Below are 115343 nucleotides of genomic sequence, written 5' to 3'. Positions count from 1 at the left end.
TAAAAGTCATGCTGTAACCATCACCATTAATGATCAAAACCAGCAGCCGCTTGCGAATGCGGTGGTGTGGCTAACTGCAACAGATAATACTCTACCAACCTTGCCAGTGAGCTCGCCATTTACTATGACGCAAAAAGCGCGGCAATTTACTCCTCATGTTTTAGTGGTGCCGCAAAATGCACAGGTTGAGTTTCCAAATGCGGATTCAATCATGCATCACGTTTATTCGTTTTCAACAGCTAAACCATTTGAATTAAAGCTGTATCGTGAACAACCGCAAGCCCCGATCCGTTTTGAACAAACTGGGGTCGTTGAGCTAGGTTGTAATATCCATGATTGGATGTTGGGTTATATTGTGGTGGTTGATAGCCCATTTTATGGCATTACAAATAACCAAGGGCAAATTGAACTGACGCCAGAACAAGGCGATTTTAAGCTTAATGTATGGCATGAAGGGTTTAGTGATATTAGTCAAACTGAAAGCAAAGCAATCGGGCTCACCAGTGCAGCGATTGTTTATCAAATAGAGCAATCTATTGTGCCTCGTATTACCATTGCGGTTGATGAATTTGATGACTATGAATAAAGCCATTTTTGCTGTTAATTTACTGGGATTAATATGCAGTATTAATGCGTTTGCACAAGTAAAGGGCTTAGTGCAACTAAGTGCTGTTAAAGGTGATCCACAATTGAGTTGGCAACAAGGTGGGGTAGGGCTGTACCGGTATGACAGTGATAATGATGGCATTGTACTGTCACAAGGTTTGCTTGATTTTAGAGTCGATTTAACGACCGCTTGGTCAGCGCATGGGGTTATTAATGCTTACCAAGATCCGCAGTCGAGCCTAGGTTTTAGTCAGGCCTATTTGCAGTATCAGCCACTTACACAAAGTAACTATAAATGGCATTTGCGGGTAGGTGGTTTTTACCCACTATTGTCATTAGAAAACCCCGATATGGGTTGGCTCTCGCCTTATAATTATACTAACTCAGCAATAAACTCATGGCTAGGTGAAGAGGTACGTACCGTTGGAGTTGAGGCCACTATCAAGCGGCCTGGCCGCAGCTTTAACACTGCCCATAGCTTTAGCTTCGTTGCTGCTACTTTTAAAGGTAATGATCCTGCAGGAACATTACTTGCGTGGCGTGGCTTTGCATTACATGACCGTCAAACCACCTTTAATGAAAGTATTGCCTTTGCACCAATTGCTTCATTTAATACCCCTCAACTTCAGTATCAGGCAAATCAGGTGCTGCCCTTTGAAGAGGTTGATGGACGCTTTGGTTATTACCTGGGAATGCACTGGGATTATTTAAAAAAATCACAATTTCGTTTTTATTATTACGATAATAATGGCGATCCTGCTGCGCTAAATTATGCTACGGGTCAGTATGCATGGGATACTCGCTTTGCCAGTGCTGCTTGGCTTTATAAATTGACAGCTCAAACACGTTTGATAGTACAAGCTATGTCTGGCAAAACGGCAATGGGCAAAAACCGTGGCGTTAATAATGACTTTTACAGCCATTTTGCGTTACTTAGCCACAAAATCGCAAAACATCGTTTTTCCGTACGTTATGATTTTTTTGAGGTAACCGATCATGATGATTGGGCGTTTGATCCAAACGCCAGCCATGGCGAAGCTATTACCGCAACATGGCGCTATCAGTTAACCCCGCAATGGCAGCTTGGTATTGAAGGCTCAGCATTACATAGTCAGGCAGATAACCGCGAGGCGATGGCAATGGCCAGAAAATTATCGCAACAGCAGCTGAGTTTAAATGTGCAGTGGCGCTATTAATGGTAATTTTGTGCGTTTGAACTATCTTTAAGTATCGATTGATACTGCACTTTTACGTATAAGGTGAAACATGAAATTACAGAGTATTCGTGTTAAAAGCTCCGTTCCAATTGTGTTACTTGGGATTGCAATAATTGTGCTGATCACAGGTTACACATACTTAATTAACTTACAAAAAGTTGCTTTAGACGCACAATCTGAGCGGTTTCTAAATGCTATTTCAGTCGTGGTTAACAGTGACCGCGATCTCTATCAAGCCAAAGTGGCCGAACTACACTTAGTAACTAATAAGATGGGCAGTGCAGAAGAGCTGCAAGATCACCGAGAAAACGCACAGCAAGTGAGCGAACGTTTTAATCAATATTTACATTTTCTATCAGCCTACCCGCAAGTGACTACACAGTTTGGTGGCTTTGATAGTGCCTTTAATAAATGGCTATCAGCATCAAACGCGTTTATCAACGACCCGCAAAACAAGCAAAAGAATCAACAGGCCGATACTGAGTTTGCAGCGCTGCGCGATATTTTAGATAAAGCAGGTGAACAAGCTGAGTTGACGTCGAAACAAGAAAAACAAAAACTGCTAGAGAAGATCACCACAACGAAATGGTTTTTACTGACTATAGTGGTGGTACTGTTAGCGATTTCAGCTTGGTTTAGTTATATGATCCCACGTCAGCTAACGAAGCAAATGCATTATGTGACAGCGCGAATTAATGATATTGCTTCTGGGGATGGTGATTTAACAGGACGTATAGCGATAGCAAGCCAAGATGAATTTGCCGAGCTGGCCACTGCATTTAATCGCTTTTTAGATAATTTGCAGCAACTGATCCGTGATATTTTAGGTCAAGCTAATGAACTCAACCATTTAGGGACTGATTTAAGTCAGTTCGCAAATCAAAATAATCAGATCACTCAAAAACTCAGCCAAGCATCTGAATCAATCGTCAGTGCAGTTCATCAAATGAGTGTTGCTAGTCGCGAAGTGGCCAATGTGGCGCAGCAATCTTCAAAAGAGGCTGATAATTCACAACAACTGGCTAAGCAAGGTTTGACGGCTGTGGCTAATTCGAGTGATAAAATAGTCGCGCTATCTGAAAATATGGAACATGCCAGTAACAAATCAACTGAACTGCAACAAAGCTCCGATAATATAGCAAAAGTGCTGGAGGTGATCCGCGCGATTGCAGAGCAAACTAATTTACTCGCGCTTAATGCTGCTATCGAAGCGGCGCGTGCTGGCGAACAAGGGCGAGGGTTTGCGGTGGTCGCCGATGAAGTACGCACCTTGGCAACGCGCACTCAAGAAAGCACTAACGATATACAACAAATGGTTGAGCAATTTGCCAATAGTGTCGAACAATCTTTAACGGCAATTAATGGTGGCAAACGCTTTGCGGATGAAGCCGTAGCCTCGTTTACGCAAACCAATGATGTGCTTAATGCGATGCAAGAGTCATCAGTAAAAGTGAACGATATGGCCATGCAAACAGCGCAAGCTACCGATGAGCAAACCGCAGTAGCAGAAGAAATTAGCCATAATTTATCGTCATTGAACGATCAAACCATGCAAGGTGGCGAGCTGGCACGTTCAACCGAAGAAGTCGCGGTAAGAATGAATCAATTAACCGATGAATTAAACCGCCTAGTACAGCGCTTTAAAGTTTAATTTTTTGCTGTAGGTAATAAAAAGGGTTCGATAGAACCCTTTTTGCATTGTGAGTAGCTAACGTTTACTTTTTCTCGAAAGCGCGTTTCATATAATTTGGTGTTGCCAGTGCGCCGTGGTGAATACCGCTGTTGTAGTATTCTGTAGTTTGCGCAAGCTCAGCGGCTGACTCTTCTCTAAAGCCTGCGAAAGCTTCATCTTTACGGGCAAGCGTTACTGACCATAAACCACTTGGGTAAATTGGCTGAGGAAATGGCAGAGTTTGTAAGTCTTTAAAACCAACGGCTGTCATTGCATCGCGCATTTCAACCAATAATGGCATATGCATCAATGGCGATTCACTTTGTTGCACCATAATGCCGCCAGTGCGAAGGGCGTTTAAGCAACTAGTGTAAAATGCATGGTTGAATAAACCTTCACCAGGGCCAACCGGATCGGTACCATCAACAATCACCACATCGATAGACTCAGGCGCGGCTTCACGCATGTATTTTATACCGTCGTCAAACATCACTGTGGCACGTGGATCTTGGTTTGCTTCACATAATTCAGGGAAGTATTTTAATGACATTTGGGTCACTACTTCGTCGATATCGATTTGTGTAACAGACTCAACGCCCGGGTGCTTGAGTACTTCGCGCAAAGTACCGCAGTCACCACCACCAATAATCACTACATTTTTTGGGTTTGGGTGAGCAAGCAATGCTGGGTGGCTGATCATTTCATGGTAAAAAAAGTTTTCGCGACTACTTACCATAGTGCAACCATCAATAATCATTAGGTTGCCAAAGTCGGTTGTTTCATACATTTCAACCTTTTGGAAAGGAGATTGTTGCTCATCTAACTTTTTGTTGATGCGCAGAGAAAACGCGCTGCCGTCACGTTCACTGATTTCGGTAAACCATTTACTTTGATCTAAATTTGCCATGTCGCTAGTTACACTTTTGAGTTGAGTATGAAAAAGGGGCAATTCTGCCAGTGCTTGGCGTTTTGCTCAATGAAATTTTCACTGTTCCTACGAATAATTTAACCTGTGCTTTGGGAAAAGGTCAATTTTTGTTAGCTTGGTGGCCGCTGACGTATTAAAATGTGCGTTTATACTTGCTTAACTATAGAAGAATTTGCCATGACTTGGGGTTTAGATACAGCACGCTCTACATATAACGTCGCACATTGGAGCGATGGTTACTTTGATATTAATAGCCAAGGTGAGCTGGTTGCCTATCCGGATGGCGATCAAACTAAAGCCGCTATTTCATTAACCGAGTTGACTGAGCAATTCAAAAAACAAGGGTTAACGTTACCTGTATTAGTGCGCTTTACCGATATTTTGCAAAATCGGGTTGATACTATGACCCGCGCATTTAGTAGCGCGCGCAATGCCCGTGCTTATCAAGGGCAATATACTTGCGTTTACCCGATTAAAGTAAACCAACAACGTTCAGTGGTCAGCAAGCTATTAGCACACCCGAGTGGCTTGGTGGGTTTAGAGGCCGGCTCAAAACCTGAGTTAATGGCAATCCTAGGCGTTGCGAAGCAACCAATCACGATTGTGTGTAATGGCTATAAAGACAGTGAGTTTTTACGTTTAGCTTGCATTGGCCAAGCAATGGGTCACAAAGTAAAAATCGTGGTTGAAAAACTCTCCGAATTAACGACCTTATTAGCTGAAATTGAAGATTTAGGCATTGAACCTGCCATTGGTATTCGTATCCGTTTAAATTCAGTGGGCAAAGGCAAGTGGCAAAATACCGGTGGCGAAAAAGGTAAGTTTGGCTTAACGGCTGGGCAAGTGTTAACTGCCGTTGAAGTACTTAAACAACATAACAAGCTGCATTTAATGCAAATGGTGCATTTTCATATTGGTTCACAAATTGCCAATATTCGTGATATTCACCGTGCTTTACGTGAATGTTCTCGTCACTTCGCCGAATTAAGCCAACTAGGTGTACCACTTAATACCGTAGATGTTGGTGGTGGTTTAGGTGTCGATTACGAAGGTTCCGGTTCACGTAGTGCATGCTCAATGAATTACACGGTCGAAGAATACGCCCGTAATGTGGTTAATGCGTTTGCAGAAGTATGCGAGCAGCATGAGCTTCCGCATCCGGCGATTATTACAGAATCAGGTCGTGCACTCACTGCGCATCATGCGGTGTTGATCACTGATGTTATCGACGTCGAACAAGCACCTAATCACAGTAATCCAAGTGCACCAGAGCCAAATAGTGCATTAGTTCTTGATGAGATGTGGCAATGTTTACAGCGTTTAAACCCACGTATGGCACTGGAAATTTACCACGATGCGATGCATTTATTTAGCGAAGCGCACGACCAATACGTACATGGTTTAGTCAGCATGCTGGAGTGGGCGAAAATAGAGCAGCTTTATTTTACCATTTTGCATCGCGTTCGTGCGTCATTGAGCAATGCGCGTGCGCACCGTGAAGTGCTTGATGACCTAAATGAAAAATTGGCAGATAAACTGTTTGTGAACTTTTCATTATTTCAGTCATTGCCAGATGTCTGGGGTATTCAACAGTTATTCCCAGTAATGCCGATTGAAAACCTTGATAAGCCGCTAACACAACGCGCGATTATTCAAGATATTACCTGTGATTCTGATGGTCAAATTCGTGAATATGTTGAGGGCGCAGGGATTGAAACCAGCTTACCTATCCCACAATATATACCAGGGCAGCAATACCACATTGCCATGTTTATGGTTGGGGCGTACCAAGAGATATTAGGAGATCTGCATAACTTATTTGGTGATACTGATTCTGTGCACGTTGAACTCACCGAGCAAGGCTACCAGCTTACTAATGCGATTAAGGGGGATAGCGTTAAGGATGTATTAAAGTTTGTTGATTATGATAGCGATATTTTTTCGGATAACTTTGCTACCACAGTACAGCAGTTAGCTATTAGCGAACCTGTTAAGCAGCAATATTTAGCGGAGCTAAATGCGGGCCTTGAAGGGTATACCTATTTTGAAGATTAATTGCGATATTGCGTATTGCGTTATAAATTGCCGTACAGTTTTAATGAAAGGAATTAAGTAGTAATGTCTTTGCTCCGTTGTATTTTTAGCATCTTTTTTTACACCATAAATACGATAATTTGGTTTGTGCCAATTTTGATCTGCGGCTTAATAAAGTTAATCCCGTTCAAGCCACTGCAAAAAGCAATGAGCTGGATAGCTAAAAAGTGTGCCAGTATTTGGGTGTCTTGCAATTCAATTAATCAAAATATTTTTACCCCTCATCAGCTAAACGTAACTGGGCTTGAAGAAATAAAGCTAAAGGATTGGTATTTGGTTATTGCCAATCACCAAAGTTGGGTTGATATTTTGGTGATGCAACGTGTACTTAATCGTCGCATTCCATTTTTAAACTTCTTTTTAAAAAAAGAGCTAATCTATGTGCCGTTTTTAGGCTTAGCGTGGTGGGCACTGGACTTCCCATTTATGACTCGCACCAGTAAAAGCCAGCTTAAAAAGAACCCAAAACTGCGTGGTAAAGATTTAGAAACGACACGTAAAGCCTGCGAAAAATTTAAAGAAATGCCAGTCAGTATTGTTAACTTTGTCGAAGGTACACGCTTTACAACACAAAAACACGCCCGTCAAAACAGCCCGTTTCCGCATTTATTGAAACCAAAAGCGGGTGGTGTGGCATTTGTCATGCAAGCTATGGGTGAGCAAATTTCTAAAGTGGTAAATGTCACTATTCAGTATCCAGATGGCATACCAACTTTTGTTGATTTTGCCAGTGGTCGAGTAAAGCAGATCAACGTGCATGTTGAGGTAATACCGGTAAGTGAAGAATTAATTGGCGATTACAGCGGGGACTCTGAGTTTAGAATACGTTTTCAATCAGAGTTAAACCGTTTATGGCAAGAGAAAGAGCAGCAGCTCACTAAGCTTGAACAAAACGTTAAGTCACAGCAACAAACGTGATCAGCGCAGAAACTAATAGCTAAGCAAATCAGCACAACATTATAAATGTGTGGCTGTTACAGTGTGAAGCAACGAGCAAGGTAGTTAAAATGACAGTTATTCAGCATCACGCAGCAAGGAATTAAATTACCATGACGACTCCAACTCATTTACAGCAGCTTGTGCAACCTTGGTTTGAAGGGGTGCCTGATACGGCGTTGTTTAGCTCTTTGACCGCTACCGCGATCGGGGTGTTCTCACTGCTAGTTGTATATTTATTTACCCGTCGCTTAATGTTGCCTGGCATTCAAAAAGTGGCCACTAAACTATCTCCTGAGCGAATTGGGGTATTGGCGCCAATGCTGACTAAGCTCAATCGCCGCTTTGCAGGAATGCTCTGTTGCGTATTATTCTTGGCAACTTTTGACAGTGTTTACCCCGTTGGTGAATTTGCCGCTGAGGTATTTAAAACGATTGGTCAAACGCTGCTGATTATTCATGTTGGTTTTATCATTAGTAGTATCGTCAGTATTGCGGGTGGTATTTATAACCAGCTGGAATTTGCCCGTGAAGTGCCAATTCAAGGTTTAATTCAAGTTGTTAAATTAATTACTTTTATGATCTGCGCAATCTTGATTGTGAGTATCGTACTGGAAAAATCGCCGACTTATATTCTCTCTGGTTTTGGTGCTATTGCAGCGGTTACCTTATTGGTATTTAAAGACACTATTTTAGGCTTTGTCGCCAGTATTCAAATAGCCGCCAACCGGTTAGTAACCTACGGTGACTGGATCCAAGTAGATAATTACGGCGCAGACGGTGAGGTTATTGATTTAGGTTTAAACACCGTAAAAGTACGTAACTGGGATAACACCATTACGACCATTCCGACTTATATGCTGGTGGCAGGCTCATTCAAAAACTGGCGAGGTATGCAAGAGTCGGGGGGACGTCGTATTAAGCGTTCACTCAATATTGATATGAACAGTATTCGTTTAGCTGACGATGAGCTTACCAATAGCATTGCTCAAACTATCGCGTTACAAGAGTATATTAAAATGAATATGCTACCGGATCCGGTATCAAACCTAGGGTTGTTTCGCCGTTATGCTGAAGGGTATTTAAAGCAGCACAGTAAAATAAACACGTCACTGACATTAATGGTACGAGAGTTACAACCGCTAAATCATGGCTTACCGATAGAGTTTTATTGTTTTAGTGAAGATAAGCGCTGGATATCGTACGAGCACTTACAAGCAGAGATCATGGATCATTTACTTGCAGTGCTGCCTATTTTTGACTTGCGTGCTTATCAAAGTGTCAGTGGGCAATTTAGTCCTGCGGCGATTACTCCAACCGGTATTAAGCCTACGATTAAAGTGGCAAATAATACTGAAGCAGACCCACACTAATAAAGGCAATTAACAGCCACCAAATTGGTGGCTTTGCCAGTCTTAGCCATGCAAAAGCAGCCGCAACAATCACAATATGCCAAATGGAGTGAACGGCTGATGTCCAAATCGGTGAATACAGTGCTGCTGCTAAAAATCCCACTACAGCCGCATTAAGCGCGGCAATACTGCTCGCAAAGCGCGGTCTTTGTGCTAATTGTAACCAGCTTTTTTGAAATGCTAACATCAATAAAAATCCTGGGGTGAAAATTAGCAAGGTGGCAATCACTGCCCCCATTAATGGCTGATTATTATTGAGTTCAGCACCGAGGTAAGTTGCAATGGTAAACATCGGTCCCGGCACGGCTTGCGCACTCGCGTAGGCACTTAAAAATTGCTCGGTTGGTAAACTTGGTAAGCCAGCTTGTAAAACCGGCAATACCACATGACCGCCGCCAAATACCATAGCTCCCGCTTGATAAAAAGGTGCAAAAGCCGAAAATTGAGAACCTAATGGTACGAAACTAATCAGCAATAACAGCGCAAATAATATTAAGGCGGGCCAATTTATAGCGAGGCTTTGGCTCTCACTAGAGGCTTCATCTGGGGCTAGTTTGAGCAAAGGATAAAAAGCGCCAATTACCGCTGCAATAACGAGTACTAAAATTTGGCTGCTTAAGTTAGGAACTAATATCAGCACTGAAGTACTCAATACGGCAAGCGCTTTGAGAGCCCAGCTGGTACAAAAACTTTTTGCCATGCTGAGCGTTGCATCAGCGACGATCACCACAGCAAACAATTTTAAACCGGCAATAATTGCGAAATAAATAGCGTCAAATTGATGGGCGCTGATGGCGAGCAACGCCATGATCAAAAATGAAGGTAAGGTAAAGCCAATAAATGCAGCAATGCCACCGAATACCCCAGCACGTTCTACACCAATTGCGAAGCCAACCTGACTTGAGCCAGGCCCAGGCAAAGCTTGACTAAGGCTGATCAGTTGCGCATAACGCTGAGCATTGAGCCATTGTAAGTTATCAACAAAGTGGCGCTTAAAATAACCTAGGTGTGCCGCAGGCCCACCAAAGCTCATGCAACCGAGTAAAAAAAACTGCTTAAAAATAGCTAGTAACATGAATTCTCTCGTTTGTTATTTCTATAACAGCTAAGTATGACAAAATTTCGTGACAATTTTATGGTTTTTAATCTTTGTACCTGTCTACAATGTAAAAAAGGCTTTGTTAAAGTTAAGTAGTTATGCGATTTATTGTTTATATTTTTATAATTTTTGCCTTTGTAAACTACGCCTATGCTGCAATTCAACCTAATGCGGCTGTGCAAAAAATATCGTTAGCCGTTGATCACGCACCACCATATAGCCAAATTAATCAAAATGGTGAAGTCTCAGGCGCGATTGTTGATATCTTTCAGGAGATGAAAAAGCAACTGCCTTTTAAGTTAGAGCTGGTTGGTTGCCCATTTTCACGTTGTGTAAGAATGTTAGAGCAAGGCGAAGTTAATGCGATGGGCGGTTTGATCCTAACCGCTAAGCGCCAACAAAGGATGCAATTTGTAACACCACCTTATATGGTTTTAAGATCTTCATTTGTATTTTACGCGCGCCAAGATAGTCAATTACAAATCAAAAACTATGATGATTTATATGGTAAGAAAATCGCAGTGATGCGTGGCGCAGCACATTTCAAACGTTTTGATGACGATAAGAAGTTGATTAAAGTGCCTGTTTTGGCTGAGAGTACAGCCATTGAACTGTTATTAAAAGATCGGGCAGATTTAGTTATTGCAGTCGAAGACACCGCAGATCATGCCATGAGCGTGTTAAATCAACCAGCCAATAAACTGCTTAAAATGCAGTATCGTTTTAATGATACAATCTATGGCTACCTTGCCCTAAGTAAGCAGTTTTCAACAACTCTACTTGCGCAACAGATTGAAGTATTAATGAAAACCATGGCGACTAATGGTCAGCTCAATCAAATAATTGCCCCCTATAAGTTGCCGCCACTTAATGAACAAGCGCTGCGCTTTTAACATCTTCTTCATATTTCGTTCATTGCAATTTTTGCATAATAGATGTTAATGAAAGAAATAATAACCAAGGAAATACCATGACTTTAACCAAACCATTACTAACTGCGACTATTGTTGGGCTATTACTAACGGGTTGTGAAACCACCAACACCGGCATGGGCGCTGGCATTGGTGCAGCTACAGGGGCAGTACTAGGTAAGGCGACGGGAGATCATGATGATAAACGTATCTTTATTGGTGCCGCCATTGGTGCGCTAGCCGGTGCTGCGGTTGGTGATTACATGGATAAGCAAGAAGCGGCCTTTCGTGATGAGCTCGCCGGCTCAGGTGTTGAGGTTGTGCGTGAAGGCGATAACTTACGTTTAGTGATGCCATCTAATATCACTTTTGCCACCGATCAATCGTATATTTCATCGGGGTTTCATAACACCCTAGATGCCATTGCAAAAGTAATGAATAAATATGAAAAGACCTATCTAAGCATTGAAGGTCATACTGATAGCACAGGTAAAGACAGCTACAACATGAACCTATCTGAGCAGCGTGCGCAGAGTGTGAAAGGTTATTTAGTGAATCAGCAAATTCTAGCTGGGCGTATTAGTACCCGTGGATACGGCGAAACTCGCCCAATTGCCAGTAACTACAGTGCCAACGGCCGCGCGCAAAACCGCCGTGTAGAAATTCAAATCGTACCTAATACTGAGGGTTAATGTTTTATCTCAATCATTTGCTACCTAAGCAAATGATTGAGATTATTTACCGCTTACCGCTTACCGCTTACCGCTTACCGCTTACCGCTTACCGCTTACCGCTTACCGCTTACCGCTTACCGCTTACCGCTTACCGCTTACCGCTTACCGCTTACCGCTTACCGCTTACCGCTTACCGCTTTCAATCCCTATTAAACTGCAACTCACATAATTTCTGATATAGCGGATTTATCGCTAATAACTCTTGGTGAGTCCCTGTTGCTATAATTTCACCTTGTTCCATTACCACAATCATATCTGCATGTTTTACTGTGGCGAGGCGATGAGCAATGATCAAGGTGGTTCTGTTTTGCATTAAGTGCTCCAGCGCGGCTTGCACATGATGCTCACTTTGTGCATCCAAAGCGCTGGTTGCTTCATCAAGCAGTAGTATTTCAGGATCCTTTAAGATTGCTCGCGCAAGCACAATGCGTTGCTTTTGCCCGCCAGATAAACGCACTCCTTGCTCACCTAAAAAGCTTTTATAACCATTAGGTAGTTGCGCAATAAACTCATCGGCATGAGCGTGTTTGGCTGCGGCATATACTTGCTCATCGGTTGCATCTGGGTTGCCATAACGAATGTTATGCATCACATCAGAGCTAAACAATATCGGGTTTTGTGCCACCATGCCCATGCTGTTTCGTAGCGTATTCAGTGATAGATCTTTTATATCAATGCCATGGAATTTTATAGCGCCAGTGGCAGGGTCGTAAAAACGTTGTAGTAATTCAAATAACGTGGTTTTACCAGCACCAGAAGGGCCTACAATCGCCACGGTTTGCCCTTGTTGAATACTGAGTGATACATTTTTAAGTGCACTAACATCAGGGCGAGACGGGTAGTTAAAGGTAATATTACTAAGCTCTATGGCGGCTAAATCAGTATTGTTGTGTAACTGGTCATCAAGATGTTGTACTGGGTTAACTATTTCGCTTTTTACCGCGAGTAATTCAAGTAGTCTTGCTGCGGCACCCGCCGCGCGTTGCAGCTCACCATAGACCTCGGCCACCGTTGCTACCGACATTGCCACCATAATGGCATAAAACACAAATGCACCTAGCTCACCACCACTCATAGTCCCTGCCAGTACATCGCTGCCACCGACCCACAGCATCACACTAATGGCGCTAAAGGTTAAAAATATCACCGCTGCAATTAAAAATGAACGTTGTTTAATACGGCTTTTCGCAACCTTAAAGGCTTTTTCGGTCTCTAGTGCAAATGCGGCTTGCTCACGTTGTTCATGACTATAACTTTGCACTACTTTAATATTTTGAATGATCTCACCTGCATAGGTGCTGATATCGGCAATCGCATCTTGGCTGGAGCTGGCAAGTTTGCGCACTTTACGGCCAAACACCATCATTGGCACTAACACCAGCGGCACACAGGCAACTACCACTAAAGTGAGCTTTAAATTAGTAAATAACAACATGGCTAAACCACCTACCAACATCAGTGCGCTGCGCAGTGCCATGGAAAATGACGAGCCAATGATTGACTGCAATAAAGTGGTGTCGGTTGTTAAGCGCGACATTAATTCGCCGCTGCGGTTCTCTTCAAAATAGCTTGGATGCAAAGTAACTATGCGATCAAATACCGCTTTACGAATATCGTTACTAACGCGCTCACCAATCCACGACATTAAATAAAAGCGGCTGAATGTTCCCACTGCGAGTAAGCTAATTAAGCCAATCAGCACTATGATGGCTTGTTTTAACTGTTCTTGGGAGCCGGCAATAAAGCCGTGATCGATTACAAATTTAACCCCTTGGCCCAGTGATAAATTAACCCCAGCGGTTACAAGTAGCGCCACAAGCGCCGAAAATACCACCCATTTATAGGGTTTAATAAACTGAAAAATCGGAATCAAACTACTAAAAGCAGCTTTGTCTTTTGGCTCGGCTTTATTGGTGCTCATGCTGGATTCTTTTTGTGCAATAGGGTATAGATATGGTTACTTAAATCATAATTTCAATAACCAAGCTCATAACAACTAAGGGACTAACATGGCAACTCATAAAGTAACCGGTGAATTTAACGTTAAACTCAACCCCATTGAAGGCTATGCAAAAGGCATTGATGGCGTAAATTTAGGTCGTATGTCGATTGATAAAACCTTTACTGGGGAGCTTGAGGCGACCAGCACTGGCGAAATGCTCAGCGCCATGACCGCCACCCAAGGTAGTGCCGGTTATGTGGCAATTGAACAAGTAGTTGGTACTCTTGCAGGTAAACAAGGCAGCTTTGTCCTGCAACATTTTGGTACTATGGATAAAGGCCAAGATTCATTGATTTTAAATGTAGTGCCAGATTCGGGTAGCCATGAACTTACCGGCCTTAGCGGGAAAATGGCAATTCGCATCGAAGCTGGAATACATTTTTATGATTTTGAGTATCAACTTTAAAAGGTTATAGCAGTGCAAAAAATAATAGAATTTAAAAAGACGCGTTTTTTTGGTGGCGCAGATATTAAAGCACTTAATGAAAAGATTTATCAGTTAAACCAAGATGGCTGGAAAGTCATAAATGTAAGCTCAATCACAGGGTTTTTCGGCGAAGCGAATGGCTATGCGTTGCTCATTGAAAATAACGAGTTGTAGATGACACTATCACTTTGGCTCAGTTTAGTCGCTGTCTGTATGATGGGTGCAATGTCACCTGGGCCAAGTTTGGCTGTAGTGTTAAAGCATAGCATTCATGGCAGTATGAAAAATGGCATGCTGGCAGCGCTAAGTCATGGTGTTGGTGTCGGTTTTTATGCCGCAGCATCGTTACTTGGCCTCGGTGCGCTGATGGTGCAATTTCCCACTGTATATCAAGTGTTAGTGTATCTAGGCGCAGCATACTTGGCATATTTAGGAATTAAAATCTTATTAGCAAAACCAAGTGCTGATGAGTTACAGATTACTCAGCAAAGTGGTAATAGCAAACAAGCGCTGCAAGATGGTTTTGCTATCGCATTTTTGAACCCTAAACTCGCTGTATTCTTTTTAGCCTTGTTCTCACAGTTTATTGACCCTGAAAACTTAAATTTTCAGGTTGGTATGATCATGTGTTTAACCGTGTTTATGATTGATACTGGCTGGTATCTGCTTGTTGCAGCGTTGACTGAGCTTTCAAAAAAGCGCTTTGCTTTTACCAAATCTTCCCCTTGGCTTGATAAAATATTAGCGGTGGTTTTTATAGGGCTAGCAATAAGAGTGGTGCTAATGGTGTAGTTTATTCAATTTTTGCAATCCTTACTGCTTACCTTAAAAGCTGTTCTTAGTAATTTTTAATGCTCCTGTGAAATAACGACGTATGGCTGACTTTCTCTGTTAGCTGGTCGATATATTTTACGTTATCTACATGATCGCAGCACCTCGTGACTAAGTTCCTTTCCTTGCTAGCTATTGCCCTTGCTGGTGCATACGTATTCATCACACTTAATTTACTTTTTAGTTACACTTTATTGGTTTTATTTTATCCACAAATTAAAAATAAAAAGCACACAATTATAAAATCAATAGGGTAGGAAACTCATGGGGAAATTCAAACTGAGTGCGTTAATGCTCGCGATGTTTGCAACCTGCAGTGCATTGGCTGTGGCTGAAAGTGACGCACCAAGCACCGTAAAAAAACCACAACTAGAAGAAGACCTTGAAGTCATTGAAGTGCGTGGCTTTAGTCGTAGTTTAATCCAATCACTTAATCAAAAACGCTTTACCGATACTGTATCAGAGCAGTTGTCGGCAGATGACTTAGGTGCTTTGCCTGATGTATCTATGGCGGATGCGCTGACACGACTGCCGGGGATCTCTGCGGTACGAACCGGCGGCCAAGCGGCTGAAATCAACATTCGCGGTATGTCCGGTGGCTTTGTATTTTCAACTTTGAATGGTCGCGAGCAAGTCTCAACTAGCGGCAGTCGTAGTATTGAGTTTGATCAATATCCGTCTGAGTTGATCAGCTCAGCTGCGGTGTATAAATCACCAAAGGCGTCATTAATTGAAGGCGGCGTGGCAGGTACGGTAGAGCTGCAAACAGCCAGCCCGCTTAATAATGATCAGCAACACAAGTTTGTGGTGAACGCCAGAGGTATGTACAACGACCGAGCGTCAGAGGTGAATGATGCCACTGAGTTTGGCGATCGCATTAGCTTTTCCTATCAAGGTAAGTATCTTGACGATACTTTAGGTGTCGCCCTTGGCTATGCGCGGTTATTTCAACCAAGCGTAGCAACACAATTTATTGGCCTTGCTTATAACGATCATAAAGACGTAGATGGCCTTGCTAATGATAGCAATGGCCCAGAACTAAAGCCTGAAAACGAATATATCAGCGAAGGTTTTGAGCTCCAGCATTTAGGTGGTGAAGAAACCCGTAACGGTTATATGGCGGCGATTGAGTGGGCACCGGTAGATAACTTTAAATTAAAGGGTGATGTATTTTTATCACGCTTTGATAGTGAATCGTTTGCCCGTGGTTTACGAGTAAAATTAGGCGGCCCAACGGCCACTTACACAAACGCTCAGCTAGAGGGCAATTCGGTGGTGGGCGCCTCGGTTAATCGTACTTCAAAAAGCTATACTCGCGTTGAAATTGTCAATGATGATAACCAAGATTTTGATGAGGTAGATAGCTACGGTGTTAACGCCGATTGGCAAGTGACAGAACGCTTAAACGTTAATGTTGATGTGTCGCTGTCCCGTGCTAAAAGTAATTTCCGCAATGGTTTATTGTGGGCGCTGGTTGCCGAAGATGCCTCAGCCGAAGAACCGGTGTTAGATAAAAACGTATCAATAAACTACCAACTTAATGGTTTAAATTTACCAGATGTAGGCTTTAATCAAGCGGCTGCGTTTAGCGATATCGACCGAGTAATGGTTAGTAAATATGGTATTTACCCTTATCAGAATGAAGATGAAGTAAAAGCCTACCGCCTTGATTTTAAATATGAGTTGGATAACAGCTGGTTTAGCTCTGTTGAATTTGGCGCGCGTTACTCTGATCGTGAATACAGCAATAACCGCTCAGTGTTTGAATACGGCAATGACGGTGATTTCTCAGCAACTGAGCCACCACTGCGTTTAACCAATGACATGGTAAATGTTGTTGATTGGGAAGGTGATTTTAGTTATTTCCCATCATATTTGGCGATTGATTTAGACAAAGCGCTTAATGCTTGGTTTCCTGAAGGCGCACCGGAGCCAGTTAAAACCTGGGGTAACGCCGATGGCGTTGTCGATCTTGATGGCGATGAAATACCTGATACACAAGGCTATACCACTAACTACTCATGGACCATGCTACAAAGTGGCTCAGTATACGAAGAAGTGCTTTCAGCGTACGCCATGCTTAATATCAATACTGAAATCGGCACTATGCCGGTACTGGGTAATATAGGTATTCGCCGTGTTGATACCGACCAATCGGCTACTATTTTAGAAAACGTCAATGGTGATTTATCACTGGGTGCACAAAACATTACCGACAGTATCGGCATCATAAATCAAAATTATTTACCTAATGTACTTGGCACAACGTATACCGATTATCTGCCATCGCTTAATTTAAACTTTCAGCTAACCGATAACACGCAATTACGCTTTGCTGCGGCTAAAGTTATGTCTCGCCCGCCAATCAATCGCCTAGCGGGGGATGCCAGCGCAGAGGCTGATAAAACCACCGGTAAAATTAACGGCTCAAGTACCAATAACCCATTCTTAAAACCGTTTTATGCCGACCAATACGATATCTCTTATGAGCATTATTTTGATGAGTCAGATGGTGCGCTAGTGGTTGCAGGTTTTTATAAAAACATTGATTCGTTTATCGATACCATCGCCATTGAAGGGTTTGATTTTAAAGGCAATGGTTTTAACGTCCCTGACTATATAGAAAACCCCGTCAGTGGCGAGCAAGTTGCCACAACTAACGGTACTTACACAACAGCGGTAAATAACGCCAATGGCGGTTATATTCGCGGTATTGAACTTGCCTACACACAAGTATTTTCGTTTTTACCCGCGCCGTTTGATGGCCTCGGTTTTAACGGTAGCTATTCATACACCGAGAGCGAAGTTGAATCTATCACCAGCTTAGGTGGTGAAACGGTTACACAAGGTTTACCTGGGTTGTCTAAAAACGTATTAAACGGCACTTTATTTTACAGCTTAAATAACTTTGAAACCCGCCTTAATGTGCGTTACCGCTCAGACTTTGTCTCAGAGCAAGTGGCGATCAATGAGCAGGTGGTCAATTTTGATGCCGAGACCGTGGTCGATTTTCAAACCTCTTATCAATTTACTGACTCATTTGGCATGTTGCTGCAGGTTAATAACCTTACCGATGAACCAACCCAAAGTTACTTTGGCAATGAAAACATCACCGGTACTACCCAGTACTTTGGTCGTCAGGTTTATTTAGGTTTTACCTATAGCCACTAATAGCAAATTGGAGCATAAATAATGAATAAAATAACTAAATTGACTCATTTGCTATTAGCAGTGAGCTTAACACTACTATTTGGCTGTGGAGGCTCAGGCAGTAGCGATGTAAAAGCAGGCCAAGCCTTATTAACTTGTGATGTACCGCAAGTCCCTAATGCAGCAGGCACTCAATGTGTTGACCCTGAACCTATCTCTTGTGACGCACCATTATTTCCTGATGCAAATAATGAAAGCTGTACCAGTGGCTATAACCCCGACTTACCAGACCCTATGGTATTCGCAGGCGAAGGTGAGGCTATTTTATTTTATAAGCGCGATGAAAATGAAGGGTACGAAGGCTATCGTTTACACTCTTGGAATACCGAGGGCTGTGATGCTTACGCGCCACCGTTTGATGCCACCGATTGGGCTAATGGCCATGAATATAATGGTGTCGATCCAAACTATGGAGCTTATTGGATTGTGGCACTAAAAGACGGTTACACCGAGTGTGCTAATTTTATTATTCATATTGGCACAGAAGGTTCAGGTAAAGCCCATGGTGATGTGGATTTAACCATGCCACTGATGCAGGACGACGAGCGTTTTGTACGTATGAACTTTACCTTTGACGGTGAGCCAACAGTATTTGAATACCCAGTAGAAGCGCTTGGCGAACGTCCCGTTGCAATTGACGGTGCATCAGCACACTGGATTGATTTAAATACTGTGCTGTATAAGCCAAGTAATGAGCTTACGCAGATTATTAAGCTGCATTCATCAGCTGCTGCCGATTTGGTTGTTGATGTTGATACTGGCTTAAATGGTGAAACAGTTGAATTAATGGCAACGAGTTTAACCGATGCACAAGCAGCGAAAGTACCGCACTTAACAGATTGGACTGCCTATCAAGGTAATTGGGATGCCGCTACTGCAAAACAACTTATAAAACAACAGCTCGTTGTAGCGGGCTACGATGCAGAAGGCAAGCTACTTGAAGCAAGTTTTGTGCAAACCGCCAAAGCCCTTGATGCACTTTACACCCAAGGTGAAAACGACGCAAATGAAGCCATGCTAGGCGTGCATTATAATAACAATGCAATTGATGTTTCAGTATGGGCACCAACCGCTAGCAATATGATGCTTAATGTATTTGACGCCGATAAAGCACAAGTGCATAGCACCGCCATGACGTTAGACAACAATACCGGTATTTGGTCTGTGAGCCTAGATAGTAACTATGACCGCCATTACTACCACTTTGCGTTTGATGTTTACCACCCTACTACTCAAGCGATTGAAAGTTTATGGAGTACCGATCCTTACTCACTGAATGTATCAAGCAATGGTTTGTATTCACAGTTGATCAACTTAAATGATGACGATACCAAACCACAAGGCTGGGATGAGCGCAGTGTACCAACAATTACCAACCCAGAAGATGCCATTATCTATGAAGGTCATGTCCGTGATTTTAGTATTCGCGATACGTCAGTAAGCGCAGCAAACCAAGGTAAGTATTTAGCATTTACTGAGCTTGAAAGCATCCCTATGCAGCACCTTAAGCAACTAGCTGACAAAGGTTTAACGCATTTTCACTTACTACCAGTCACTGACATTGGCACCATTGAAGAAGATGCTGATAAGCGCGTTGAAATCACTGACACCCTAGGTAAGTTATGTGAGCGAATAGACGATGCCGCCGATGCTTGTAAAATCGAAGATGAAAACAGCATCATTGCTCATTTAATGCAAAGCTACTTTTCGGGTTCTGATGATGCACAAGCACTTGCCAGCGCGATGCGTGATTTAGACGGCTTTAACTGGGGTTACGACCCGCATCATTTTATTGCTCCTGAAGGTTCGTATGCATCAAGTGCTGAAGGCGTTGCCCGTGTTTTAGAAACTCGTGCTATGGTGCAGTCACTGCAAGAAGTCGGCCTTCGTGTAGTACTGGACGTAGTTTACAACCACACAACCTCATCAGGCATTTGGGAAAAATCAGTCTTCGATAAACTCGTGCCTGGTTATTACCACAGATACAGCGAAGTAACGGGGGATATTGAGCGTTCAACCTGTTGTGAAAACACCGCGACGGAACATGTGATGATGGACAAGTTTGTTAGCGATTCACTGGTTATTCTTGCTCGTGATTTTGGTTACGACAGCTTTCGCTTTGATGTTATGGGGCACATGCCAAAATCATCAATTTTAGCAGCGCGTGAAGCGGTGCAAGCCGTTGATCCTGATAACTACTTTTATGGCGAAGGCTGGGACTTTGGTGAAGTGGCTAATAACCGCTTGTTCACTCAAGCTAAGCAAGCTGATATGGCAGGCTCAGAAGTAGGCACCTTCAATGACCGCATCCGTGAGGCTGTGCGCGGTGGAGCTATGTTTAGTAATAACCCAACCGATGGCAATTTAGCAGACCAAGATACTCTGCGTTTATCGCTGGCGGGTAATCTACAAAACTATATCCTGAAAGACTTTAAAGGTAATTCGGCAAAAGGTAATAGCTTTAGCTGGAATACGCAGCCGACGGCTTATGCTTTAGACCCAGCAGACACCATTAACTATGTATCAAAGCACGATAACGAAACGCTATGGGATCAACTGCAATATAAACATGCAACAAGTATGAGTATTGAGCAACGAGTGCGTGCGCATAATATGGCATTAGCAATTCCGTTAGTAAGCCAAGGTATCCCGTTTATGCAACTTGGGGCTGATTTACTACGCTCAAAATCAATGGATCGTGATAGCTACAATGCAGGGGATTGGTTTAATGCGGTAGATTTAACGAAAGAACATAATAATTGGAATATTGGTTTACCTAATGCTGAGAAAAATCAACAGAAATGGCCTGAGATCATTAAGGTCTCAGGTAATCCACAAGCTGCTGCACAGCCGCAAGATATAGCTTACGCAGGGGATGTGTTCCAAGAGTTTTTAGCTATTCGTAGTGCCAGCCCATTATTTAGACTCACCACAGAGCAAGATGTTATTGACCGTGTAGGTTTTCACAATGTCGGTAAAAACCAGCAACATGGTTTGATAGTAATGAGCATTGATGACGGTCAAGGTTTTGCTGATTTAGATAACCAAGTTGACGCGCTCGTGGTAGTAATTAATGCAACTGAGCAAGCGCTTTCACATACAGTACCAACCGCTGCTGAGTTTGAATTACATCCAATACTTAAAAACAGCACCGATAGCAGTATGTCTGGAGTGAGTTTTACTGCCAGTGAAACCGACGGTACATTTACAGTCCCAGCCTATACAATCGCGGTATTTGTAAAACCACAAGGCGAGAGCCAAGGCGTAGGCTTAAGTGCGAATGCAACAGTGGGCGCGCCAGACGTAGTGCCTTTTGGTAGTACTGCAGTGTATGTGCGCGGTAGTTTAAATGATTGGGGCACAGCTGACAGCTTTGAGTATATGGGCAATGGTGAATACCGTGTCGCTATTACTTTAGCTGCGGGAGATTATGAATTTAAAATTGCCTCTGAAGATTGGTCGAGTGTGGATTTTGGCGCGCTGTCTGATGCTGATAAAGCAGTGTTGGAAAATCAAACCGAGCCTTTAATGCGCAGTGGCGCGAATATGACCTTTAATGCCGCAATTGATGCAACTTATGTATTCTCGTTTGATGCCAGCGATAAAGACAATCCAACGCTGAGAGTTTATAACGAAGAACCATTCGTTGGCACGCCTGTATTTGTTCGTGGCAGCTTAAATGAATGGGGCATCAGTGATGAGTTAATCTATCAAGGTAAAGGCGTTTATACCGTTACTAAAATACTCAATGCAGGCAGTTATGAATTTAAAATTGCTGCTGAAGATTGGGATACCGTTGATTATGGATCAGGTGAAGCGGATGCAATCGTAACCGTTGCCGAAGATAAGTTATTAGCTGCTAAAGGCGCTAATATGATGATGGATATTGCAACCGAGGGCGAATATCAGTTTATTTTTGATGCCAGTGATTTGAATGCACCCACGCTGAGTGTATTTAATGCGCAAATGTTTGCAGACATTCAAGTTTACTTACGTGGCAGCTTAAATGGCTGGGGTACCGACAACCCCCTAATCTATCAAGGGAATGCTATTTATAGTACATCACTTGATTTAGATGCCGGTGATTATGAGTTCAAAATAGCCTCTGAAGATTGGAACACTGTGGACTTCGGTGGGGTAGGCGATGCACCAATAGTAAATATTAACGAGATAATGTTGCTTGAAGTGATAGGGGGCAATATAGCGCTGAGTATTACCGAATCAGGTAATTACACGTTTAAAGTGATTGGCCCAGATAAGGACAATATGAACCTACTTATTACTAAACAGTAGTGATTATATTTTCCTAGGCTTAAGCCGAGCATAACCCTGTATGCTCGGCTTTTTTAGTGCTAAAAGTGCATTAAAAGGCTTAACCTGAACTCTGGTAAAGATATTTTATAATGCATTGATTTTAAATATTTTCATTTAACTTAAATTGTTTACGGCTATACATAAATAGCATGATGCCAGGAATGTATAAAATAACAGATAGCAGCAGCGTGTTTAGCCCCGCAGCATATACTAGCCATAGTCCATAAATACTGGCACCAAAGCCCATCAGTTTAATAGCAACAGAAAGCTTGTTTGCAAAGGCTACTTTTACCATGTAAGCGGCCACTAAAAAGTAAGGCACTAATATCATGGACGTAGAAACAAGAACTAAGGTGTTATAGCTTTTACCGGTAAACAAAATAAGTACTAAGCAAAGTTGCACAGTTAGGCTGGTTAAGGTCAGTGATGCAATAGATGTCCCATTGCTATTTTGTTGCTTAAATATGTTAGGAAATGCCCCATATTTGGCTGCGCTGTTAGGTACTTCTGCAGCATAAATAATCCAACTTAAATAAGAGGCTAATACAGATACAATAAGTCCCGCGCTAATAATAACTTTACCACTGGTCCCTGTTATCATTGCCATAATGCCTGCCATTGAAGGGTTACTAAGTTCTGTAATATTGGCCTGACTCATTAACCCAAATGCCAACATGGTGATGGCTATATATAAAATTAGCGCAGCAATCACGCCTATAAATGTGGCAAGGCCGATGTCTTTACGGTTTTTAGCTCGAGCCGAAAGGACTGCCGCACCTTCAATGCCAGTAAACACCCATAAAGTAATTAGCATAGTGTTTTTTACTTGTTCAATAAAATCAGTTTTCACGCTGACATTACTTTGATTTGCTTTAAATATTGCAGGGTCAAAGTACGCGTAAGCAAAGCCTATAAATAATAATAAGGGTATCACTTTAGCTATGGTGCCAAGCAGGTTTACAAAAGAGGCTTGTTTAATGCCTCTCACAATAATGAAATGCACAGCCCATAAAATAATAGATTCACCGATAAAGGCTGCAAAAGTATTACCATCGCCAAATAGGGTGCGTTCTGGGGTATCAATAAATGCACCTAAAGCAGCAAACGCCACAACTAAATAACCAACAACACCAATGGTGGCACACAGCCAATAGCCCCATGCAGATAAAAATCCAGCAAGCTCGCCAAAACCTTCTCGGGCATAAATATAAATACCGCCATCAAGTTCAGGTTTAGCGCGAGAGAGTTGTAAAAAACATCCAGCAAGTAGCAAAATACCAACACCAGTAATAAGCCAGCCAACTAACACTGCATTTACGCCCGCAACTTCAGCCATATTTTGTGGCAAACTAAAAATACCCGCACCGACCATGGCACTAAAAACCAGCGCGGTTAGCGCTACTAATCCAATTTTATTTTCTTTCATTTGACTGCTTATACTGTGTTAATTACTAACCTTTTAAAGGCGCAAAGTGATGGCTTAATTGGGCTATATGCTCAGGTCCAATACCACAGCAACCTCCAATTAGGGTGGCGCCTTGTTGATGCCACTTTTTAGCCCACTCTAGATATGAAAGAGGGGTTAGATCTTCTCGTACTTCATCTAAACCTTCGTTAGCCGTAGCTTCTTTAGTTTGTGGTGCAAATGCATTCGCATACGCACCTATTTGTACGTGCTCTGCCTGCAGGTCTTTTAAAACATCTAAGGTTACGGTTAAAGCATGCTCAATAACCTCTGGTTGGCAGCAGTTAAATAAAATGCCCGTTACCTTTGCATTTAGCATGGCAGTTACTGCATCTTTTACAGATTCGCCTGAGCGCAGAGTTGCTTGATTACTTGGTTGTTCATCTTCAAGGGTAAAAGCAACCCATACCGGTTTTTGGTTGTTGCAGATCTGGTTAATTAACGTGTTTATATCTAGCGCTTCTTGAATAAGGCTTTGCGTTTCTATTAGCCATAAATCAGCATAAGGCGCTAAACCTTCGATTAAAGGCGTTGCGATACGACTAAGTTGATCAGCTTGGTATAAATCTGGACGATAAGAGCCAAACATAGGTGGTAAACTGGCTGCTATTTTAGTTCCCATATTGTTTTCTATCACAGCGTCTTTTGCGGCTTGGCCAGCTGTTGCAGCAAGTGATTTGGCTGATTGTGCAAAGCGCTCTTCGCCAATGTGAAAAGGTACTAACGCATAGCTATTTGTGGTAATAATATTGGCACCACTTTGAATAAAGTTACTGTGTGCTTGGGTTACTTTTTCAGGCGCCTCTATTATGGCAAGCGCAGACCACTCAGGCTGTTGAAAGGGAGCGCCAATGCGAGTGAGCTCTCGGCTCATGCCGCCATCAAGTAAAGTTAAGGTGTGAGTTGTCATTGCGCTTCCTCTGTATGAGATAATCTTGTTGTGGATGTTTAGACGTCTATAAATCCGATTGCGAGAATATAGAACACACGACCTGTTTAAACAACCCTTTGTGTTAATCTTTTAGGCTTATTGGCAATACTTCGTAATAGGTTAACAATTTAGCTAAATTGCATTCAACTCAGTGATCACGTAATTTAAATGTTTAATCAACTTAAGAGTAAGCCATGAGTACCTCTATTTTAAAAAGTGCTAAATTCGATCCTAAAGTGAAATCATATTGGATGGTGTTGGGGATTATCACTTGTGTATTGTGTTTGGTGGGAATTCCATTTATCCCATTCGTCGCTTTCATTATCTGGCTGGTGGCAGGGCGAATATTGGCAGCTATGTCAGCTAACTTATTAGAGCGAAAGCTAGTTGTTAAGCGTGGGGTATTTTTTAAAGAGGAAAAGTCCATCCCACTTGAAAAAATAACCGACGTCGGGTTAAGCCAAGGGCCACTGATGCGTTTATTTGGTTTATATCGACTAAGCTTTGAAACCGCAGGTCAGTCTGGTCATGGCGCATTAGTATCGTTACTTGGGGTAGTTGATGCCAGTGAGTTTCGCGAGGCAATCTTAACTCAAAAAGACAATCTAACCGCACAGCAACCAACAAAAGTGAACAGTGATGAGCCACAAAGCCAAGTTGAGCTAATACGCGCACTCACCTACAGTGTGAAAAACATCGAGCAAATGTTAGTGACGTTATTGGATGAGCGGAAATAGTTAGATATGAGTAATCCTATTTTGTTTTAAGGAACGTGTGGAAAATACACCCTATATTAAGATGTTTCGCAGGGAGACTCTGATACCAATATTCACTGTTTTATTCACGGTGCTTATGGTTATTTTCCTAGCAAGCTTGTTATTTCTTACGGTTAATAGCCCTGAATCAAAAGCTAAAAACTTTCTCAAAAAACACGTGAATGATTTGGAACACGCCATTTTACTTGCAGAGCAAAGGGATCTTCAGGCGGTACAGTGGGTTGATGATAAAAGTGGTGAGCGTTTTGCGCATAAGTTAATAAGAAAAAAAGGCAGTAAAGAATTCGTGAAAGTGACTGATTCAAGTTTGGATGAGATCACTGAGTTTTTACTGGGCAAAAATATAGATGTTCTTTGGATTCAATATTTTCAGGGTGTTTGGTTGATTAGAAAAGCATTTACCTTTTCATACCAGAATAGGCAACAAGAGGGTTATTTTGTTTTTGGTAATCCAGAGAAAATAGGCTTATGTGTGCTCGGTTACGGTGCTAAAGATTATGGTAAGTACGAACATGTAACTGGCAATTGGTATATGGCAATGTGCGAGTATCCGCGAAATTAATACAGTGCGTCCTACCTGATCAACTCAAATTATTTTTATACGCCCTTGTTTTGTACCTTTTTCGGGTGTAATTTAAAGCGATTTTATCTGAAAAGGATGCAGTTTTATTAGGGCTCAAAGTAGTTGATTTCTAATAGGGCTCTAATTTCGTAGCATATATTTGTGCTACACAAACACAGGGAGAGAAGTTAAATGGCTAGTAAAGAGTCAGCCGCAGTAATTTGGATGTTGTCAGATTCACTCATTTTAAGTGTGATGTTACTAATCGGTGGTTTTTTAGGTAAAGCTATCAGCCCATTCCAAGTTGTCTTTTTGGTTAATGTAATTGCTGCTTTTGCGGCGATTATATTATTCTCGAAAGGTAAATGGGAAAATATCAAACCCCAAAAAATGAAGTTACATATTTTCAGAGGATTGCTTGGTGTTAGTTCAACAATATGTTTGTTTTATGCTCTGCAATATTTAAGTTTAGCGGAAGTAACCGCGATTAACTTTTTTGTGCCACTTATAACGTCCATTTTGTCGGTGTTTATCTTTAGAGAAAAACCAAAAGCCTATGTCTATATCGCTATTATTTTGAATTTAGCTGGAGTGATGATGCTGCTTTCTCCAAAACTAATGGCGAGCCAAGTAATGCAGAAAAACCTCTATCTAGGATTGATCTTTGCACTGTCGGCGGTAGCTATTTTAGTCATTTATAATATTAATTTAAAGAAAATAGGCAATGCAGAGAAGGTTGTGCCTCAAATGGTTTTTGCTCCCCTCTATTCGGCGATTATCTTATTACCCGTCGCTATTTTTGTGTGGAAACCTTTAGATACAAATAGTGCTCTACTAATTATGCTATATGGTGGGCTCCTTATTACTAAACTTGCAGCACGTTTTTTCGCTTTTAATAAAAGTGACTTATCTAAGCTAATGCCGCTTGAATATGCGCAAATTCTATTTTCTAGTATTTTGGGCTACATTTTTCTTCAACAAACTCAAACTTTATTGGGTATCGCAGGCATTGTATTGATCGTGCTATCAAGTATCGCTCATGTTTTATTCATGCACTTTGAGAGGAGTAGCGACACTAAGAATATGAAAGGAATTACCAATGATTAAAGTCTTAACGCAAAAATTCCGGCGATCAAGTGATCGCCGGGCTGTTTTAATCTTTTACCTAGAACCTCTTTCCTAACACCTAGATACTTTACCCTTGAATTACTGGCTGACCTGCTAGCATACGTAGTTCTTTACTGCGCTCGGTTAGCATTTCATAAGAGGCGGTTTTAATGCTGCTTACGTAATGCCACTTAGCGGTTGCTTGCTCTGGGGTAAAGGTCACGGTTAAATAACCGCGATCGACGAGGTTGTTATAAACTAAATCATTAACCAATAACGCGAGCACTTGTTCCATTTGTGCTGTTGCTTCTGCTCCTTGCGTGTTCAGTGCTAGGTATTCTTCAAGACCAGGCGAAGACACCGAAGAGGTAGCAAATTCTACACCGGCATTTTGTGACGCTGCAATTGGGTTTGCAGCATCAGTAACTAATTGCCCAGCCCAACCGTTATGAGTATCACCCGCTAAAACCACTAAGTTCTTTTGTGTGGCAATGGCAGTACCAAGCAATACTTCACGTTCATAGGCGTAACCATCCCATGCATCTAAATTGTATGGTGCAGTAGTATCAACACGAGCGCGCTCGGCATCAGTAACAGTTGGATCGCCCGCAAGCACGCGGCCTTTGATTTGTGCAAGTTCAGCAAATAATGCCGATGCTTGTGCTAGTAATGCATTCGTGTCGCCGCCATTTGCTTGGCTGATTTGTAAGCTCACTAGTAGTTGCAGTACTTCAAACGGCAAATGCATTTTGGTCATCAGTACTTGTTGGCCAAGTACCTGCCATTTTGAGTTTGATGTTGTCATGCCATCAGTGAGCCAAGTAAGCTGCTCGTTGCCAAGTAATGCGCGCGTTGGTGAGCTTACTGCGTTTGCAAAATCACTTTGTCCTTGTGCACTGGTCAGGTCAAAATCAGCATAGTTTAGTTGCTCATCACGGGCGAGTACACGCGTGTCTAGCATGTATAAAGAGACTAAATTACCAAATTCAAAGCGACGGTAAATTCGTTCTTTATCTGCCACATTACGAATTGGCATCCATTCAAAATAGGCCTGTAGGGCATGTAGCTTACGTTCGCTAAATTCACCTTCGCCTTCATTATGGTTTTCTGCGCCATTTTGCCATGTGTCATTGGTAATTTCGTGGTCATCCCACACAGTAATAAATGCACAGTTACTATGCGCAGCTTGTAAGTTTGCATCAGTACGATAGTGAGCATAGCGGTTACGGTAATCAGCTAAGCTAATTATTTCGTCACTGTTATCTTCTGGCAGTAAACGGCCTAAAATAGCAGCATCTTGTGTTGCATAGCCATCATTGCCGTATTCATAGATGTAATCACCTAAATGCAATACAGCGTCTAAGTCTGTTTGCTTGGCTATTTCACCATACACATGGAAAAAGCCTGCGGGGTAGTTGGCACACGATATAACAGCAAATTTGACTTTATCAATATTGCCTGTTGGTAGTGTTTTACCTGTACCAATAGGCGAGGTTTTGCCATTCGATTTAAAGCGATAGTAGTAAGTAGTGTTAGCGTTTAAGCCTTGTAGGTCGACTTTTAGGGTGAAGTCAGTGGCTGCACTTATATGTGTTTCACCATTGTGGCTGATATTAGTAAAGTCAGGGTCGGTTGCTGCTTGCCATTGTACTTTAATGCTGGTGGTGGTTGGATCTAGAGGGGTTACACGAGTCCACAGAATTAGGCTGTCGGCTAATGGATCACCACTGGCAACACCATGAGCAAAGTTCACGTCAAGAATGTCGTCATCTTCATCGTCAAACCGACAACTCGTTAATCCTAATGATAAAACGGCGACACCAAACCCTGCCGCCGAGGCTTTTAAAAAATTTCTTCGTGTAAACGTCATTGCTCTGTACCGCTAAATTTAAAAGTAAGAGCTTATCCGACCAGTATGACTTTTATGTGAAGCTGTTATGCCAATTGCATTAAAATACTTGGCAAATCTGTTCTGCATTACAGGTAATAACGGTGACATTTTCATAGCCAACGCGGGTAAGTGCTTCAGCGCTTAATGTTGCACGAGCGCCACTGGCACAGTGTAAGTAAATTGGCCGAGCTGGGTCTTTTTCGATTTCCATTAACTTCATTTCAAGTAAACCACGGGGAATATTAATTGCGCCGATCGCTGCTTTTACCGCATGTTCGGCGGGTTCACGTACGTCAATTAATAGTCCTTTGTTGTCAGCAATTTCTTGCTTGGCCTGTGCAGCCTCAATACGGCGTTGATTTGGCGTAATTATTTTCATTAGATCTGGGATTGAAGTAAGCATGTTATTCCTCGAAACCTAGTTTTTTTAAAAGAGTGATCATCGGGCACCATTTACTAAATGCTGATTGAATTAAGTTTAGAGCAATAAACACTGTAAACCAAATCCACAATGGATCATGAAATTGCTGTAGTAACAATGATATGCAAATCATTACACCTGCTATCAAGCGAAGAGCATCGTTTAGTTTCATGGTTAACCTTAGTAGTTGTGACAGTTGTCATTTAATATATTAGATAAATCTACATTAGTAAATTTTAATATTAGACTTTTCTAATATAGATAACTATAATCTTGCGGTACTTTGAATATAAGAGTGGAACTATGACTATCGACTTTGCAGCTATGGCTAATAATGTAGAGCATGCTGAGCAGCTATTAAAAATTTTAGCAAATAAAAACCGTTTAATGATTTTATGCTGTTTGCAGGAGCGTGAAATGAGTGTTTCTGAATTAAATGCGGCTGTACCACTGGCACAGTCTGCTTTATCGCAGCATTTGGCCGCACTACGAAAAGCAAATATTGTTAGTACTCGTCGCGAAAGCCAGACCATCTATTATCGGGTGGTTAACGACAACGCACAGGCTATGTTAGCCACGCTCTATGGTTTGTTTTGTAAGGAATAAGCAAATGGATAAGCTCGACAGTGCAGTAAAAAATAGTCTTAACGGGCGTATTCCTATCATTATTTTTGTCATGGCTGTGCTGCTTGGCATTATGGCTTTACAGCAAACTCCCCGTGAAGAAGAACCGCAAATAGTGGTGCCGATGCTGGATATTTATGTCTCAGCTCCTAACATTGAAGCGCCTGAAGTGGCAAGGCTGGTCACGCAACCACTTGAGAAGTTATTGGCGCAATTACGCGGTGTTGAGCATATTTATTCAACCACACAAAGTAATGGCACTGTGGTGACATTGCGCTTTACTGTGGGTCATGATCGTGAACAAGCAATCCTCGATACTTACGCCAAACTATATAGTTATCAACATACCATGGCGTCAGTTATTAGCTCATGGCAGGTGCGTCCGGTCGAAGTAAATGACGTGCCAATTGTGATGCTAGGCTTATTTAGTAAAGATCCTAAATTATATAACGACTACGAGTTAACTCGTTTTGCTAACGAAATTGCCAATAGTTTACAGCGCATAGAAAACACCAGTGAAGTTAAAGTGATTGCTGGGCGAAAACGCACTTTAACGGTCAATTTAGATGCGACGGCCCTAGCAGCTCATCAAACTACGCTCAGTGATGTATATTATGCACTGAGTGTATCTAATCAATTATCTCAGGTTGGCAGTGTTGTTAATGCAGAGCAACAAATCATGCTTCAAGCTGGTGATGTGTTACGAACAAAAGCCGCGATTGAGCAACTTGTTGTAAATGTTATTAACGGCAAAAGTGTTTATTTAAAAGATATTGCAAAAGTACTCGATGGACCAAGTGAGCCTGAAAATTATCAGTGGCTAGCGCAATCTGATACCACACAAGAGCATCCTTTAGTTACCTTAAGTGTTGCTAAAAAAGCGGGCACAAATGCCGTTGCGGTCGCAAATGATGTACACGCAATGATGGCTGATTTAAAAACTAATTTTTTACCTTCGCAAATAGATTACACAATACTTAGAGATTACGGGCAAACCGCTAACGAAAAAGTGAACAACTTAACCTCAAGCTTAGTGTTTGCGGTATTTACCGTAGTGATTTTTGTTGGCGTATTTTTAGGCTGGCGACCCGCTATTGTTGTTGGTTTAGCTGTGCCAATTTGTTATGGCATAACCTTAAGCCTCGATTTTGCGTTTGGTTACACCATCAACCGAGTAACGTTATTCGCATTGATATTATCACTGGGCTTGCTGGTGGATGATCCGATCACGGGCATTGATAATATTAGCCGTTTTTTACAAAACAAAGGCAATAAAAAACAACAGATTGTCGCTGCAATGAGTGAAATACGTGGCGCGCTATTAATGTCGACACTGACCATTATGGTGGCTTTTATTCCTTTGGCTTATATCACCGGCATGATGGGCCCATATATGGCACCAATGGCATTTAATGTGCCTGTAAGCGTGATGGTCTCAACCATTGTGGCATTCTTTGTCACTCCTTGGCTTGCCATGAAGTTATTAAAAGAACCGGTTGTTGAGCACAATGATTTAAGTTCCTCTAAAGTCGCTATTTATGAACGCTTATTAACGCCTTTACTGGCCAGTAAAGGGCGCGCAAAACTGATTTTATGGGCAACCTTAGGATTATTTATTATCAGTGCATTGCTGCCCGTGATGCGCATGGTGCCGCTGAAGTTATTGCCGTTTGATAATAAAAATGAACTACAAGTATTGATAGATATGCCCGAGGGGACGAGTCTGGAGCAAACAACACTGACCGCTCGTAAAGTACAAGCTATAACATGGCAGCTTAGCGAAGTAAGCGAAATTGCTGCGTATGTTGGGCAACCATCAAGTATGGACTTTAATGGCATGGTGCGCGGTTATTATCGCCGTGAGGCCACTAATTTAGCTGAGCTTAGAGTGTTGTTATTAGATAAAACCCAGCGCGAGCAACAGTCTCATGGTGTGGTGATGCGTTTACGTAAACAGCTTGAGCCATTGGCCGTTAATGGCATAGTGATAAAAGTGGTTGAAGTTCCACCCGGGCCGCCAGTATTTAGCACCTTAGTGGCTGAAGTGTATCGTGATCCGTTTGTTGATACGCAAACCCACCATCAAGCGGCGCAACAAGTTGCACAACGACTGAAGCAAGAGCCCCATGTGGTTGAAGTTGATACCAGTATTGCAGCTACTGCACCGATGCAGCGCTTTATTACCGATAAAGCCAAGGCGGCTTTGTCGGCGGTATCAACACAAGATATTGCCAATACATTAACGATTGCATCTGCGGGTAAAAACGTGGGCGTAATGTATGTCAGTGGTGAAACGCAGCCCGTTGATATCAAAATGCAATTACCATATCAGCAGCGCAACCAATTAGCCCAGCTGCTTGCTATGCAAGTCAGAGGTGATAGAGAGCTGGCAAAATCAACCAATCAGTTTGGTTTAACCAGCGCGCCACGGCCGTTGGTGGCTTTATCTGAGCTGGGTGAATTTCATAACCTAAATGTCGCAAAACCGATTATGCGTAAAGACCAACGCGAGGTTGTATACGTGATGGCAGAGCTTAATAGCCGTACTCCTGCAGAAATCATTGCGGACGTAAACGCTGATTTAAATGTAAGTAGCGATGATTTTGAGCAAACAAATTGGTTAGCCCGCAGCTTTTTTAATAACGGTGGCACTCAGGCTTGGCAATTACCACAAGGCACGCATGTAACGTTTAGTGGTGAAGGTGAATGGCGGATCACAATTGATGTGTTTAGAGATATGGGAATTGCGTTTGCTTTTGCGTTAACCGCCATTTTTATTATTTTACGAATACAAACGCAATCTGCCAGTTTATCGCTGATTATTATGTCGGCTATTCCACTTACTGTGATTGGTATTATGCCGGGTTTTTGGTTATTAAATCAGTTTGGTGAGCGCTCCATAGCCGGTGCTCCAGAGCCTGTGCTATTCACCGCAACAGCGATGATCGGCATGATAGCACTTGCTGGTATTGTGGTGCGTAACTCGCTTATTTTAGTTGAGTTTATTAATCAAGCTCGCGGGCAAGGGATGGCAATAAAAGCGGCATTGATTGCCGCAGGCACAACGCGGATGCGGCCAGTATTACTGACTGCTGGCACAACTTTATTAGGCAACTTAGTGATTACCTTAGACCCCGTATTTAGTGGTCTTGCTATCGCTATTATTTTTGGCATTGTGGCATCAACATTGTTTTCGTTGTTTGTGGTGCCGCTAGTTTATTATTTAGTGTTTGCGAACACACAAACAACCGAGGATGAAGCTCATGCAAGGTAAATCAAAACTGTTCGGCTCAATCATTGCGTTGTTAGTGATTATTGTTGCTGTGCTTTATATGGCAGGCAGCTTTTCAAATAAACAAGCCGCAGGAAATAAACCCGTATTAGCAACGACATATGAGGGAAAAGTCGCTACCGTTGAGCTGACGGCGATCAAGCGCAGTGAAGATGTTCCCGGTACTGTGATTGCAAAACAAAACACGCAAATTTCGTCACGAGTGATGGCACAAGTGGAACGTTTAAATGTACGTGCTGGTGATAGTGTTGTGCAAGGCGATGTACTCATTACTTTGCAGCAAGACGATTTTAAAGCGCAATTGGCACAAAGTGATGCGCAAATAAAAGCCATTCAAGCGTCACTTACACAAGCTGATAAACAGCTTAAGCGCGTAACTGAGTTATATTCACAAGGGTTGGTATCGGTTAGTGATAATGATGAAGCAAAAGCGAAATTTGATAACTTAACCGCAAGCTTAGCTGTTGCCAAGCAACAGCAAACCCAAGCACAAGTTGCACTTGAATTTACCCGTATAAAAGCGCCCATTTCTGGCGTTGTTGTAGAGCGGTTAGTTGAACCAGGTGATACCGCAGTGCCTGGTTCACCTTTATTGGCACTTTATAATCCACAACAATTACAGTTTGAATTTAATGTGCGAGAACGTCAGGCAATTAGCCTCACACTGGGTCAAAGCTTAACGGTCAGTTTGCCTTCACTTAATATAACCGCTGTTGCGGTGGTGAGTGAAATTGTTCCGATTGCCGATAGTGCTGCACGTAGTATGTTAATTCGTTTAGAGTTGCCAACACAATCAAACTTGATGCCTGGTTTATATGCACAGCTTCACTTGCCACTGGATACCGAGCAAGGAATTTTAATTGAGCCAAGTTGGGTGCATGAGTACGGTCAATTAGCCATGGTATATGTTATTAACGAGCAAAAGATTGAGCGCCGCTTTGTTCGTTTAGGGGAGGTGATTAATGCTAAACAGCATATTATCGCCGGGCTTAACGCCGGCGACACATTAGCGGTGGATTTTAAACCTAAATGAAGGTCGCAACTTCATCGAGTGATTTTTTCACCAAGGCATGATTAGGCACAGTAGCATCATCACTTGGGTAACCGGCAATGAGCAGCATATAGGGGCGTTCGTTGTCTTTGTCGCGGCCACAAATGTCGGTTAAAAAGCTCATTGGTTTAGGTGTGTGAGTTAGTGTTGCAAGCCCTGCGCGATGTAATGCTTGAATTAAAAAGCCGGTGGCAATACCGACTGACTCATGCACATAATAGTTGGTGTTTTTATCATCAGTATTTAAGCCGCCTTTCTTTTGGCTAAACACCGCAATCAGCCAAGGCGCATGCTCTAAATAAGGTTTGCTGGCATCAGTGCCTAATGGCTTTAGGGCGTCTAACCACTCTTCACCTGCGCGGCCTTGATAAAATGAGCGTTCTAATTTCTCGGCTGCTTCACGAATTTGCTTTTTCACATCACTACTATTAATTGCTACAAAATGCCACGGTTGGTGGTTTGCACCACTTGGTGCTGTAGCTGCGGCTTTAATGCAGGTTTCAATAATCTCGATTGGCACCGATCGGTCGCTAAAACTGCGAATTGTATGACGACGCCGACTTGTCGTTAAAAACTCATTAGCGCGTTCTAGCATCTGTTCATGTGGGTATTCAATAAAATCTGTAAGTGGTTGATGGTCATGTTGCTGCATGGCTTTTCGCTTCTTTTAATCATGTTCCTTTTTTATACATCGTCAGTCATATGAGTGCAAGCGATGTGCCTTTTATATACCGCTTTTAGTTTTATTTGTTTATGAGGTACTATTGAATAAATTATTACTAATATATGCAGCAATGTAATTAGTGCACTTTTATGTGAGCTGAGCTAAGTTGGGTTGTTAAACTATATTAGGAATTAGAATCAGTTAGAGGTTATTATGAGAGTGTCAGAGCGTAAAATAGACGACCTAGTACTTGGGTTTTGGCGATTATTAGATTGGCAAATTACACCGCAGCAATGTTTAACGTTTCTTGAGCAGGCGATTGAGGCTGGCGTTAAACATACTGATCATGCTGATATTTATGGTGAATATGGCTGCGAGGCCGAATTTGGCAAAGCCTTGGCACTAAAGCCAAGTATTCGTGATGAGATAAAAATTATTACTAAATGCGGTATTAAGCCAGCCTTTGCAAGCTTAGGGTTAGCAGGCCAAGCTAATCATTATGATTCGAGTGCAGCGCATATTATTAGCTCAGCGCAGCAATCGTTAAAGCATTTTAATACCGATAGATTAGATGTATTACTGATCCATCGCCCAGATTATTTGATGAATGCAGACGAAGTAGCTGAGGCATTTACTACCCTTAAACAAAACGGTGATGTACTGGAGTTTGGGGTATCTAACTTTACGCCATCACAATTGAGCTTATTACAGTCACGCTTGGACTTTGAATTAGTCACTAATCAAATAGAATTTTCACCGTATGAAATGCATGCTCTTGATGATGGCAGTTTAGACCAATGTCAGTTACTTGATATTAAACCTATGTGTTGGTCGCCTTTGGCTGGCGGTCGCATTTTTGCAGAAAACGATGAAAAAGCGATTCGCCTTCGCCACGTACTTGAGCAAGTTGGCAGTGAAATTGGCGCCAGTTCTATTGATCAAGTGGTTTACGCGTGGTTACTAATGCATCCAAGCCAGCCATCAGTCGTGTTAGGCACGGGTAATATTAAACGTATTCAATCAGCTGTTGCAGCTAAGCAATTAAAACTCAGTCGCGAGCAATGGTATCGTATTTGGCAAGGCTCAACAGGGCATAGTGTGCCTTAACTTAAGCTCAGTATGCTTTAGGTGAGGGTTGCTTATGCTATTTATAAAGTGAGTTAGGGCCGTGCAAAAAAACTAAGTACTGGCACTTGCAGAGTTTTTAAACTACATAATTCACTGCAGGCGCCGTTTAATGGGCTTACAGCGGCCAAAATATCAGTAGCATAGGCAGTGATATAGCAACCACAATAATCTCTAGCGCTATTCCTAGCTGCCAATAATCGCCAAAGCGAAAGCCGCCGGGGCCTAAAATTAGGGTATTATTTTGATGGCCTATGGGGGTTAAAAAGGCACACGACGCACCAATGGCTACGGCCATTAAAAATGAATCTGGACTAACACCTAAGGTGGTTGCAACTCCAATGGCAATGGGGCACATCACTGCGGCGGTCGCAGCATTGTTCATTAAATCAGATAAGAACATAGTAACAATTAAAATTAATGCTAACCCTATTACGGCATTGCCTTGCGCCACACTTTCCAGCAAAAAACGTGCTATTAGGTCGGCGGTGCCGGTGGCTTCCATGGCACCCGCAACGGGGATCAAAGCTGCGAGTAACACAATCACAGGCCAATCAATGGCTTCGTATACTTGGCGTAATGGTACTGTTTTTACAACCATAGAGGCTAATACACCAATGGCAAATGAGACGGCAGCGGGCAGTATGCCAAACGCAGCACCTGCAATGGCAAATAACATAATCAAACTTGCTTGCCATATTTTTACTTTATCTGGAATACGTAGTTCTCGTTCAGCTAAGGGGACACAGCCATTATCAGCAGCAAATTCTGCAATCGACTCTGGATCGCCTTGCATTAGTAATAAGTCACCCGATTGAATGCCAATTGAACGCAGGCGTTTCATTGAACGTGCACCTTCTCGCGACAAAGCGAGTAAGTTTATGCCATACCGAGTACGCAGTGATATATCACTGGCTGAGCGCCCAGCTAACATTGAACTAGGCAACACAGCCAGCTCTATTAGCGATACTTCGCCTGTTCTGTTTGGTTTGTCTTGCTCTGCTTGTTGTTCAGCAGACTGCTCACTTTCGGGTATTGTGTCTGAAGAGGTGTGTGTTTCTTGTGCTTGTTCAGAAGCGGCTTGCTCAATAGATTCTTCAAGTTTTAAGCCTAAAATAGACAGTGCATCCGTTAGCGATTCGGCTTCTGCTTCGAGCATTAAAATATCGTTTTCATAAATTCGACGGCTTGAGTGAGCGGCAATTATTTTTACCTCTTTTTGTACAATGCCAATGATTTGAGCATCGACTTCAATGAGTTCTTTTTCAATTTCACTTAAGCGCATACCATCCGCTTTACTGCCTTTTTCGACTCTCACTTCGGTAATATAAGCGCCTGATTCAAACCCTTCTAAACCTGACTGCTTTCGCGCAGGAACCAGTCGCCAGCCAATGAGTGCAATAAATAATATGCCAATTACAGCAACGGCGAGACCAATAGGAGTGAAATCAAACATGCTAAAACTGCCTAATCCCGCTTCAGCGCGAAAACCAGAGACGATAATATTCGGTGGTGTTCCCACTAATGTAGTCATGCCACCTAAAATAGTACCAAAAGCCAGCGGCATTAGTATTTGCCCAGCGGTTAATTCAAGCCGTTTTGCAACATGAATAGCCACTGGCATCAGTAACGCCATCGCGCCTACATTGTTCATAAAACCAGATAGTAGAGCCCCTAACCCCATGAGCGCCAGCATACTGAGCATGCGCCCGGCATTGCTAGGCAAGGCAATGCGAGTTAAAGCGTCTACAGCGCCAGCATTTTGTAAGCCGCGGCTTAAAATGAGTACACAAGCCACCGTAATGACCGCGGGATGGCCAAAACCACTAAAGGCATTTTCAGGGTTAACCAAGCCAACCACAACACAAGCCAATAAAGCCATTAATGCCACTACATCATGACGAAAGCGGCCCCACAAAAACAACGCAACTGTAATAAATAAAATGGCGAGAATGAGCAACTGCTCGAAGGTCATAGTGGCGTTCCTTTTGTTATATTGACAGTTAGATCAATGAGTCTTTATATACAATACAGCTAACTGAAAATTTTCCAAAATAATCTAAATTTTGATAAAGATCTTAAGTTTAAGCTAGATACAAGCAGCGTTTTTTGCAAGGGTGAGCGATAGAAAGTGACAGGAAGTTGGGTTTAACAAGCTCCACCTTCTATAAAACTATAGCTAGATTGGTCATTAAGGAAGAGTATTTTTATTATGAGAAAGGGCCTTGCGGCCCTTAGTGTTGCAGCAAGTAACACATTCTTTTTATAGACTAAAGTCCATTGCAAAAGCAACGTAAGCCTTAATATCACTGTCATCCATATCGGTATCTGAGAGGCCAAAGGTAAAGCCATCTTTAGAGATAGATACGCCGTAATCGATGATATCGTCATCACCGATAAAATCACCAGAATAGTGGCCTAAGTGTAAGGCCATTTCAGTGCCATTACTGCCAACTGCGAAACCGTAATCTGCAGTTAGGTATAACGAATCACCAAAGTCTGTGCCATCGCCACTGGCGGCTGAAGTTGCAAGTACTGATGCGCCAAAACTAAAGCCACCCATACTGATACTACCGTAGATTTCAGAAAAATCGGCATCTGCAGCAGAAGCTGCATCAGGGTAAGCGTAATAGATGTAGCCAACGTCGTAGCTGATGTTTTCATTAATATCGCCACCAAAACCAGCGTAGAGATCAAGCTCGTAGGTCATACCCTCTGCCCAACTTGCATTTGATGCCCAAGTACCTGCATAAAATCCAGATTCATTAGCGTAATCAATACCACCAGACACAGCGGCATCACCACCGGTTTGTTCTTGGCCACGCCATAAGTAGTTTGATGTTGCTGCCGCATTGGCAGTTACTTCTGCATAAGCTGCTGTAGATGTAGCGGCCATAAATGCAAGGGTGCTGATAGCAATCGCTGATTTTAGTTTTAACATGTTTGGTATCCTGTTGTTATGCTGATTTTTTGGTTCGCAATTATTTATTAGATTGCAGTCTAGTAATTGCTGATCCCATTTCTAGTTGTCTAACAGGATATTTGCACTGCTTGTGCCAAGTTAAATGAAAAGCTTTAAATTAAATTTAAAATCTATTGAAAACATCTGGTTAAATTCAGTGCTTAGAGGAGGGATATAATCATGGTTGTTTGTTACGCACTTAGTTGGTGCATAAAAAAACCCGCATGCACAAATCAGTTGCAGCGGGTTTTTGTATTCTTTACTGTGGTTTAACCAAATATAGTACGCATCAGGCTGATGGTCTCAGCAACGCCACGGCCTTTTTGTACTTCGCTGATAATAGAATCACGTTTTGCGCGGATATGCTCAGGCATATCATCGGCAGCAAGGGCGCGGTCAACCAGTATTTCAGCTGACTCTTTGCCACGGCGCACTTTTTTAGTGGTGCTGCTAGTAGTACGCTTTGGTTTACTCAATAACTTGATGTAATTTGAGTTTTCAGCACTGTTGGTGTCTGCATAATAGAAAAAGCACGGAACTAGCGCTTTAATTGCCACAAGTTGTTGATCCAGTTCGCTGTCACCATTGGCCATTTTAAACCAAGACATAGCATGAATCGCTTGCACAATATCTTGCCAATAGCGTGCAAAATCACGATTGTTTAATTTGGTTATCGCTAACGCTGCACATAAGGCATCTAAGCGTGAGTTGTTTAGCGGTGTAAATACATCAGGGCGACGCATTGCCAATAAACGAGTTGCCGGTGCTAAAGTTGGCTTTTCATTGTTGTCAGTAAAAGCGTGTACGTATTTGAGTACAAACTCTTGGTAATCAGCTTCTGTTACTTCGCCTTCAAGAGGGATGTGTGCTAATGCTTCATCAAATAAAGCGGGAAGGTCAGCAAGCATTTGATGGAAAGCCTTGGCACTCTTTGTTGAACTAAACCATTCAACGTCAAAGTTATAACTGCTTGGATCGAGCGCTGAAGTATGTTTACCAGTAAATGCTAATAAGTCTTCAGGGATCATTTCTTTTAATGACTGCTCACGAATACCAGCAATATACTGGGTCAGACGCAATTGCTCATCAAGCGCTAATACGTCTTTATGCTGCTCAATAAATACACTGACCACAGGCCAAGGTGCAACACGTAATGTTTTCAATTGTAAGAAGCTAATAGCTGAAACGAGTAACTCATTAAGCTTTTTTAAAATAGGTAACTGATTGGTTTCTAGTAAATCATGATTAATACGGTCACGGCTAGCATTGAGCAATTCATAGCACCAACCTAAGAAGTCTTCAGGATGATTTTCTATTTTCACCGCCATCAGGTTTAAGCTGATTTCAGAAGCCTGCTTTAGAATATTTTGATAAATATGGCCTTCTTGTTCGCCTAATGCCATTTGTGAAGGTGAAATGAGCAGTTTTTTCATGCCTGATGGTACTCCGGTTAGATACATTTTTCAGTTGTTTAATTTTAGCGCAAAACGCCTTAAAACAACAGGGCTGTGCATCATACCGAAGAATACAAGGGATGCAATCAAGATAGTTCTGAAAATCTCAAGATTGCAGCATGGCTGTATTAATCGTGTTCATCAAGTAAAAATAGACTCTCAACCGAGGTATTAAATTGCAGCGCTATTTTCAACGCAATGATCACCGACGGTGTAAAGCGCGATGTTTCGACCGTACTAATGGTTTTGCGCGAAACATTAATCGCATCGGCTAGTTCTTGCTGCGATAGCCCCGCGGCTTTGCGAAATTCTGCTATATGGTTTTGCAGCTAAAGGTATTAAAATGTTTCAGTCACAATTCATATATTCAATGTAGAATGCAGAGAAGTGCATTTTTCTTCGTTGCACAATGATTTTAATGCTAACTCCCGCTATGATAAGAGTATTATTTGCACATTTGAAAGGACCATCATGAAAACCTTATTTAAAGTTATTGGCGTTATACTGTTATTGCTTGTTGCTTTAATCGTTGCAGCGCCGTTTTTAATCCCTACCGATGCAATCTTTAACAAAGTTTCGCAACAGGTAGAGCAAACCACAGGGCGAGCTCTGACCATTAAAGGTGACAAAACCTTATCTGTTTTTCCGTCATTAAAACTTGAGCTTGAAGATGTGCACTTTGCCAATATGAAAACGGGCTCACGCGCTGATATGGCAAGCATGCAGCAACTGGCAATTCATATTCCGTGGTTTTCGCTATTTGGTGGTGAACTGAAACTAGAAAAGTTTGTGATCAATGAACCAAATATTCTGCTCGAAACAGATAAAAATGGTAAAGCAAACTGGCAATTATTTGATGCGGTTGCAGAGCAGCCAGCAGCGCAGCAACAAAATAGTGGCCCAGTTAAGCTACCTGAAAACTTTGATATTGCATTAGGTGAAGTGGCCATTTACGGCGGTAAGTTTGTTTACTTAGATGGTGCGACTGGCGTTAAGCAAGAGATCAGCGATCTTGAGTTAGCAATTTTACTGCCTTCATTGCATAAAACATTAGAGGTGAAAGGCGCAATTACTTATATGCAAGAGCGCTTTGAACTGGATGTAACGGTTGATAACCCCGCTAAAGCCATTGAAGGCGATACCTTTAATGTGACTAAAAGTGTGACTTCTCGATTAGTCGATGTTGAGTTTAAAGGCTCAATTGCTGGCCAAGGCAAAGATATTCAAGGTCAATTATCGCTCAGTGGTGATTCAGTGAAAGACATTGCTAAATGGCAGGGAGTAGAGCTGAACGCCAAAGAAAACGCATTTAATGCATTTAGTGTTAGCGGCAAAATGCGTATGCAAGGTGATAAGTTCAATCTAGCTGAATTAGTCGCTACCCTTGATGCATTAGAGATCAAGGGGAAAAGTGAGCTTAATTTAGGTAAGCGTTTAGCCGTTAATGCTGATATCGATTTAGGCATGCTTGATTTAAATCCATACTTACCAGAAGCAGTTGCGCAAACTGAGGCATCAGAGCCTGCAAAGGATGCACCAGCGCAACCGATTGTTTGGGATGACACAAAAATGGATTTGAGTGGCTTAAATGCCCTAGATGCGAATGTGGTGATCCGTTCAAGTGGCTTACAAGCAAATGAAATCAAACTTGGTGCTAATCAATTTACAGTCACCCTTAAAAACGCGGTTGCTGCAGTTAGCCTAGATAAATTTGCCGCCTACGAAGGTAATGGTAAAGGCACAATAACGGTTAATGCGAAACAAGCTCCTTATCAAATCAGCACCAACTTCTCATTAGATAAAATAGATGCTCAACCATTGCTAACGGATGCGGCAGGCTTTGATAAGCTAATGGGCAAAGGCTCGTTAAATTGGGACTTAGCAACATCAGGTCAGAGCCAAAAAGACTTTATGAGTGCACTGCAAGGTAAATTGGCATTTGAGTTTGCCGATGGTGCAGTCAAAGGTGCCAATATCGCTGAAATGGTACGCAAAGGTAAAGAGCTAATTAAAGGCAACCTTGGAGCAGTATCAGAAGGGCTAGATACCGGCTTTGATAATTCCCAGCAAACAGATTTTTCTGCACTCACTGGTAGCTTTAACTTTACTAATGGCGTTGGTAAAAATACGGATCTTAGTTTACTAAGCCCGTTAGTACGTATCAGTGGTGAAGGAGATATAAACCTTCCAGCTACGACGGTTAACTATCGCTTAGTCACTGGCATTGTTGATTCACTTGAGGGACAGGGCACGACAGATGATAGCACTGGCTTTAAAATACCAGTGCGTATCAAAGGGCCATTCCATGATGTTGGCATTAGTTTAGACGTAAGCAAAGCCGCAGAAGATGAAGTAAAAGAGAAAGCCAAAGATAAAATCAAAGATAAATTAAAAGGTTTGTTCGGCAATTAATGCCGATTTTATTCGGTGATAAAACAATCAGGGCATAAATTTACCCTGATTGTTTTCTAATCAATGCTAAAATAGCAAAAACTGTTTTCTCAGCAAAATAGTCACCCTTGTATTTCTAAATTAATTAAAAAATAACCTACCACTACCCCTCCAATGCTGATACAATTGCCCGCCCTTGGAATGCAACTAGATTGTTTTTCGAGTGGTTTTTAACCTAAATGTCTTGATTTTAAACGATTTAAGGCAGTTGTAATAACTACACCGGAGGTCATTAACATGATCCAAATGCAAACTCAGCTGGAAGTTGCTGATAACAGCGGCGCTCGCAAAGTGCAGTGTATTAAAGTCTTAGGCGGTTCGCACCGTCGTTATGCAGCGATTGGTGACATCATTAAAGTTTCTGTTAAAGAAGCAATTCCTCGCGGTAAAGTGAAGAAAGGTGATGTTAAAAACGCGGTAGTTGTGCGTACTAAGAAAGGCGTTCGTCGTCCAGATGGTTCTTTGATCCGTTTTGACAGCAATGCGGCTGTTATCTTAAATGATAACTTGCAGCCAATTGGTACACGTATTTTCGGCCCTGTGACTCGCGAACTTCGTAATGATAAGTTCATGAAAATCGTTTCACTAGCCCCAGAAGTACTGTAAGGAGTCAATCATGGCAGCAAAAATCCGTCGTGATGACGAAGTAATCGTTCTAGCAGGTAAAGACAAAGGTAAGCGCGGCAAAGTGCTTTCAGTTGTTACCGAGTCTGGTCGAGTATTTGTCGAAGGCATTAACTTAATCAAGAAGCACCAAAAGCCGGTTCCACAATTGAACCAGCCTGGCGGCATTGTTGAGAAAGAAGCGTCTATTGACGTATCAAACGTTGCGATCTTCAACTCGGAAACGAGTAAAGCAGATCGTGTAGGTTTCAAGATTGAAGATGGTAAGAAATTACGTATCTTTAAATCTACTGGTAAAACTATCTAATAGTTGGAGTAGAATGATGGCGAAACTGCATGAAGTATATAAAGACAAAGTAGTTGCTGAACTTCAAGAGAAGTTTGGTTTCAGCTCTGTCATGCAAGTCCCTCAGATCGAAAAGATCACATTGAATATGGGCGTGGGCGAAGCCCTAGCTGACAAGAAAATTCTAGACAACGCTGTTGCGGATCTAGAAGCAATCGCTGGTCAGAAGCCACTCATTACTAAAGCACGCAAATCTGTTGCTGGCTTTAAAGTACGTGAAGGCTACCCAATTGGTTGTAAAGTAACCCTACGCGGCGAGCGTATGTGGGACTTTTTTGAGCGTTTGGTTTCAATCGCTATCCCACGTATCCGTGACTTCCGTGGTGTAAGTGCTAAGTCTTTTGATGGACGTGGTAACTACAGCATGGGCGTACGTGAACAAATCATCTTCCCAGAAATTGATTATGATAAAGTAGACCGCGTACGCGGTATGGATATCACAATCACTACATCTGCGAAAACAGATGAGGAAGGCCGTGCGTTGTTAGAAGCGTTTAACTTCCCATTCAAGAAATAAGGGTAGGGTTATGGCAAAGAATTCTATGAAAGCGCGCGAAGCAAAGCGCACAAAATTAGTTGCTCAGTTCGCTGAAAAGCGCGCAGCACTAAAAGCTATCATCAGCGATGTGAAAACATCTGACGATGATCGTTGGGACGCGGTATTAAAGCTACAAGCTTTACCACGTGATTCTAGCCCTGCACGTCAACGTAATCGTTGTAACATTACGGGCCGCCCACATGGTTACCTTCGCAAATTCGGCATGAGCCGTATTAAAGTTCGCGAAGCAGCTATGCGCGGTGAAATTCCTGGCCTTAAAAAGGCTAGCTGGTAATAGAATCACGGGAGTAAGACTATGAGCTTGCAAGATCCTATCGCGGATTTGTTCACACGTATCCGTAACGGTCAGTCAGCGAAGAAAGTATCTGTAACGATGCCTAATTCAAAACTGAAAGTAGCATTAGCTAAAGTATTAAAAGATGAAGGTTACATCACTGATTTCGCAGTAAGCGGCGATGTTAAACCTGAGCTTTCTATCGAGTTGAAATACTTCGAAGGCAAAGCTGTTATTGAAAATATCCAGCGTGTTAGCCGCCCTGGTTTACGTATCTATAAGAGACGTGACGAATTACCAAAGGTAATGGGTGGTCTAGGTATCGCTATCGTATCAACTTCTAAAGGCCTAATGACAGACCGCGCCGCACGTAGTGCTGGTGTTGGTGGTGAAATCATTGGTTTTGTAGCTTAATCGGAGGGGAACTATGTCTCGCATAGCAAAGGCACCAATTAATGTTCCTGCCGGTGTAGAAGTTACATTAAAAGGCCAGGACATCACAGTTAAAGGCAAAAACGGCGAATTAACGCGTACTATCAACTCTGCAGTTGAAGTACAACTTAACGACAACGTTATTACAACTTTACCTCGTGAAGGCGTAGCCAATGCATGGGCACAAGCAGGTACTGCTCGCGCTCTAATCAACAACATGGTTGTTGGTACGCATGAAGGTTACGAGAAGAAACTTCAGTTAGTAGGCGTTGGTTACCGTGCAGCAGCTAAGGGTAAAACATTAGATTTAACTCTTGGTTTCTCACACCCAGTTAATTTCGCAGTTCCTGAAGGAATTACGATTGAAACTCCAAGCCAAACAGAAGTTCTAGTTAAGGGCGTAGATAAGCAGTTAGTTGGTCAAACAGCTGCTAACATTCGTGCATACCGTAAACCTGAGCCTTATAAAGGTAAAGGTGTTCGTTATTCAGATGAGAATGTACGCCGTAAAGAGGCTAAGAAGAAGTAAGGTAAGACGATGGATAAAAAAACAGCTCGTCTACGTCGTGCTAAACGCACTCGTAGAAATTATATTGAACAAGGCACAACGCGTCTTGTTATCCACCGCACGCCACGTCACATTTACGCTCAAGTTGTAAACGCTGAGGGTAATGTACTGGCTGCTGCTTCTACTGTTGAAAAAGCTATTAGCGAAACAGTTAAAGGCACAGGCAACGTTGCAGCTGCACAAGCAGTTGGTAAAGCGGTTGCTGAACGTGCGGCTGACAAAGGCATCGAAAAGATTGCTTTTGATCGCAGTGGCTTTAAATATCACGGCCGTGTGAAGGCGCTAGCAGATGCTGCGCGTGAAGCCGGTTTGCAATTCTAGGAGTAGACAATGGCTAACGTAGAAGCAAAGCAACAACAGCCTGATCTAGCTGAAAAGCTAATCGCGGTGAACCGTGTGTCTAAAGTAGTTAAAGGTGGTCGTATCTTTAGCTTCACTGCACTAACTGTAGTTGGTGACGGCGCAGGTAAAGTAGGTTTCGGTTATGGTAAAGCACGTGAAGTTCCAGCTGCTATTCAAAAAGCAATGGAAAAAGCACGTCGTAACATGATCAACGTAGACCTAAATGGCAACACATTACAGCATCCTGTTAAAGGACGTCATGCTGGCTCTCTTGTGTTTATGAAACCAGCCTCTGAAGGTACTGGTATCATCGCAGGTGGTGCTATGCGTGCAGTACTAGAAGTTACTGGTGTGCAGAACGTACTTTCTAAATGTTACGGTTCTACTAACCCGATCAACGTTGTACGTGCAACGATCTCAGCTCTTGAGAATATGAATTCTCCTCAGTCGATCGCTGCAAAACGTGGTCTTCGAGTAGATGAGATTCTGGGGTAAACCATGGCTAATAAAACTGTAAAAGTAACACAAGTAAAGAGCTCTATCGGTCGTTTACCGAAGCATAAAGCTACATTACGCGGTCTTGGTTTACGTCGTATCAATCACACTGTTGAGTTAGAAGACACAGCATGTGTACGTGGTATGATCAACCAAGTTTCATACATGGTTAAGGTTGAGGGGTAATTCGAATGCATTTGAATACACTTTCTCCTGCTGCAGGTTCTAAATCTGCTCCAAAACGTGTTGGTCGTGGTATCGGTTCTGGTCTTGGTAAGACTGGTGGCCGTGGTCACAAAGGTCAAAAATCACGTTCTGGCGGTAAAGTACGCGTTGGTTTTGAAGGCGGTCAAATGCCTATGCAACGTCGTCTACCTAAGTTCGGTTTCACTTCTCGCAAATCATTAGTATCTGCAGAAATTAACCTATACGAAATCGCTAAAGTAGAAGGCGATGTGGTAGACCTAAGTACGTTACAGGCAGCTGGTCTAGTTAAAAAGAACGTTCTGTTCGTTAAAGTTGTTAAATCTGGCGAAGTTTCACGCGCTGTTACCGTTAAAGGCCTTAAAGCCTCTAAAGGTGCTCGCGAAGCTATCGAAGCCGCCGGAGGCAAGGTAGAAGACTAAGGAAGTACTAATGGCTAAACCAGGTCAAGATATACAAAGTGCACAAAGTGGGCTTTCGGAATTGAAACGTCGATTACTATTCGTATTGGGCGCTATCATTATTTACCGTCTAGGTTCATTTGTGCCAATCCCTGGGATTGACGCCGCTGTACTTGCCGATTTCTTCGAGCAACAAAAGGGCACCATTGTTGAAATGTTTAACATGTTCAGCGGTGGTGCGCTTGAGCGCGCTTCGGTGTTAGCACTGGGTATAATGCCTTACATCACAGCTTCAATTATTACGCAACTATTAACGCATATGTATCCGCCGTTTATAGAGCTTAAGAAAGAAGGTGAACAAGGTCGTAAGAAAATTAGCCAGTACACACGCTACGGCACGCTCTTGCTTGCTACTATCCAATCAATCGGTATTGCCACAAGCTTACCGGGTATGATGGACGGGTTAGTTGTTAACCCTGGTATGGGTTTCTATTTCACCGCAGTGGTGAGTTTAGTAACTGGTACTATGTTCCTGATGTGGTTGGGCGAGCAAATAACTGAACGCGGTATCGGTAACGGTATCTCAGTTCTGATATTTGTTGGTATTGTAGCTAACCTGCCGTCTGCTATTGGTTCGACAGCCGAAATGGCGCGCCAAGGTGATTTACATGTTTTAGCACTGTTATTGATTGCGGTAATCGTATTCGCTGTTACTTATCTTGTAGTGTTCTTTGAACGTGGACAACGTCGTATCGTCGTTAACTACGCAAAGCGTCAACAAGGTCGTCAAGTATTTGCTGCCCAAAGCACGCATTTACCACTAAAAGTAAACATGGCGGGTGTTATTCCACCAATCTTTGCTAGCAGTATAATTCTGTTCCCTGGTACAATTGCCAGCTGGTTCGGCCAGGGGGAAGGTCCTGTCGCTGATGTGCTACAAGCCATTGCTACAACGTTGACTCCAGGTCAACCTTTGTATGCTTTAGTTTTAGCTGCGGCTATTATCTTCTTCTGCTTTTTCTATACAGCGTTGGTGTTTAACCCACGTGAAACAGCAGATAACCTGAAAAAATCTGGCGCATTTATCCCAGGTATTCGTCCAGGCGAGCAGACATCGAAATACATTGATAAAGTGATGACACGCCTGACATTGGCAGGTGCTTTGTATATAACCTTTATCTGTCTGGTGCCCGAATTCATGACGATGGCATGGCAAACGCCATTCTACTTCGGCGGTACATCAATTTTGATTATCGTTGTTGTCATCATGGACTTTATGGCACAAGTACAGACTCATATGATGTCTCATCAATATGATTCTGTGCTGAAAAAAGCGAACCTTAAAGGCTACGGTCGATAAGGTCAGTTTACGGAGTTGAGCAATGAAAGTACGTGCTTCCGTTAAGAAAATATGCCGTAACTGTAAAGTTATTAAACGTGCCGGTGTTGTACGTGTAATTTGCAGTGAGCCTAAGCATAAGCAAAGGCAAGGTTAATTAATAAGTCGTGCAGGCTGAGGTTTCTCGGCCTGTGTTTTCAGTTGTGATTTGGTCTTCGTTTGAGTATCCTTACGGGCTCTTCAAACAGATGATAACCGAATTCAAATATAGGAGATGTGTTAGTGGCCCGTATCGCTGGCATTAACGTCCCTGATCATAAACATGCAGTTATTGGTTTAACAGCTATTTATGGCATAGGTAAGACTCGCTCTAAGGCTATCTTAGTAGCGACTGGTATCGCCGAGACCACAAAAATCGGTGAACTTTCAGACGAAACACTTGACGTATTGCGTGAAGCAGTTGGCAAGTACACTGTAGAAGGTGATCTTCGTCGTGAAGTTACTTTGAATATCAAGCGCCTTATGGACCTTGGTTGTTACCGTGGCCTACGTCACCGTCGCTCTTTACCACTACGTGGTCAAAGAACAAAGACTAACGCGCGTACCCGTAAGGGTCCTCGTAAGCCTATTAAGCGATAAGGGGATAGTATTATGGCTAAGACACCAATTCGTCGTAAAAAGGTTAAAAAGCAAGTTGCTGATGGTATGGCTCATGTTCATGCGTCTTTCAACAACACTATTGTTACAATTACCGACCGTCAAGGTAATGCACTATCATGGGCTACTGCCGGTGGTTCAGGTTTCCGTGGTTCACGTAAATCTACACCATTCGCTGCTCAGGTTGCTGCAGAGCGTGCAGGTACTGCTGCTCAAGAATACGGTTTAAAAAATCTAGAAGTTTTCATCAAAGGTCCAGGTCCAGGTCGTGAATCTGCTGTACGTGCTTTGAATGCTGCTGGTTACCGTATCACCAACATCACTGACGTGACGCCAATACCACACAATGGTTGTCGTCCACCGAAGAAACGTCGCGTTTAACAATAGGTTAGGAGAAATAACATGGCAAGATATTTGGGCCCTAAGCTCAAGCTGAGTCGTCGTGAAGGTACTGACCTGTTCCTTAAGAGCGGCGTAAGAGCTATCGACTCTAAGTGTAAACTTGAGACTGCACCTGGTCAGCACGGCGCTCGTAAAGGTCGCTTATCTGATTACGGTTTACAATTACGTGAAAAGCAAAAAGTACGTCGTATCTACGGTGTATTAGAAAAGCAATTCCGTAACTACTACAAAGAAGCTGCTCGCCTTAAGGGCAACACAGGTGAAAACTTGTTACAGCTTTTAGAGCAACGTTTAGACAATGTTGTATACCGCATGGGTTTTGCAAGCACACGTGCTGAAGCACGTCAGTTAGTAAGCCACAAAGCGGTTTTAGTTAATGGTCGTGTAGTGAACATTCCTTCATACGTAATTACTCCAGAAGATGTAGTAGTTATCCGTGAAAAGTCTAAGACACAAGCTCGTATCATCGCTGCTCTAGAACTAGCCGAGCAACGTGAAAAACCGACTTGGGTTGAAGTTGACGGTAAGAAAATGGAAGGTAATTTCAAACGCCTACCAGAGCGTTCAGACCTGTCTGCGGACATCAATGAACAACTAATCGTCGAACTTTACTCTAAGTAAAGTTAAGAGTTAAGAGAGGATAAAATGCAGGGTTCTGTTACAGAATTTCTAAAACCAAGGTTAGTCGATATCGACGCTATTAACCCAACTCGCTCTAAAGTAGTTTTAGAGCCATTAGAGCGTGGCTTCGGTCATACTCTTGGGAATGCCTTACGCCGTATACTTCTTTCGTCTATGCCAGGATGTGCAGTAACCGAAGTTGAAATCGACGGTGTGTTGCACGAATACAGCGCGAAAGAAGGCGTACAAGAAGACATCATTGAAATTCTGTTAAATCTTAAAGGTCTAGCAGTTACTTTGGAAGGTAAAGATGAAGTTTTTCTTACCCTGACTAAGTCTGGTGTAGGCCCTGTGACTGCGGCTGATATTCAGCACGATGGCGATGTAACCATTGCCAACCCAGATCATATTATTTGTCATTTAACGGCAGATAATAGCGCGATCAGCATGAGAATTCGTGTTGAACGTGGTCGTGGGTATGTGCCGGCATCTAGCCGTTTATCCTCTGATGACGATGAGCGTCCAATTGGTAGATTGTTGCTTGATGCATCATTTAGCCCAGTTGAGCGTATTGCGTACTCGGTTGAATCAGCACGTGTTGAACAACGTACAGACTTAGACAAGTTAATCATTGATATGGAAACAAACGGCACTATCGATCCAGAAGAAGCGATCCGCCGTGCGTCGACTATCTTAGCTGAGCAGCTAGAAGCATTCGTAGACTTACGTGATGTTACTGAGCCAGAAGAGAAAGAAGAGAAGCCAGAATTCGATCCTATTCTACTTCGTCCAGTTGATGATCTTGAACTAACAGTGCGTTCAGCAAACTGTTTGAAAGCCGAGCAAATTCAATATATCGGTGATTTAGTTCAGCGCACAGAAGTCGAGCTTCTTAAAACGCCTAACTTAGGCAAGAAGTCTCTGACTGAAATTAAAGACGTGCTAGCTTCACGTGGTCTATCTCTAGGTATGCGCCTAGAAAATTGGCCACCTGCAAGCCTAGCTGAATAATCTAAATCACTATATTAGTTTAGTTAGAAGGATAGGGTCATGCGCCATCGTAAGAGTGGTCGTCAATTAAACCGTAACAGCAGCCATCGTAAAGCGATGTTCAGCAATATGGCAGGTTCTTTGGTGAAACATGAAATCATCAAAACTACTTTGCCAAAAGCGAAAGAGTTACGTCGTGTAATTGAACCTTTAATCACACTGGCTAAGACTGACAGTGTAGCAAATCGCCGTTTAGCGTTTGCTCGCACGCGTGATAAAGAAGTAGTTGGTAAGTTGTTCAGTGAAATCGGTCCTCGCAATACAGACCGTCCAGGTGGTTACACTCGTATTATCAAGTGTGGCTTCCGTGCTGGTGACAATGCACCAATGGCTTATATTGAACTAGTAGGTCGCACATCTGCGAACGAAGAAGTTCAAGAAGACGCGCAGTCTGCTGAGTAAGTCTTAAAGACACCAAAAAGCCGAGCTTAACGCTCGGCTTTTTAATGCCTAAAATTCCTATAAATAAACAAGCTACTTCAGTACCATCCAATAAGCGCTGCTCTCTTTTCAAAACATCTTTTAATGTAATAGCAATCAGCTACTCTATTATCGCTACTTAACTATGTATATTGATCGCGTTGTTGATCATCAATAATGATCATTTTGTTCAAACCATTTAGAAGATCTTACCGTTTAGTCATCTAAAGTGGCTGAAAATAGCTATGTTTAGTATTGTTTTTGGGCGTTTAGTTTAAATAAACAACGAACAGCACTTTATTTTAAGTTTTCTTCAAAAAAGGGTTGATCTGTTTTTGGATCTCCCTATAATGCGACCCCACTGAGACGGCAGACAGCAACGCTTAGCGAGGCAAGAGTCACTTAGTAAGTCGAATAAAACTTGAGTTTAGATTTTTAATAAAGTTTAAATTTAAGTGTTGACAAAAAATAGGAAAGCGTAATATGCGCAGCCCTAGCGAGATAAAGTTTAACTTTAACCGCAACGTTCTTTAACAATATAAAGCAATCATCTGTGTGGGCACTCGTACAGATTGAGTTCTAACAGCCAAGCTTAGTTCGCTAAGTAAGGCAAAAAAATTTAGAGTCTCAATGTGATTTCTCGAAAGAGAAGCTGAGTGACCAACAGCAATAATTTACTTAGGTTTTACTTAAGAAAAAATTGCAGCACAGTCAATTCGTTTTTGGTAACAAAAACAAATAATTCAGAATTCATTGAGCATGTCCTTTGGACAGAAAAAACTTTTAATTGAAGAGTTTGATCATGGCTCAGATTGAACGCTGGCGGCAGGCCTAACACATGCAAGTCGAGCGGTAACAGAGAGGTGCTTGCACCTTTGCTGACGAGCGGCGGACGGGTGAGTAATGCTTGGGAATATGCCTTTTGGTGGGGGACAACAGTTGGAAACGACTGCTAATACCGCATGATGTCTACGGACCAAAGTGGGGGACCTTCGGGCCTCACGCCAAAAGATTAGCCCAAGTGGGATTAGCTAGTTGGTAAGGTAATGGCTTACCAAGGCGACGATCCTAGCTGGTTTGAGAGGATGATCAGCCACACTGGGACTGAGACACGGCCCAGACTCCTACGGGAGGCAGCAGTGGGGAATATTGCACAATGGGCGCAAGCCTGATGCAGCCATGCCGCGTGTGTGAAGAAGGCCTTCGGGTTGTAAAGCACTTTCAGTAAGGAGGAAAGGGTGTGTTTTAATAGAGCACATCTGTGACGTTACTTACAGAAGAAGCACCGGCTAACTCCGTGCCAGCAGCCGCGGTAATACGGAGGGTGCGAGCGTTAATCGGAATTACTGGGCGTAAAGCGTACGCAGGCGGTTTGTTAAGCGAGATGTGAAAGCCCTGGGCTCAACCTGGGAACTGCATTTCGAACTGGCAAACTAGAGTGTGATAGAGGGTGGTAGAATTTCAGGTGTAGCGGTGAAATGCGTAGAGATCTGAAGGAATACCGATGGCGAAGGCAGCCACCTGGGTCAACACTGACGCTCATGTACGAAAGCGTGGGGAGCAAACAGGATTAGATACCCTGGTAGTCCACGCCGTAAACGATGTCTACTAGAAGCTCGGGTCCTCGGACTTGTTTTTCAAAGCTAACGCATTAAGTAGACCGCCTGGGGAGTACGGCCGCAAGGTTAAAACTCAAATGAATTGACGGGGCCCGCACAAGCGGTGGAGCATGTGGTTTAATTCGATGCAACGCGAAGAACCTTACCTACACTTGACATACTGAGAACTTGCTAGAGATAGTTTGGTGCCTTCGGGAACTCAGATACAGGTGCTGCATGGCTGTCGTCAGCTCGTGTTGTGAGATGTTGGGTTAAGTCCCGCAACGAGCGCAACCCCTATCCTTAGTTGCTAGCAGGTAATGCTGAGAACTCTAAGGAGACTGCCGGTGATAAACCGGAGGAAGGTGGGGACGACGTCAAGTCATCATGGCCCTTACGTGTAGGGCTACACACGTGCTACAATGGCGCATACAGAGTGCTGCGAACTCGCGAGAGTAAGCGAATCACTTAAAGTGCGTCGTAGTCCGGATTGAGTCTGCAACTCGACTCCATGAAGTCGGAATCGCTAGTAATCGCGTATCAGAATGACGCGGTGAATACGTTCCCGGGCCTTGTACACACCGCCCGTCACACCATGGGAGTGGGTTGCTCCAGAAGTAGATAGTCTAACCTTAGGGAGGACGTTTACCACGGAGTGATTCATGACTGGGGTGAAGTCGTAACAAGGTAGCCCTAGGGGAACCTGGGGCTGGATCACCTCCTTATACGATTTAGAACTTATTTGTTCGTAGTGTCCACACAGATGATTGTTAGTTAGTTTTGCCCAGTGGGTTTAACTAATTAATATGCTCTTTAAAAATTTGGAAAAGCTGATAATAAAATTCGTATGAATACATTTGTATTTATACAGAGTTTTCAAAAGTAAAAAGAATGATAGCAGTATCATTCAGTGCCATTTAATGAACGTTTACGTTTGTTGATTGGTATCTACTTTAGTATTCAATATTAACTTCTGGCGAAGTTAAACTGTCACGAAACAAAGACCCGTTTGGGTTGTATGGTTAAGTGACTAAGCGTACACGGTGGATGCCTTGGCAGTTGGAGGCGATGAAGGACGTATTAACTTGCGATAAGCCTAGTCAAGCTAGTAAAAAGCACTTGAGACTAGGATTTCCGAATGGGGAAACCCACCTGCTTGCAGGTATCGTTAACTGAATACATAGGTTAACGAGGCGAACGCGGAGAACTGAAACATCTAAGTACCCGTAGGAAAAGAAATCAACCGAGATTCCGGAAGTAGCGGCGAGCGAAACCGGAACAGCCCTTAAGCTTATTATGTGTTAATGGAAGGCGCTGGAAAGCGCCACGATACAGGGTGATAGTCCCGTACATGAAAATGCATTTTAAGTGAAATCGAGTAGGTCGGAGCACGTGAAACTTTGACTGAATATAGGTGGACCATCATCTAAGGCTAAATACTCCCAACTGACCGATAGTGAACCAGTACCGTGAGGGAAAGGCGAAAAGAACCCCTGTGAGGGGAGTGAAATAGAACCTGAAACCGTGTACGTACAAGCAGTAGGAGCCCACTTGTTGGGTGACTGCGTACCTTTTGTATAATGGGTCAGCGACTTATATTTTGTAGCGAGGTTAACCGATTAGGGTAGCCGTAGGGAAACCGAGTCTTAACTGGGCGAATAGTTGCAAGGTATAGACCCGAAACCCGGTGATCTAGCCATGGGCAGGTTGAAGGTTGAGTAACATCAACTGGAGGACCGAACCCACTAACGTTGAAAAGTTAGGGGATGACCTGTGGCTAGGAGTGAAAGGCTAATCAAACCGGGAGATAGCTGGTTCTCCCCGAAATCTATTTAGGTAGAGCCTCGGACGAATACTTACGGGGTAGAGCACTGTTAAGGCTAGGGGGTCATCCCGACTTACCAACCCTTTGCAAACTCCGAATACCGTAAAGTACTATCCGGGAGACACACGGCGGGTGCTAACGTCCGTCGTGAAGAGGGAAACAACCCAGACCGCCAGCTAAGGTCCCAAAGTCATAGTTAAGTGGGAAACGATGTGGAAAGGCCCAGACAGCCAGGAGGTTGGCTTAGAAGCAGCCATCCTTTAAAGAAAGCGTAATAGCTCACTGGTCGAGTCGGTCTGCGCGGAAGATGTAACGGGGCTAAACTATGCACCGAAGCTGCGGATTTGAGCATACCACCCAAGCTATTTTGATTAACGTTAACGTGCGAAGCACCTAACGTTCAAGCGTCACCCGACCGAGAGTCGGTGGTGGCGATAAAAGATAGTTTCGGGGTATGCTCAAGTGGTAGGGGAGCGTTCTGTAAGCGGTTGAAGGTGTACCGGGAGGTATGCTGGACGTATCAGAAGTGCGAATGCTGACATGAGTAACGATAATGCGGGTGAAAAACCCGCACGCCGGAAGACCAAGGGTTCCTATCCCATGTTAATCAGGGTAGGGTAAGTCGACCCCTAAGGCGAGGCCGAAAGGCGTAGTCGATGGGAAACGGATTAATATTTCCGTACTTGGTATAATTGCGATGGGGGGACGGAGCAGGCTAAGCAAGCATGGCGTTGGTAGTCCATGTGAAAGTGAGTAGGCTAGCGACTTAGGTAAATCCGGGTTGCTGTTAGGCTGAGACACGAGACGAGTCACTAAGGTGATGAAGTTGCTGATGCCATACTTCCAGGAAAAGCCTCTAAGCTTCAGATTATACCGAATCGTACCCCAAACCGACACAGGTGGTCAGGTAGAGAATACTAAGGCGCTTGAGAGAACTCGGGTGAAGGAACTAGGCAAAATCGTACCGTAACTTCGGGAGAAGGTACGCTCCGATTGGTGATGAGACTTGCTCTCTAAGCTGATTGGAGCCGCAGTGACCAGGTGGCTGGGACTGTTTATTAAAAACACAGCACTGTGCAAAATCGCAAGATGACGTATACGGTGTGACACCTGCCCGGTGCCGGAAGGTTAATTGATGGGGTTATCTTCGGAGAAGCTCTTGATCGAAGCCCCGGTAAACGGCGGCCGTAACTATAACGGTCCTAAGGTAGCGAAATTCCTTGTCGGTAAGTTCCGACCTGCACGAATGGTGTAACCATGGCCACGCTGTCTCCACCCGAGACTCAGTGAAATTGAAATCGCAGTGAAGATGCTGTGTACCCGCGGCTAGACGGAAAGACCCCGTGAACCTTTACTACAGCTTGGCACTGAACATTGAACCTACATGTGTAGGATAGGTGGGAGACTTTGAAGGCGAGACGCTAGTCTTGTTGGAGTCGTCCTTGAAATACCACCCTTGTAGTTTTGATGTTCTAACGTTGGCCCCTGAATCGGGGTTACGGACAGTGCCTGGTGGGTAGTTTGACTGGGGCGGTCTCCTCCCAAAGAGTAACGGAGGAGCACGAAGGTTGGCTAAGTACGGTCGGACATCGTACGGTTAGTGTAATGGTAGAAGCCAGCTTAACTGCGAGACAGACACGTCGAGCAGGTACGAAAGTAGGTCATAGTGATCCGGTGGTTCTGAATGGAAGGGCCATCGCTCAACGGATAAAAGGTACTCCGGGGATAACAGGCTGATACCGCCCAAGAGTTCATATCGACGGCGGTGTTTGGCACCTCGATGTCGGCTCATCACATCCTGGGGCTGAAGTCGGTCCCAAGGGTATGGCTGTTCGCCATTTAAAGTGGTACGCGAGCTGGGTTTAGAACGTCGTGAGACAGTTCGGTCCCTATCTGCCGTGGGCGTTTGAGAATTGAGAGGGGTTGCTCCTAGTACGAGAGGACCGGAGTGAACGAACCGCTGGTGTTCGGGTTGTCATGCCAATGGCATTGCCCGGTAGCTACGTTCGGAACTGATAAGCGCTGAAAGCATCTAAGCGCGAAGCAGGCCTCGAGATGAGTTCTCACTAGACTTTTAAAGTCTCTGAAGGGCCGTTGAAGACTACAACGTTGATAGGCAAGATGTGGAAGCATAGTGATATGTTAAGCTAACTTGTACTAATTACCCGTGAGGCTTAACCATACAACGCCAAACGCGTTTTATGTGATAGTTGAACAAGCGAAGAAGTTAATAGACTAAAGTAGATTTACTGGCAGCTGTAAGCGATAAGCTTAAAGTTGTAAGAAGACAATTATCAGCCATTTTCCAAATTTTAATTAATTGGCTCGAAAGAGCGGATTAATACCAAATTTGCTTGGTGACAATAGCGTTTTGGACCCACCTGACCCCATGCCGAACTCAGTAGTGAAACGAAACAGCGCCGATGATAGTGTAGCATTTGTTATGTGAAAGTAGGTCATCGCCAGGCTCCAAATAAAGAAAGCCGCTTCAGAAATGAAGCGGCTTTTTTACGTTTTATGCTTAGTTAGCGAGGGGAAAGTTAGCGAACGCTTGACATAGGGCGCGAAAAGTTTATTTTTGTAAAACTCGCAAACTCGCAAACTCGCAAACTCGCAAACTCGCAAACTCGCAAACTCGCAAACTCGCAAACTCGCAAACTCGCAAACTCGCAAACTCGCAAATCTCGCAAACTCGCAAACTCGCAAACTCGCAAACTCGCAAACTCGCAAACTCGCAAACCTATTTCCTCTATCAGCTAATGAATTTTGATTTTATGACTGTTTCAAATTCATGACAGTAAGTAACTCAGTAATTACAAAATAGGCTGTAATATTTAGTTAATTATGTCGCCAAAAACTGCAATAGTGAGTTGATTTCTATATGCTCTTGCCAAATTATTATACTAATAGGTGAAGTGCATGAACTCTTCCACTGATGCTGCGCAGTTTGACGCAGTGACAACAAGTAAATCGAAATGGAATTTTCATGATACCCAATGGGTGTTGAGTCTTTTTGGTACTGCAGTCGGTGCTGGTATTTTGTTTTTGCCAATTAATATTGGTATTGGCGGCTTTTGGCCGCTGATCATTTTAGCGTGTATGGCGTTGCCGATGACATTTTTAGCCCACCGTGGCTTAGCGCGTTTTGTATTGTCATCAAAGAACAAAGATGCAGATTTTACCGATGTAGTTGAAGAGCATTTTGGTGCTAATGCGGGTAGATTAATTTCTCTATTGTACTTCTTATCAATCTTTCCAATCTTACTGATCTATGGCGTTGGTTTAACCAATACAGTAGATAGCTTTATAGTTAATCAGCTTGGTATGGAATCCCCTTCTCGGCTGCTACTCTCAGGTGTGTTAGTTGCCGGTATGATCAGCCTCATGCTCGGTGGTGAAAGGCTAATGTTGCGTGCTTTTGCGATTTTAGTGTATCCGTTAGTGGGTATTTTATTGTTTTTATCGTTGTATTTAATTCCGAGCTGGCAAGTACCAAATATGGCCTTTCCTGAGTTTGCAGGCTTTAGTAAAACGTTATGGCTGTCAATTCCTATTATAGTGTTCTCATTTAGCCACGCAGCGGCGATCTCAAGCTTTGTAAACGTGCAACGAGGCCATTATGGTAATCAAGCGACAGCTAAGTCTGAGGCGATTCTAAAGCGCACTAGCTTGCTGTTAATTGTATTCGTGCTGTTATTTGTATTTTCGTGTGTACTATCTTTAACGCCAGAGCAAATGCTGCAAGCCAAAGCGCAGAACGTGTCAGTGTTATCTTATCTTGCAAATGTGACAGACAATTCCTTTATTGCTACCTTTGGCCCATTGGTGGCATTTATTGCTATCACTTCATCTTTCTTAGGTCATTTTTTAGGTGCGCGAGAGAGTTTTAATGGACTGGTGACTAAACAAACAAGTTTGTCGATGAGAAGTGCCGATAAAATTGGCGTTGCTATTATGTTCTTGGCAATTTGGTTTTGTGCCGTTAAAAACCCAAGTATCTTAGATATGATGGACCAACTATCAGGGCCGATTATTGCGATGATCTTATTCATCATGCCGATGATTGCTGTTTATAAAGTTCCAGCATTACAAAAATACCGTGGCCGGTTTAGCACCTTGTTTGTGTTAGCGGTAGGCTTATTAGCGGTAGCTGCTTTGATCTATGGCTTTGTTGCTTAGCGAGTAGCTGTAGAGTATTTAGTTAGATTAAATAAAAGCCCTATAGGTGACAAACTTACAGGGCTTTTTAGATTATGCTATTGCAGCTAGGGCGCGGGCTCTAATATCAGCGGCAAAGGCTAGGCCTTTTTTGAAACTTGTTTCAGCAGCACTAATCGCATCTGCATCGCCATTCGCTGCCAGCACAGCTTGGCTTAGCGCATTATAAAGGTTTTTAATTTGTGCTTGGTAGGCTGAATCAATCGCACTTTCAATCGTTGTCATTACTTCTTCCCGTAGAATCAATTAATTGAACCATGAATGTTAAAACACAATGGCTGATTTTACGAGAGGCTTTTGTAGGTTTCACAAGGTGAGGATGTAGGCTTACTTACAAGCTAGCGCTCAAAGTTTATTGTCTCACCTGTAGGTCAGGCTTTAGCCTGAAAAATGTGACGGGATAAATCCCGACCTACAGAACACCGAGGGTTAAATTTCTATTTAAGGTATGTAGTTGCTAGTTATTTCTAATTTTAAGTAATTAAGTATAGACTGGGCTAGTTGCTTTAACTTGTTTACATATAAGGATATTAAATTGTCGCAGTCTCTTCCTATTCCAGCCCAGCGCTGGTTATCACTTTTATTGTGCGCAATTACCGCGGCCGCGATTACGGTATTTTTAAGTAACGTCAGTTTTGTACAGCAAGTTTATGTAAGCTGGGCCAGTATTTTACACGCGAGCCCTGTGCTGCATTATAGTTTTGCTTTTCTTGCCGGCATTGGCATCAAGCTAATGCTGGATAAGTTTTATATCTCCCACGCCAAACGCAGTATTGGGTTTAACTGGCGATATCCGCCAGTGACGATAAGTGTATTGTTTGGCTTACTTTTCATTGTGGGTTATGTGTACTTCACGTATTCCAATGAAATAGTAGAACAACTGACTGCTCATGCCTTTGTAAGTTTTAAGTTTCTGTCACTGAGTTTTTTAGCTGTTGCAACGACTATTATCTATCAAACTAAACTGTATACAAAAAATCCCATATTTTCGGTTGTACTGTGTGCGGTATCAGCATTTTATTTATTCTCAGCAATAAGCTTAGTTGAAACAGAGCAAGCATTCAGGGTGTTCTTTTGTATAGCAGTTGCTTATTTGGCCATGTCGGTATATTTGCTATGTGAGCAGCTAAAAGCATCTAGCGCAGAGTCGAAAGTCGAATCAAAACAAGAAGCTGAATTAACGCTTGAGAGCTTAGAAAATTTTCGAAAATGGTTTAAAGACGATTCCACTATTAAAAATACTGAGCAATTAGAGCCTGACTTGCAGGTTTATGCAAAGCGTATTACTGAGCGGCTTCGGACAGGCGGTGATAAGGAAGCATATGAAAAAAGGGGAGCACAGCACATTGCATTGTGTGGGTCATTTGGATGCGGAAAAAGCAGTATTGTAGAAAGTATTGCAAATGATTTAGCAAACAGCCCTAAGCAAGATGGGATCTGGATACACAGTGATATATCAACATGGGGCGCAGCCAGTGGCAGTGTTGCACATGTGATACTCAGTAATATCATCGATGATATCAGCCAGCACATTGATATGTGCGCCTTTCGGGCGCTACCAAAACATTATACCGAAGCCCTAAAATCAGGCGGCAGCGTATTTCAATTTGCATCCACACTACTCGCAGGCCCAATTGATATTGAGCAAAGCTTTCAAAAGCTTAATGATGTGCTTGAAGTAACTAATCATCAATTACTGATCACTCTGCAAGATGTCGATCGTGGCACCGGTGATGAAAATGAAAAACGTCTAAATGATATCGCTGCACTTTTAGATCGACTAAAGAATAAAAACCTAGGTCAAATTAACTTTATCATCGCAATGGGTAATGAAAATGATATTGCCGCAGAAGTGATTTCAAAAGCAACAGACTATAGAGAAGATATTACTCAAATAGATTACTCTGAAATTACTCGTAAATTTATTGAAGAATCCCTTGTAGCTTCGGTTAATGAGGGGAATATTTTAATTATTTGGGATAATTTACCAAAATTCAGGCTTGAAGAGCGTGCTTTAGAAGATAGCTATACAGTACTTGCTGTAGGTAACAAACAACATCTAATACAAGTTTTAAGAAGTCGGGTTAATAATTTATTTAATGATGAAGTGTCAGTTTTTAATAGTGCGGTTACCTCGATTAGAACATTAAAAAAAATCTTCCGTAGGGTACATCAAAGTTGGCAACCAGATAAATTAATGGGAGAAGTTAATTTTCTATCTTTAGTGTTGGCTTCTTGCTTAAGAGAAGTTAAGCCAATTTACTTTCAAAGATTTATTAGTAATTACGATAAGTTTATTAAGGATAAAAATAAGAATATCAACAAGTTTATAGATTCTGAAGATCAACTATTTATAGACTATTTTAAAGTCATGCTTGGACATGGTGAAGACAGGTTTAAAATGATGGAAGAGGAACAACAAAAAAAGCCATTATTAACTGCTTTAGAGGAAATAGCTGACAAGTTAGATACAAATAAAGAACCTGAAGTAATAACATTTCGACCCAATGAGCTTTTAAAATCGACGCAATCTCTTGCATGTATGGATCCGACGGTTGATTATTTAAAAAGAATATTAAATGAGGGTATACGGGAAAACGAGCTAAGTGAACAGCACGTGTTTAAGCGCTTAATGAAAGTTGAGGAGCTTAAATTTCTCGCTGACGACTTATGCCATAATTTGCAATTTCAAATAGTTGTATCGAGGTTTGAAGATATCCTCTTTGGTAAAAACGGCATAATGGGAGAAACGCCTACAGAGAAACTATATAGTGCTGTTCTTCAAAAAATAAATGATGAGTACTATACGCATGAAAGTGTTTTTACTGGGATTTTTTCAAAAATGTTTGTATACCTTGCAAAACATAAAAGTTTGAAATCCTTAGTTTCAAATCTGCTCACAACGTTTGATAAAAATGGTTCTTGGTATTTAATTAGTGAGTGCTTAGATGAACTAAGAAGGCAACTCCCTTCTAGAAGTGATTTAGATAAAAAAATAGAGACTGAAGAAAAGAGTTTACTAGAAATTGGTGAGTTATTGTTGGAAAAAGATGTCGATGAGAGTCTCCTCGACTGTATTTATAGTTTAGCGACGCTCGCTAATTATTTTAAAGGTGGTGCTGGGCGGCCTAATTTTACGTTTGTTTTTGAGCTAATACTAAGTAATTTGGGAAGCAATGCTGCTAAATTGTTTGTGAAAATGTACCTTGTAGAGAGAGCGCAAAAGTATGATAGGACGTTTATTTCTGCAATGAAAGATCAATCATTGCCTAAACTAGATCTTTTATCAAAAGAAGTTAAAAAATTAACTTCGCAAGGGTTTAGTAGTCAAGATATTGATAACGCATGTAAGGATCTTGACCCTTTTAGGTAGAAACTAATGCTAGTAAGACTCTTTGCCATGAAGAACCACGCTGATGGAGTGAGCTTCATAGCATAGAGATGATTAGAATTTTTCTCTGTGTAGCGCGAAGCGCCTCGGTGCTCTCAGTGGTGAGATTGTTTTTAAAGCAAACACCGAGTAGGGTTTTTCGTGGCTGAAGCCAACTCCTACGAGTGAAGAGTCGAGGTTAAACTTTTAAGGCTCTACAGCTTATGGCTTAAACATGCTGGGTTTCGCTTCGCTCTACCCAGCCTACGTTACTATACTCAACCCAGCCAACGGTGATTAATTTAACGCCGATCTGTTTCAGCTAGCTAACTCGCTAACTTTACCCTCGCTAGCTTATCCCTCTATCACACTCACCACAAAATACGGATTCAAATATTCATCCTTAGTATTGTAAACAAGCGGGCTGCCGTCGAGTTTAGTGACTTTTGCGCCGGCGATTTCGGCTATAGCATGGCCTGCGCCGGTGTCCCATTCACAGGTTGGGCCTAGGCGTGGGTAAATATCAGCGCTGCCTTCGGCGACTAAACACAGTTTTAATGAACTGCCTTTTGAGACCATTTCCACCTCATCAAAGCGTTTTACAAACTCGGCTAAATCAGGGGAAGGATGCGAGCGGCTGCCGACGACACGAATAAGCCCTTTGTTAGGCTTGGTGGTGACTTTAAGCTCAATGCGCTCATCACCACGGTCTTTAAATGCGCCGATGGCCTCAGCTGCGAGATAAGACACGCCTAGCGCAGGGGCATCTACTACAGCTAAGATAGGTTTGCCGTTTTCAATCAAGGCGATGTTAACGGTAAACTCACCGTTCTTTTTAATAAATTCTTTGGTGCCGTCGATTGGGTCAACCAGCCAATAGCGGGTCCAGGTTTGGCGGATATCCCAGCTGATATCGGCACTTTCTTCACTGAGTACTGGGATGTCTGGGGTTAAGTGGGCTAGGCCATTGGCAATCACTTTGTGGGCTGCAAGATCGGCGTCGGTTACTGGGCTTTCATCAGCTTTGTACTCAACGTTAAAATCCTTTTCGTAAATCCCCATAATAGCGCTGCCAGCTTGGCGGGCGAGGATCAGTATTTCTTCGAGCAGTTCCGTTTGGTTCATGACTTAACCTTTAATAATTTGCTGTTGTTTTAGATACGCTATCAGTTCTTGCACCGATTGGTCTAGGGTGTTTTTGCTGGTATCTAAAATTATTTCCGGTGAATGGGGTACTTGATAGTCTGAATCAATACCTGTGAAGTGTTTTATTTCACCGGCACGGGCTTTTTTATACAAGCCTTTTGGATCGCGACTTTCGCATACGTCCAGCGGCGTGTCTAAAAACACTTCGATAAATTCACCGTCATCGACTAAGTTTCTGACCATATCGCGTTCAGCGCGAAATGGGGAAATAAATGCGGTGAGTACCAATAATCCAGCATCGACCATTAGCTTGGCGGTTTCACCAACGCGGCGAATATTTTCGATGCGATCTTCGTCGCTAAAGCCTAGATCTTTACATAAGCCATGGCGTACGTTGTCGCCATCAAGCAGGTAAGTATGAATACCTTGCTGGTTTAGTGCGCTTTCAAGGGCGTTTGCTACGGTACTTTTACCCGAGCCGGAAAAACCAGTGAACCATAAGATAGCTGGTTTATGGCTTTTGTGCTCGCTACGTTGTGCTTTAGTAATGGCATAGTTATGCCAAACAATGTTCTCATCCATTGTAAAACTCTCTTATCAAATACTAAGTAGCGCTGGCTTAAAACGGAAACACCAGCGGAATAAGGGTTAATACCGTTATTGAATAAATAATAGAAAGCGGTAAGCCCATTAATACATAATCTTTTAAGCGATAGTTGCCAGCGCTGTACACCATCAGGTTGGTTTGATAACCAAACGGTGAAATAAAACTTGCTGATGCACCAAAAGCCACCGCCATAATAAACGGCAGCGGATCAACATTAAAACCAATCGCTAATGCATAGGCGACCGGGAATGATAGTGCCGCGGCGGCGTTGTTGGTGATCAGCTCGGTAAACATTACTGTCATAACAAAAATAGCGATAAATGCCCCATAAGGGCCAAAGTCGCCTAATACATAAAACATCGCATCAGATATTTGCCCTGCAAGGCCGGTGCCTATCATCAGTTTAGCAAGGCCAATGGCACTACCTACTACGGCGAGTAATTCAATCGGAAAGCGACGTTTTACTTCGCTGAGCTTAATAGTGCCAGTAAGCATTAAAGCAATCAGCAGTACCAATAAACCTTTTACCAAAGGTACGATAGCGAAAATGCTTAAAGCTAACACACCAGCAAAACTAGCGAGCACTAAGTTTGATTGTTTCGGTGCTAAGTGGGTTTGTAAATCAAGCCCAGAAATATACACAAATTCGCGCTTTAAATTAGGCAAACTATAAAAGTCTTTACCTGGGGCGAGGATCAATGAATCCCCCGCTTGTAATTGTACTTTACCTAAACCACCTTGTAAGCGGTCGTGGCCACGGCGAATGGCTATCACAGCAGCATGAAACTGTTCACGAAAACGAATTTCTTTGACTGTTTTGCCAATAAACTTTGACGATTGACTCACCACCACTTCCACAAGGTGTTCTACGTCTTTTTCATGGTTGTCGTGCACGATTTTTAGCCCGTCAAAACGGGTCAGCAGTGGCACTGATTTGATGTCGCCAACAAACAGTAATACGTCGCCTGATTTAATCACATGTTGCGGGGTAACCGCGCAAATACGTTTATCGTCACGTAAGATCTCAGCGAGGAATAAGTCTTTTAATTCTCGTAGGCCGTTTTCTTCTACGCTTTTACTAATTAGTTTTGAGCCTTCTTCTATTTTACCTTCGAGATAAAAAGGCACCACTTCTTGATCGTTTTTGCCGTTGTCTGGCAGATATTTTAGCATCACTAAAATAGTGATCAGGCCCACACTTAATGCACCTAAGCCAACTAAGGTAAAGTCGAAAAAGCCTAGCGGTGCCATACCAGCATCAACGGCAAAACCATTGACGATTAAATTTGTTGAAGTACCAATTAAGGTAATTGTGCCGCCCAAAATCGCAGTATACGACAGCGGTAATAGCAGCTTTGATGGTGAATGAGTTGGGCTGTCTTTAATGGCGCTAATAAGTGATGCGACAACCGCCGTGTTATTGGTAAATGAGGATAGAAACGCAGTCGAAAGCCCCAACTTAGTGACTGAGCTGGTCAAACTTCCTTTTGATAATGACTGGGCAAGCTTTTGTACGAGCGTGGTTTTTTCAATCGCGATAGAAATTAACACTAATAGCACTAAGGTGATCAGTGATGGATTAGCGTAGTTGATCAGCATATCTTCAAGCTCGATTAAGCCACCAAGATAAGCGGTGCCAATTGCGCTAACAAAAAGCCATGCTGGCTTTAGCCGCGTGCCAAACAGGCACCCGACTAAAGTTAGCATAATGCCTGTTAATACTAGCTGTTGATACATGCTTTATACGTCCTTAACAGGCAATGTTGATTATTTAAGCTTTGAGATATCAAGCGCTTGCCAATGTGGGAAGTGCTTGCGTACTAAGGCATTAAATTCAACTTCAAACTCACTAAAGTTACCAGTTTGCTCTTGCTTAGCAAGTACATTCTCAATCATACCTGCAGCAACAGTTAGGTTAGATAGCCGATCGATTAAAATAAACGCACCAGTTTCGTGATTGTTGTGATAGGCATCGGCCAAAATGGTTTCGGTCAATTCTAGGGTCACAATCGCGATTTCGTTTAACTGCAGGCTATCTGCGCTGCCATGTTCAAGAGTATTCACGTCAATGGTGTGATCAATCTTCTTCACCATAGCCGAGGTGTTTTTACTACCTAACTTAAAGTTATAGCTTTTACCTAGTACCAGTGGCGCTTCATGCATCCACACAAGCTTTGCTTGTACTTGGTTAGTAACCGTCGCCGTTGAATCAGCAGGAACGATCACGTCCCCTCGGCTAATATCAATTTCAGTGTTAAGGGTTAAGGTAATTGCTTGGCCAGCTTCGGCTGTGTCTAAGTTGCCGTCAAAGGTGACAATCTCTTTAATGCTTGAGGTTTTACCTGATGGTAATACTTTAATTGCATCACCTACACGTAACTTACCTGAGGTTAAAGTACCTTGGAAACCACGGAAGTTTAGGTTAGGGCGTACGACATATTGCACAGGAAAACGCGCTTCAAAGCCGGTGTCTGTTTCAGCCGCTGGTGAGTCTTCTAATAACTCCAGCAGTGGTTTATCTGTGTAATACGGTGTGTGCTCTGAGCGAGTTACTACGTTGTCGCCTTTTAGCGCAGACATAGGTACAAACTTAATGTTAGCTACGTTAAGTTGCTCAGCAAATTTTAAATAATCGGCTTTGATTTTTTCATAAACGGTTTCGTCAAAATCAACGATATCCATTTTATTCACCGCAACAACAAACTGTTTAATGCCTAATGAATCACAAATAAAGCTGTGACGCTTAGTTTGTACTTGCACGCCGTAGCGGGCATCAACAAGAATAATTGCTACATCGCTGGTTGATGCACCGGTTACCATGTTACGTGTGTATTGCTCATGCCCTGGCGTATCAGCAATAATGAATTTACGTTTCGCGGTTGAAAAATAACGGTACGCCACATCAATGGTGATACCTTGCTCACGCTCCGCTTGTAAGCCGTCAACCAGTAGGGCTAAATCGAGCTCTTCGCCAGCGTTACCTACTTTTTCGTTATCTTTGTGCAGTGCAGCTAACTGATCTTCATAAATTTGGTGACTGTCGTGCAGTAGGCGGCCAATCAGGGTTGATTTACCGTCATCCACGCTACCACAGGTCAGCATACGTAATAGGCTTTTGTCTTGTTGACGAGCAAGGTAGGCATCGATGCCAATTGCTCTTACTTCGTTCATTGTGTCGCTAGTATTGATAGACATTAGAAATAGCCCTCACGTTTTTTCTTCTCCATTGAACCTGCTGAATCGTGGTCAATTACCCGACCTTCACGCTCTGATGACGTCGATAGCAGCATTTCTTCGATAATCTCAGTCAGTGTGCTGGCTGTTGATTCCACCGCACCGGTAAGTGGGTAGCAGCCTAAGGTACGAAAACGTACTGACTTCATCATTGGCACTTCGCCCTCAAAAAGCGGCATCCGCTCATCGTCAACCATGATCAAAGTACCGTCACGCTCTACAACAGGGCGCTCTTTAGCTAAGTAAAGCGGAACCATGTCGATGTTTTCTTGATAGATATATTGCCAAATATCAAGTTCAGTCCAGTTAGAAAGCGGGAATACACGAATGCTTTCGCCAGGGTTAACTTGGCTGTTATAGGTATTCCAAAGTTCAGGACGTTGGTTTTTTGGATCCCATCTGTGGTGCTTATCACGGAATGAATAAACACGCTCTTTAGCGCGAGATTTTTCTTCGTCGCGGCGTGCACCACCAAAGGCGGCATCAAAACCGTATTTATCAAGCGCCTGTTTTAAGCCTTGGGTTTTCATGATATCGGTATGCTTACCCGAGCCATGGGTAAATGGGCTGATATCAATCGCTAAGCCTTCAGGATTTTTGTGGACGAGCAAGTCAAAGCCATACTCTTTGGCTAGGCGATCACGAAATTCGATCATTTCTTTAAACTTCCAGTTGGTATCAACGTGAAGCAATGGAAATGGAATTTTACCTGGGTAAAACGCTTTACGCGCTAAATGTAAAAGTACCGATGAATCTTTACCGATAGAGTAAAGCATAACTGGGTTCTCAAACTCAGCAGCCACTTCGCGCATGATTTTGATACTTTCAGCTTCTAATTGCTGAAGGTGAGTTAAAGCCATTGTTAGTCGTCCTACTAAAATGATTAAAGTTAAAATCTAAAAAATTTAAATCGGTTAATGCTTATGCCACGCCAGTAAGCGGCTGTGCAAAGCTGCTGGTTTGGGCTTTTTCGCCAAACCAATGAAGTTGCTCATGTAATGACGCAACTTCACCAATAATTAATAATGCGGGTGAAATAATGCTGTGGCGCTCAATTAAGTCGGCCAGTTCACCTAATTTACCGGTCACTACGCGTTGATTTTTGCGAGTACCGTTTTCAATAATAGCCACTGGGGTATCTGCATCGCGGCCATGTTTTAACAACTGTGCTTGAATATGCGGTGATTTGATCACCCCCATATAAATAGCTAAAGTTTGGTTTGGTTTAGCTAGCGATTGCCAATCAAGTTCTTGGCCATCTTTTTTACAGTGACCGGTAACAAACTGTATGGCTTGGGCATGATCACGATGAGTAAGCGGAATACCCGCATAGGCACTACAACCGGCTGCGGCGGTAATACCAGGGACTATTTGATAGCTCACTTGGTTTTGCGCTAATACTTGAACTTCTTCACCGCCACGGCCATAAATAAACGGGTCGCCACCTTTAATGCGGCAAACTTTTTTACCTTGCTTAGCAAGGTCAACTAGCATTTGATTCGTGTCTTGTTGGGCGACACTGTGATCGCCTAAGCGTTTACCCACACAAATTAAATCAGCATCGCGGCGCACTAGTTCCATAATTTCATCAGAGACTAAATAGTCGTATACCACCACATCAGCTTGCTGCATTAATTGCAGTGCTTTTAGCGTTAACAACTCAGGATCACCAGGACCTGCACCAATCACATACACTTCGCCTTCAGGCTCAGGTTTAGCATCGAGTAATTGTTCAAGTTGCTCAGCAGCTGCGCTGGTATCGCCAGTTTGTACTTTACTAACGACCGATGAATCAAACACGGTTTCCCAAAACTGGCGACGATCGGCAAAACTGGTGAAGCGCTGTTTTACTTTGTCGCGAAAGCTGCCAACTAAACTTGCAAGTGGGCCAATATGTTGTGGAATAAGCGTTTCTAACTTCTCGCGTAAGCGCCGTGCTAATACCGGCGCAGTGCCAGCACTGGAAATCGCAATAGTGATTGGCTCACGATCAACAATTGAAGGAAAAATAAAGCTGCACTTAGGTTGATCATCCACCACGTTTACAAAAATATTGCGCGCATTGGCCAGTTCAAATACCTGTGCGTTTACATCTTCCAGATCAGTGGCTGCAATAACTAACATCATGCCATCTAGGTGTTGCTCGTTAAAATACGCAGTAATTAGCGTTACTTCATTATTATTACCCAGTTCAACAAGTTCATCACAAAACCAAGGTGCAACTAAAGTAACAGCAGCACGTGCTTTTAAAAATGCACGGCATTTACGTAACGCAACCTCTCCACCGCCAACAACCAATACGGGTTTGTTGTCGAGCTTGGTAAAGATAGGTAAATATTGCATTTGGTAAACCCCTTGAGTGAATCGCAGCATAAATGCTTTCAGAAACGCAGAATATAGCGCCGCAAGCGAAGTAAAAAATAATTAAAACCCAGTTGATATAACCAAAAGTTATATATGGTGGTTCGGTTTGGCTTAAGCCTTAGTTAACAGGTGATTGCGACGAGTTGCAAGTAGTATGAGGAATCTATAACCAGCTTAGAGTGTTTGGTTATTAGCTATAGCGAGAATAGTTAAATTTGGTACTATTACTTATACATGAACTTACTTGGTGGATTTATGACAACGCAACTGACTGATGCGGCATTGGCCGTGCAATTAATGGATTTAACCAGTTTAAATAATAATGATAGTGCTGCAACAATACAGGCCTTGGTTGCTAGTATTAAGCCCAACCTAGGTATTCCGGCTGCAGTGTGTGTTTACAGTGAGTTTGTTGATGACGCCAAGCTTGCTTTAGCTGAGCGTGAGTTGAGTCATGTAAAAGTGGCGACGGTAACTAACTTTCCCTCAGGCAACGGTGAACTAAGTGAAGTAATAAATGAAACATTAATTGCCATAGAGCGCGGCGCTGACGAAATTGATTTGGTGTTACCGTATCAGGCATTAATAGCGGGGGACGAAGCCACAGCGCTGGAATATGTGCGTGCCAGTAAAGAGTGTTGTCCTGAACACGTACAATTAAAAGTAATAATAGAATCTGGCGAGTTAAAAACAGCGCAGTTGATAACCTTGGCGACAGAAATAGCAATTGCCGGTGGTGCTGACTTTGTTAAAACCAGCACCGGCAAAGTTGCTATCAATGCCACCCTTGAAGCAACCGCAGTAATGTTAAGTACGATTAAAAAATCGCAACGTGTAGTGGGTTTTAAAGCTGCCGGTGGCGTAAAAACGGTTGTAGATGCAAGTAATTACTTACAGCTAGCGATTGATATTATGGGAGAAAGCTATTTAAATCCGTCAACATTTAGATTTGGTGCATCAAGCCTGTTAGCTGATGTATATGCGGTACTGAATGACGCGTCATAGTGAACAAGAAAAATTACAACTTGAGCATGATGCGGGCAAGTTGTTCTTGCGTTGCTACGAACAGCGCTTTGGTATTCCAATGCGCCATATTTGGCATAATCAGCCGAGTAAACCGGATATTAGTTGTTATCGTAATGAGCAGAAGCTCGATATTGAAATAGCACATTTATATGCCAGCGAAACCGAAGCGATGGCGGTGCTCGGCAGGCCATTGTCTATCGGTATGCAACGAGATCTTGCTGATATGGCAATGCAACCAAGTGAGCAGCGATTGCACTGTGCACTGCAGCGATTATTAGCACAAAAAGGAAAAAAGCATTATCAATCAGAGCAAACATGGCTGCTTATTCGTAACGCCAGTACTATTTGGCATAAAGCGGATTTTGAGGCTGAGTTACAGAATATAACGATACCGCTTAGCCATCCTTTTCAACAGATTTGGCTGCTTTGTGATTTTTATCAGGGTGAGCTGCTACAGCTGTTCTAAGTATTTGGATGGGATAGCAGCCAGCAATTAACTGGCTGCTAATTAACCTGAGCTAGTTAATTTTAAATATATTACCTAAGCTCTCAAGCCCTGACTTATTGGTTTTAGCAATACATTGGCTTGCATCGAGTGACTTTTTGGTTGCTTCGTCGGCAAGTCCTGTCACTTTTAATTGTTTCTCTTGTTGGTACTCACGCAGTGCGATAACTGTTTGATGATCGTACTTAACATCTTCAGTTTCAAATTCTTCATAATCGGGTTGGTTTTTTAAATAACCTAAACAGACTAGATTCATGCGCGACATGGCTAAATCCATCTTTTCATAATACGGCATTCTATGCGAAGGAACATCGATTTTTGCTACTGGGGCAACGGCTTTTGACTTGGCTGCCGTGGTAGTAAGCGGTGGTGGTGCTGTGTATCCAGGTGCTAAGGTATTATTACTGTTATAGCGATAGTAAGTGGTAGGGACTTTAGTTTGTAAAAACTCAACGGCTTTGATTATCACTTCGCGCAGCGCTTTTTCTTTCGGGGTGTTTGACCAGCCACTTAAATTACCACCGACCAATGCACCACCAAAATTGGTTGCCGCACTGGTAAAATCAAAATCTTTGCTGCCTCCTTCGATGCTGGTGGCTGCTAAAATACGTGAGGTGCGAGTATCGATAAGGCGTAAATCAATCGCCATATGCGAGCCGGAAAAACCTGCCGATACTGAGCTAAACACATCACCGATAAAACCGCCAGTACCAACACTGGCACCTGAGCTGTCGTCATCAAATTCAGTTACCGCTGCTACCACCACGATTTCGGCGCCTTCAATTTCACCGTAAGCTGCCCCTGATGCAGCACTAACACGACCTGAAGCCGCAAGATCTTGCTCAGATAACACCGCATCTAGCGCTTGGCGCTCAAGTACAATAAAACGATTGGTGCCTACCAAAGCGGTGGTGAGTTGGTCGGCCATGCCTTCACCTATTTCTTTTCGCCACCAATGAGAGTCATTCGATTTATCGGTAAAGCGTGCCACGGCAATACGCGCTTTTGGACCATTGTATTGTTGTTGATCAACTTCATTAATGTTTGGTGAATCTTGGTTTGAGGTGACCTTGGTCGAGGTACTTTGGCAAGCGCTAAGACTGCTAGCAACGAGGGTTGCCAACAGTATTTTTTTAGTTGTTGTGAGCATATGATTTTCCTTAATTAATGTGCCAAATAGAAACAATGAAGGTTTTTATTCTTAAAGTTAATTTAAAGAAATCATAAGGTTAAAAATAGTACTGAGGCGAACACTTTGCTCACACAGGCGAAGTTTTTGCGTTCAAGTTGGTATTTTCCCGAAACTGCTTAGGCGAAACGTTATGCTTTGCCTTAAAGCAGCGAGCAAAGTAACTTTGTGAGCTAAAGCCGACTTTTTCAGCAATTAAACCGATGCTTAGATCGCTGTCGGTAAGTAACTTTTCAGCATACTCTAAACGAGTATTGCGCATATAATCACTGGGAGTTAAATTGTAGAGTGCTTTCATTTTCAGTTGTAAGGCACGTGGGCTTAAATATAACCCAGCGGCGAATTCTTCAATACTAAACGCTTCGTTGTGATAGTTATCATGGATGATGTTTTTCAGGCGCTCGGTAAATTGGTAATCTTTACTTTGTGTAAGCTGCGGATCGAGTACCAGCGGCGGTGTATTAGCTGCAAGCTGCTTTGCTAAGTGCCGATTAAGGACGGCACGAATACTCAATAGCCCTTGTACTCTACTGAGCAGTAATTGTGGCTCAAATGGTTTACTTAAAAAATCGTCTGCTAGTAAATCAAGGCCTTTTAGCCTGCTTTGTGTATCGGCTTTTGCTGACAATAATAACACCGGTATATGGCTGGTAATGTTATTTGTGCGTAGTGCATTAAGTAATTGGTAACCGTCCATGCAAGGCATCATCACATCGCTGATCACTAGATCTGGCATTTCTGTTTGGCAGATGGCTAAGCCTTGTTCGCCGTTAATGGCACTTAAGCAGTGGTACTCAGTGGCAAACAAATTCAGCAGTAGTTCGCGCATTTCGTGGTTATCTTCAACAATTAGTAGTTTTTGCGAATTGCTGGGGCGGGTTGCTTCATTTATTGGTGCTGTGAGCGAGGTTGCGCCATGCTCTGCTTCAGTCAAAGGCAGAGATACAGTAAAACAACTGCCTTTACCTACTTCACTTGTTAGTGAAATCTGCCCGCGGTATTGCTCTAGCAATTGTTTAACTAAAGCAAGGCCAATTCCACTGCCGTTTTGATTTTGTGCTGCAACACGCGTAAAGCGTTCAAAAATAATGCCTTGTTGGTGTTTTTCGATGCCAATCCCAGTGTCAACAACCGCGATATGAGCCATGTCATTATGTACTGATAAGCTAATATTAACTTGGCCGCCTGAATGGGTATATTTGAGGGCATTGCTCACTAAGTTGGTAATAATTGACGTGGCATGCTCTGGCTCAAGGGCTATGCAGCAGGAGCCTTTGCTGAGATCTGTCATTGTTACGCGAATACCTTTTTGTTCAAACAGCACCGTGAAGTCAGCAATCAGCTGCTCTATAAATGGGACTAAAGGATAGGGCGAAACGTAATGTATAGCGCAGCTAGGGCGTTGGCTTAGTTGTAATAGTTGATTTATTAAGGTCAGCAAACGTAGGCTATTGCGTTTGATCATCGATAATTGTTTTTGACTTGCCTGATCTTTATGGTTTAGCTGCAAGCTTTCAAGTGGCGCGAGTATTAAACTCAGGGGTGTTTTTAATTCATGGCTAATATTATCTAAAAACTGACTTTTTAAACGATTCAGTTCACGGGCTTGATGGCTTGTTTGTTCGGCCAGCTTGGCGCGGTATAGTGAGGCCGCAATAAGCCAAATAATAACGCCAGTGAGAAGAGCATAACCGGCATAGGCAAGGCGACTTTGCCACCACGGCGGCACCACAGTAAAATCGAGCATAGCTTTAGCATTACTCCATTGGCCATACTGATCTTTTACTTTTAATTGCAGCTGATAGTCGCCTGCGGGCAGTTGCGGGTAGTTTATTTGTCGTTGTTGTGCGTTGGTATATAGAAATTGCTTATCGAAACCAGCGAGCTTGTATGCATATTGATATTGTTGAGGAGCCGACGGGCTATGTAAGGCTGAGAACTTAAAGCCGATCACGCCAACACCTTGGTTAAAGGTGAGTGTTTGTACATAGCTAATAAATTTCGCGGCTTGAGCCCCGTGCTCAGTGTATGGGGCGGTGGCTATCGCTTGATTATTAATTAGTAATTCGGTTAGCACGGGCTCAGGAGTTGCAGTTGCCAGCTGTAGCTTAAGCGGATCAAATTGATTAAAGCCGTTGATCCCGCCAAAAAATAGTTCACCGTTTTGCGCTTGATAAGCCGCGCCGAGAATAAATGAATTATGTTGCACACCATCACGGGGTAAAAAATGCTGCATATTTTGAGAGCTGGGCTGATAACGTGTTAAACCTTGGTTGCTTGCCAGCCACAGGTAACCTTTGGCGTCCTGTTTAATGGCAAAAATATTATCGTTTAGCAGGCCATCGTGCTCGGTGATCCGAGTTATCTCTGCCGTTGTTTTATTCAGTTTATTTAAGCCTCCAAAAGTCCCCACCCACAGTGTATTGTCATCTTGCAGGTGTAGGGCGGTAACCATGTTATGAGTTAAGCTATTGGGGTCTGTTTGATCGGCTTGATAATGGCTAAATTCATTGTTCTCGAGGGTGAGTTTATTTAAGCCAACTCGAGTGCCAGCCCAAATTGCATCAGCGAGGTTATCGTAAACAAGGCTAAATACGGTGTTGTTCGATATACTATTGTGTTGTTGCGAGTGCTTAAAATGCTTAACGGTTAAGCTATCTGGGTTAAACAGGCTTAAACCTTGATTGCTGCCCAACCATAAGTTGCCGTTTTGATCGCTGCTGATCGCATAAATGTTATTGCTGCTGAGCTGATGGCTTTGCACTGTGAATGATGTAAAGTCATCGCTTTCGCGGTTATAACGCAATAAACCGCCACCATAGGTGCCAATCCAAATACGCTGCTGGCTATCTTCATGAAGGCTGAATATATTGTTGTTGGTGAGGTTGCTGGTATCGACGTGATAGCGCACAAAGCCGTCTGTAGTTTGTCTATTTAGCCCGTCGCGAGTACCGACCCATAATTGCCCTTGCGAATCTTTAAGTAAGGCTCGGATAAAATCGTGGCTAATACTGTTAGGGTCATCGCTGTGTTGTTGATGATTAAATTGATTTTGGCGCATATCGTAGCGTTGTAATCCATAACCATCGGTGCCTATCCACAGAATGCCTTGCTGGTCTTGATATAAAGACAGTAAGTAATCATTAACAAGTCCATGCCGTTGCTGTGGAAGGTGTTTAAATTGCTTAAAGCTTGCCAACGTTGTTTGATAGTTGGGATTATAATATAAGCCTTGGCCGTAGCTGCTAAGCCAAAGATGCTCGTTATTATCGATTAAAATATCGCTTATCCATATACCATCTAATTGTTTTATATCATTAAACTGCTCAGTTTCTAAATCAAAAACACTAAGCCCTGTTTTGCTGGCAATCAGTAGCAGTCCTTGTGGCGTGAGTTTTAGGCGCCATAGTTGCTTTTTGCTTGCTGAAAAATGGCTAAATTTAGCTGTTTTTGTATCAAACTTTATTAATCCTTCATTACTGGCCAGCCATAAGTTTTGCTTAGCATCAATTACCATATCCTGAAAAATAATACTACCTTGGGTATTTGGCGAGTAGGTAAAGTAGGCAGTTTCATGCTCGGCTACATTGAGGCGAGTTAAGTTACCATCTTCATGGCCTAACCATAAATTATTATGTTGATCAGCAAGCATTGACCAAATGCGATTATCTTTAATCGCTAATGGGCTGTTACGATTAAAATGAGTGAATGTGCCGGTTTCTGTATTTAGGGCGTTTAGCCCTTGTGTCGCGGTAGAAAACCACAGCAGATTATTGTCAGTGGTAACACAGTCGGTGAGCCAATTACTCGATAGGCTTGGCTGGCTTGACTGTGACTTAAAGCGCTTAAATTCATAGCCATCAAAACGGTTGAGCCCACCTTGAGTAGCGAACCAATGAAAACCTTGGCGATCGGTGATACTACACGTGACAGAATTTTGTGTTAAACCCTGTTCATTAGAGAAGGTATCTAAATGTAAAGACAGTGCCAGTGTGCTGTTATGGAATAGCCATAAAAAACCAATAATGGTGGTATAGATAGTTGTTTTTATTGTGCGCACGGGCTTCCTAGTGCAGAGTAAAATCCCTTGAATTGAAACAATCATAAACTGCTTTTTAATCAATGTTAAGATGGATTTCTCAATCCAGTGATGAGATTTTGACTTCTGGGTATCTTTTACACTTGTGTTAATGAATTGCGTAAGTATAATAGGCATCCACTTTGCAGGGGCGTAGTTCCAATTGGTAGAACAGCGGTCTCCAAAACCGACGGTTGGGAGTTCGAATCTCTCCGCCCCTGCCAATTTCCTGTTAGTGGGTAAGTCTAGGATTAAAAATCGGTTTAAATAAGTCTGTTTTTAAGTTTGGATTTTAATGGATTAACCCTGCCATAGTGTAGGGTTGTTGTGTCTGTAGTTAAGGTAATAATATTATGAGCACGAATGTAGAAACGCCATCAAGTGCGATGGATTCAGTAAAGTGGCTTGTGGCAATTGCGCTACTTGCAGGCGCAGTAGTTGGTAACTATATGTACGCAGATCAGTCTGTGTTATTACGTGCTATTAGTGTTGTTGTTGCTGTTGCCGCAGGTTTGGGGATTGCATCACAAACTGAAAAAGGGCGTACCTTTCTTGCTTTTGCAAAAGAAGCACGCATCGAAGTACGTAAAGTAGTATGGCCTACGCGCCAAGAAACTACCCATACGACATTTATTGTAATGGTTGCAACTGCGATTATGGCACTTATCCTTTGGGGATTAGATGGCATTTTATTCCGCGCAGTAGGCTTTTTAACTGGATTGGAGATCTGATCCCATGTCGGATGAGAACAACGAAAAGAAACTACGTTGGTACGTAGTACAGGCTTTCTCTGGTTATGAGAAGCGTGTTGCACAAACTATTCTTGAGCATATCAAGATCGAAGGTTTGGAAGATAGTTTTGGTGAAGTATTAGTACCTACTGAAGAAGTGGTTGAGATGCGCGCAGGTCAAAAGCGTAAATCTGAACGTAAGTTCTTCCCAGGTTATGTACTTATCCAAATGGATATGAACGATAAAAGCTGGCACTTAGTAAATAGCACCGCGCGTGTTATGGGCTTTATTGGTGGTACGTCTGATCGTCCAGCACCAATTAGCGCTAAAGAAGCGGATCGTATCCTTAACCGTTTACAAGAAAATGCTGAAGCACCTAAACCTGCAACGTTATTTGAACCAGGTGAAGTGGTACGTGTTGTTGATGGCCCATTCGCTGACTTTAGCGGTGTGGTTGAAGCAGTTGACTATGAAAAGAGCCGCGTAAAAGTATCGGTACTTATCTTTGGTCGTTCAACACCAGTTGACCTTGAATTCGGTCAAGTTGAGCAAGATCGCTAATTAAATTAAATGTTTTATGCCAAATGTTTGGTATAAAGCTTGAAAAAGGCCGCTGATTAACTTATAATCAGCGGCCTTTTTGTATTTAGAACAAGAGTTTCTTGATTTGCTTACAGAAAGTGAGAAACCAATTTTTAAACTGGGAAGCCGTTAGAGTACGCGTCCTCGCGCGCACAAGGCTAAGACCCACCTAATGAGGTATTTATAATGGCTAAGAAAGTTGAAGCTCTAATCAAGCTACAAGTTGCTGCTGGTATGGCTAACCCTAGTCCTCCAGTAGGTCCAGCACTAGGTCAACACGGTGTAAACATCATGGAATTCTGTAAAGCGTTCAACGCACGTACAGAATCTATCGAAAAAGGCGCTCCAGTTCCTGTAGTGATCTCTGTTTACGGCGACCGTTCATTTACGTTCGACATGAAAACGCCACCGGCTGCTTACTTACTTAAGAAAGCTGCAGGTATCAAATCTGGTTCAGGCCGTCCTAACACTGAAAAAGTAGGCACAGTAACACGTGCTCAACTTGAAGAGATCGTTGAGACTAAAAAACCTGACCTTACAGCTTCTGATTTAGAAGCTGCGGTTCGCACTATCGCAGGTTCTGCGCGTGCGATGGGCTTGAACGTAGAGGACTAAGATAATGGCTAAATTAACTAAACGTATGCGTACTATCCGCGAAAAAGTGGAAGCGACTAAAGATTACGAAATCACCGAAGCAGTTGCTCTTTTAAAAGAGTTAGCGACAGCTAAATTCGTAGAAAGTGTTGACGTTGCCGTTAACCTTGGTATCGATGCTCGTAAATCTGACCAAAACGTTCGTGGTGCAACTGTATTACCAAACGGTACTGGTCGTGACGTTCGCGTTGCAGTGTTCACACAAGGCGCTAACGCAGAAGCTGCGAAAGAAGCTGGTGCTGAACTAGTAGGTATGGAAGATCTTGCTGAGCTAGTTAAAAAAGGCGAGATGAACTTTGACGTTGTTGTTGCATCACCAGACGCGATGCGTGTTGTTGGTCAACTAGGTCAGATCTTAGGCCCACGTGGTCTAATGCCAAACCCTAAAACTGGTACTGTAACACCTAACGTTGCAGAAGCAGTTAGAAATGCGAAAGCTGGTCAAGTGCGCTACCGCAATGACAAAAATGGTATCATCCATACTACAATTGGTAAGGTTGATTTCACAGCTGAGCAACTTCAACAAAACCTTGAGTCGCTAATTGTTGCGCTTAAGAAGGCTAAGCCTTCACAAGCAAAAGGTGTTTACGTTAAGAAAGTAACCATCTCTACAACAATGGGCGCAGGTGTTGCTGTTGACCAAAGCACTTTAAGCACAACTGTTGTTTAATTGAGTGTTTACATGGCGTGAAATTTGTACTATAATTTTGCGCCATTTTGTTGAGAAATTTAATTTTTTGACAAGTAAAGAATTCGGGTTGAAGTCCATAATTTCGCTAAGCCTTCGGGTAAAGCGATAAATTGGGCTTCCGTCCAAGACCGTAGGTGGCTTCGGCCTTAATATTCACCTACGTAGACGGTGTGAATCCCCAGATAGATTTTTCCTAATCCTTCTGGCTCTCGCCGTAAAAAGCATCTCTATCTTGTTTGATAGGGAAGAGTAGAACAGGGAAGCCGATGTACGGTAACCCATTAAACCAGGAGTAACACCCATGGCTTTAAATCTTCAAGGCAAAAAAGCAATTGTTGCTGAAGTCAACGAAGCAGCCAATGGTGCTCTATCTGCAGTTGTTGCAGATTCTCGTGGTGTAACAGTTGGCGCAATCACTGCCCTTCGTAAAGAAGCTCGTGCAAATGGTGTTTGGATGAAAGTTGTCCGTAACACTTTAGCAAAACGTGCTCTTGAAGGAACACAGTTTGAGTGCCTTTCTGATTCATTTGTTGGTCCAAGCTTAATCGCTTTCTCATCAGAGCACCCAGGTGCTGCTGCGCGTATCTTTTCTGCTTTTGCAAAAAAGAACGAGAAATTTGAGCTTAAAACGGCCGCTTTTGAAGGCAATGTAGTAGACGCAGGCATGCTTGCAACTCTACCTACATACGACGAAGCTGTTGCACGCTTAATGAGCGCTATGAAAGAAGCGTCTGCTGGCAAATTGTGTAAAACAATTGAAGCAGTACGTGTACAGAAAGCTGAGCAAGCTGCTTAATTTTAAGCTGTTTAATCAATCTTTCGGTGTAAAATTTTTTTGGACCTAGAGTCCGTTAATTATTAGGAAATTTGTAATGTCTGTAACTAAAGACCAAATCCTTGACGCAATTGCTGAAATGTCAGTAATGGACGTTGTTGCTCTTGTTGAAGCAATGGAAGAAAAATTCGGCGTAACTGCTGCAGCTGCTATGGTAGCAGGTCCTGCTGCTGAAGCTGCTGAAGAAAAGACTGAGTTTGACGTAATCCTTACTGGCGCTGGCGCTAATAAAGTTGCGGCAATCAAAGCGGTTCGTAGCGCAACTGGCCTAGGCCTTAAAGAAGCGAAAGCTCTTGTTGAAGCTGCTCCTACACCTGTTAAAGAAGGTGTATCTAAAGAAGAAGCTGAAGCGCTTGCTAAAGACCTTACTGAAGCTGGTGCTGAAGTTGAGGTTAAGTAATTTAGCTTTTGCTAAGTTCGCTGTCTGAGAAATCAGGCAAGGGCTGGTGATTATATAATCACCGGCCTTTTTGCGCTATAGAGCGATGTATTCCTATCGCGCAAATAAAATCTGATTTTCTCTTTACTTTCAACGCTTTATAGTTTGCTAGTGTTAAAGTGAGAGTCTATTAGAACAACAATTAAATGTTGTACAATCTTGGCTTAGATGCCAGTTAAGTCTGTTCTTACAAGAACAGGTCGGGTCAAAGATCAGCAAGCTGAGGAACCCCATGGCTTACTCTTATTCTGAAAAGAAACGTATCCGTAAGGATTTTGGTAAACGTCCACAAGTTTTGGATATACCTTTCTTACTGTCAACGCAGTTAGAATCGTTTAAAAAATTCTTAGTGCCGGACGCTGATGGCGATCATGGTTTGGAAGCTGCCTTCCGTTCTGTGTTTCCAATCAAAAGCTACTCGGGAAATTCTGAGCTTCAATACGTAAGTTATCGTATTGGTGAGCCAGTTTTCGATGTAAAAGAATGTCAAATTCGCGGTGTGACTTATTCTGCTCCACTTCGCGTAAAACTACGCCTTGTGGTGATGGACAAAGAAGCGCCAGGCACAGTTAAAGACATTAAAGAGCAAGAAGTTTACATGGGCGAAATTCCGCTCATGACCGATACCGGTACTTTTGTAATCAATGGTACAGAGCGTGTTATCGTTTCTCAGCTACACCGTAGCCCTGGTGTATTCTTTGATAACGACCGCGGTAAAACTCACTCATCGGGTAAAGTGCTTTATAACGCACGTGTTATCCCATACCGTGGTTCATGGTTAGATTTTGAGTTTGATGCAAAAGATAACTTATATGTACGTATTGACCGTCGTCGTAAATTACCGGCGTCAATCATGTTGCGTGCACTTGAGTACACGACAGAAGAGATCTTAAACATCTTCTTCGAAACCACTGCGTTTGAAGTAACTGACGGTAAAGTTCTTATGGAACTTGTGCCATCACGTTTACGTGGTGAAACCGCTGCCTTTGATATAAAAAGTGAAGACGGTGAAGTGTTCGTTGAGTCTGGCCGTCGTGTAACAGCGCGTCATATCAAGAGCATTGAGAAAAAAGGCATTAGCCATTTAGAAGTACCACATGAGTATATTATTGGCCGTGTAATTGCTAAAAACTACGTTGATGAGTCAACGGGTGAAGTGATTGCCAACGCGAATGATGAATTAACTTTAGAGTTAATGGCTGAATTGGTTAAAGCAGGTCACACTAAAATTGATACTCTATATATCAATGAAGTGGACAGCGGTGCATATATTTCTGATACCTTACGTATCGATTCAAGCACTAACCGCTTAGAAGCACTAGTAGAAATTTATCGCATGATGCGCCCAGGCGAGCCACCGACGAAAGACGCGGCTGAAGCCTTATTTGAGAACTTGTTCTTCTCTGAAGAACGTTATGACTTATCTACTGTAGGTCGTATGAAGTTCAATAGCCGTGTTGGTTATGACACTGACACAGGCCCAGGCACATTAAGCAAAGAAGACATCGTGTCTGTTATGAAAGTATTAATTTCTATTCGTAACGGCCAAGGCGATGTTGATGATATCGACCACTTAGGCAACCGTCGTATTCGTAGTGTTGGCGAAATGGCTGAGAATCAGTTCCGTGTAGGTTTAGTACGTGTAGAGCGTGCGGTACGTGAGCGTTTAAGCTTAGGTGACCTAGATGCGATCATGCCACAAGATCTTATTAACGCTAAGCCGATTTCGGCAGCGGTTAAAGAGTTCTTCGGCTCGTCTCAGTTATCACAGTTCATGGACCAAAATAACCCGCTATCAGAAGTAACGCATAAACGTCGTATTTCTGCATTAGGGCCGGGCGGTCTAACCCGTGAACGCGCTGGCTTTGAAGTACGTGACGTTCACGTAACTCACTATGGTCGCGTATGTCCAATCGAGACGCCTGAGGGTCCAAACATCGGTCTAATTAACTCATTGTCTACGTACGCACGTACCAATGACTATGGTTTCTTAGAAACACCTTACCGCAAAGTGGTAGACGGTGTTGTAACTGATGAAGTTGATTACTTATCAGCCATTGAAGAAGGTCAGTTTGTTATCGCACAGGCGAACTCAAACTTAACCGAAAGCAATGAGTTTGTTGATGAACTTATTCCATGTCGTCACAAAGGTGAATCTACCTTTATGGGTCGCATGGATCAGCAATATATGGATGTATCACCACAACAGGTGATCTCTGTAGCGGCAGCACTTATCCCGTTCCTAGAACACGATGATGCTAACCGTGCATTGATGGGTTCAAACATGCAACGTCAAGCAGTACCAACATTGAAAGCGGACAAACCGTTAGTAGGTACTGGTATTGAGTTAACACTAGCGAAAGATTCTGGTGTAACGATTGTTGCGAAACGTGGTGGTGAAGTAATGTATGCTGACGCAAGTCGCATCGTTGTTAATGTACATGAAGAAGAACGCATCCCTGGTGAAGCGGGCATCGACATCTACAACTTAACCAAATACACACGTTCTAACCAAAATACCTGTATTAACCAAAAACCGACTTGTATGGTTGGTGAACCGGTTACTCGTGGTGACGTGTTAGCAGATGGTCCTTCGACTGACTTAGGTGACTTAGCCCTTGGTCAAAACCTGCGCGTGGCATTCATGCCATGGAACGGTTATAACTTCGAGGATTCAATCCTACTATCAGAGCGCGTAGTTGAAGAAGATCGTCTAACCACTATCCACATTCAAGAACTACAGTGTGTTGCCCGTGATACTAAGTTAGGTCCTGAAGAGATCACTGCAGATATCCCGAATGTGGGTGAATCTGCGCTAGGCAAGCTTGATGAATCAGGCGTTGTTTATATCGGTGCTGAAGTTAAAGGCGGCGATATCCTAGTAGGTAAAGTGACTCCGAAAGGCGAAACGCAATTAACACCAGAAGAGAAGCTACTACGAGCTATCTTTGGTGAGAAAGCGTCTGACGTTAAAGACAGCTCATTACGTGTACCAAACTCTGTAACTGGTACTGTAATTGACGTGCAAGTCTTCACCCGCGATGGTGTTGAAAAAGACAAGCGCGCGCTAGAAGTTGAAGAAATGCAACTTCGTGATGCGAAAAAAGACTTTAATGAAGAATTCCGTATTCTTGAAGCAGGCGTGTTAGATCGTGCTCGTAAGTTACTTATCGCAGCCGGTCAAGATGAAGATAGATTAGCGTCATTGAATGCTGAGAAGTTACTTACGCAAAGCCTTGCTGAAGAAGACAAGCAAGCTGAACTTGAGCAACTAGCAGCCCAGTACGATGAGCTAAAAGCTGAATACGATAAAAAGTTTGAAAACAAACGTCGTAAAATTACCCAAGGTGATGACTTAGCACCGGGCGTACTTAAGATTGTTAAAGTATACCTAGCTGTTAAACGTCGTATCCAACCGGGTGATAAAATGGCGGGTCGTCACGGTAACAAAGGTGTTATCTCGACTATCGTACCAGTAGAAGATATGCCATACGATGATAAAGGTCGTACCGTTGATATCGTACTTAACCCGTTGGGTGTACCATCACGGATGAACATCGGTCAGATCCTTGAAACACATATGGGTCTAGCTGCTCGTGGTATTGGTGAGCGTATTGAAGAAATGATGAAAGAGCAACGTGAGCTGCATGAGCTACGCGCCTTCATCAAGCAAGCATACGAAATTGGTGAATCTCGCCAGTTTGTAGACATTGCTAGCTTCACAGATGACGAAATACGTCGTTTGGCTGAAAACTTAAAAGGTGGTTTACCAATCGCTACTCCGGCATTTGATGGCGCGAAAGAAAGCGAAATCAAAGACATGCTTGAGCTAGGTGGCTACCCTCGTAGTGGTCAGGTTACACTTTATGATGGCCGTACTGGCGATCAGTTTGAACGTCAAGTAACCGTAGGTTACATGTACATGCTGAAACTGAATCACTTAGTTGATGACAAGATGCATGCGCGTTCAACTGGTTCTTACAGCCTTGTTACTCAGCAGCCGCTGGGTGGTAAAGCACAGTTCGGTGGCCAGCGTTTTGGTGAGATGGAAGTATGGGCACTTGAAGCTTACGGTGCTGCTTACACGCTACAAGAAATGCTAACAGTGAAATCGGATGACGTGAACGGTCGTACTAAGATGTATAAAAACATCGTTGATGGTAACCATAAAATGGAACCAGGTATGCCAGAATCGTTCAACGTATTGTTGAAAGAAATCCGCTCACTGGGTATCAACATCGAGTTGGAAGAAAATTAAGCCAATTAGGTGCTGTAGCTAGCTACAGCACCTGTTACGGCCGAATAGAATGTAGGGACGAAATCATCCGTCCTCAAGATTAACTCCGACAGGAGAGCTAAGGTGAAAGACTTACTTAAGTTTCTGAAGCAACAAAATAAGACCGAAGAATTCGATGCAATTCGCATTGGTCTTGCTTCACCAGACATGGTTCGTTCATGGTCATACGGTGAAGTAAAGAAACCTGAGACTATTAACTACCGTACTTTCAAGCCTGAGCGCGATGGCTTATTCTGTGCCCGTATTTTCGGTCCAGTGAAAGATTATGAATGCTTATGTGGTAAATATAAGCGTCTTAAACACCGTGGTGTGATCTGTGAAAAGTGTGGCGTTGAAGTAACACTCACTAAAGTGCGTCGCGATCGTATGGGTCACATCGACCTTGCGAGCCCAGTTGCACATATATGGTTTTTAAAATCATTACCGTCACGTATCGGCTTAATGCTGGATATGACGCTTCGTGATATTGAACGTGTTCTATACTTCGAGTCATTCGTAGTAACTGAGCCTGGCATGACAACGCTTGAGCGTAGTCAGCTATTAGGTGAAGAAGAATACCTAGATGCACTAGAAGAGCACGGTGATGAGTTTGAAGCGAAGATGGGGGCTGAAGCAGTATTAGACTTGCTTCGTGAACTCGATCTTGCGCAATTAATTGCTGAAATGCGTGAAGAGTTACCAACAATTAACTCTGAAACTAAACGCAAGAAGATCACTAAACGTCTTAAATTAATGGAATCGTTCCACCAATCAGGTAATAACCCTGAGTGGATGATCATGACAGTACTGCCAGTATTGCCACCTGATCTACGTCCATTAGTACCACTAGATGGTGGCCGTTTTGCGACTTCTGATCTAAATGACCTTTACCGTCGTGTTATTAACCGTAATAACCGTCTTAAACGTCTACTAGATTTAGCTGCACCGGATATTATCGTACGCAACGAAAAACGTATGTTACAAGAAGCGGTTGATGCGCTACTTGATAACGGTCGTCGTGGTCGTGCAATTACAGGTTCTAACAAGCGTCCGCTGAAATCTCTTGCTGATATGATCAAGGGTAAGCAAGGTCGTTTCCGTCAGAACTTACTTGGTAAGCGTGTAGATTATTCAGGCCGTTCTGTAATCACAGTTGGTCCTACACTTAAGCTTCACCAATGTGGTCTTCCTAAGAAGATGGCACTTGAGCTATTCAAACCATTTATCTATGGCAAACTAGAGCGTCGCGGCATGGCTACGACAATCAAAGCTGCTAAGAAAATGGTAGAGCGTGAAGTTCCGGAAGTATGGGATGTATTAGACGAAGTAATTCGTGAACATCCAGTATTACTTAACCGTGCACCAACACTTCACCGTTTGGGTATCCAAGCGTTTGAACCTGTGCTTATCGAAGGTAAAGCAATCCATTTGCATCCATTAGTATGTGCGGCTTACAACGCCGACTTCGATGGTGACCAAATGGCGGTACACGTACCGCTAACGATTGAAGCACAGCTTGAAGCGCGTGCATTGATGATGTCAACAAACAACATCCTATCTCCTGCGAATGGTGAGCCAATCATCGTTCCATCACAGGACGTTGTATTGGGTCTATATTATATGACTCGTGACCGCATCAACGCGAAAGGCGAAGGCGCGATCTTAAAAGATCCAAAAGAAGCAGAAAAAGCATACCGCAGCGGTAATGCAGACCTTCACGCTCGCGTGAAAGTACGTATTAGCGAATCAGTTAAAAACGAAAACGGTGTAGTAGAAGACACTGTAACTGTGATCGATACAACTGTTGGCCGTGCAATTTTGTCGCTTATTTTACCAAAAGGCATGCCGTTTTCGTCAATTAACCAAGCCTTAGGTAAAAAGCAGATTTCTAGCTTATTAAACGAGTGTTACCGTCGTCTTGGTCTTAAAGATACCGTTATCTTTGCTGACCAAGTTATGTACACTGGTTTCCATTACGCAATGAAGTCTGGTGTTTCTATCGGTATCGATGACTTAGTTATCCCACCGGTTAAAGCACAGATCATTGAAGCTGCTGAAGCTGAAGTTACTGAAATCAACCAACAATTCCAATCAGGTTTGGTAACGGCTGGTGAAAAGTACAATAAAGTTATCGATATCTGGTCACGGGTAAATGAAAACTTATCACGTGAGATGATGGCCAACTTGTCAAAAGACACGGTTATCAATGCTAAAGGTGAAGAAGAAGAGCAACCGTCATTTAACTCAGTGTTTATGATGGCCGACTCGGGTGCTCGTGGTAGTGCCGCTCAGATCCGTCAGCTAGCAGGTATGCGTGGTCTAATGGCACGTCCAGATGGTTCAATCATCGAGACGCCAATCACCGCTAACTTCCGTGAAGGTCTAAACGTACTTCAGTACTTCATCTCAACGCATGGTGCGCGTAAAGGTCTTGCCGATACAGCACTGAAAACAGCGAACTCGGGTTACCTAACGCGTCGTCTAGTAGACGTTGCACAAGATTTGGTAATCAACGAAGACGATTGTGGCACAGAAGATGGCTTAACAATGAAACCGCTTATTGAAGGTGGTGACGTTGTAGAAGCACTTCGCGAACGTGTATTAGGTCGTGTTGTTGCGGAAGATATTGTAATTCCAGGTACTAATACAGTACTGGTAGAACGTAATATCATGCTTGATGAAAAACTGTGTGATCTGTTAGAAGAGCATTCAGTTGACGAAGTTCGCGTACGTTCAGTTATCACTTGTGATAACGACTTTGGTGTATGTGCAAACTGTTATGGTCGTGACCTAGCACGTGGTCATATCATCAATGCTGGTGAATCAGTAGGTGTTATCGCGGCGCAGTCAATCGGTGAGCCGGGTACACAGCTTACGATGCGTACTTTCCACATCGGTGGTGCGGCATCAAGAGCGTCTGCAGAAAACAATGTACAAGTTAAAACTAACGGTACATTAAAACTGCATAACTCTAAGTATGTATTAAACACTGACGGTAAGATTGTTATTACTTCACGTTCAACGGAAATTACTATCATCGATAGTTATGGTCGTGAGAAAGAACGTTATAAAGTACCTTACGGTGCGGTATTAACAGTGCAAGATAATGCTGAAGTTCAAGGTAACGACATTGTTGCTACTTGGGACCCGCATAGTCACCCAATCGTTCTTGAGCATAAGTCAAAAGTATCGTTCAGCGATATCGATGACTCAAATACTGAAGCACAGACTGACGAACTAACTGGTTTAACCCGTGTAGTTGTTAAAGATCTTGCTAAGATAAATGCCAAAGAGCCAAAGCTTATCATCGAAAGTGAAGAGCGCGGTCTGCAAGAAACACGTCTTCCTTCATTCACTACGATTGAAGTAACAGACGGTGTAACGGCAAACCCAGGTGACGTGCTAGCACGTATTCCGCAGGAAGGTTCGAAAACTCGTGATATCACGGGTGGTCTACCACGCGTAGCCGACTTATTCGAAGCGCGTAAACCGAAAGAACCAGCTATCTTAGCTGAAGTAACCGGTACGATTAGCTTTGGTAAAGAGACTAAAGGCAAGAAACGTTTAGTTATTACGCCAGCTGAAGGCGATCATTACGAAGAAATGATCCCGAAATGGCGTCAACTTAACGTGTTTGAAGGTGAGCAAGTGTCTAAAGGTGAAGTTATTGCCGATGGTCCTGAATCACCACATGACATCTTACGCCTACGTGGTGTGACTCATGTTGCTAACTACATCGTTAACGAAGTGCAAGAGGTTTACCGTTTGCAAGGCGTTAAGATCAATGACAAGCACATTGAAACAATTATCCGTCAAATGATCCGTAAGTGTACGATCACTGACGGCGGCCATAGTGAATTCTTAGTCGGTGAGCAAATTGAAGTGGCACGCGTTAATATCGCAAACCGCGACCTTGAAGCTCAAGGCAAGTTACCTGCTAAATTTGAAATCCAGTTAATGGGTATCACCAAAGCATCACTAGCCACAGAATCTTTCATCTCGGCAGCATCATTCCAGGAGACAACACGTGTCCTAACTGAAGCCGCTGTAAATGGTAAGAGCGATGAACTTCGCGGTCTGAAAGAAAACGTAATCGTGGGTCGTTTGATCCCAGCCGGTACCGGTTTTGCGTATCATCAGGATCGTATGGCTCGTCGTAAGCAGAGCAAAGTAGTTGTTGAAGAGCAAACAGTAAGTGCGGAAGAGGCAACTCAAGCACTCACAGATGCTTTAAACGCGGATTTATCTGGAAATCAATAAACTGAACTTAATCAATAGATTATGTTTTTGCAAGGCAGTTATCTACTGCCTTGCTGACGGTTTAGGTTGACAGCTCAATCTTTGCTCATTAAAATTCCGCCACCCATTTACCAGTGCGTATAATACGGGCTAGTAAATAAAGGGCGGATTTTTTTATTTTTTCAGTAGTAATTTTAATTTCAGGAGCTATTTAAATGGCAACTATTAACCAGCTAGTGCGTAAGCCACGTCGTAGCAAGGTTACGAAAAGTAACTCAGCTGCGCTTAAAGCGTGTCCGCAAAAGCGCGGCGTATGTACTCGCGTATATACAACTACACCTAAGAAACCAAACTCGGCGTTACGTAAAGTAGCTCGTGTACGTTTAACTAACGGTTTCGAAGTAACTTCATACATTGGTGGTGAAGGTCATAACCTTCAAGAGCATAGTGTAATCCTAATCCGTGGTGGTCGTGTTAAAGATTTACCAGGTGTGCGTTTTCACACTGTTCGTGGTGCACTTGACTGTGCAGGCGTTAGCGACCGTCGTCAAGCTCGCTCGAAATACGGTGCAAAACGCCCTAAAGGCTAATTGTTTTCCGTTAGTAAGGCCAAGCACTAAATATTTTTAATTATTGTTTTGGGTGATTGTTCCAAAAGGACAAACCTGAATAAACCGGAGATACAAAATGCCTAGAAGACGCGTAATAGGTCAACGTAAAATTCTTCCAGATCCTAAGTTCGGATCGGAACTTCTTGCAAAATTCGTTAACATCGTGATGTTAGACGGCAAGAAATCTACTGCTGAAAAAATCGTTTACGGTGCGCTAGATGTGGCTGCTGAGAAATCAGGCAAATCGCACCTTGAAATCTTTGAAACTGCACTTGAAAACATCCGCCCACAGGTAGAGGTTAAATCTCGCCGTGTTGGTGGTTCAACGTATCAAGTACCAGTAGAAGTACGTCCAGTACGTCGCAACGCATTAGGTATGCGTTGGTTAGTAGACGCTGCACGTAAGCGTGGCGAGAAATCTATGGGCTTACGTTTAGCTCAAGAACTTGTAGACGCTGCTGATAACAAAGGCACTGCGGTTAAGAAACGTGAAGACGTTCACCGTATGGCTGAAGCGAATAAAGCATTCGCACATTACCGTTGGTAATCTGTCCTTAACCTTTAAGAGGATTTTATGGCACGTACAACTCCACTTGAGCGCTACCGTAATATCGGTATTGTTGCTCACGTAGATGCAGGCAAAACCACCACAACAGAACGTGTTCTGTTCTACACCGGTCTTTCACATAAGATCGGTGAAGTACATGATGGCGCCGCAACTATGGATTGGATGGAGCAGGAACAAGAGCGTGGTATCACAATCACTTCTGCTGCAACAACGTGTTTCTGGAAAGGGATGGACGCGCAATTTGACGCTCATCGTATCAATATTATTGATACACCAGGACACGTCGATTTCACTATCGAAGTAGAACGTTCTTTACGAGTACTTGATGGTGCGGTAGTTGTGCTTTGTGCTTCATCGGGTGTACAGCCGCAAACTGAGACAGTTTGGCGTCAAGCGAACAAATACGAAGTTCCGAGAATGATCTTCGTAAATAAAATGGATCGCACGGGCGCTGACTTCTTAACGGTTGTAGGCCAGGTGAAATCTCGTCTTGGAGCAACACCTGTTCCAATTCAGTTGCCTGTTGGCGCTGAAGACGATTTTAAAGGTGTTATTGACCTCATAAAAATGAAAATGATTAACTGGAATGATGAAGACCAGGGCATGACTTTCACTTATGAGGCAATACCGGCAGAACTTCAGGATTTAGCTGAGCAATGGCGCTCGAACTTAGTTGAAAGCGCAGCTGAAGCATCTGAAGAACTAATGGATAAGTATTTGGAAGGTGAAGACCTGAGTGAAGCAGAAATAAAAAATGCTTTACGTCAGCGTACATTAGCGAACGAAATCGTCCCAGTGACTTGTGGTAGTGCATTTAAAAATAAAGGCGTTCAAGCTGTGCTTGATGGCGTTATTGAATATATGCCTGCACCAACACAAGTGAAACAAATTCAAGGTATCCTTGAAGATGGCACTGAGGAAGAACGTCCTGCTGATGACAACGCACCGTTTGCTGCACTCGCTTTTAAGATTGCAACAGACCCGTTCGTTGGTACTTTAACTTTCTTCCGTGTTTACTCTGGTACTGTTAAACAGGGTGATGCGGTTTACAACCCAGTAAAAAGTAAGCGTGAGCGTCTTGGCCGTATCGTTCAGATGCATTCAAACTCACGTGAAGAGATCAAAGAAGTCCACGCAGGCGATATTGCAGCGGCTATTGGTCTCAAAGACGTAACAACAGGTGAAACACTGTGTGATCCGAATTCTATTATTACGCTTGAGCGTATGGAATTCCCTGAACCAGTAATCTCTGTTGCGGTTGAGCCTCGCACAATCGCTGACCAAGATAAGATGGGGATCGCGCTGGGTAAACTAGCGGCTGAAGATCCATCTTTTCGTGTACAAACTGACGAAGAATCAGGCCAGACTATTATTTCTGGTATGGGTGAACTTCACCTTGATATCATTGTCGATCGTATGAAACGTGAATTCAGTGTTGAATGTAACGTTGGTAAGCCGCAGGTTTCTTACCGTGAAGCTATTCGTTCAACGGTTAAAGTTGAAGGTAAATTCATACGTCAATCAGGTGGACGTGGTCAATATGGTCATGTCTGGCTTAAACTTGAACCGATGGATATTTCGGATGATGAAGCACCAATTTATGAGTTCGTTAACGAAACCGTAGGTGGTTCAGTACCGAAAGAATACATCCCTGCAGTAGATAAAGGCATCCAAGAGCAAATGGCTCAAGGTGTGTTGGCAGGCTACCCATTACTTGGCGTGAAAGCGACTTTATATGATGGTTCATTCCATGATGTAGATTCGAATGAAATGGCATTTAAAATAGCAGGTTCAATGGCAATGAAAAAGGGTGCGCTTGAAGCAAACCCAGTACTTTTAGAGCCAATGATGAAGGTTGAAGTACTCACTCCTGAAGCAAACATGGGTGATGTAGTTGGTGACTTAAACCGTCGCCGCGGTATGATCGAAGGCATGGAAGAAGCGCTAGGCGGACTTAAATTAATTAACGCTCAGGTTCCGCTTTCTGAAATGTTTGGTTATGCTACTGATCTACGATCTGCAACTCAGGGTCGTGCCTCATACTCTATGGAGTTTTTGAAGTACGCTGAAGCCTCGAAACATGTTGCAGATACAATAATTACAGCTCGCGCTGTTAAGTAATTTTTTAGCTCGGTTTGGTCCGCAGTGGACTGAACCTTTAATTTCTTTATAGGAATTTTTTAAGATGGCAAAAGCAAAGTTTGAACGCGTAAAACCGCACGTAAACGTAGGTACAATCGGCCACGTTGACCACGGTAAAACAACCCTAACTGCAGCAATCACTAACGTACTTGCAAAAGTATACGGCGGTGTTGCTAAAGATTTCGCATCAATCGATAACGCTCCAGAAGAGCGCGAGCGTGGTATCACAATCTCAACTTCACACGTTGAGTACGATACGCCAACTCGTCACTACGCACACGTAGATTGTCCTGGACACGCCGATTATGTTAAAAACATGATCACTGGTGCTGCTCAAATGGACGGCGCTATCCTAGTTGTTGCTGCGACTGACGGCCCTATGCCACAAACGCGTGAGCACATCCTTCTTTCTCGTCAAGTTGGCGTTCCTTACATCATCGTATTCATGAACAAATGTGACATGGTTGATGACGAAGAGCTACTTGAACTAGTAGAAATGGAAGTTCGTGAACTTCTTTCTGAGTACGATTTCCCAGGTGATGACTTACCACTAATCGCTGGTTCTGCGCTTAAAGCGTTAGAAGGCGAGAAAGAGTGGGAAGACAAGATCATTGAACTTGCTGACGCACTTGATTCTTACATCCCAGAGCCAGAGCGTGACATCGATAAGCCATTCATCATGCCTATCGAAGACGTTTTCTCAATCCAAGGTCGTGGTACTGTTGTAACTGGTCGTGTTGAAGCTGGTATCATCCGCATCAATGACGAAGTAGAAATTGTTGGTATCCATGATACAACTAAATCTACTTGTACTGGTGTTGAAATGTTCCGTAAACTACTTGACGAAGGTCGTGCTGGTGAGAACATTGGTGCACTTCTACGTGGTACTAAGCGTGAAGACGTTGAACGTGGTCAAGTACTAGCTAAGCCTGGTTCAATCAACCCACATACAACATTCACTTCAGAAGTATACGTACTTTCGAAAGATGAAGGTGGTCGTCATACTCCATTCTTCAAAGGTTACCGTCCACAGTTCTACTTCCGTACAACTGACGTAACTGGTGACGTACAGTTACCAGAAGGCGTAGAAATGGTAATGCCTGGTGATAACGTTAAGATGACAGTAACGCTAATCGCGCCAATCGCGATGGACGAAGGTCTTCGTTTCGCTATCCGTGAAGGTGGTCGTACTGTAGGTGCTGGTGTTGTTGCAACTATCGTTGAGTAATCAACAGTTGTAATGCATTAAGCATTAAAAAAACCCGAGCTTAGTCTCGGGTTTTTTAATGCCTGCGATTTGAGCTGTAAGTTTGAAGCCATAAGTCTTAAGCGTTAAGTTTTAAGCTGCCCGAGTACTTTTTAAGTGTTGACATAATAATTTGCAACACTCAAATTTTTTGGCTTACCGCTTACCGCTTACCGCTTACCGCTTACCGCTTACCGCTTACCGCTTACCGCTTACCGCTTACCGCTTACCGCTTACCGCTTACCGCTTACCGCTTACCGCTTACCGCTTACCGTAACGTTATGATATAACAAATAAAAACAATGTAACTTTTAATTTTTATGTAACACAAAGTCACTTTTTCAGTAACAAATCCCGCCTAGTATAAACGCTCTGATTATTACTAACTTTCTTGACCATAACGTATCAATGGAACTTAAAAATGAAAATTAATAAAATTGCGTCTGCAATTGGTTTAACACTGGCGTTGTCGGCGGGTGCTAATGCAGGTGTGCTACCAGATAATCAAATGAAAAGTGATTGGTATAGCGCTGCACAAAGCAAAATAACCGCTAAACAGGCAATGGCTAATACCGCACCAGCAACAAAAGCAAAAAACGTGATTTTATTTGTCGGCGACGGTATGGGTGTATCAACGTTAACAGCCGCACGTATTCTTGCCGGTCAGCAACAAGGCGCTTTAGGTGAAGAAGGCTTTTTGAGTTTTGAAGAGTTTCCATACTCCGCGCAAATAAAAACGTATAACGTGGACGCGCAAACGCCTGATTCGGCTGGCACCATGACAGCAATGGCATCGGGTGTTAAAACCGATGTCGGTGTGGTTGGTGTTAACGAAAGTATCGAACGTGGTAATTGCAGCACAGTTGCAGGGAATGAGTTGATCACCACCACTGAACTGGCGGAAATTAAAGGCTTAGCAACGGGTATTATTTCTACCGCACGGATCACCCATGCAACACCCGCTGCGACTTATGCAAAGTCGGCAGATCGTAATTGGGAAGATGTCTCAGATATGCCTGAAGCTGCGGTTGCCGCAGGATGTGAAGATATCGCCTCACAGTTAGTTAATTTTGAAAAGAATTTAGAAGCGCGTTTTGCCGGTGTAGATGTTGATGGTCTAGAAGTGGTGATGGGCGGTGGTCGTCGTCATTTCTTACCAAAAGACGCGGCATTTAATTCTGCTGATGCAGTGAGTGGTGTTGAGGGTGACCGCACCGATGAACGCGATTTAACAGCACAATGGCAGCAAATGTACAGTGATGGTAAATACATTACTGATCAGGCGGGCTTTGACGCAATAAATGGCGATACTAAACGCGTATTTGCATTATTTAATGAATCGCACATGCAATATGAAGCGGACCGCAGCAATGATATTGCAGGTGAACCTTCGTTGACTGAAATGACTACGAAAGCCATTGATATCCTGAAGAATAATGAAAAAGGGTTTTTCTTAACGGTTGAATCGGGTCGTATCGATCACGCCCACCATGCGGGTAATGCTTACAACGCACTCAATGAAACCATTGAATTTGCCAATGCAGTTAAAGCCGCTGTAGAAAATACCGATCCAAACGAAACGCTGATTTTAGTTACAGCCGATCACAGCCATGTATTTACCATTGCTGGTTACCCAAAACGCGGTAATCCAATTTTAGGACAAGTTGTGGCAGTAGGCCGCGATACACCAACACTTGCAGCTGATGGCATGCCTTATACCACGGTAGGCTATGCAAATGGCTTGGGCTTTAGAGACTTAGGTGATGAAACCGATGCTGATGCAGCATATTTAACTGCTGCCGTTGCTGGGCGTGTTGAATTAAGCGGTGTTGACACCCTAACACCAGGCTTTCATCAAGAAGCGACAGTCCCACTTAGCTCGGAAACTCATGCCGGTGAAGATATTTCACTACATGCTAAAGGTCCTGGAGCACAGTTGGCACAAGGCGTTGTGGAACAACATGTGATTTTCCACATTATCAATCAAGCGCTCGAACTAATAGAAGAATAATGGTGATCATAATGAAAAAATTAAATTTAATCTCTCTTGCCGTGGTTGTTGCCTTGGCGGGTTGCTCTGATGATGACGATAAAATTGAGTCACTGAGTGTGGAAAATACCATTGCAGTTGGCTCTGAGCAATGTATCAATGGTGGCATTGAAACCCAAACGGGTGAAGACAGTAATCAAAATGGTGAGCTTGATGCGGATGAAGTAACAGCAACGTCTGTAGTATGTAACGACCCGGCAACGTCATTAAATGCTCAGCAGTTAGCACCGCTTACGACCAATACTTGGTTTAAAGAAGCGCAAACCAAGTTAGCTACTAGCCAAGATAATATCGCTAATATTGTTAAAGAGTCTGGCAAAGCGAAAAATGTCATTCTGTTTGTTGGTGATGGCATGGGCATTTCAACCGTTACAGCAGCGCGCATTCTAGCTGGACAGCTTGAAGGAAAGCTCGGCGAAGAGCATCAGTTAAGCTTTGAAACACTGCCGTTTTCTGGTTTTGCTAAAACTTACAATGTTGATGCACAAACCCCTGACTCAGCCGGCACCATGACTGCTATGGCATCGGGTGTAAAAACAGACGTAGGTGTTATTGGTATTGGTGAAGCCGTGGTTAATGGCAATTGTTTATCGGGCAAAGGCCATGAACTGATCACTGCGCTTGAACTGGCTGAAATTGCAGGTAAATCAACTGGGATTATCTCAACAGCACGTATTACCCATGCAACGCCAGCGGCAACTTATGCAAAATCGGCGAGCCGTAACTGGGAAGATATTTCTGATATGCCAGAGTCTGAGGCTGCAAATTGTGAAGATATCGCCTCGCAACTGGTTAATTTTGAAAAGAACTTAGAAGCACGTTTTGCTGGAGTAGACGTTGATGGTATCGAAGTGGTAATGGGCGGTGGTCGCCGTCACTTCTTACCTAAAGATGCAGCATTTAACTCTGCTGATGCGGTGAGTAGTGTGGAAGGGGATCGTACTGATGGTCGCGACCTAACTGCAGAATGGCAGGCTCAATATCCAACTGGTCAATATGTGATGGACCAAGCGAGTTTTGATGCGATTGATGTGATTAATACTAAGCAAGTATTTGGTTTGTTTAATGAATCCCATATGCAGTATGAAGCTGACCGTAGCAATGATATTGCTGGCGAGCCATCTTTATCACAGATGACAGCAACAGCATTAGACGTACTAGATAATAACGACAAAGGCTTCTTCTTAACAGTTGAAGCTGGGCGTATTGACCATGCTCACCATGCGGGCAATGCCTATAACGCGTTAAACGATACGATTGAACTGTCAAAAGCGGTGCAAGTGGCGCTGGATAAAACCAGTATCGAAGATACATTAATTATTGTAACTGCCGATCATAGCCATGTATTTACCATTGCTGGTTACCCTAAACGCGGTAATCCAATTTTAGGTAAAGTGGTGGCTGTTGGCGAAACTGAGCCAAGCCTTGCTGCCGATAACATGCCATACACCACAGTTGGTTATACGAATGGTGGTGGTTTTAGAGATTTAGGTGAAGAAACAGATGCTGAAGCAGGCTACAACTTTGCCCCAGTAACGGGTCGTGTTGATTTGACTGATGTTGACACGCAAAGCCCTGGTTTCCACCAAGAAGCGTTAGTGCCTCTTTCATCTGAAACCCATGCTGGTGAAGATGTTGGTGTTTATGCCCGTGGTCCTGGTGCGCACTTAGTCACGGGTACTAACGAGCAGAGCTTTATTTTTCATGTGATGGATTATGCTGCTGATTTAGTAAAGCAAGCCGAGCAAAAAGTGGCTAACTAAGCAATGATAGCGAAATACGCTTAACAAAAAGAGCAACTCACATTTGAGTTGCTCTTTGTCATTAATTTGCCAAACAAACACTTTACAGTGATCTACCGTATTACATCGGAAAGAGAATTTAATGAAAAAAATCATCTTATCTTTAGTGTTAATAAGTCCACTGGCCAGTGCTGCACAGTGCGCGCTTGATAACCAATATGTACAAGCAAACTATCAGGTTAGTAAGCAAGCAGCACCCAATATGCTCGCACAGACTGAGCAATTTACCTTGTGGCGAACACCGCATCAGGTTGCCGAACAAGGCCGTGAGTTAGTCGAAATGTGGCAGCAATTGAGTAATCAGCAAATTCGGCCAATTCGTTATTTTCAAACGCAGCAGCGTGGTATTGAATATCAGCCAAGCGAAGTGCAAGGTCAGCAAGATTGGAGTACTAAATATCAGTTAGTGAGTGATGATTTTATTGCGAAAATGACTCTCAAAAGTGAGCAGGGCGAAGGGTGTGAGCAACTGCAAAATTATCAATTAGTGCAAGGTGATACTAAGATTGAGCTTGCATGGTTGGTCAATAAAAAGCTGGTAAGCTCAATGCGTATTAGCAAACCACAGGTAACACAAACATTAACCTTGGCTACTGTGCGTTTTGATAAAGCAGCTGTGTTGCAACAATTTGCCAGCTGGGATAGCTATCAAACCACCGATTACGCAGATATAGGTGATAATGAAGGCGACCCATTCTTAGCTAAAATGATCAACTTGGGCTTTATTGAACACGGTGCATCGGGTTTTTATGACGCCAGCGGTAAAGCGCTAGGCGGTGGCCATAGTCATTAAAAAGAGCGCTTAAGCGCTCTTTTTAAGTATTAACCTGTTGTTAGAAGCCGAAACGCCAATTTATACTAGCAACGCGCCCCGTGCCTGCAAAGTAACGGGTGGCGGCTGGGTTAGTTTGGCCATAATAAGTGATATAAAACTTATCGGTTAAGTTATCAATCCCTAAGCTAAATGCGCCGTATTGTTGTGTTTGATAGTTAACTGATAAATCAACCGTAGTGTAACCGGTAAATTCACCACCGGTGTTGTAGTCGCGGTCAAATAGCTTATTGACTTGTAAGCGACTGTCGATGTTATTGAGCCACTGTTGCTGCCAAAATAAGTTAAGGCGTGTTGGTGAGATATTGCTGCCGCCTAAATCACTTTCTACAATGTTATCGCCATCACCATCATATTGACCTTGGGTATCCGCATAATTGGCACCAAAGCTAGTATCGTCATTGAGGAAGTATTGTAAGCTTGCCTCTACTCCTGATATTTCAGTACGCTCACGTTGTACACTGTAAATACCATCGGCATCTGCTTGTAAACGTGAACCTAAATCAGAGTCTGATTCAAAATAACTGGCTTTAAAACTAATTAAATCATTGTTGTATTCAAGGCCTACTTCACGGTTGTCTGAAATCACTGGTTCAAGGTTTAAAAAGCTCTCAACTGATAAACCCGGTTGGTTAATACCACGCAGCACTCGCCCCACATCAGCCATGCTAAAGCCTTCGCTGTAGCTGGCATAGACGCGTAAATCGCTCGTTACTTGATAAACAACCCCAAGGTTGCCCAGCAATTCGTTAAAGCTTGGCTCGCCACCTTCAACAAAGGTACTGCCGTAAGCTGCGAGGGTGGTGAAATCAGCAACTTTTAACTTACCGTATTCGTAGCGCGCGCCCACGTTGAAGGTCCAATCTTCAAGGCCATCAAAGCGTAACTGTGCAAAAGGAGCTGCATTATCAAATTTAGTTTCTGGAACCCAGTTACGGCCAGTTTGCGCCAGTTCTTGATAGGTTTCATCGCTTAATAAATCAAGCCCGGTAACTAAATCAAAATCACTGCCAGCAAGGTTATTTTTCGCATAGGTTAAGCGGCTTCCGAATTTTTGTGATTTGTTTTGCGATTGATCAAAAATATCATCGCCATAAGCAGGATCTTGGAATGTCGCAAAGTTACCACCGCCGTACATGGCAGCAAAATCCTGCATAAATACTTGCAGTGATAAACTACCGCCAGCGATATTGTTATGTACATAGTCAACAGTGGCAGTAGTAACACGGTTACGCGGCGCTTCTCCTTCGATATCACCTTTTTCAGCGCCAGTCGGGATCCTGTTTGTTACATCACCATTGGTTGCTAAATAGTCGCCATTCCCTTCAATTTTGTAATGGTTAAGCATCACTTGTAGGCTTTGTTCACTGTCTAATTGGTACTTGGCTTTAAAGAACAAATCTAGGCTGGTTGAGTCTTGGGTATCACCTTGAGCGCCATCGAGACCGACTAAATCGCCATTGCCATCACGGTACATACCAGTGCTGCGTGCTGACACGCCCGCTACTATGCTTAAATCGTCTTGCTCTTGGCTAAATAAGTAGCTGGCTTTATAGCTTTGGCTATCGCTACCACCGGTTGTTGGCGCGCTAAATCCGGCCGTTACTTGATGATTATCATCTCCAGGGGTTTTGGTAATGATATTGATAATACCGCCACTGGCGCCCATGCCTTGAATTGCATTGGCACCGCTGATCACTTCAATGCGCTCGATCATCGCAGGGTCAATGGTATTGCCATCACGAGAGCCATTGCGTAGCGGGTTTGATTGTGGCACACCATCAATCATATAAAGTGGTTCACGGCCGCGTAGCGTTTCACCTGCACTGGTCATTTTTTGCCTGCTTGGTGAAAAACTCGGTAATAAGTTACCAAGGATCTGCGACAGATCTTGCGTATGTGCTAATTGCTTTGCAATGTCTGCTGCGCTGATCACGTTAATTGTCGCAGGTACTGTACTTACAGGGGCAGTGCTACGAGTGGTTGATACTGTGATCTGTTCAATATCAGTTTGAGTATTAGCCAGTGCTGCTAAAGGAGTCAGTAAAAACGGTAAATAATATTTCATGGGCACGATGTAATCACTATTTATGATGGTAGTAAAAATTATTCGTATTTATACATTTATTTAATACCATTATCAATATTTTCAACTCGAATCGTGTTTCACTGTTGTGATTAATTGAATGAAGCCTTGTGTTACCAGGATCAGTAACGGCTGATGCTACAAATAAAATTGGCTAAAATGGCTTTCCTCCTTTAACTTTAATAAATGTATTTTTTAAGGAGAATGAACCATGAACGAAACAAAAACAAATCATCCCCATGGGGTTTTCTGTTGGTCAGAGTTATGCACATCAGATTGGAAAAATGGTAAAGCTTTTTACACTAAACTCTTTGCTTGGGGGGCGGATGATCAACCGCTTGGTGATGATCTTTATTACACTATGTTGCAAAAGCAAGGTGATGATATTGCTGCCATGTATCAAATGCCAAACGAACAAAAAAACGCAGCGACGCCGAGCCATTGGTTAGCTTATATTGCGGTAGATAATATTGATGAAGTGGCTGCAAAAGCCAAACAATTAGGTGCTGAGATTATCGCAGGGCCGCATGATGTAATGGACGCGGGTCGCATGCTGTTACTCAATGAACCAGGTGGTGCATTATTTGCTTTATGGCAAGGCAATCAACATAAAGGATGTAAACGCTTAAGTGAGTTAAATACCCCGTATTGGCATGAGCTGGCAACGCGCAATAGTGCAAAAAGTCGAGAATTTTATTGCCAGTTACTGGGTTGGCAAAGCGTTGAAAAGCCAATGGAAGGTATGAACTACACGCTATTCACAGTCGCCGATCAACCGGTTGCAGGGATGCTTGAAATGACGGATGAATGGCCTGCTGATATTCCTGCTCACTGGATGATTTATTTTGCCGTTGATAATTGTGATAACTATGCCACAACGGCCCAGCAACTTGGCGGTGAAATTTGTGTACCACCAACCGATGTTCCTGAAGTGGGTCGTTTTAGTGTGATCACCGATCCACAAGGTGCGGTATTTTCAATTATGACCTCCGCTATGAATGACGTGAAATACAGCTAGTTACGGTTAATTAAATTGACTGAAAAAGCACTTCGGTGCTTTTTTTATTTTTCTTTGCCCCAAACTCTCAGTTATTGATTGTATATAAAATGGGAGCAAAAGTATGACAAAGCACGTGGTAATTACAGGCGCAAACCGCGGTATCGGCCTTAATTTATGTCGGCAATATTTAGCAAAGGGCTATCATGTCACAGCCGTGGTACGTACCCCAAGCACCGAGCTGAAAGAATTAGCGGTCACCGTGATCAGTAATATCGATGTTGCAAATGGCGCAGACATTGCGGCTCTTGAAAACCAGTTACATGGTCATAAGATTGACCTGCTGATCAACAATGCCGGTATTTTCCATAATGAAAGTATGGCAGAGATGGATTTTGACACCATCAATCAACAAATTGCAGTAAATGCTGTGGCACCAATTCGGGTTACCCATGCCTTACTGCATTGCCTTGGGGTCGATGCGAAAGTCGCCATGATCAGCAGTCGCTTAGGGTCGATTACAGACAATGACTCAGGTGGTTATATTGGTTATCGCATGTCAAAGGCTGCGCTTAACGCGGCATCAGTCTGTTTAGCTCATGAATTAAAAAGTAAAAAAATTGCTGTTGGTTTATTTCATCCGGGTTTTGTGCAAACGCAAATGGTTAATTTTGCAGGAGATATCTCAGCAGAGGAGTCTGCACAGTGCTTAACACAGCGTATCGACGAGCTAAATCTCAGTAATAGCGGTGGTTTTTGGCATGCAAATGGTGAAACCCTACCTTGGTAGGTTTACCAAAATGCACAACTATATTTCATCAGTTGGCCATGAACACGTGGCTAACTGTTGATAACTTTCAGTAATTTTTGATCTCATTGTTTGCTATAATCGCTCTATTCAAAGCCTGAACAGTCGTATTTAGAGAGCAGCACATGGAATTAGAGCAAGATAGCAGTTTAACCCTTCCGTTATTTCTTTTTGATGAGAACTTAAATGAGCGAGATTTAGAGACCCCAGATCTTTTGTTAAGCGTACTTTTAGATGACGACTTACTTACCCAGCTTTGTCAAAATCCAGCACAGGATAGCAGTATTGCTATTACCATTTCAGATTATATTGTCGAAGCCCATAACCCGGCGTTTGCAGACTTAGTAACTGATGCACATCATGCACAGTTGACTCTGACCCATGGGCCATTGTTAAGTGCGGTGCTCGATACACTGTCAGAACAAACATTTGTGTCACCGCAAATGGATATGATGCCGACCTTTGATCTGGGTGATGAGGACGAATAAAGCGATGAAAAAGTCTTTTTTGCTGAGTGTATTTATTATTGTGCTCAGCGGCTGCGCTTACTTAGGCGCTGCCCATTACAATCAACTTTTTGGGCCAGAACAAACACAGCAACGCATTGTTGAGCATACTACTGGTAGCGGTGCCGAGTTTTTACAGCATGTGCAACCGGTGCTAGAAAGCCGCTGTGTTGTGTGCCATGGTTGTTACGATGCACCATGCCAACTAAAACTGTCATCGCCAGAGGGGATCGACCGCGGCCTAAGCAAAGAGCTCGTGTATGACGGCACTCGTTTGTTAGCTTCAACACCAAGCAGGTTACTTTTTGATGCTACGCAAACCAGTCAGTGGCGCGAAAAGGGCTTTACCCCAGTGCTGAATGAGCGAGAGCAGTCGGAGCAAGCTAACCTAGCGGGCAGTGTTTTGTATAACAGCCTAGTACTGAAAATGAGTTCACCTTTACCTGAAGATGACATTCTTGATGATGAATTTGATTTTTCACTGGATCGCGAACAAAGCTGTACCAGCATGGGCGAGTTTGACCGCTTTGCAGATAGCCAACGGCATGCAGGTATGCCTTACGGATTACCCGGTATTTCACGGACTGAATTTAAGCACCTAGAAAAGTGGCTTAAAAGCGGTGGTAAAATGGCACATATTAAACCGCCAAGTAAAGCCGTAACAGCCCAAGCCCAGCGTTGGGAAAGCTTTTTAAATCAAGATGGTTTAAAGCACCAGCTAGCTGCACGCTATATATTTGAGCATTGGTATTTAGCGCATATTTATTTTGTCCAAGATGGCGAAAAAAGCTTCTTTAAGCTAGTGCGTTCAAGTACACCGCCAGGGCAAGATATAGCATTGGTCAATACACGTCGCCCGTACGATGACCCGAAAGTAGAGCGTGTGTACTACCGTTTGATGCACGATAGATCAACCATCTTGGCAAAAACACACCTACCACTTGCGCTGGACGACACAAAACTCGCGCGTTTATACAACCAGTTTATTGCACCGGATTACACGGTTGAAAAAATGCCGAGCTATACCGCTGAGGTGGCATCGAATCCGTTTAAAGCCTTTGCGGCAATTCCGACCAAATCTAAATATCAATTTATGCTTGATGAAGCCGAGTTGATTATTATGGGCTTTATTAAAGGGCCTGTATGTCGTGGTCAGATTGCGTTAAATGTTATTAATGATCATTTTTGGGTGGCGTTTGCTGATCCAGATAAAACAGCGACACCAGAAGTAGAGCAAATGCTGATGCAGCATGAAGATGCACTTGCATTGCCAGCGGCCGAAGAAAGTAATGCTTTACCAATTTCTAGCTGGGTAAAATATTCTAAGCGGCAAAGTACTTACCTAAAAGCGAAAGTAGACTTGGCGAATCATATGTTTGAAAACGGTGAGAACCTGACTACTGACGTGTTATGGCGTGGTGAAGGGGTGAATGATAGCGCCGCGCTGACTATATTTCGCCATTTTGATAGCGCAACAGTCGTTAAAGGGTTTATAGGCCAAGAGCCAAAAACCATGTGGGTATTAGACTACGCACTGTTTGAGCGTATACATTACCTGTTGGTGGCGGGCTTTGATGTGTATGGCAATATTGGTCATCAGCTAATTACGCGTTTATATATGGACTTTTTACGCCTAGAAGGTGAGCAAAACTTTTTAGCTTTATTGCCAAAACAACAGCGCCAAGAATTAAAAGCAAATTGGTATCGCAAATCACCAACCAGTCTTACTGAATTCTTTAAAAGTGGCGAAAGCTTTAGCCAACCAACAGGCGTGGAATACCAAACTCAAGATCAGCAACACGAGCTATATGGCTTAATTAAGCAAACTTTAAAGCCAGTACTTAGCCCGCGTTATGATTATACGCAGGTACCTGAGCCGTTACAGCAGCTAAATAACATGCCTGCCAAGGCCATTAATTTATTGCCACAAATCTCGTTTGTGTTAGTCAAAGATGGTGATAAAGAGCATCAAGCTTATACCTTGATCCACCATAATGCGCACTATAATATTTCCAGCTTATTAAACGAAGAAGGGCAGCGGGCTTATGCAGAAGATACCGTCACTATCGTGCCGGGCTTTATTGGTGATTACCCTGAGGCTATTTGGTATTTACACAACCCGCAACAGCTTGCATCATTTGCAGAGCAATTGCCTATGATGCAGATTGAGGCTGACTATAGAGCATTAAAAAGTCAATTTGCTATTCGTCGTACACATCCACAGTTTTGGCAATACAGTGATATTTTGCATCGCGTTGCACAGCAATACCGTGGTGTAGAATATGGCTTATTTGATTATAATCGTTTAGAGAATAGATAACGCAGCGAGCTGCGAGTCATGCGCTTTTTCAAGCTCGTTGCTCGCAGCCCTCAAAGCTCAATGCTTAACGTCATCATACTTTTACGGTTTGCACTCTAATCGCTAAAAATTTAGTGAGTTACTTTAATATCGCCTACGCCAACCTCGACGTTAATACGGTATTGGCCATCACCGCGGTAGTTACTGGTTGAACTAACCATTTTACGGCTATGTTTAGCATCATTTTTCATCCCTGTTATTTTTGTGTCGCCTACGCCACTATCAAGCGTGATCGTTTGATAGTCGGCTAATGCGCTGCTGATACGAACTGCGCCCACGCCCACGTCAATCGCCGCAGAGTTAGCAAACTTATTCACTTCAATATCGCCAACACCTAGTGCTAAATCTATCGCCATAGCCTCCGGCATACTTACTAACCAAGTTTGTTGAACATCATCCTCAGCAATCGACAGGCTCAACTTATCGCTGCTTTGTTGATGTTTTAAGGTGATCTCTTCAAGTGCGACATCATCACTAAAGAAACTATTATTTTTAGCTTTTAGTTCAATAGATACAGTGACCTGATTGCTTTTGTTAGTGCTCAGCTCTAGGCTGCCAACGGGCACGTCAATGGTTAGTTTTTGCTGCCCGCTGATGTCAAAGGTATGCTCAATTTTATGCTCTGCTTGGGCAAATGCGCTACAGGTTAATAAAACGCTGGCTAAGGTAGTTATGCTCGCTGTGTTCATGTTTTTTACTCGTTGTTGATGGTTTTATAGGTTAGACGTTGGCAGATTAAAAAAGGTTTAAACCGCGTGAATTTTATTCTATAGCCATACTAATTAAAGTCATGTACTTTCAAATTAAATTAAACTCGGTGGGCTAAAAGGAACCGCTGTGAAGTCAATCAAACTTAATAATGTTACTGCCAGTCTAGGCAACGATGAGCGAGCCAGTTTTGTAGTAAGTAAGCTAACGTGGCAGGTTGAAAGCGCTCAGCATTGGCTGCTGCTTGGCGGTAATGGAGCAGGAAAATCGGCCATAACAGCAGCATTACTCGATCAGGCTAATGTTATTAGTGGTACGCGAAGCTGTGATTTTGAGCGTACCGAAATAGTCTCTTCGGATCTGCAAAAGCAATTAATTGCCGCCGAGTTATTAGCGGATCAAGACGACATCAGCGATGGTAAAAGTAGCCCTAAATTGGTATCTGAATTAATTTATCAGCAATCAAGCCCATATTTTGACGAGCAACTATGCCAACAGTTAATTACAGGGTTTGCTTTTGCGCCATTGCTTAAGCAACGTTTGCGCGCACTCTCAACCGGGGAAACACGCAAGCTGATGTTAATTAAAGCATTAAGTAATCGCCCCGAACTGATTGTGCTTGATGAGCCGTTTGATGGTTTAGATGTTGAAAGTACTGAACTATTAAACGCCATATTGGCAGATCTAAGCACCAGTATGACCATGGTCTTTGTACTTAATCGTTTAGACGAAATCCCAGCCTTTGTCAGCCATTATGGCTATGTGAGTGCCGGAGAGTTACAGCATCAGCTCGCTACTCCTGATAACAAACAGCGTGATGATTTATTCAAACTATTACACTTAGAGCACACGGATTTAACTATCCCTAACAAAGACGAAGCACACAGTGCCCCAGAGTTTAATGACTCTGAGTTAGTGCGATTGCAAAATGCTAAGGTCAGTTACAGTGGCAAAGTTATTTTTAGCCACTTAAATTGGGCAATTCAAGCGCGGCAGCATTGGCAGCTCAGTGGTAAAAATGGCTCCGGTAAAACCTGCTTACTTAATTTAATCACCGGTGATAACCCGCAGTGTTATAACAATGATATTAAAGTGTTTGGTTATCAACGTGGTAGTGGTGAAAGTATATGGCAAATAAAGCAGCATATTGGCTATATTTCCAATGCCTTACATATGGAGTATCGGGTTAGTATTTCCGCGCTTAATACCATAGTGTCGGGTTTTTACGACAGCATTGGTTTGTATCAAAAACCAACTCAAATTCAGCTTGATATCGCCATGCAATGGTTAGCGTTATTAGGTTTGAGTGAGTTAAAAAATACCCCATTTACGCAACTGTCTTATGGCGATCAACGCATGCTATTGATTGCCCGCGCCATGGTAAAACATCCAACATTACTGATTTTAGACGAACCATGTTTAGGGCTTGATGAAGCCAATCGGCAGCGAGTTTTATTGTTGATTGAAAAAATATGCGCCGCAGGCAGTAGCACAGTGATTTATGTAAACCATCATGCAAAAGATAAAATCACCGGGATAGAGCATTATTTAGATATGGCCGATTTTAGGTAAGGAAAAGGTTCTAGGTTTTAGGTGCTAGGAAAAACCAGAGCAGCTCGGCGTTAAATTTACCGCCGTAGGTTGTGGTTGAGTACAACGAAAGCCAACGACAAAAGTTAAAGCAGTAAGCTACTAATAAACACTAAAAAGCCAAAGTTTAGCTCTATATAAGGAGGGGGCTCGTGGTTTTGTCTAATAACATTATTAACCGCCGCTTTGCTGCAAAATAACAAGCTGTGATTTTTGGCTGTATTAATTATTTGTTTACAAAGGTAATCATTGGTGGAATTATGAAGGCTATGATTTATGCAGTTTTGGACTGTTATAAACCACCAAAAGGGCGTTAAGTAAGCTACCAGGCTTTTATAAATAATAGAGAGATTTTTGAATATGAGTAGTCGCCAATTAGAAGAAATGCAACAAGAGCAGGCAGAGCGAGCAATAGCTGAAGAGTTAGGTATTACTTATGAAGAGTTGTCACAATTAAGCTATGACATTGATACAAGTGAGAGCAATGAGGGTTTAATTTACGAGCACATCATTACTTTTTCAGATGATTCGCCTCAAGAAATTTTAGACAAGATTACTGGTTTGGAAAATGGTAATGCTGTGCGAGTACAGCTCTAGTACTGCTTGAAAAAACACAACAAATTTGTAAACACGGACAAAAAGTTGGCTTTTTTGCTTCACAAAGTTTTAGCCAATATTTTTAGCTGGCTAAAATGGCGTTATAACTATTAAACATAATTATCAAATAAATTGGAATGTAAATGTAATTAATTATTCACGGAATTGATAGGAACCTATATGAAACAAAATAGATTAGATTTAGTACCAGTGAAACTACAGGAAGTTGATAGTATAAGCATGGGCGTTTTACCTAATGGGGAAACGTTTTTGTCTTTACAAGGTCTGGCTAAATTCTGCGGTGTGGCGCCAAGTTCAATTATTATGCTAGCACAAGATTGGGCTAAAGGAGAAGCTCAGTTAAAAACTCGTGGTAAACAAATAGCAGAACTAATTCAAGAATGGACAGACTCTAGTGAAATTCCTACTAGTCTGTATGTAGAAATAGAGAGTCAGTATTCAGTTTCAGATATGATCCATGCTGTACCTGAATCAATAGTAATGGCAATTACAGACTATTACGCACATTATGCTCAAGTAACAAAATCAGAAGCTGTTCGTAATTATCGTCGAGCTGCTAAATTAGGATTGCGTAAATATATTTACGATAGGCTTAATTATAATGAACAGGACATAATTGGAGAAAGCTGGAAGCTATTTCAAGAGCGTGTATTAAATAATGAGTGCCCTAAAGGCTATTTCACAATGTTTGACGAGGGGACAACAATTATCGCTTCGCTAATCAGAAATAACATTGTCGTGGATGATTCCATAATGCCTGATGGGAGTTTAGGTATTCATTGGGCTAAATATTGGAAAGATCAATCACTAGAATCTAAATATACTCCGCGTATAAAAATTATACATCAATATCCAGAGTCCTATCGTCAGGGTAATCCACCCATTTTTAATGGAGGCTAGCTGTAGAATTTTCGTTGTTTAACTTTTCCAGTTTTTGTATTGGTGTTATGCCACCTATGCCCATGTTAGGGCGTTCATTATTGTAAGTCCATAACCAATCGGTAGCTCTGTCTTGTAACTCACTAATGTCACTGTAAATATAATGACTTAGCCAGTCATAACGAACTGTTCGATTAAAGCGCTCTATATACGCATTTTGCTGTGGATTACCAGGTTGAATAAATCGTAATTCGATCTCATTATTCAATGCCCATTGAGCGAGTTTATGGCTAATATATTCTGGGCCATTATCACACCTGATGGCTTTAGGTTTACCGCGCCACTCTATAATTTGATTTAACGAGCGGAGCACACGCTCAGCAGGCAGTGATAAATCAGCATCAATAGTCAGTCCTTCGCGATTAAAGTCATCTATTACATTAAATAAACGACACGCTCTGCCATCCGCTAGTTGGTCATGCATAAAATCCATTGACCAGCATTCATTAATGGTTTCTGGTACAGCCAATGGCTCAGGTTTGTCTCTCTTTAAGCGTTTCCTAGGCTTTATTCGCAAGTTTAACTCAAGCTCACGGTAAATGCGGTAAACTCGTTTGTGATTCCATTTATATCGTTTTACATTGCGAAAATATAAAAAGCATAGCCCAAAGCCCCAATTGCGCTTTGATTCAGTCAAATCGAGTAACAGCTCTGCTATTTTTAAGTTTTCATTTTTTAATGTCGACGTATAGCGATAACACGTTTCACTGATCATGAAAGTGCGACAGGCTAAGGCAATACTCATTTTATTTGTACTAACGACTTCATGTGCCAATATCTTGCGCTCAGAAGCCTTCACCACTTTTTTGCCATAGCCTCTTGAATGACCTCGGATTTAAGTCGCTCTTCAGCATACATTTTCTTCAAACGACGGTTTTCATCTTCAAGTTCTTTCATTCTCGTCATTAAAGAGGCATCCATACCGCCGTATTTTGCGCGCCATTTATAAAAGGTTGAGTTACCCATACCATGTTCACGGCATAGCTCAGGGATCGGGACACCACTTTCGGCTTGCTTCAAAATAGCGAGGATCTGACTGTCTGTAAAATGTGCTTTTTTCATAATTTTCTCCTGTGTTTACAATAAGAGAAAATTCTACGTTTGACACCCATTATTTTTCGGGGGGATTACCTCAGCGTGATCCAGAAATTAATGCTTATCCTATAGCTGCGCTATCTGAGTTTAGATCTTGGTTTCAAGAAACTTACTTACCAGAAAAATATCCTACTTATATAAAACGAAAAATTAAAGACGGTACAGTATCACTTGAGAGTGTGCCACTTCTACTTTCTGCTGTTTTACCACCAGCTGTTACAGATCGACTGTTGAATTCATAGTTATATTAAAGTAATCATGATACACGTTACATGTAGCGGTTTTGGTTATGGAGTTCGGTATGTTCTACAGATTCTGTGGGACATACCTTATTGGAGGCATTATTTGAAGAAGTGAGACCACTATACAACTTTTTGATTTTTCCCCTAGTTGCAATCTACTTACTTTATAAAGGATTAAATAAGTGTTCATATAACACGTATGAGCTTTAATTCTATCAAGAGATACTAATGTTCTTTTTGACCGCTTTTATATAGTGATGGTCAATTCTAAACCAATAAACAAATTCGTTTACTTCCTCTAAAGCGCAGCGTCTCTTACCCTCTTTGTGAATAATTCACTAAATTTATTTTGCACAAAGAGAAGGGAATGAGAAGAGCTTAACGCTTAGTATTAGCATGCTTAAATAATCGATAATCCAACACGAATATCATCAAACGATTTAAGTAAAATGGGAACTCGGCTATGGTTGAACCATCAATAACAATAAATTAAAAACGAGTGATTCTACAGGTTCGTTATATTTTTCAGAGCGCGCGGTTAACATCCATACTTTTGTGTAATATTCTCACGATTAAAATTTGCTTTGCTGTATGTTCTTTATAATAAATTACGTGACTACCTTGAGGCTGTTTTCGATAACCCTCTCTTATGTAATCGCAATTAACTCCCAGCATAGGTTCGTTGGCTAATTGCTGGAAAGTACTATCTAACAGTTTTAAATAATCATTTCTTTGCGGTATCCCCCAAGTTAACTGAGTATATTTGGCTATTTTTATTAAATCGCTTTTGGCTTTTCCTGATAGTTCGAATTTCGACATTAGTGGTTATCTTTGTCCAGCTCTGAAATTAAAGAATCATAGGAGTAATCTGCAACGCCACTGTTTTCACCGTCAATTAGCATATTGCGTAAATTCATTGTCTTTATTTCCTGATCTTCTAGGGCTCTTAAACCAGCACGTATTACTTCACTTGCTGAACCATAACGACCTGAGTTAAGTTGCTGATTTATAAAGTTATCGAAATGATCGCCTAATGTTACGCTTGTATTCTTAGCCATGATGTAAAACCTTTTAAATACCAATATATATTGGATTATGGTATGAAAAATATATCAAGGCAATTAAACGGGCAAAAAACAGTTGGTTTTTTCTCGTACCTCGCTAGTTTTAGCCAGCTATTATCTTGCCACTTAGCAAAGCGCTGGTTTTGTGGGAGCGTGTGAAGAATTCACTTAAATTTTTTGCACAAAGAGAAGGGAATGAGCTGTAAATGAGGGGAGAACAACAGATTTATTGAGCTGAATCCATGGGGCACAAAGCCTGGTTATTCATCCTGTAGGTCGTCATTTATGGCGATAATCTATTATACCAATCTGCATAAAGATTAAGTCAATTTTATCCAGTCTCTAGAGCATATGCTTTTAACTGTATCAGGAACTGAGATGAATTTATTCCACGCTTGCGATACCTGTTCGACTATTTCTTCATAACCACTAAATACACGATTTGATAGACAGTGTTGCCGTAGCCAACTCCATACTTGCTCCATTGGGTTTAATTCTGGGGGGGTAAGGTGGAAGCTTTATCAACGTTATATTATTAAATGGTTGTACAGTATCAATAGTATGCCAACCAGCGCCATCAACGATCACAACCGCATGACGTCCCTCCTCTGTGGCTTTTGATATTAATTCCATGTGTTGCGTCATGACGTCTTTATTGACGATAGGGCTGATCAGCGCTTCTGTTTTACCGTTACTTGGGCACACAGCACCAAATAAGTATCCATACTCTAACTGTTGTTGTTTTGTTGCGCAAGGTCTAGAGCCTGTTTCAGCCCATAAGCGCGTTGTTTGATTTTGCTGGCCAAACCGTGCTTCATCTTGAAACCAAACATCAATGCGATCTAAAGGAAGATGTCCTGGGGTGTGAAGGATCGTTTCCACTTGGAACTTTTTTAAAAGCCTCTTGGCTTTCTTTTGACTGCTTTGGGTGCTTAGAACGGCTTGTGATCCAGCTAAACCCAAGCTTTTGAGCAGTTTGTAAATATGATCGGTGTGATACCTTACGTTGAACTGATCATAAATATACTGAGCAATATCTTCCCCCATTAGTCTGCCTCCTTCTGAAGAACGTGCTGACTGCTTTACATAATGTGGCAGTGTGTCTAGTTGTTGTGAGGTTAATTTAGCTGGACGGCCTTTAATCGGTTTGTTGTTCAAGCCAGCAACGCCATTGTTAAGGTAGTTTGAAACCCATTTATTGACACTGCCGCGTGCTGTATTTAGCCGCTTAGCAATATTCGTTCTGTTTTCGCCCTCCAAGAATAATGAAACAGCAAGCAAGCGTATACGCTTTCTTGCATTAGGCTCTTTACGTGATAAAGCTAAAAGTTGTTTGGATTCTTCTAAGTTCAATTTAGTAAAAGTAGATAAGTATCGGTGTGCTAATTAGATCACATAATTTGGCAGATTGGTATTAGACCACATCATTATAATGCAGGTTTAGCGCCAAATGAATCAGAGGTTAGATACAAAGATTCTAAAGCTGTGGCCAAAATTAGTTGACCACTACACTGCGTTACACGTGGCCAACTAAATTCACCCGAAAGTTGAATAGTTGTTTTTGCTTGTGTTTTTTTTGTTTGTTTTTTGTTTGTTTTTTGTTTGTTTTTGTGTTTTTATTTGTTTCGGTTGTTGTTTTCAAGAGAAGTAGAATTACAAGCTATAAAGGTATTGGCTATATCAAGTGCTGATAATTATAAAGCTAGTCGTAGTCTAATTACTTTTGATATAAACGGGTTTTTATATGACTTGACTTTTAAAATGGATAGGTTTTATCAATGTTCAATTTAAACATTGCCTATTTAAATGTACATCTTGAATAAATGGATTTCATTATGGCTGTATTTTCTAGAGAAGTGTTATTACGTGAAGAAATTGATATTAATAGTAATGCTTCTGTAACAAATGGAACAACTAATGCGAGTAAAGCTAGACTAAATGTTTTAAAAATTAGCCAAAGTGAAAAAGAGCAAATACTAAGAGTGGTGGAGTCATGCCCTCTTAATTACTCTGTTTCCGCATTCGATGATTTTTACTTTTCTTGCTGGAAATTATTTCCTCAATTACCACTGTCGCTATTGAGAAAAATGTTGGAGCTTAAAAAGGGTAATAAAACTCATCATTTGTTGATCAAAGGCTTGCCTTTACCTGATGGGATACATGCAACTCCCAGTTCTAAGGAGACGGTACATCAGGAGAGTACCCTGATTGCTCGAAAGTTGTTAAGTATATTGGTGTCGGGCTTAGGTTATATTTATAACTTCGAAGGGAAAAAACACTTTGATTTTATTGATGATGTATTTCCAATTTTTAAAGATAAAAATCAGCAAATAGGATCAAACAATTGTTTTCTTGAGTGGCATGTAGAAGATGGCTTTCACGATGCCAAAGCTGATTTTGTTGCCTTACTTTGTTTAAGAGAAGATCCGCAAGCTGAGACTTATATTTTTGAGGCAAAAGATATAGATTTAGAGCAGTCTCTTCAACAAGAATTACAAAAGAAGCAGTTTCTCATAAAAAAAGATACCACCTTTGAACACGATATTGAGCATATAGACGAAAATCAGGTTTGTTCCGTATTGAACGGGGATTCCGATAAAGAGATTGTATTTGATCCACCCTTTACTGCTTGTTTAACCGAGTCAGCACAAAACGCATTCACAGAGCTACAAAATTCAATTAATCGCAATAAGATCACAGTGGTTTTAGAAAAAGGTGATCTCTTGATTTTTGATAATCGAAGAGTTGCCCATGCGCGAAGTAATTATCAGCCTAAATACGATGGTAATGATAGGTGGCTGTTAAGATGCTTGTTATTGGAAAGTACTTGGAAAGCTCGAGAGTATATTTTTGAAAGTGCTCACATCATCAAGTAATTCTTAAGTCTAATTTCTAAATAATTAATTCATATTTTATTGTCGAGGCGTAGCCATGAGTAACAATGCTGCAAGTAATCTGACAAGTGTTCAGAGGGATGTTTACATTAATCAAAAAATATATGCAGATTTGCCATTAACAAATGCCGCATTTTGCATCGAAATTACAGGTCAGTTAAACGAGCTTGTGTTTAAAGAGGCTTTTAAACTGACGATCAAGTATAGCGATACTTTTTTATCTCATATACAAGATGACAATACAGCTGAACCCAAAGTCATCTATAAAGAACATATTGTTCGAGAAATGGAATATGTTGATTATTCAACTCGAAATGAGTCTAGGGCTGTAATTGAAAGCCAGATAAAGGAGTGGTCAGAAACTTATATTCGCACGTCTGTTACTAAGATTGATAGCCCTTTATATAAAGGAACTTTAGTTAAAAAATCTGATGGAGACTATCAGTTCTGGTTGGTATTAAGCCATGTAATATGTGATGGAATGGGGTCGGCAATTTTTACCAAGAACATGTATCAAATATATGATGCTTTGCTGTCTGATGATGTATCTGGGAATATAGCGAGAATAAAAGGAAACACACCTAGTTTTCGAAATCAATCTTTTCAAGAAGCTGAGTATCTTGCATCAGAAAAGTTTGAAGGAGATCGCAGCTACTGGAAACAACGTTTAGATAA

Annotated in this window: 96 protein-coding genes, 1 tRNA gene and 3 rRNA genes (2 of these 100 running past the window's edge); 72 read left to right on the top strand and 28 right to left on the bottom strand. The window is 42.6% G+C overall.

Annotated features, from left to right (window positions below; genetic code table 11):
- From ACMVDV_RS12270 to ACMVDV_RS12260, 3 genes are all read left to right on the top strand, one after another.
- A protein-coding gene (locus ACMVDV_RS12270) for a methylamine utilization protein (protein WP_416158305.1) crosses the window boundary here: on the top strand, positions 1-586 show its 3' portion. 44 nt of this gene lie to the left of the window's left edge; 586 of the gene's 630 nt are visible here — the last part of the coding sequence; its start codon lies off the left edge, out of view; it ends in the stop codon at positions 584-586.
- Entirely contained in the window at positions 573-1802 is a 1230-nt protein-coding gene (locus tag ACMVDV_RS12265; RefSeq protein WP_416158304.1) for a hypothetical protein, read from the top strand. The genes ACMVDV_RS12270 and ACMVDV_RS12265 overlap by 14 nt, the downstream gene beginning before the upstream one ends.
- Before the next feature lie 70 nt (positions 1803-1872).
- Positions 1873-3474, top strand: coding sequence for a methyl-accepting chemotaxis protein (locus tag ACMVDV_RS12260; protein WP_416158303.1), 1602 nt, complete (start codon positions 1873-1875; stop codon positions 3472-3474).
- 64 nt (positions 3475-3538) lie between these two features.
- On the opposite strand, the gene speE is transcribed toward ACMVDV_RS12260, so the two are convergent.
- Complete coding sequence (gene speE / locus ACMVDV_RS12255; protein ID WP_416158302.1) at positions 3539-4402, bottom strand: polyamine aminopropyltransferase; 864 nt, start codon at positions 4400-4402, stop codon at positions 3539-3541.
- 198 nt (positions 4403-4600) lie between these two features.
- Between speE and speA the strand changes: the two genes are divergently transcribed.
- The 3 genes from speA (at position 4601) to ACMVDV_RS12240 (ending at position 8826) form a co-directional block, all read left to right on the top strand.
- Positions 4601-6478, top strand: a complete 1878-nt coding sequence (gene speA / locus ACMVDV_RS12250; protein WP_416158301.1) for a biosynthetic arginine decarboxylase — start codon at positions 4601-4603, stop codon at positions 6476-6478.
- Between the two features lie 63 nt (positions 6479-6541).
- Complete coding sequence (locus ACMVDV_RS12245) at positions 6542-7435, top strand: acyltransferase (RefSeq protein ID WP_192542473.1); 894 nt, start codon at positions 6542-6544, stop codon at positions 7433-7435.
- 131 nt (positions 7436-7566) lie between these two features.
- Complete coding sequence (locus tag ACMVDV_RS12240) at positions 7567-8826, top strand: mechanosensitive ion channel family protein (protein WP_192542472.1); 1260 nt, start codon at positions 7567-7569, stop codon at positions 8824-8826.
- Here the strand turns inward: ACMVDV_RS12240 and chrA are convergent.
- Positions 8789-9940, bottom strand: coding sequence for a chromate efflux transporter (gene chrA, locus ACMVDV_RS12235; RefSeq protein ID WP_416158300.1), 1152 nt, complete (start codon positions 9938-9940; stop codon positions 8789-8791). The genes ACMVDV_RS12240 and chrA overlap by 38 nt on opposite strands.
- A 122-nt stretch (positions 9941-10062) precedes the next feature.
- Here chrA and ACMVDV_RS12230 point away from each other — a divergent pair, with 122 nt between their 5' ends.
- From ACMVDV_RS12230 to ACMVDV_RS12220, 3 genes are all read left to right on the top strand, one after another.
- Complete coding sequence (locus tag ACMVDV_RS12230; protein WP_416158299.1) at positions 10063-10857, top strand: substrate-binding periplasmic protein; 795 nt, start codon at positions 10063-10065, stop codon at positions 10855-10857.
- A gap of 77 nt (positions 10858-10934) precedes the next feature.
- Positions 10935-11567, top strand: coding sequence for an OmpA family protein (locus ACMVDV_RS12225; RefSeq protein WP_416158298.1), 633 nt, complete (start codon positions 10935-10937; stop codon positions 11565-11567).
- Positions 11568-11603: 36 nt separating this feature from the next.
- Positions 11604-11762, top strand: coding sequence for a hypothetical protein (locus tag ACMVDV_RS12220; RefSeq protein ID WP_416158297.1), 159 nt, complete (start codon positions 11604-11606; stop codon positions 11760-11762).
- Here the strand turns inward: ACMVDV_RS12220 and ACMVDV_RS12215 are convergent.
- Positions 11749-13530, bottom strand: coding sequence for an ABC transporter transmembrane domain-containing protein (locus ACMVDV_RS12215; RefSeq protein WP_416158296.1), 1782 nt, complete (start codon positions 13528-13530; stop codon positions 11749-11751). The two genes, ACMVDV_RS12220 and ACMVDV_RS12215, sit on opposite strands and share 14 nt — an antisense overlap.
- An 88-nt stretch (positions 13531-13618) precedes the next feature.
- On the opposite strand from ACMVDV_RS12215, the gene ACMVDV_RS12210 reads away from it, so the two are divergent.
- The 5 genes from ACMVDV_RS12210 (at position 13619) to ACMVDV_RS12190 (ending at position 22372) form a co-directional block, all read left to right on the top strand.
- The gene (locus tag ACMVDV_RS12210) at positions 13619-14017 is read left to right on the top strand and encodes a DUF3224 domain-containing protein (RefSeq protein ID WP_416158295.1); all 399 of its coding nucleotides are present in this window, start codon (positions 13619-13621) and stop codon (positions 14015-14017) included.
- 12 nt (positions 14018-14029) lie between these two features.
- On the top strand, positions 14030-14212 hold the full coding sequence (locus ACMVDV_RS12205; RefSeq protein WP_064668494.1) for a hypothetical protein: 183 nt from the start codon (positions 14030-14032) through the stop codon (positions 14210-14212).
- On the top strand, positions 14213-14830 hold the full coding sequence (locus ACMVDV_RS12200; protein WP_416158294.1) for a LysE family translocator: 618 nt from the start codon (positions 14213-14215) through the stop codon (positions 14828-14830).
- A 303-nt stretch (positions 14831-15133) separates the two neighbouring features.
- On the top strand, positions 15134-18040 hold the full coding sequence (locus ACMVDV_RS12195) for a TonB-dependent receptor (RefSeq protein ID WP_416158293.1): 2907 nt from the start codon (positions 15134-15136) through the stop codon (positions 18038-18040).
- Between the two features lie 21 nt (positions 18041-18061).
- Positions 18062-22372 carry an alpha-1,6-glucosidase domain-containing protein gene (locus ACMVDV_RS12190; protein ID WP_416158292.1) on the top strand — a complete coding sequence of 1437 codons (4311 nt, stop codon included), beginning with the start codon at positions 18062-18064 and terminating at the stop codon, positions 22370-22372.
- Between the two features lie 121 nt (positions 22373-22493).
- Here the strand turns inward: ACMVDV_RS12190 and ACMVDV_RS12185 are convergent, their stop codons facing one another.
- Entirely contained in the window at positions 22494-23819 is a 1326-nt protein-coding gene (locus ACMVDV_RS12185) for a basic amino acid/polyamine antiporter (RefSeq protein ID WP_416158291.1), read from the bottom strand.
- Between the two features lie 25 nt (positions 23820-23844).
- The gene (locus ACMVDV_RS12180) at positions 23845-24768 is read right to left on the bottom strand and encodes a homocysteine S-methyltransferase family protein (RefSeq protein ID WP_416158290.1); all 924 of its coding nucleotides are present in this window, start codon (positions 24766-24768) and stop codon (positions 23845-23847) included.
- Between the two features lie 215 nt (positions 24769-24983).
- Here ACMVDV_RS12180 and ACMVDV_RS12175 point away from each other — a divergent pair, with 215 nt between their 5' ends.
- The 3 genes from ACMVDV_RS12175 (at position 24984) to ACMVDV_RS12165 (ending at position 27234) form a co-directional block, all read left to right on the top strand.
- Positions 24984-25526 carry a PH domain-containing protein gene (locus ACMVDV_RS12175; RefSeq protein ID WP_416158289.1) on the top strand — a complete coding sequence of 181 codons (543 nt, stop codon included), beginning with the start codon at positions 24984-24986 and terminating at the stop codon, positions 25524-25526.
- Positions 25527-25563: 37 nt separating this feature from the next.
- Positions 25564-26127 (top strand): hypothetical protein, encoded by a 564-nt coding sequence (locus tag ACMVDV_RS12170; protein WP_416158288.1) that lies wholly within the window; start codon positions 25564-25566, stop codon positions 26125-26127.
- Between the two features lie 192 nt (positions 26128-26319).
- Complete coding sequence (locus tag ACMVDV_RS12165; RefSeq protein WP_416158287.1) at positions 26320-27234, top strand: DMT family transporter; 915 nt, start codon at positions 26320-26322, stop codon at positions 27232-27234.
- An 88-nt stretch (positions 27235-27322) separates the two neighbouring features.
- On the opposite strand, the gene ACMVDV_RS12160 is transcribed toward ACMVDV_RS12165, so the two are convergent.
- The 3 genes from ACMVDV_RS12160 to ACMVDV_RS12150 form a co-directional block, all read right to left on the bottom strand.
- A complete protein-coding gene (locus ACMVDV_RS12160; protein WP_416158286.1) occupies positions 27323-29104 on the bottom strand; it encodes an alkaline phosphatase D family protein in 1782 nt (593 codons plus the stop codon).
- 79 nt (positions 29105-29183) lie between these two features.
- Positions 29184-29528, bottom strand: coding sequence for a rhodanese-like domain-containing protein (locus ACMVDV_RS12155; RefSeq protein WP_416158285.1), 345 nt, complete (start codon positions 29526-29528; stop codon positions 29184-29186).
- 1 nt (position 29529) lies between these two features.
- Complete coding sequence (locus ACMVDV_RS12150; RefSeq protein WP_149983085.1) at positions 29530-29718, bottom strand: DUF2892 domain-containing protein; 189 nt, start codon at positions 29716-29718, stop codon at positions 29530-29532.
- Positions 29719-29849: 131 nt separating this feature from the next.
- On the opposite strand from ACMVDV_RS12150, the gene ACMVDV_RS12145 reads away from it, so the two are divergent.
- The 3 genes from ACMVDV_RS12145 to ACMVDV_RS12135 are packed head-to-tail and all read left to right on the top strand — an operon-like array spanning position 29850 to position 34495.
- The gene (locus ACMVDV_RS12145; protein WP_304182380.1) at positions 29850-30152 is read left to right on the top strand and encodes an ArsR/SmtB family transcription factor; all 303 of its coding nucleotides are present in this window, start codon (positions 29850-29852) and stop codon (positions 30150-30152) included.
- A 4-nt stretch (positions 30153-30156) separates the two neighbouring features.
- Entirely contained in the window at positions 30157-33444 is a 3288-nt protein-coding gene (locus ACMVDV_RS12140; protein ID WP_416158284.1) for an efflux RND transporter permease subunit, read from the top strand.
- A complete protein-coding gene (locus tag ACMVDV_RS12135) occupies positions 33434-34495 on the top strand; it encodes an efflux RND transporter periplasmic adaptor subunit (RefSeq protein ID WP_304182378.1) in 1062 nt (353 codons plus the stop codon). The genes ACMVDV_RS12140 and ACMVDV_RS12135 overlap by 11 nt, the downstream gene beginning before the upstream one ends.
- Here the strand turns inward: ACMVDV_RS12135 and ACMVDV_RS12130 are convergent.
- The gene (locus ACMVDV_RS12130; protein ID WP_416158283.1) at positions 34488-35165 is read right to left on the bottom strand and encodes a nitroreductase family protein; all 678 of its coding nucleotides are present in this window, start codon (positions 35163-35165) and stop codon (positions 34488-34490) included. The genes ACMVDV_RS12135 and ACMVDV_RS12130 overlap by 8 nt on opposite strands.
- A gap of 225 nt (positions 35166-35390) precedes the next feature.
- Here ACMVDV_RS12130 and ACMVDV_RS12125 point away from each other — a divergent pair, with 225 nt between their 5' ends.
- Positions 35391-36284, top strand: a complete 894-nt coding sequence (locus tag ACMVDV_RS12125; RefSeq protein ID WP_416158282.1) for an aldo/keto reductase — start codon at positions 35391-35393, stop codon at positions 36282-36284.
- 136 nt (positions 36285-36420) lie between these two features.
- Here the strand turns inward: ACMVDV_RS12125 and ACMVDV_RS12120 are convergent, their stop codons facing one another.
- The 4 genes from ACMVDV_RS12120 to ACMVDV_RS12105 form a co-directional block, all read right to left on the bottom strand.
- Entirely contained in the window at positions 36421-38277 is a 1857-nt protein-coding gene (locus ACMVDV_RS12120) for an SLC13 family permease (protein ID WP_416158281.1), read from the bottom strand.
- A 288-nt stretch (positions 38278-38565) separates the two neighbouring features.
- Positions 38566-39243: a TorF family putative porin gene (locus tag ACMVDV_RS12115; RefSeq protein WP_304182369.1), complete on the bottom strand. Its 678-nt coding sequence runs from the start codon at positions 39241-39243 to the stop codon at positions 38566-38568.
- 290 nt (positions 39244-39533) lie between these two features.
- Complete coding sequence (locus tag ACMVDV_RS12110; RefSeq protein WP_304182368.1) at positions 39534-40697, bottom strand: hypothetical protein; 1164 nt, start codon at positions 40695-40697, stop codon at positions 39534-39536.
- Positions 40698-40846: 149 nt separating this feature from the next.
- Positions 40847-41047 (bottom strand): helix-turn-helix transcriptional regulator, encoded by a 201-nt coding sequence (locus ACMVDV_RS12105; protein ID WP_416159093.1) that lies wholly within the window; start codon positions 41045-41047, stop codon positions 40847-40849.
- Between the two features lie 142 nt (positions 41048-41189).
- On the opposite strand from ACMVDV_RS12105, the gene ACMVDV_RS12100 reads away from it, so the two are divergent.
- The 22 genes from ACMVDV_RS12100 to ACMVDV_RS11995 all read left to right on the top strand — a co-directional run bounded on the left by ACMVDV_RS12100 (position 41190) and on the right by ACMVDV_RS11995 (position 59505).
- Complete coding sequence (locus ACMVDV_RS12100) at positions 41190-43130, top strand: AsmA family protein (protein ID WP_416158280.1); 1941 nt, start codon at positions 41190-41192, stop codon at positions 43128-43130.
- 276 nt (positions 43131-43406) lie between these two features.
- Positions 43407-43775 (top strand): 50S ribosomal protein L14, encoded by a 369-nt coding sequence (gene rplN / locus ACMVDV_RS12095; protein WP_011329449.1) that lies wholly within the window; start codon positions 43407-43409, stop codon positions 43773-43775.
- A 10-nt stretch (positions 43776-43785) separates the two neighbouring features.
- A complete protein-coding gene (gene rplX / locus ACMVDV_RS12090) occupies positions 43786-44100 on the top strand; it encodes a 50S ribosomal protein L24 (RefSeq protein ID WP_016710194.1) in 315 nt (104 codons plus the stop codon).
- 16 nt (positions 44101-44116) lie between these two features.
- On the top strand, positions 44117-44656 hold the full coding sequence (gene rplE / locus ACMVDV_RS12085) for a 50S ribosomal protein L5 (protein WP_016710195.1): 540 nt from the start codon (positions 44117-44119) through the stop codon (positions 44654-44656).
- Positions 44657-44666: 10 nt separating this feature from the next.
- Positions 44667-44972: a 30S ribosomal protein S14 gene (rpsN, locus tag ACMVDV_RS12080; RefSeq protein WP_058562128.1), complete on the top strand. Its 306-nt coding sequence runs from the start codon at positions 44667-44669 to the stop codon at positions 44970-44972.
- A 21-nt stretch (positions 44973-44993) separates the two neighbouring features.
- Positions 44994-45386, top strand: a complete 393-nt coding sequence (gene rpsH / locus ACMVDV_RS12075) for a 30S ribosomal protein S8 (protein ID WP_064668469.1) — start codon at positions 44994-44996, stop codon at positions 45384-45386.
- Positions 45387-45399: 13 nt separating this feature from the next.
- Entirely contained in the window at positions 45400-45933 is a 534-nt protein-coding gene (gene rplF, locus ACMVDV_RS12070; RefSeq protein WP_169020345.1) for a 50S ribosomal protein L6, read from the top strand.
- Positions 45934-45942: 9 nt separating this feature from the next.
- Positions 45943-46293: a 50S ribosomal protein L18 gene (rplR, locus tag ACMVDV_RS12065; protein ID WP_008115388.1), complete on the top strand. Its 351-nt coding sequence runs from the start codon at positions 45943-45945 to the stop codon at positions 46291-46293.
- 9 nt (positions 46294-46302) lie between these two features.
- Positions 46303-46809, top strand: a complete 507-nt coding sequence (gene rpsE, locus ACMVDV_RS12060; protein ID WP_002959485.1) for a 30S ribosomal protein S5 — start codon at positions 46303-46305, stop codon at positions 46807-46809.
- Between the two features lie 3 nt (positions 46810-46812).
- Complete coding sequence (rpmD, locus tag ACMVDV_RS12055) at positions 46813-46995, top strand: 50S ribosomal protein L30 (protein WP_016710201.1); 183 nt, start codon at positions 46813-46815, stop codon at positions 46993-46995.
- A gap of 5 nt (positions 46996-47000) precedes the next feature.
- Positions 47001-47435, top strand: a complete 435-nt coding sequence (gene rplO / locus ACMVDV_RS12050; RefSeq protein ID WP_054206422.1) for a 50S ribosomal protein L15 — start codon at positions 47001-47003, stop codon at positions 47433-47435.
- A gap of 10 nt (positions 47436-47445) precedes the next feature.
- Positions 47446-48774: a preprotein translocase subunit SecY gene (secY, locus tag ACMVDV_RS12045; protein WP_416158279.1), complete on the top strand. Its 1329-nt coding sequence runs from the start codon at positions 47446-47448 to the stop codon at positions 48772-48774.
- 22 nt (positions 48775-48796) lie between these two features.
- Positions 48797-48910 (top strand): 50S ribosomal protein L36, encoded by a 114-nt coding sequence (gene rpmJ, locus ACMVDV_RS12040; protein WP_002959476.1) that lies wholly within the window; start codon positions 48797-48799, stop codon positions 48908-48910.
- Between the two features lie 125 nt (positions 48911-49035).
- Positions 49036-49392: a 30S ribosomal protein S13 gene (rpsM, locus tag ACMVDV_RS12035; protein ID WP_145241916.1), complete on the top strand. Its 357-nt coding sequence runs from the start codon at positions 49036-49038 to the stop codon at positions 49390-49392.
- 12 nt (positions 49393-49404) lie between these two features.
- A complete protein-coding gene (gene rpsK / locus ACMVDV_RS12030; RefSeq protein WP_002959471.1) occupies positions 49405-49791 on the top strand; it encodes a 30S ribosomal protein S11 in 387 nt (128 codons plus the stop codon).
- A 21-nt stretch (positions 49792-49812) separates the two neighbouring features.
- Positions 49813-50433 (top strand): 30S ribosomal protein S4, encoded by a 621-nt coding sequence (gene rpsD / locus ACMVDV_RS12025; RefSeq protein WP_416158278.1) that lies wholly within the window; start codon positions 49813-49815, stop codon positions 50431-50433.
- Positions 50434-50457: 24 nt separating this feature from the next.
- Positions 50458-51444: a DNA-directed RNA polymerase subunit alpha gene (locus ACMVDV_RS12020; protein ID WP_145241913.1), complete on the top strand. Its 987-nt coding sequence runs from the start codon at positions 50458-50460 to the stop codon at positions 51442-51444.
- Between the two features lie 39 nt (positions 51445-51483).
- Positions 51484-51885 carry a 50S ribosomal protein L17 gene (rplQ, locus tag ACMVDV_RS12015; RefSeq protein WP_016710207.1) on the top strand — a complete coding sequence of 134 codons (402 nt, stop codon included), beginning with the start codon at positions 51484-51486 and terminating at the stop codon, positions 51883-51885.
- A gap of 802 nt (positions 51886-52687) precedes the next feature.
- Positions 52688-54226, top strand: a 16S ribosomal RNA gene (locus tag ACMVDV_RS12010).
- A gap of 295 nt (positions 54227-54521) precedes the next feature.
- Positions 54522-57508, top strand: a 23S ribosomal RNA gene (locus tag ACMVDV_RS12005).
- A 171-nt stretch (positions 57509-57679) separates the two neighbouring features.
- Positions 57680-57794, top strand: a 5S ribosomal RNA gene (rrf, locus tag ACMVDV_RS12000).
- The 16S, 23S and 5S rRNA genes sit together here, the layout of an rRNA operon.
- Before the next feature lie 451 nt (positions 57795-58245).
- Positions 58246-59505 carry an aromatic amino acid transport family protein gene (locus tag ACMVDV_RS11995; RefSeq protein WP_416158277.1) on the top strand — a complete coding sequence of 420 codons (1260 nt, stop codon included), beginning with the start codon at positions 58246-58248 and terminating at the stop codon, positions 59503-59505.
- A gap of 72 nt (positions 59506-59577) precedes the next feature.
- Here ACMVDV_RS11995 and ACMVDV_RS11990 read toward each other — a convergent pair whose 3' ends face one another.
- Positions 59578-59769 (bottom strand): hypothetical protein, encoded by a 192-nt coding sequence (locus ACMVDV_RS11990; protein WP_182719258.1) that lies wholly within the window; start codon positions 59767-59769, stop codon positions 59578-59580.
- 310 nt (positions 59770-60079) lie between these two features.
- On the opposite strand from ACMVDV_RS11990, the gene ACMVDV_RS11985 reads away from it, so the two are divergent.
- Positions 60080-62917: a P-loop NTPase fold protein gene (locus tag ACMVDV_RS11985; RefSeq protein ID WP_416158276.1), complete on the top strand. Its 2838-nt coding sequence runs from the start codon at positions 60080-60082 to the stop codon at positions 62915-62917.
- 351 nt (positions 62918-63268) lie between these two features.
- Here the strand turns inward: ACMVDV_RS11985 and cysQ are convergent, their stop codons facing one another.
- The 6 genes from cysQ to cysG all read right to left on the bottom strand — a co-directional run bounded on the left by cysQ (position 63269) and on the right by cysG (position 70244).
- Complete coding sequence (cysQ, locus tag ACMVDV_RS11980) at positions 63269-64039, bottom strand: 3'(2'),5'-bisphosphate nucleotidase CysQ (RefSeq protein ID WP_416158275.1); 771 nt, start codon at positions 64037-64039, stop codon at positions 63269-63271.
- Between the two features lie 3 nt (positions 64040-64042).
- Positions 64043-64642, bottom strand: a complete 600-nt coding sequence (gene cysC / locus ACMVDV_RS11975; RefSeq protein ID WP_304178177.1) for an adenylyl-sulfate kinase — start codon at positions 64640-64642, stop codon at positions 64043-64045.
- A gap of 37 nt (positions 64643-64679) precedes the next feature.
- The gene (locus ACMVDV_RS11970; protein WP_416158274.1) at positions 64680-66404 is read right to left on the bottom strand and encodes an SLC13 family permease; all 1725 of its coding nucleotides are present in this window, start codon (positions 66402-66404) and stop codon (positions 64680-64682) included.
- 30 nt (positions 66405-66434) lie between these two features.
- Complete coding sequence (gene cysN, locus ACMVDV_RS11965) at positions 66435-67862, bottom strand: sulfate adenylyltransferase subunit CysN (RefSeq protein WP_416158273.1); 1428 nt, start codon at positions 67860-67862, stop codon at positions 66435-66437.
- On the bottom strand, positions 67862-68761 hold the full coding sequence (gene cysD / locus ACMVDV_RS11960) for a sulfate adenylyltransferase subunit CysD (RefSeq protein ID WP_192542925.1): 900 nt from the start codon (positions 68759-68761) through the stop codon (positions 67862-67864). Before cysD ends, cysN begins: the two co-directional genes overlap by 1 nt.
- 61 nt (positions 68762-68822) lie before the next feature.
- Complete coding sequence (cysG, locus tag ACMVDV_RS11955) at positions 68823-70244, bottom strand: siroheme synthase CysG (RefSeq protein WP_304178187.1); 1422 nt, start codon at positions 70242-70244, stop codon at positions 68823-68825.
- Positions 70245-70520: 276 nt separating this feature from the next.
- Between cysG and deoC the strand changes: the two genes are divergently transcribed.
- Both deoC and ACMVDV_RS11945 read left to right on the top strand, forming a co-directional pair.
- Positions 70521-71270 carry a deoxyribose-phosphate aldolase gene (gene deoC, locus ACMVDV_RS11950; protein ID WP_416158272.1) on the top strand — a complete coding sequence of 250 codons (750 nt, stop codon included), beginning with the start codon at positions 70521-70523 and terminating at the stop codon, positions 71268-71270.
- On the top strand, positions 71257-71757 hold the full coding sequence (locus tag ACMVDV_RS11945; protein ID WP_416158271.1) for a hypothetical protein: 501 nt from the start codon (positions 71257-71259) through the stop codon (positions 71755-71757). The genes deoC and ACMVDV_RS11945 overlap by 14 nt, the downstream gene beginning before the upstream one ends.
- Before the next feature lie 52 nt (positions 71758-71809).
- Here the strand turns inward: ACMVDV_RS11945 and ACMVDV_RS11940 are convergent, their stop codons facing one another.
- Both ACMVDV_RS11940 and ACMVDV_RS11935 read right to left on the bottom strand, forming a co-directional pair.
- Positions 71810-72946: a CsgG/HfaB family protein gene (locus tag ACMVDV_RS11940; protein WP_416158270.1), complete on the bottom strand. Its 1137-nt coding sequence runs from the start codon at positions 72944-72946 to the stop codon at positions 71810-71812.
- Between the two features lie 109 nt (positions 72947-73055).
- The gene (locus tag ACMVDV_RS11935) at positions 73056-77045 is read right to left on the bottom strand and encodes a two-component regulator propeller domain-containing protein (protein WP_416158269.1); all 3990 of its coding nucleotides are present in this window, start codon (positions 77043-77045) and stop codon (positions 73056-73058) included.
- A 165-nt stretch (positions 77046-77210) separates the two neighbouring features.
- Between ACMVDV_RS11935 and ACMVDV_RS11930 the strand changes: the two genes are divergently transcribed.
- The 17 genes from ACMVDV_RS11930 to ACMVDV_RS11850 all read left to right on the top strand — a co-directional run bounded on the left by ACMVDV_RS11930 (position 77211) and on the right by ACMVDV_RS11850 (position 98723).
- Positions 77211-77287, top strand: a tRNA-Trp gene (locus ACMVDV_RS11930).
- Positions 77288-77416: 129 nt separating this feature from the next.
- A complete protein-coding gene (gene secE, locus ACMVDV_RS11925) occupies positions 77417-77794 on the top strand; it encodes a preprotein translocase subunit SecE (protein ID WP_182732022.1) in 378 nt (125 codons plus the stop codon).
- A 4-nt stretch (positions 77795-77798) separates the two neighbouring features.
- Positions 77799-78356 (top strand): transcription termination/antitermination protein NusG, encoded by a 558-nt coding sequence (gene nusG, locus ACMVDV_RS11920; protein WP_304178193.1) that lies wholly within the window; start codon positions 77799-77801, stop codon positions 78354-78356.
- Positions 78357-78563: 207 nt separating this feature from the next.
- Positions 78564-78992, top strand: a complete 429-nt coding sequence (rplK, locus tag ACMVDV_RS11915) for a 50S ribosomal protein L11 (RefSeq protein ID WP_008108462.1) — start codon at positions 78564-78566, stop codon at positions 78990-78992.
- Between the two features lie 4 nt (positions 78993-78996).
- Positions 78997-79701 (top strand): 50S ribosomal protein L1, encoded by a 705-nt coding sequence (gene rplA / locus ACMVDV_RS11910; protein ID WP_416158268.1) that lies wholly within the window; start codon positions 78997-78999, stop codon positions 79699-79701.
- A 322-nt stretch (positions 79702-80023) separates the two neighbouring features.
- Positions 80024-80518, top strand: coding sequence for a 50S ribosomal protein L10 (gene rplJ, locus ACMVDV_RS11905; protein WP_283709581.1), 495 nt, complete (start codon positions 80024-80026; stop codon positions 80516-80518).
- Between the two features lie 76 nt (positions 80519-80594).
- The gene (gene rplL, locus ACMVDV_RS11900; RefSeq protein ID WP_064668694.1) at positions 80595-80957 is read left to right on the top strand and encodes a 50S ribosomal protein L7/L12; all 363 of its coding nucleotides are present in this window, start codon (positions 80595-80597) and stop codon (positions 80955-80957) included.
- Between the two features lie 271 nt (positions 80958-81228).
- Positions 81229-85254: a DNA-directed RNA polymerase subunit beta gene (gene rpoB, locus ACMVDV_RS11895; protein ID WP_416158267.1), complete on the top strand. Its 4026-nt coding sequence runs from the start codon at positions 81229-81231 to the stop codon at positions 85252-85254.
- Between the two features lie 102 nt (positions 85255-85356).
- Entirely contained in the window at positions 85357-89532 is a 4176-nt protein-coding gene (rpoC, locus tag ACMVDV_RS11890; RefSeq protein ID WP_416158266.1) for a DNA-directed RNA polymerase subunit beta', read from the top strand.
- A gap of 194 nt (positions 89533-89726) precedes the next feature.
- Positions 89727-90101: a 30S ribosomal protein S12 gene (gene rpsL / locus ACMVDV_RS11885; protein WP_002958885.1), complete on the top strand. Its 375-nt coding sequence runs from the start codon at positions 89727-89729 to the stop codon at positions 90099-90101.
- Between the two features lie 97 nt (positions 90102-90198).
- The gene (gene rpsG, locus ACMVDV_RS11880) at positions 90199-90669 is read left to right on the top strand and encodes a 30S ribosomal protein S7 (RefSeq protein WP_016710546.1); all 471 of its coding nucleotides are present in this window, start codon (positions 90199-90201) and stop codon (positions 90667-90669) included.
- 27 nt (positions 90670-90696) lie between these two features.
- Complete coding sequence (gene fusA, locus ACMVDV_RS11875) at positions 90697-92811, top strand: elongation factor G (protein WP_416158265.1); 2115 nt, start codon at positions 90697-90699, stop codon at positions 92809-92811.
- Between the two features lie 64 nt (positions 92812-92875).
- Positions 92876-94060 carry an elongation factor Tu gene (gene tuf / locus ACMVDV_RS11870; RefSeq protein ID WP_416158264.1) on the top strand — a complete coding sequence of 395 codons (1185 nt, stop codon included), beginning with the start codon at positions 92876-92878 and terminating at the stop codon, positions 94058-94060.
- Between the two features lie 151 nt (positions 94061-94211).
- Entirely contained in the window at positions 94212-94355 is a 144-nt protein-coding gene (locus tag ACMVDV_RS11865; RefSeq protein WP_416158263.1) for a hypothetical protein, read from the top strand.
- Between the two features lie 144 nt (positions 94356-94499).
- Entirely contained in the window at positions 94500-96089 is a 1590-nt protein-coding gene (locus tag ACMVDV_RS11860; protein WP_416158262.1) for an alkaline phosphatase, read from the top strand.
- An 11-nt stretch (positions 96090-96100) separates the two neighbouring features.
- Positions 96101-97891 (top strand): alkaline phosphatase, encoded by a 1791-nt coding sequence (locus tag ACMVDV_RS11855; protein WP_416158261.1) that lies wholly within the window; start codon positions 96101-96103, stop codon positions 97889-97891.
- A gap of 121 nt (positions 97892-98012) precedes the next feature.
- Positions 98013-98723 (top strand): hypothetical protein, encoded by a 711-nt coding sequence (locus ACMVDV_RS11850; RefSeq protein WP_416158260.1) that lies wholly within the window; start codon positions 98013-98015, stop codon positions 98721-98723.
- Between the two features lie 40 nt (positions 98724-98763).
- Here the strand turns inward: ACMVDV_RS11850 and ACMVDV_RS11845 are convergent, their stop codons facing one another.
- Complete coding sequence (locus ACMVDV_RS11845) at positions 98764-100830, bottom strand: TonB-dependent receptor (RefSeq protein WP_416158259.1); 2067 nt, start codon at positions 100828-100830, stop codon at positions 98764-98766.
- Positions 100831-101059: 229 nt separating this feature from the next.
- Between ACMVDV_RS11845 and ACMVDV_RS11840 the strand changes: the two genes are divergently transcribed.
- From ACMVDV_RS11840 to ACMVDV_RS11825, 4 genes are all read left to right on the top strand, one after another.
- On the top strand, positions 101060-101866 hold the full coding sequence (locus tag ACMVDV_RS11840; RefSeq protein ID WP_416158258.1) for a VOC family protein: 807 nt from the start codon (positions 101060-101062) through the stop codon (positions 101864-101866).
- Between the two features lie 103 nt (positions 101867-101969).
- A complete protein-coding gene (locus ACMVDV_RS11835; RefSeq protein ID WP_416158257.1) occupies positions 101970-102635 on the top strand; it encodes an SDR family oxidoreductase in 666 nt (221 codons plus the stop codon).
- A gap of 143 nt (positions 102636-102778) precedes the next feature.
- The gene (locus tag ACMVDV_RS11830; protein ID WP_416158256.1) at positions 102779-103141 is read left to right on the top strand and encodes a hypothetical protein; all 363 of its coding nucleotides are present in this window, start codon (positions 102779-102781) and stop codon (positions 103139-103141) included.
- A gap of 4 nt (positions 103142-103145) precedes the next feature.
- Positions 103146-105479: a fatty acid cis/trans isomerase gene (locus tag ACMVDV_RS11825; protein ID WP_416158255.1), complete on the top strand. Its 2334-nt coding sequence runs from the start codon at positions 103146-103148 to the stop codon at positions 105477-105479.
- A 110-nt stretch (positions 105480-105589) separates the two neighbouring features.
- Here the strand turns inward: ACMVDV_RS11825 and ACMVDV_RS11820 are convergent, their stop codons facing one another.
- Positions 105590-106207, bottom strand: a complete 618-nt coding sequence (locus ACMVDV_RS11820; protein WP_416158254.1) for a hypothetical protein — start codon at positions 106205-106207, stop codon at positions 105590-105592.
- Between the two features lie 148 nt (positions 106208-106355).
- Between ACMVDV_RS11820 and modF the strand changes: the two genes are divergently transcribed.
- From modF to ACMVDV_RS11805, 3 genes are all read left to right on the top strand, one after another.
- On the top strand, positions 106356-107798 hold the full coding sequence (modF, locus tag ACMVDV_RS11815) for a molybdate ABC transporter ATP-binding protein ModF (protein ID WP_416158253.1): 1443 nt from the start codon (positions 106356-106358) through the stop codon (positions 107796-107798).
- A gap of 378 nt (positions 107799-108176) precedes the next feature.
- Positions 108177-108413, top strand: coding sequence for a hypothetical protein (locus tag ACMVDV_RS11810; protein WP_416158252.1), 237 nt, complete (start codon positions 108177-108179; stop codon positions 108411-108413).
- Between the two features lie 180 nt (positions 108414-108593).
- On the top strand, positions 108594-109334 hold the full coding sequence (locus tag ACMVDV_RS11805; RefSeq protein WP_416158251.1) for a hypothetical protein: 741 nt from the start codon (positions 108594-108596) through the stop codon (positions 109332-109334).
- Here the strand turns inward: ACMVDV_RS11805 and ACMVDV_RS11800 are convergent.
- From ACMVDV_RS11800 to ACMVDV_RS11785, 4 genes are all read right to left on the bottom strand, one after another.
- Positions 109321-110435, bottom strand: a protein-coding gene (locus ACMVDV_RS11800) for an IS3 family transposase (protein WP_416156808.1) whose coding sequence is annotated in 2 segments (ribosomal slippage) — positions 109321-110183 and positions 110183-110435 — 1116 coding nt in all. Because the reading frame shifts where the segments join, the coding sequence is not laid out codon by codon here. The two genes, ACMVDV_RS11805 and ACMVDV_RS11800, sit on opposite strands and share 14 nt — an antisense overlap.
- Before the next feature lie 800 nt (positions 110436-111235).
- On the bottom strand, positions 111236-111529 hold the full coding sequence (locus ACMVDV_RS11795) for a type II toxin-antitoxin system RelE/ParE family toxin (protein ID WP_416158250.1): 294 nt from the start codon (positions 111527-111529) through the stop codon (positions 111236-111238).
- Complete coding sequence (locus tag ACMVDV_RS11790) at positions 111529-111768, bottom strand: type II toxin-antitoxin system ParD family antitoxin (protein ID WP_416158249.1); 240 nt, start codon at positions 111766-111768, stop codon at positions 111529-111531. The genes ACMVDV_RS11795 and ACMVDV_RS11790 overlap by 1 nt, the downstream gene beginning before the upstream one ends.
- 435 nt (positions 111769-112203) lie before the next feature.
- Positions 112204-113055: an IS630 family transposase gene (locus ACMVDV_RS11785; RefSeq protein WP_416158248.1), complete on the bottom strand. Its 852-nt coding sequence runs from the start codon at positions 113053-113055 to the stop codon at positions 112204-112206.
- Between the two features lie 554 nt (positions 113056-113609).
- Between ACMVDV_RS11785 and ACMVDV_RS11780 the strand changes: the two genes are divergently transcribed.
- A complete protein-coding gene (locus ACMVDV_RS11780) occupies positions 113610-114650 on the top strand; it encodes a TauD/TfdA family dioxygenase (RefSeq protein ID WP_416158247.1) in 1041 nt (346 codons plus the stop codon).
- A 55-nt stretch (positions 114651-114705) separates the two neighbouring features.
- A protein-coding gene (locus ACMVDV_RS11775; protein WP_416158246.1) for an amino acid adenylation domain-containing protein crosses the window boundary here: on the top strand, positions 114706-115343 show its 5' end (the start). The gene runs 2602 nt beyond the window's last position; the window shows 638 of its 3240 coding nt (coding positions 1-638); the start codon lies at positions 114706-114708; its stop codon lies beyond the right edge, outside the window.

This window comes from Pseudoalteromonas sp. ASV78 (assembly GCF_047806705.1).
GTDB classification, from domain to species: Bacteria; Pseudomonadota; Gammaproteobacteria; order Enterobacterales; family Alteromonadaceae; genus Pseudoalteromonas; species Pseudoalteromonas prydzensis_A.
The sequence above is the reverse complement of the archived record's forward strand: the minus strand, read 5'-3'. Positions and strand labels throughout refer to the sequence as shown.

Bases quoted from the DNA above. Each gene is read 5' to 3' on its own strand.
- ACMVDV_RS12020 (WP_145241913.1), top strand. From the start codon at position 50,458: ATGCAGGGTTCTGTTACAGAATTTCTAAAACCAAGGTTAGTCGATATC.
- ACMVDV_RS11830 (WP_416158256.1), top strand. From the start codon at position 102,779: ATGGAATTAGAGCAAGATAGCAGTTTAACCCTTCCGTTATTTCTTTTT.
- ACMVDV_RS11795 (WP_416158250.1), bottom strand. From the start codon at position 111,529: ATGTCGAAATTCGAACTATCAGGAAAAGCCAAAAGCGATTTAATAAAA.
- ACMVDV_RS12230 (WP_416158299.1), top strand. From the start codon at position 10,063: ATGCGATTTATTGTTTATATTTTTATAATTTTTGCCTTTGTAAACTAC.
- ACMVDV_RS12165 (WP_416158287.1), top strand. From the start codon at position 26,320: ATGGCTAGTAAAGAGTCAGCCGCAGTAATTTGGATGTTGTCAGATTCA.
- ACMVDV_RS12160 (WP_416158286.1), bottom strand. From the start codon at position 29,104: ATGACGTTTACACGAAGAAATTTTTTAAAAGCCTCGGCGGCAGGGTTT.
- ACMVDV_RS11970 (WP_416158274.1), bottom strand. From the start codon at position 66,404: ATGTATCAACAGCTAGTATTAACAGGCATTATGCTAACTTTAGTCGGG.
- ACMVDV_RS12115 (WP_304182369.1), bottom strand. From the start codon at position 39,243: ATGTTAAAACTAAAATCAGCGATTGCTATCAGCACCCTTGCATTTATG.
- ACMVDV_RS12265 (WP_416158304.1), top strand. From the start codon at position 573: ATGACTATGAATAAAGCCATTTTTGCTGTTAATTTACTGGGATTAATA.
- ACMVDV_RS12190 (WP_416158292.1), top strand. From the start codon at position 18,062: ATGAATAAAATAACTAAATTGACTCATTTGCTATTAGCAGTGAGCTTA.
- ACMVDV_RS12215 (WP_416158296.1), bottom strand. From the start codon at position 13,530: ATGAGCACCAATAAAGCCGAGCCAAAAGACAAAGCTGCTTTTAGTAGT.
- ACMVDV_RS11805 (WP_416158251.1), top strand. From the start codon at position 108,594: ATGAAACAAAATAGATTAGATTTAGTACCAGTGAAACTACAGGAAGTT.
- rplK (WP_008108462.1), top strand. From the start codon at position 78,564: ATGGCTAAGAAAGTTGAAGCTCTAATCAAGCTACAAGTTGCTGCTGGT.
- rpoB (WP_416158267.1), top strand. From the start codon at position 81,229: ATGGCTTACTCTTATTCTGAAAAGAAACGTATCCGTAAGGATTTTGGT.
- rplL (WP_064668694.1), top strand. From the start codon at position 80,595: ATGTCTGTAACTAAAGACCAAATCCTTGACGCAATTGCTGAAATGTCA.
- ACMVDV_RS11825 (WP_416158255.1), top strand. From the start codon at position 103,146: ATGAAAAAGTCTTTTTTGCTGAGTGTATTTATTATTGTGCTCAGCGGC.
- ACMVDV_RS11835 (WP_416158257.1), top strand. From the start codon at position 101,970: ATGACAAAGCACGTGGTAATTACAGGCGCAAACCGCGGTATCGGCCTT.
- ACMVDV_RS12110 (WP_304182368.1), bottom strand. From the start codon at position 40,697: ATGAAAAAACTGCTCATTTCACCTTCACAAATGGCATTAGGCGAACAA.
- rpsG (WP_016710546.1), top strand. From the start codon at position 90,199: ATGCCTAGAAGACGCGTAATAGGTCAACGTAAAATTCTTCCAGATCCT.
- speA (WP_416158301.1), top strand. From the start codon at position 4,601: ATGACTTGGGGTTTAGATACAGCACGCTCTACATATAACGTCGCACAT.
- ACMVDV_RS12180 (WP_416158290.1), bottom strand. From the start codon at position 24,768: ATGACAACTCACACCTTAACTTTACTTGATGGCGGCATGAGCCGAGAG.
- secY (WP_416158279.1), top strand. From the start codon at position 47,446: ATGGCTAAACCAGGTCAAGATATACAAAGTGCACAAAGTGGGCTTTCG.
- cysD (WP_192542925.1), bottom strand. From the start codon at position 68,761: ATGGCTTTAACTCACCTTCAGCAATTAGAAGCTGAAAGTATCAAAATC.
- ACMVDV_RS12155 (WP_416158285.1), bottom strand. From the start codon at position 29,528: ATGCTTACTTCAATCCCAGATCTAATGAAAATAATTACGCCAAATCAA.
- ACMVDV_RS12210 (WP_416158295.1), top strand. From the start codon at position 13,619: ATGGCAACTCATAAAGTAACCGGTGAATTTAACGTTAAACTCAACCCC.
- cysN (WP_416158273.1), bottom strand. From the start codon at position 67,862: ATGTCTATCAATACTAGCGACACAATGAACGAAGTAAGAGCAATTGGC.
- rplF (WP_169020345.1), top strand. From the start codon at position 45,400: ATGTCTCGCATAGCAAAGGCACCAATTAATGTTCCTGCCGGTGTAGAA.
- ACMVDV_RS12225 (WP_416158298.1), top strand. From the start codon at position 10,935: ATGACTTTAACCAAACCATTACTAACTGCGACTATTGTTGGGCTATTA.
- rplJ (WP_283709581.1), top strand. From the start codon at position 80,024: ATGGCTTTAAATCTTCAAGGCAAAAAAGCAATTGTTGCTGAAGTCAAC.
- rplN (WP_011329449.1), top strand. From the start codon at position 43,407: ATGATCCAAATGCAAACTCAGCTGGAAGTTGCTGATAACAGCGGCGCT.
- rplA (WP_416158268.1), top strand. From the start codon at position 78,997: ATGGCTAAATTAACTAAACGTATGCGTACTATCCGCGAAAAAGTGGAA.
- cysG (WP_304178187.1), bottom strand. From the start codon at position 70,244: ATGCAATATTTACCTATCTTTACCAAGCTCGACAACAAACCCGTATTG.
- rplE (WP_016710195.1), top strand. From the start codon at position 44,117: ATGGCGAAACTGCATGAAGTATATAAAGACAAAGTAGTTGCTGAACTT.
- rplR (WP_008115388.1), top strand. From the start codon at position 45,943: ATGGATAAAAAAACAGCTCGTCTACGTCGTGCTAAACGCACTCGTAGA.
- ACMVDV_RS11810 (WP_416158252.1), top strand. From the start codon at position 108,177: ATGAGTAGTCGCCAATTAGAAGAAATGCAACAAGAGCAGGCAGAGCGA.
- ACMVDV_RS12125 (WP_416158282.1), top strand. From the start codon at position 35,391: ATGAGAGTGTCAGAGCGTAAAATAGACGACCTAGTACTTGGGTTTTGG.
- ACMVDV_RS12100 (WP_416158280.1), top strand. From the start codon at position 41,190: ATGAAAACCTTATTTAAAGTTATTGGCGTTATACTGTTATTGCTTGTT.
- ACMVDV_RS12135 (WP_304182378.1), top strand. From the start codon at position 33,434: ATGCAAGGTAAATCAAAACTGTTCGGCTCAATCATTGCGTTGTTAGTG.
- cysQ (WP_416158275.1), bottom strand. From the start codon at position 64,039: ATGAACCAAACGGAACTGCTCGAAGAAATACTGATCCTCGCCCGCCAA.
- ACMVDV_RS11940 (WP_416158270.1), bottom strand. From the start codon at position 72,946: ATGCTCACAACAACTAAAAAAATACTGTTGGCAACCCTCGTTGCTAGC.
- rpsH (WP_064668469.1), top strand. From the start codon at position 44,994: ATGAGCTTGCAAGATCCTATCGCGGATTTGTTCACACGTATCCGTAAC.
- ACMVDV_RS11945 (WP_416158271.1), top strand. From the start codon at position 71,257: ATGACGCGTCATAGTGAACAAGAAAAATTACAACTTGAGCATGATGCG.
- chrA (WP_416158300.1), bottom strand. From the start codon at position 9,940: ATGTTACTAGCTATTTTTAAGCAGTTTTTTTTACTCGGTTGCATGAGC.
- ACMVDV_RS11780 (WP_416158247.1), top strand. From the start codon at position 113,610: ATGGCTGTATTTTCTAGAGAAGTGTTATTACGTGAAGAAATTGATATT.
- rplQ (WP_016710207.1), top strand. From the start codon at position 51,484: ATGCGCCATCGTAAGAGTGGTCGTCAATTAAACCGTAACAGCAGCCAT.
- rpsL (WP_002958885.1), top strand. From the start codon at position 89,727: ATGGCAACTATTAACCAGCTAGTGCGTAAGCCACGTCGTAGCAAGGTT.
- ACMVDV_RS11790 (WP_416158249.1), bottom strand. From the start codon at position 111,768: ATGGCTAAGAATACAAGCGTAACATTAGGCGATCATTTCGATAACTTT.
- cysC (WP_304178177.1), bottom strand. From the start codon at position 64,642: ATGGATGAGAACATTGTTTGGCATAACTATGCCATTACTAAAGCACAA.
- ACMVDV_RS12260 (WP_416158303.1), top strand. From the start codon at position 1,873: ATGAAATTACAGAGTATTCGTGTTAAAAGCTCCGTTCCAATTGTGTTA.
- rplO (WP_054206422.1), top strand. From the start codon at position 47,001: ATGCATTTGAATACACTTTCTCCTGCTGCAGGTTCTAAATCTGCTCCA.
- ACMVDV_RS12245 (WP_192542473.1), top strand. From the start codon at position 6,542: ATGTCTTTGCTCCGTTGTATTTTTAGCATCTTTTTTTACACCATAAAT.
- rpmD (WP_016710201.1), top strand. From the start codon at position 46,813: ATGGCTAATAAAACTGTAAAAGTAACACAAGTAAAGAGCTCTATCGGT.
- fusA (WP_416158265.1), top strand. From the start codon at position 90,697: ATGGCACGTACAACTCCACTTGAGCGCTACCGTAATATCGGTATTGTT.
- ACMVDV_RS12145 (WP_304182380.1), top strand. From the start codon at position 29,850: ATGACTATCGACTTTGCAGCTATGGCTAATAATGTAGAGCATGCTGAG.
- ACMVDV_RS11850 (WP_416158260.1), top strand. From the start codon at position 98,013: ATGAAAAAAATCATCTTATCTTTAGTGTTAATAAGTCCACTGGCCAGT.
- ACMVDV_RS12150 (WP_149983085.1), bottom strand. From the start codon at position 29,718: ATGAAACTAAACGATGCTCTTCGCTTGATAGCAGGTGTAATGATTTGC.
- tuf (WP_416158264.1), top strand. From the start codon at position 92,876: ATGGCAAAAGCAAAGTTTGAACGCGTAAAACCGCACGTAAACGTAGGT.
- ACMVDV_RS11860 (WP_416158262.1), top strand. From the start codon at position 94,500: ATGAAAATTAATAAAATTGCGTCTGCAATTGGTTTAACACTGGCGTTG.
- nusG (WP_304178193.1), top strand. From the start codon at position 77,799: ATGTCGGATGAGAACAACGAAAAGAAACTACGTTGGTACGTAGTACAG.
- ACMVDV_RS11990 (WP_182719258.1), bottom strand. From the start codon at position 59,769: ATGACAACGATTGAAAGTGCGATTGATTCAGCCTACCAAGCACAAATT.
- ACMVDV_RS11995 (WP_416158277.1), top strand. From the start codon at position 58,246: ATGAACTCTTCCACTGATGCTGCGCAGTTTGACGCAGTGACAACAAGT.
- ACMVDV_RS12195 (WP_416158293.1), top strand. From the start codon at position 15,134: ATGGGGAAATTCAAACTGAGTGCGTTAATGCTCGCGATGTTTGCAACC.
- rpsK (WP_002959471.1), top strand. From the start codon at position 49,405: ATGGCTAAGACACCAATTCGTCGTAAAAAGGTTAAAAAGCAAGTTGCT.
- rpmJ (WP_002959476.1), top strand. From the start codon at position 48,797: ATGAAAGTACGTGCTTCCGTTAAGAAAATATGCCGTAACTGTAAAGTT.
- ACMVDV_RS11820 (WP_416158254.1), bottom strand. From the start codon at position 106,207: ATGAACACAGCGAGCATAACTACCTTAGCCAGCGTTTTATTAACCTGT.
- ACMVDV_RS12240 (WP_192542472.1), top strand. From the start codon at position 7,567: ATGACGACTCCAACTCATTTACAGCAGCTTGTGCAACCTTGGTTTGAA.
- rpsN (WP_058562128.1), top strand. From the start codon at position 44,667: ATGGCAAAGAATTCTATGAAAGCGCGCGAAGCAAAGCGCACAAAATTA.
- secE (WP_182732022.1), top strand. From the start codon at position 77,417: ATGAGCACGAATGTAGAAACGCCATCAAGTGCGATGGATTCAGTAAAG.
- ACMVDV_RS11845 (WP_416158259.1), bottom strand. From the start codon at position 100,830: ATGAAATATTATTTACCGTTTTTACTGACTCCTTTAGCAGCACTGGCT.
- ACMVDV_RS11840 (WP_416158258.1), top strand. From the start codon at position 101,060: ATGAACGAAACAAAAACAAATCATCCCCATGGGGTTTTCTGTTGGTCA.
- rplX (WP_016710194.1), top strand. From the start codon at position 43,786: ATGGCAGCAAAAATCCGTCGTGATGACGAAGTAATCGTTCTAGCAGGT.
- ACMVDV_RS12130 (WP_416158283.1), bottom strand. From the start codon at position 35,165: ATGCAGCAACATGACCATCAACCACTTACAGATTTTATTGAATACCCA.
- deoC (WP_416158272.1), top strand. From the start codon at position 70,521: ATGACAACGCAACTGACTGATGCGGCATTGGCCGTGCAATTAATGGAT.
- ACMVDV_RS12120 (WP_416158281.1), bottom strand. From the start codon at position 38,277: ATGACCTTCGAGCAGTTGCTCATTCTCGCCATTTTATTTATTACAGTT.
- ACMVDV_RS12140 (WP_416158284.1), top strand. From the start codon at position 30,157: ATGGATAAGCTCGACAGTGCAGTAAAAAATAGTCTTAACGGGCGTATT.
- rpsD (WP_416158278.1), top strand. From the start codon at position 49,813: ATGGCAAGATATTTGGGCCCTAAGCTCAAGCTGAGTCGTCGTGAAGGT.
- rpsE (WP_002959485.1), top strand. From the start codon at position 46,303: ATGGCTAACGTAGAAGCAAAGCAACAACAGCCTGATCTAGCTGAAAAG.
- ACMVDV_RS12185 (WP_416158291.1), bottom strand. From the start codon at position 23,819: ATGAAAGAAAATAAAATTGGATTAGTAGCGCTAACCGCGCTGGTTTTT.
- ACMVDV_RS12175 (WP_416158289.1), top strand. From the start codon at position 24,984: ATGAGTACCTCTATTTTAAAAAGTGCTAAATTCGATCCTAAAGTGAAA.
- speE (WP_416158302.1), bottom strand. From the start codon at position 4,402: ATGGCAAATTTAGATCAAAGTAAATGGTTTACCGAAATCAGTGAACGT.
- ACMVDV_RS11855 (WP_416158261.1), top strand. From the start codon at position 96,101: ATGAAAAAATTAAATTTAATCTCTCTTGCCGTGGTTGTTGCCTTGGCG.
- ACMVDV_RS12200 (WP_416158294.1), top strand. From the start codon at position 14,213: ATGACACTATCACTTTGGCTCAGTTTAGTCGCTGTCTGTATGATGGGT.